Raw genomic sequence first — 112,890 nt, 5'->3', positions numbered from 1 at the left:
ATACGCCTCTCACCAAGCCAAAAATAACGAGGAAAAAAACAACATAATGAAAAGACTGAAAAGCCACACCTTACTCCTTGTTGTTCGGTAAGTCGGGGGCTATTTTTGCCGCAATAATTTCAGCAACGCGTTTGTTACCTTTAACAGAGAAATGTGATGAATCACCGAACCATTCCTCCCCACCTGGTAATTCACTCTGTAAATTAAAGAACCGCATCCCGTTTTCCTCAGACGCTGTGCGGATCATGTCATTATGTGCGTCATAGAGTGTCAGTAACCCCGCGGTGTCAAAGCAGCCATTATAGTAACGGGCGGTCTCTGACAAGTTGGCTTGCTGCTCCTGTGGCATATCTCGCCGAAATGCTGCGGCGTTGCCTATCACTAAAACGGGCTTTTCGGTGCGCTTTAAGCTTTGCAGCAGTGCTTCTAGGTTGTGGCTGAACTCGCTCTTATCAACGTCTTGGGGATTCAATAGTGCCTGACTTTTTGCAAGCGATGTTCGCAAGGCTACCGTATTTTTCGTGATTAATTCGGTGGTGAGTAGCCACTTCGGCAACGCCAGCGTAGGGAGAGAGTAGTCATCTTTTTCCGCTGCACTCTGACTCGGTTTGCAATAGCCGCCAAGGTCGTTAAATCCCGTGTACAAGATGTAATGATCAACATCGAGCTTAGATAGCAGGTTATCGACGATCTTTCTCTGATCTTGCAGTGAGTAACCAGCGATCCCCGCATTTATTACGCGCATCGGTCGTGACGTTTTATCAAGACTGTTATTCAGAATGTCCTGTAACTGATAGGAGAGTGTGTCACCGTTATTCCGTGTATAGGTTCCCATCACCGTAGAGGCACCCACTAACGCAATACGATACTGATTTTCGGGCTTTGGGGATTCAAGATCATCATCACGCAGGCCCAAAGCATTCGTTGTGATGACCGCGTTTGAACCAGCAAGTGTATGGTTTGGACGGAGCAGTTTTATGCCAAGTTGTTCGTTAAACTGATAGGTCGTTTCATTTGCTAGCGCGTTGAAAACACTTTGTCCAAACCGAATGTGGGAACGCACCTGCAAGGCTATCTCAATTAAGAGGAGGAGCGCTAAGGTAATAACGAGCGTATTACGACTCTTTCTAAGCATCTGCCAAGACTCATTCTCTCGTGAAAATACTCAAAACTTGGTATCAACTGACAAAGAGACCGATCCTTGGACGTTGTCTGTTTTGCTATTAATCCGAGTAGATTACTCAAGTTTTTTTAATTGTCGCTGAATCGAGCCTATCGGGGCAATTACTAGTTGTAGTGCTTCAAGCATTACTGGGGGTAGGCTAGCCCTTATTGCGTCGCTTTTTTAGCTCTGTTTTAAGATAAAGTGCTTCGACTTTATCGCGTGCCCATGGTGTGCGGCGCAGAAATTTCAGGCTTGAATTGATGCTAGGATCTTTTTTGAAGCAATTGATATCGATCTGCTTTGCTAGCCCCTCCCATCCATAAAAGGCCTCCAACTCGGTAACGATGTGTTTGAGTGTGATGCCGTGAAGAGGGTCATTGGCGCCGGGGTTAGTCATTGATACATCCTGCTTATTGGCTTGCATAGTTGTTCTTAATCGTTCAATTAGAAAATTCTATCACACTCTTAGAAACTATTAATTTCCGAAATAAAAGCCGGTTTTTTACTATCTCTCCTGTCGAACACATACATCATCTCAAAGGAGAGAATCATGTCACATACACTGATCAACACTGAAGTTAAGCCATTCAACGCTACCGCATTTCACAATGGCGAGTTTATCGAAGTTTCTGACGCAGACCTGAAAGGTAAATGGTCAGTTGTGTTTTTCTACCCTGCAGATTTCACATTCGTGTGCCCAACAGAGCTAGGCGATTTGGCTGACTACTACCCAGAGCTTCAAGGTATGGGCGTTGAGGTATACAGCGTATCGACTGACACGCACTTCACGCACAAAGCGTGGCACGACACCTCTGACACGATCCAAAAGATCTCGTTCCCAATGATCGGTGATCCAACAGGTGCTATCACGCGCAATTTCGGTGTGATGATCGAAGAAGCGGGTCTGGCAGAACGTGGCACATTCGTGATCGACCCAGAGGGCAAAATCCAGATCATCGAAATTAACGCCGGTGGTATCGGCCGAGACGCGGGTGAGTTGGTGCGTAAAATCAAGGCAGCGCAATATGTTGCAGCTCACCCAGGTGAAGTATGCCCAGCAAAATGGAAGGAAGGTGAAGAGACGCTAGCACCTTCGTTGGACCTTGTTGGCAAGATCTAAATAGCGATACCCAGCCTGCCCTGCGGGGCAGGCGTTTCAGACTTATTTGGAGGCACTATGTTAGACGCTACGATTCGCGAACAGCTATCCCAGTACTTAACTAACTTAAAGCAACCTATCGTCTTAACGGTTTATGTTGACGATTCGGCCAAGTCGAAAGAGCTGCACGCATTGGCTAACGATGTAGCGGAGCTTTCCGATAAGGTCTCTACCCAAACAGAATCTGGCGCAGCAGGGCGAATCCCGCGCTTGCAAGTCAGCCCCGCAGGTGAAACATCGCGGGTTGCCTTTGCCGGAATCCCAATGGGTCACGAATTTACATCATTTGTGCTTGCGTTGTTGCAAGCAGGTGGTCACCCCTCGAAAGAGGATCAAGCTTTATTAGCGCAGATTGGTACGCTTGATCAGCGCTTGGATTTTGTTTCATATATTTCGCTGTCGTGCCAGAACTGCCCTGCGGTTGTGCAAGCGCTTAACTTGATGGCGGCGTTAAACCCGAATATCACCCACACCATGGTGGATGGTGGGCTCTTCCCGCAGGAGGTTGAAGAACGCAATATTCTTGCGGTTCCAGCGGTGTACTTAAACGATGAACTCTTTGGCCAAGGCCGTATGTCATTGAGTGATATTTTGGCGAAGTTAGATACCACCAGCGATAGCGAACGGGCAGAATCGCTCAATGCAAAAGAGCCCTTCGATGTCTTAGTTGTAGGGGGTGGGCCTGCTGGTGCGGCTTCTGCGATCTATGCGGCACGTAAAGGGATTCGCACAGGTGTATTAGCTGAGCGTTTTGGTGGGCAAGTCGCGGACACGATGGCGATTGAGAATTTTATTTCGGTTGCGGCGACGGATGGCCCGAAACTGGTTCGCGATCTTGAGCAGCATGTCAAAGAGTATGATGTTGATGTGAATACCGGCGTGCGTGCGACGCATCTTGAACCGGCAGAGCAGCCTGGAGGTTACTCTACCGTCACATTAGATAACGGTGCGCAGCTAAAGAGTAAAGCGATCATTCTATCAACGGGCGCCCGCTGGAGAGAGATGAATGTGCCGGGTGAACATGAGTACCGTGGTAAAGGCGTGGCGTACTGTCCGCACTGTGACGGTCCGTTGTTTAAAGGTAAAAAGGTTGCCGTTATTGGCGGCGGTAACTCGGGGATTGAAGCGGCCATTGATCTGGCGAATATCGTTGACCATGTGACAGTATTGGAGTTTTCCGATGTGCTGCGTGCCGACGAAGTGCTCATCCGCAAAGCGCGCTCGCTCAAAAACATCGAGATTATCATGCAGGCGCAGACCACAGAAGTGGTGGGAGATGGCCAGCGGGTAACCGGTTTACGCTATACCGATCGTCAAAGCGGTGACTCACACGATATCGAATTGGCGGGCATCTTTGTACAGATCGGGTTGGTGCCTAACACGGAATGGCTGAAGGGCGCGGTTGAGCTGTCGCAACATGGCGAAATCATCGTCGATGAGCGTGGCCAAACATCGGCATTAGGTGTGTTCGGTGCGGGGGATGCCACCACCGTGCCTTACAAGCAGATCATTATCGCAATGGGCGCGGGCGCAACGGCTTCACTCGGAGCGTTTGATTACCTAATCCGGTCAAGCGATAACGACTAGACTACGTTTTAACTGATCAAAGAGCCTAGCAGGCAGCTAGGCTCTTTTTTGTTGCAGTGTCTGCAAGCGGTAGCGCGAAGCGGAGTTTATATAAGCTCAGGCAGAGGCGAGCGTGGTTAACTTTGGCATGCAGCCCTCAGCAGGGGCCGTAATAGATACGCCCGCGCCATCTGGCCAACTAAGCGTATTGTGTGCTTCTTGCAATGCATAAACTTGCTCTGCAATCTCCGTAGGCCATGCTTCGCAGCGGCGCGATTCCATATTCACAGCTAGCATCACACTCTCCATGGTGGCCATGAGCGTGTTGTCATTTGGGTCACGCATTTCGTGCCACAAGCGCAGGCGTTTGTTATCGCTGGACAGCAGACGCGAGTGCGCAACAACCTGTTGGCCCTGTTTGACCTCGCGGAAATAGCGAAGGGTATTCTGCACGGTGAAAGCGCTAAATTGGTGCTTGTCTCGTGAAGTGGCATCTAATCCGGCATGATCAAGAATGGTATCGGTCGCCGTAGTGAGCATGACGAGATAGTAGCCCTCGTTCAAGTGGCCGTTATAGTCACAAAACGAAGACGGTATAGGCTCATAGTGCGTGAGCAACATAGGCGTTCCTTTTACTTTCTGTCTCTGGACCGGTACGCTATCCGGCATTATTTTTTTAGGGCGCAAGTATAACCACACCTGCTATTTCTATGACAAGTCCTATTCTCTACACGTTTCGTCGATGTCCATACGCAATGCGTGCCCGTTTAGCGATTGCTGCGAGCACTGTAAAAGTAGAATTGCGCGAGATTATCTTAAAAAACAAGCCCGCAGCGATGCTGGAGGCGTCTCCAAAAGGCACGGTGCCTGTGCTCCTTGATACAGACGGTGCTGTCGTTGATGAAAGCTTGGATATCATGCATTGGGCACTCAAGCAGTCCGATCCAGAAGGCTGGTTAGATGCAAGCTACTACGAAAGCGGTATGCAGCTTATCGGGCAAAATGATACCGCGTTTAAGCCTTGGCTAGATCGATACAAGTATGCTGATCGCTATCCAGAGCATCCAATGAGCTATTATCGCGACCAATGTGCCGATTGGCTGAGTGAGCTTGATCACAAGATTGCGTCAGACGGTGGAGGCCTGTTGGCATCGCATTATGTGTTGGCCGATTACGCGCTGTTTCCGTTTGTCCGCCAGTGCGCTCATGTTGATAAAGCGTGGTTTAACGCTCAGCATTGGCCTGCGTTGCAACAATGGCTCACACACCACCTTGAAAGCGACCTATTCGGCGCAATTATGCATAAATACCAACCTTGGGAGGCGGGCACACAGGGTGTTATGTTTCCCCAGATGAGCGAGTCGCTAGCTGACTGCTAAGGTATTGTGCTGAATAGCGCGGCACCTTTCTCCACTAAAAAGTCGATCAATACCCTGACTCTGCGTGCTTTTTGGCTATTTTGCATAAAGTAGACAAACAGACTGGGGTAGGGGTACCAATTGGCTTCGAGAACCGGTGTCAGCGAGCCGCGCTTAAAGTCTTCTGCAACCAGTGGTGTCACAATCCGCCCGATACCAAGCCCCTTGCGTGCTGCATCTACCATAACATCCGTATCATTGACGATTAACGCAAGTGGCATCTGTACAGATGCAGCCTGACCTTGGCTTTGCAACAAAAGCGGCGCCAACTGATTGGAGGCGATGTAACGATATTGGATCAGCTTGTGGTCCTTTAAGTCATCAGGCGTTTTGGGCACGCCATAGCGCTCGATATAGCTCTCTGAAACAAACAGCGCCTCGCGCATAGGGGCGGTCAGCTGGCGGGCAACCATGCCGGGGTCGATACGATCACCAAAGCGAATGCCCATATCATGCCCTTCGCTGATGATATCGACGGACTTATCAGAAACAGATATCTCTAACTGGATATCAGGATAACGCGCGCAGAACTCGGCATAGATCGGGCGCAGAAAGAAATCGAACGCAAAGCGTGGCAACGTAATACTGACTTTTCCGGAGGGAGAAGTGTTCAAGTCTTGTACGCTCTCTAGTGCAAAATCGAGCGTGGAGATGGCCCCACTGACCTGCTCATGGAGTAGCTTTCCTGCTTCAGTGAGTTCAATGCGACGTGTACTGCGGGTAAACAGGGGCAATCCGATATGCGCTTCGAGCTGCTTTAATGCGTGACTGGCTGAGGGCGGCGCTACCTCGAGTTTACGTGCTGCTCCGCGAATACTGCCTTCCTCAACAATCGTGCGGAAAACGACCAACTGATGGAATGTGCTGCCCTTCATAACCCATCTCACTGTTCAATTTAAACTAATAGTCCATTAGTTATTGCAAGTCTAATCCGTATTAATAAGGGAGGATACACTACCAATATTCGATCAGCCAGTTCACAGAGTATTGGAGCAAACATGAGTAAAGTCGTTGTTATATCGGGTCATCCCAATCTAGAGCAGTCCTATACTAATACGGTTATTTTGCAGCAATTAGAAGCGAGTGCGCTTGATGTGGAAGTGCGCCGTTTAGACAGTCTTTATCCTGACTATCACATTGATGTGGCAGCCGAGCAGCGCGCTTTAATGGCGGCCGATGTCATCGTGTTGCAGTTCCCATTTTACTGGTACTCGACACCGGCTTTGTTAAAAAAGTGGCTTGATGACGTATTTGCGTACAACTTTGCTTACGGAGCCGAAGGCGACAAGTTAAAGGGCAAAGACTTTTTCCTCTCACTGACGGTTGGCGGCCCCGAAGAGTCCTATGATCCGCTTGGCTATAACCACTTCACCGTCGAGCAGATGCTTCATCCGTTGCAGCAAACGGCCTACCTAGCCGGTATGAATTACCGCGCACCGATCTATACCAACCGTATGGTTTTTATTCCGGGCGTCTACAACACCCAAGCAGACGTCGAGGAGCGAGCGCGAGATCATGCAGCGCGCCTGATGAGCGCCATCCGCAAGGTGGTGGAATCGCCTGAGGCGATTATCAAAAAGTTTGTTGCTGCATGGTTCGCCGAGTTTGATCAATTGCCAGCAGAATCCGAGTTCTTTACCCAGAGTCTAGCGAGCGATGTGCAGTGGGTCATGCCAGAAGGTGAGTTTGCGGGGCATGAAGGGTTTCGTGACTGGTACCACATCGCTAAAGCGACTTTTAAGCCAGGCTGTGATCACCACGTTGAGCAGATCACGGTGAACCCTAAAGGCGCGGGTTTTGAAGTGCAGCTGCGCATCCGTTTGAGCGCTGAAACGCAGCCTGCGTCTGAATTTAAGGGTGCGCCAGTGAATATGCTCGTCAATGAAACGTGGCAAGTGCAGATTGAGGCGGCACGTGTCGAGATTCAAACCTATTACGTTGAACCGGTTACCGCCTCGTAAGCGAGCTAGCAAAAGAGCAGGGCGCCTTAGTTGCAAGGCGCCCTGTTGTTATCACTTCTCTTTTTGCTGTGAGCTTAACTCAGAAATCATCGCTTTGAGCGACTGGATTTCGCTATGCAACGCTTGCATGGTTGGCTCGTTGTTCTCTTCTGACTTGCGCTCCTTCTCGGCAGCGTGTTCCGTTTCCATCACGTTCACAACGATACCGATCACCATATTTAGGAAAGCAAACGTGGTTAAAAATATAAAGGTTAAGTAGAAGAACCAACTTAACGGATAGACCGCCATCGTTTCATACATAACATCGGTCCAATCCTCGAAAGTCATGACCCGGAAGAGGGTAAGCATAGCGATCGAGATATCGCCCCAAAGTGTGTCATTGATACCCGCAAAGAAGGTTGCACCGATCGCTGCATAAATATAAAAGATGATAAACATCAATAGGATAACGTATCCTAATTGAGGAAGCGCTTTAAGTAAGGAGTTCAGCAGCACGCGTAGCTCAGGCACGATAGATACCATCCGTAAAACGCGGAAGATACGAATCAAACGGCCTACCAGTGCCATCTCGCTATCTTCGATAGGGATAAGGCTGACCACCACGATCAATGTATCGAAAATGTTCCAAGCGTTATGAAAAAAGCGCTTTTTATCAGGCTCACCTAAGAAACGAACGGTGATCTCCACCAAGAAAAATAGGGTGATCCCAACATCTAACCAACCGATAACGGTCAGCAGCGCAGGGGGCATATCATAGGTCTTCGCGCCGATCACCAGAGCTGAAAATAGAATAACGGACACAACAAAAAGCTCGAACGCTTTGTTGCTGCGCAGCGCGAAAAAGCGCGCTTGTAGATTTGCGTAATTCATGAGGCATGGGGTTCAGTAGTTAAATCGGCAGCACTTTACCGTTGTTTTGATGCGGGTAAAAGTGATTCTTAGTGGTATGGACGTTGTACCGCGTGTTGTTAAAGCTGGCGCAAGTAGCGAGTGCCCCCTAAGTTGTCGATTGCACGGATGATTAAGCGTTGCTTACGCTTGAGCGAGCGGCTAGGTTGCAAAGCTTGATAGCGCGCTGGAGCTGGCAGCATACAGGCCAGCATGGCAGCTTGAGCGGTGTCCAGTTGTGTAACCGGTTTGTTGAACTGGTATTTAGCACCTTCGGCAACGCCGTAATGGAATGGCCCAAACTGCGCTAGATTTAGGTAGAGTTCTAGGATGCGAGATTTGCTTAAGGTGGTTTCCAGCAGCAAAGTTAGTGGAATCTCCAGCGCCTTTCGCACATAGCTACGCTCCTCCCAAAGAAAGAGATTTTTGGCAAGTTGTTGGCTAATTGTGCTGCCACCTCTGGCCTTCTTTCCTGCGATAACTTGGTGTAGCGCGGTTTTGAGTGCTTGAACATCAAAACCTGGATGCTGAGCAAACTTTTGGTCCTCTGCTGCAATGACCGCCATCTGCATCCTAGTTGGAATGTGGTCGAGACTTTGCCATCTATGCAGCGGGTAAGGCGTGTCCTGAATCACTGACATCAATTGTGCCCGCAGCATAAACGCGCTTGTGGGCGGGTTAACCCAGCGCAGAGCCACACTCATTAGCACCGGTATCAGCGTTACGACTAGTATCGCAATGAGGATAAACCGCTTGGCGCGCTGTAGGGTTAAACGTAGCAAAACAACTCCTGAAAATGTGGAGATTTAACGCGCCATAAAGTCGATGAGATCGCGCACGCGCGCCGGTAACAAGCGCCGGCTTGGATAAACGGCAAACATATCACGGTTGAGCATTTTTGCATCGGCCAACATGAGACGGCGTAAGTTTCCATCGACCATCTCTTGCGGGAGCATCGCTATACCCATACCACGGCACACCGCGTCCTTGATAACATCCAGGTCGTCAATCTGGTGGCGTATCTGCTTAGGACGGACACGGCTGCCGCCGCTGAGTTCCCAATGTTGATGTGAAACGATCGCAGGTAATTGCAATACTTCATCCAATTTAACGGGTGAAGTCAGTTCGTGCTGTGCGATAAAGCTTTGGCTGGCACATAGACAATATTCAATTGGCCAAAGTTGGCGAGCAATTAGATTGGAGCTGTCTAGTGGTCCAACTCTGAATGCAAAGTCGATATGGTCGCGAAAGAAATCTAGCATCGCATTGGTGGCGGTTAGGTGGATCGATAGCGCGGGGTTTTGCTCTGCATATTCTAGCAACTTAGGGCCAACAGTGGTTCTGGCGGCGACTACAGGCGCTGTGATATGCACCGTGTGGCTTTTGATATCATCGGCAAAACCGGCGGCCTCATGGAGCGCTTCCATGGGGGCTTGGCAGCGGTTTAGCAAGCGCAAGCCCTCTTCAGTCAGGCGGACGCGGCGTGTTGAGCGCTCCAGTAGCTTAACGCCGAAGTGATCTTCCAGTTCAGCAATACGCCGACTAACGCGGCTGAGCGGAATACCGAGCTGGTCGGCAGCAGTAGAAAAGCTCAAGTGCTTCGCAACCACTGTAAAGAGTGCAAGATCGTTATAAATCATTATTCTACCTGCAGTATAATATCTTCTATATTTGGATATTATCATATTGGGCGTGGCTCGATATCCTCTTCTCAACTAGCTTTTCAGAGGAGATCAACATGTCTTATGCCATTCATATTCCCCAAGTCGGCTCACCGGATGTTTTACAGCGCATCGAGCATGACATCCCAGTGCCCGCTAAAGGGCAGGTGCTGATTCGCAACCACGCTACTGCCGTGAACTTTATTGATACCATCATTCGGCGCGGTGAGATGCCTGCTGGCATGATGCCAGATCTGCCGCATATACCGGGTGTAGAAGGCGCTGGATTTGTTGAAGCTGTGGGCGAAGGAGTGCAGGGCATATCCGTTGGTGAACGCGTGGCGTGGATGGGGCCTATCGGTGCGGGTGGTTACAGCGCGCATTCGGTTATTGATGCGCACTACGTTACCCCAATATCCGCCTCCACCAGCTTTAACGCCGCGGCTGCGCTCCCTGTGAACGCTATGACCGCTTGGCATATGCTGGTTAACCTAGGCCATGCTCAAGCGGGCGATACTGTGTTGATTCACGCCGCAGCTGGCGGTGTTGGGACAATGGCTATCCACATTGCTAAGCACCTCGGCCTAACTGTGATCGCATCGGTGAGTGGTGGTAAAAAGGACTATGCGCGTGCGCAAGGCGCAGATCATGTCATCGATTACAAAACAGAAGTGCTCGTTGAGCGTGTCAAAGAGATCACCGACGGTCGCGGTGTTGATATTTCGCTAAATCCTATTTCTGGAGACTCCTTACGCGATGATATGAGCGCACTAGCACCACTGGGCACTGTGGTGCTGTTTGGCTTTTTGGCAGGGCCGCCAGCAGGAACGTTTGCAGAGGATATGGCGCAGCATTTCCAGAAATCGATTGCCGTACGTGTCAGTGATATCTACACCTACTTCACTGCAAAACCTGACGCGTTCAATCGCGATATGCAGCAAGTGTTTGAACTAGCGCGCAGCGGTGTATTGGTGCCAACTATTACAGTGCAGCCTTTGGTCGATGCTGCGCAGGCGCACCAGCGTTTAGAGGCAGGTGAAACCACTGGCAAACTGGTCTTAGAGATCGACTAGCCGGTAACGAACATGAGAAACCCAGCCACTAGATCGAGTTGGCATCAACTCAGATCCTACCTTTGCTGTGTATGCAGAGCGATTCTGCTACATTATGCGCTCTTTTTAAGAGTCTTGGGGACGATCAGATGACAATCCGCCTAGGCGCTGCCGTAATGGTAGCGTTGTGCTGGGGAGCGACCGCATTTGCGGCATCGCCTGTGTGGAAAATAGAGAAAGCAGGTAACACGCTTTACCTAGGTGGTACCGTCCATGTTTTGAGTATCGACGATTATCCGCTACCGCAAGGGTTTGAGTCAGCGTTTAACGCATCTCAGCGCTTGGTATTTGAAACCGACGTGCAGGCGATGCAGAACCCCACCTTCTATATCGATTTCTTTGGCCAATTAACCTACCCCGAAGGCCAAACACTAGCCAACGATCTACAGCCAGAGACCATGGCAAAGCTCAGCGCTCTGCTGGCCGCTCGCCAATGGCCTGCAGAGAGTGTTGTGCACTTTCGCCCCGGCGCCGCAGTTGCTGCGCTCACTATGATGGAGTTGGATCGGCTCGGGCTTGCGGAGGCGGGTGTTGATAGCTACTTCAGTGACAAAGCGCTCATAGCGCAAAAGCCCCAAGAGGGTCTGGAAACCGTCGCCGAGCAAATTACGCTGCTTGCAACCATGGGCCAAGCTGATCCAGACAAGCTCGTGTTGCATAGCTTAGCAGAGGTGCAAACGCTTGCGAGTATGATGGCCGACTTAAAAGCCGCGTGGCGTGTGGGTGATAGGGAAGCGCTTGTTCAGCTTGGCATTGTGCCTTTTCAGGAAACCTTTAGTGAGCTGTACCAACGGCTGATTGTGGCACGTAACCAAGCTTGGTTACCCAAGATTGAGCGTTACCTGAGTACCGCTGAAACGGAGTTTGTGCTGGTGGGGGCGCTGCACCTTATCGGAGACGATGGTCTATTAAATACGCTGCAAGCGCGTGGTTATACGATATCCCAGTTGGAAGAGTAGGAGTATTTTGTGGAGTTTATGATACTGGGCACATCGTCGGGCATGCCAACGAAATCGCGCAATGTATCGGGTTATGGCTTGCGTAAGAGCGCTGTAAAACCGTGGGTTATGATCGATTGTGGCGAGGCCACTCAGCATCAAGTGATGCGTATGCCGGTCTCTTTGTACCATTTAGAGGCGATTTTTATCACTCACCTACATGGTGATCACTGCTACGGCCTGCCGGGGCTGCTCTCAACGGCTGCTATGCAGTCGCGCCAGCGCCCGCTGACCATTGTTGCGCCAGCCGAGGTGTTAACCTTTGTGAATGCTGCGGTGGTGTGTAGCCAAATGGAGCTCGGCTTCGAGCTAGTGTTAGTCGATGTGACGACGCTTGCGCCGGACTTTACCACCGAGCACTTCGCGGTATCGGTGCACGCGCTTTCGCACCGCACCGCCTCGTACGCATACAGTTTTACGGAGCGGGAGGCGCTTTTCGGCAAGTCTGCCCGTAAGGTTGTGATTGCGGGTGATAACGATGAGCCAGCGCTACTCAAAGAGGCGGTACAAGGGGCAAGCTTTCTGTTGCATGAGGCAACGTACACTCAGGCCATCGCAGAGAAGATCGCGACCAATCCTCAGCACAGTTACGCGGCACAAGTGGCTGAATTCGCACAGGCCAGCGCGCTACCTGCGTTGGTATTAAGTCACTTTAGTGCGCGTTATCTAGACTTTCCTACCCAGCGGCAACTCTCGCTAGACGATATTGAGGCGGAGGCAAGCGTACATTACCAAGGGAATTTGTTTATCGCACGTGACCGCGATATCTACACGTTAGATGAAGCGGGTGCTTTGTCGCTAACACAGCGCCAGCGGCGCTTTCGTTAAAGACTGCTAGTATCTTTTTTGATATAAAGCTAATTATAATAAAGTAAATTTAATTTACTGTTTTAAAAGGCTTTATGTCGAATATTTTTCAGCCATTGTTTGACAGCCCAACGCATGTAGAGGAGGGCAACGAACAGGTAAATCGTTATCTCACGCAGGTGGCGATGAACCGTGTGAATGATGCGTTATTAGCCTACGAGCTGGCGTATGAGTGGCTACTTGAGCAGCGCTTTAGCGAGAACAATTTCAAAAGCTACCGCAGTGAAGTGACGATATTTCTACTGTGGGCCTTTGAGGTTGAGGAGTGTTCCGTTGCTGAAATAACCCGCCGCGTATTGATGCGTTATGTTCGGTTTTGTGTGGCGCCACCTGAAGAACTGGTGGGGTATCACAATGTACCGCAGTTTATCGTCTGCAAAACGACGAAGGAGCGTATGCCCAATCCTGCATGGCGCCCTTTTCGCGGTCCGCGGATAGATGGCGTGCAGGCGCCGTATCAAATTACTGAACGTGCGCTCAAGACGAAGCTTGCGATTCTCTCCTCTTTTTTCAATTTTCTCATCGAGGCCGATTACACCGAGATCAATCCGGCCATGGTGCTCTTAAAGAACGGCCGCTTTAAGGCCGCTTATGGCATCGTGGATCAATCACCGCCGGACGAGATCAAGGCGTTTAGCGAGTTGCAGTGGTCCTATATTGTTGAAACCGCCGAGCAGCTCGCGACAGAAGAACCAGAACTGCACGAGCGCACCTTGTTTTTAATCGCGCTGATGTATAGCTGTTACCTGCGGATCTCTGAAGTGTCGGCGCGGCCCGGCTTCGCGCCGGTGATGGGGCTGTTCCGCCGTGATAACCACACCGGCGTTTGGGGTTTCTTTATTCCGGCCAGTAAGGGCGGGAAATCGCGCACCGTGGCGCTATCGAACTCTATGCTGGCAGCACTGAAGCGTTATCGGCGCTTTTTAGGCTTAACAGCATTGCCCACGCGCAATGATGATACGCCATTGTTTGTGCGCCACCGAGCGAGTGGCCGAGGACGAGATGCAGGCCTTAAAAACGCGAACTTGGGGATTCGTCACCTGCGTGATGAGATCCGTGCCTTGTTTGAACGCACTGCTGATCGCCTAGCAAATGACGGGCTTTACGAGGATGCTCAAGAGGTCCGAAATATGACGCCACACGCGATTCGGCATACCGGCATCTCCCATGATATTAACTTAAACCAGCGGCCGTTAGCGCATGTGCAAGCCGACGCCGGTCACGACAGTATTGATACCACCTCCCACTATCTGCACACGACTCAGGTGGAGCGGCACGAGTCAGCTGCGGGCAAACCGATTGATCGTTTAGAGGCGTTACGCTGATCAAATACGCGGCACTAGGCTATTAGTCGTAATGAAGCCAAAGTCTTTGAAAAAGATCGGTTATTTAGTTTTGTTGTCATCGTTTTTCAGTAGAATGTCGGCTGGCCAACTACAAAACCTTGACCTTGGCTGAATGGTGTGGAGGACTCCACATTTCAAGGATATTCGCCCCGAAGGAGCGTTCGGTGAAAAATTTAAAAATAAAACATAAGATCCTTTTACTTACAGTTCTACCCCTGACGATCACACTGGTTGCGCTGCTGTTTATCTCGATTGCGCAAATCCGCTCATTGGGTGAGGCGGAGATCGTACAAGTACGCCAGACGATGATGGAAGCCAAAAAAGAGTCGCTGAAAAATTACTTAGCGATTGTGAAAACATCCATCCTGCCAATCATCAAGAGCGATCAACCTGAAGATGTTGTGCGTCAGAAGGTTGATGCGGTGTTGCGTTCTATCCGTTATGGCAGTAACAACGGCTATATTTTCGCGATCGCATACGATGGCATCACGCAGGTTCAGCCGATCAAAATCAGCCTTGAGGGGAAAAATACGCTCGAACTTGAAGATGAGAATGGCGTGCGCTTCATCGAAGAGCTGATCCGTGCAGCCCGTAATGGTAGCGGTTATGTCGAATATATGTGGCGCAAACCCTCTATCGAGCAGTCAGCACCTAAGTTGGCCTATGCTGTCGATCTGCCTGAATTTAACTGGATTCTAGGTACGGGCTTCTACATCGACGATATTGACCTAGTCATTGAGCGCCGCCAGCGTGAGATCGACGATAAGGTAAAAGCGACGACGATTTTATCACTGGTGGTGGGGCTGGTTATTCTGCTGGTGATTATCGCTGTGAACCTGTGGATTTCGAACCACGCCTTGGTAAAACCGATCCGTGAGCTGTCTGAAAGTGCTCGCCAAATGAGCTTGGGTAAGATGGATACAGAGATCAACGTGGAGTCTAACGACGAGATTGGCGAACTGGCAGACGCGGTAAAACGTATGCAGAAGAGCTTGCTGGTGATCTTTAAAAAGCTGAAACAGAAATAGTTAGCACCCATCTTTGCAAGAGGCAGCGAAAGCTGCCTTTTTTGTTGCTAAACTTCTTAAACTGTTGTGAGTGTTTTAGCGCTGCTTTTGTAACGTGATAGCGGGGCTAATCGAACTTAACTTCTGCCTATTGATCAAATAGTTAATTACACGAGTGCAGCCAACTTCTCGGCTGTTTTAGTTGTCCTGTTCCTGATGTATGTAGGATAAGAATGAAAAAAAACCGTGATGACCTGCCGTTGATCTTAGGTCTCTTTAGTGTGCTGTTTATCGGTATTTACGTTGTTGATGGCGGCCAGCTCTGGATCAAGATGAGCGAGCTAGTCTTTGCGCCGTTGTCAGCGTTGCCGTTAGCACTGGGTTTAACCGGTTTAGTGTTGCTTTGGTATGTTGTTGAGCTTTGGAAAGACAGCCAAGCGGCCCATGAAGAGCTCAACGATGCACTGGCTAAAATGCAGAACGAAGTTGAAGAGCGCCGTCTTGCAGAAGAGCACGCGCACATTCTAACAGCGACTAAAAATGAGATTATCGAGAGTGAGCTGCAGCGGACAAAGCGCCTCGAACAGATCCGCAGCATGGGGGATTTCCTTGCCGGTGCCAGCTCCCTAAAAGAGTTGCGACAGATCGCCGTGCGCTCGCTCAATACCATTCTTCCGGAGTACACGGTAGGCGTGCTATTCGCTGATCGCGAGTTTAAACGCTGGAAGTTGATTGGCGCTTGGGGCGAGCATAAAGAGAGTGTCCACACCGAGATCGACATTGAAAGCTGCTGGGTGCTGCGCCAAGGGCAGGCCTACAAAGATTGCTCCTCCACACAGATGATGATGTGTGATCAAGCCAACCTTACGACAATTAAGTCCGTTGCCTGTTACCCCATATTCTGCCGCGATATGCAATTTGGTGTGCTGCATATCCGTTCTGATAAACCGCAAGAGCCGCTGCTCTCTACAGATGATGAGAAGTTGATTATCGGTGTCTGTAACACACTTGGGCTGCACTTTTACAACGCGCAACTGCGTGCTGAGCTGAGTATGGCATCTAACCGCGATGCGTTAACGGGGCTCTTAAACCGGCGCGGCCTAGGTAATACGCTAAAACGAGAGATCCGCTCCGCTGTTGCGCAGAAGTATGAAGTTGCGGTGGCGATGATCGATATCGACCACTTTAAACAGTACAACGATACCTACGGCCACCCCGAAGGTGACAAAGCGCTGCGTTTTGTTGCAGAGGTGCTAACCGAGAACACGCGCGCGCGTGACGTTGTGGTGCGCTACGGCGGTGAAGAGTTTATGTTGATTCTGCCCAACACCACAAAAGCTGAGGCGGAATCAAAACTCAATACATTGATTAAGACGGTTGAGAGCGAGTCTAAAAACAGCCCGCAGTGTCAGCGGGCGATCACGCTATCGGTGGGTGTGGCGTGTGCGCCGCGAGACCAGCGCAGCGAAGAAGCCTTAGTGCGCTTAGCCGATGTCGCGCTTTACAGCGCCAAGAAACTTGGGCGTAATCGCGTGGTTGCACACAAGTCTGAGCCACAAGATAAGATTATTCGTAGTAGTGCGCGTACTTAAATCAGCTATTTAGCAAACTGCCGTTTTTATTGATCTCGATATACGCATTTAGGTTTTCAGATGCCACGCCTTTTTATTGCAGAAAAACCCAGCCTTGGCCGCGCGATTGCTGCGGCTTTACCGAGCCCGCAAAAGAAAGATCAAGGGTTTATCCGCTGTGGCAACGGCGATGTGGTTACCTGGTGTATTGGCCACTTGCTTGAGCAGGTTGAACCCGATGCTTACGATGAAAAATATAAGCGTTGGAACCTTGATGATCTGCCCATTATTCCTGACAAGTGGAAGCTAAAACCGCGTAAGGAAGCAGCGAAGCAACTGAGTGTTGTGCGCAAGCTACTCAAAGAGTTTGATACAGTTGTGCACGCCGGTGACCCTGACCGCGAGGGCCAATTGCTTGTGGATGAGGTGATCGATTATTGCCGCGTGAGTAAGGCCAAGAAGGATAAGATTCAGCGCCTCCTGATTAGCGACTTGAACTTGCCAGCGGTTAAGACATCGCTTAGCCAGATGCGCAGTAATCGCGAATTTATACCGTTATCTATATCTGCGCTGGCGCGTTCAAGAGCTGACTGGTTATACGGGATGAACATGTCTCGCGGCTATACGCTGCTGGGGCAGAAGGCCGGTTATAAAGGCGTACTATCGGTTGGCCGCGTACAATCGCCGTTGGTTGGGTTAGTGGTGCGCCGCGATGAAGAGATAGAGAACTTCGTCCCGAAGGACTTCTACACCCTAGATGCTGTTATTCCGTATCAACAAGCCCCTATTTTAGCGCGCTGGCAACCCAGCGAAGCATGCCAGCCTTGGCAGGATGAAGAGGGCAGAGTGCTTAACCGTAAGTTGGTTGAGAATGTCGCATCACGTATAGCTGGCCAGTTGGCTACCGTCACGGCATCTGAGCAGAAGCAGAGTAAACAAGCGCCGCCACTACCCTATTCGTTATCAGCCCTACAGATTGATGCGGCCAAACGCTTTGGTATGAGCGCGCAGCAGGTATTGGATGCGTGCCAATCCCTGTATGAAAAGCATAAGCTGATCACCTATCCGCGCTCTGATAGCCGACACCTGCCGGTAGAGCACTTTAAGCAAGCCAGCGCAGTGCTTGGTGCCGTCTCTAACAATGAGGTTGCATTGGCGCAGGCGGTTGCCGGGGCTGATCAAACGCTACGCTCAAAAGCATGGAATGATAGTAAAGTGGATGCTCACCACGCGATTATTCCAACCCCTAAAAAGCAGTCGTTGAGTGGTTTATCAGCCCACGAAGCCAACATCTACCAACAAGTTGCACGCCAGTACATCATGCAATTCTATCCAGCGGCGATGTATGCAGACTCCAAGCTGATCTTTGATATTGCAGGAGGCTGCTTTATCGCCAAAGGGCGCGTGCTAATTGAGCCCGGCTGGAAAGCGCTGCTGGGCAAAGATGCCCAGGATAAAGACGATAACACCGTGCCGGCCTTACCTAAGGGAGCGGAACTGACGTGTACCGAAGGCTTGATAAAAGATCGCAAAACAGAGCCGCCCAAGCACTTTACCGAAGCAACGCTGCTACAAGCGATGACCGGAATCGCCAAATTTGTTGCCGACAAAGAGCTGAAAAAGATTCTCAAAGAGACCGATGGCTTAGGCACAGAAGCAACACGAGCGGGCATTATTGAAACGCTGCTAAAGCGCAAGCTGTTAACGCGCGCGGGTAAACTTATCAAAAGCACCGCCGCAGGGCGGGGGCTGATTCATGCCTTACCACCAGAATCTACCTATCCCGATATGACCGCCCACTGGGAGCACCAACTGCACTCTATGGCTGAGCGTGGCTACGCCTATCAACCCTTCATGGATGGGCTGGTCAAGCAGGTTGAAACCATTGTGGTTCAGTTGAAAGCGGGCGATGTTCCCGAGTCCTTACGCCACCTGCCAGCGGCGGAACCCCGAAACTTTAAGAGAAAAAGAAGAACCACCAAAAAGAAAGCGTAATGCCTAAAAACAGGCCTTGCCATCGCAGACACCCGCGATGTACTGTTTTATTAGTGTTGTGGCAAGTAAACGCATAGATCGTGTTGCTTGAAAGCAGGAAGCTGAACCATAAGAAAAAGTGCCTTACACTGTATGGATAGTCAGCCTACTTTTCCTGCCGTTTTTTAAGCCTCGCAAAGCGAAAACCTGCCACTCTATTTTTTCTGAAGCTGATGGTGCTGATTTAAATCCTTTTAAAACAGTGATTTAAGAACTCAGTCTAAACGTCAGAAAAATAAAATAACATCATTTAAATAATTACTATGATGCCCTAGTCGGGCGGTTAACCCTAAGGAGAAAATGTGGCACTTATTGCCGGGATGGAATTTCGTTTCGAACTAGAATTCGATGAGGTAAAACTTGAAGAAACAGAGAGCTACTTAAAAGAGGTTGTCTCAAAATACTCAGATTTAATATATGGTCAAAGTACTGAAGTTCACGTTCAGCTTTGGAAGGGAAGTTTAAGAGTAAATCTGGCTATCTTTGGGGCGATATATATTGGAATAGGTCAGTATGGCTCATTCCGATCTGGTATTGATCATCTAATTCAAGATTCCAAGTCGCTCAAGGGGCTAGTTACAAGCCAAATAGTAAAAAACGGGCTGAATGAATCTGATATCTTAGAAAGCAAAAGGATGTATTGCATCCCTGATAGAATTCGAAGAGTCCTACTAGCGATTGAGCGATTGAGCGATTGAGCGATTGAGCGGTTGGAGGCGAAGAGAAATATTCCTCAAGATGAAATGGCAAAAGAACTATCTAAGATTAAAACGTCTGTACGGAAAATCTGTTACTCCGTTGCCAAAGAGGATGCAGGTCTATTTGTTTCAGCTATTTCTGAAAAATACTGGCCAGAAAACCGGGAGATTCCTTACTTCGTAGAGCGGTATAAGCTTGTAGCTAGAGAAGAGGAGATTGTGCACTATCCGGTAGAAAGCTTAGAGCCAAAGAGGGTTAACAAGGTATTGCAGCGGACAAACCGTTGAATGCGGCGTTATAAATCACTATGAACCAGTATATTATTAAAAAAATTGCAGATGATCTTAAAATTGCCGCTGACGGTGCTCTACCTTCAGGTGGTCGATCGCAATTTCTTGGTTTCCGAATACATGATGGTGTTGCCTATAGCTTAACAAATGAAGCCGCCATAACTTTTAATGAGGTAGTATCTAAACTTCTCGAACAAAATCAGTTTTCGAAAAAGTTTTCTTCGAAATACATTGAGAGGAGGCTAAAAACCGTCTTTGCTGAATTGCTATCAAATCAAGCGTGTGATCTTGAAAAGAAAATAGCCGATCTAGCAAACGAATTATCCAGCTTCGATCAGAATAACTTTGTCTTTCTCAAAGTTGAAGGAATCGTATTATCGGCTTGCCTGTCTATAGGCAAGGTTCGCTTTGTACCGGGTGACGAATACCTAATAAAAAACATAAACGATAGGTCCAGTGCAATAATTAAAACATCAAAGAGTAATGAAGAATCCAAGAAAAGCTTTCAGGAACTTATCGCACAACAAAGTAGAAGCGAATTTCAAGGGGAGTGTGTTGGGATTGTTGAAGTAAACGCGGAACCAATTAGAGCGTTCGAATACGCTAAAGACGAAGTCCGACGAGCAATTGATCTGCTTAGGTTTTCAACAAAAGCTATTTATCCTTTGTCAGAGGATATTCGCATTGGTCTCAAGGGCGATCATCCAAAAACTCAAAGGCAATGTTTTATCGCCTCTGAAGCCGGCATTACCACGCAGGGTGATTCTGTTGGTTCTGTTCGGCCATTTGAGATTAACGAAGATGCAATCCGCAGAATGGATGAAATCGGTATTTTTCTCGTTTCAGATGCATTGTCGAAAAAACAAACAAATAACCTAGAAGAGGCTTTGATAAGAGCTATTCATTGGTTTTCAGTTGCACTTACCCAGAACGAGTCAAGCAATGCATTTCTGTTCTTAATAGTTGCACTTGAGTCACTATTCAAAGCAGAAAGAGGCAATTCTATTGGAGGTACTGTCGCCGAATCGGTAGCTTTTATTATGGCTGACAATCTCGAAGGACGAAAAAAATTAATATCATTAGTACGGGATTACTACGGTAAAAGAAGTGGCGTCGCACATGGGGGCAAGAAGTCGATATCTGATTCGGAGCTATTCACTCTCATTAATATAGTTGGTACTACGATTATGGTCGTCATTGAAAAGCTAAGAGATTTCAACTCTCAAAAAGAGTTAATGGGCTGGATTGAAGAGATGAAGCTAAAGTGATTTATAACAAGGCCAAGCAGCATCGTGCACTATGTGCGCTAGACCTCGTTACGCTCGGCCGGTGTTGGCAACGTTATGAGCCTCTTGCATATTGAACACACCTTGCAGTAATGGTCGTAGAAATTGCAGTACTAACGCTAGTGGTACAGCTAAACCAATAGTCATGGAGGACATTGAAGAATGTTGGAAAAAGTAGAGCAAGTACTTGATAGAAATGATGTATCTTATAAAACTGTAGGCAACTCACTGCACCTAAAGTTGGCTCGAGCAGGCGGAAAAGTCACAATCAAATATGACTATTCGAAAAGTTCGTACCTATATAGTTGTAATGAGTACCTATTAAGTTTCTCTAGCCTCATTTTCTTTGTTCTATCTTTCAACACGTTATACCAGCCTGACAAACAAATGTGGTCTGGCTATGTGGCTGGGGGCATGTTTGCAGCAGCAGTGTTTAATCTATTCCAAATAGTACTGGCACACATACAAATGCTGGATTTGAAATCTCAATTTAGAGAAGTGGGTGTTTATCTCAAGTCCGGCTCATAACAAAGCGTTAAAGAGGGACTTAGCGCGCGTGGCATTTTTGGTTTGCGTTGGGTTTAGTGGTTAAGGAGTGATGCGGTCACTTTTGTATTGCGTGCCTGCGCCCCTTAACGCGGCGTTATATTTTTTAGCCATGAACGAGAAAGAAACATATTTGCTAAAGAATTACCAAAACTTCATGCAGCCACATGAAAAAATGGTAGCTCGTTGGCTAACCGAAGAGTGGGATGGTAAAGAGCAAGAAATACCTAAGTGGCTACGAAATCGTGTTTGGTTATATTTCACGATGCGCAATTTCGGGAAGCCTGACGCAATGGCAAGGGTTATATGCCTTAAACTGCTAGAAAATCATAAGCATGAAATATCGTTGCCAACAAACAAAATATAACAAGGCGCTGTTGTCGCGGCCTTCGGCTGCTGGACGGCCCACTGCGTGGTCCGCCCCAAAGCTTAGCGTTAGAGGTATGAGATGAAGAAGGGAAGCATGACTGCAGCAGAGCTAATGGCAAACCTTGAAGACGATCCAGAATACCTCGCAAGACGCGCTGTGAAGGAAGCAGAGATTGAGAAGTTGTCTGAAGAATGCAGAGTCGATGAGGCGTTGCTTATCGAAGAACTGAATCATGTAGGCGTGTCAGTCGTTTCCGTTTGGGATTTAGTAAACAACGCGCCACACCCTTTACTCGAACGAAAATTCTCTGGCTCATACGAAATCGCATATCCAATTCTCGTAAATCACTTGCGTGTTCCACACCATTACCGAATTCGAGAAGGAATAATCCGGGCTTTATCAGAGCGCGCTGCTCGCAAGTTAGCGTCAGCACCACTACTGGAGCAATTAGCCACAGAATCAAATAGGCAGCATCGCTGGGTGATAGCAAATGCCCTAGAAATAATGCTTCCTAGGTCTGAGCTTGATCGGCACCCTCAAATTGAAGAGGCGCTTCGTGCAGGATACCTCTAACAAGCGCATATTATCGGACAGGTTTTCCGCTGCGCTCTAAACCAGCCGCAAATGCGGACGTTAGCATCAAAAAAGAAGGAAGAAGCACTTGTCGATTACGAGTAAGGAATGCGCATCAATGATTGTTGCGGCGTCGAAACCTGTAATTCAAATAAATGGGTTTACGAATAACGAGTGGTACAGAAAGCCTAAGGGTTCTAGGAAAGGGCCTTGGTTACAGGCTGAAGTAGAGGTTCTTGACCAAAATCTTTGGAATAAGAGGGTTCCGTGTTTGTACTTCCTGGCGAACTCGAAGGGAGAGTTGAAGTACGTTGGTATCAGCGTGAATCGAATAAAAGATCGTTGGCGCTCGTCGCCGGCCTATGATGCAGCTGATAATCCACTGCAAAGAAACGAAATGTTCCACAGTCAGTGTTGGCCACACATGTGCAACCTGAAAAAATCTGGCGTGGATGAAAAATATGTTGTTTCGGTCATCCATGATTCCGAGTTGGTTCACGTGCTTGGTGGCCTTGATCACGAGGTGTCCGCTCTATCAGCAATGCGTAGTGATCCGGATATCGCGGTAATTGCCATGGAAGTCTGGTTCATCAAGCATCTGGGGCACCAACTTTGGAATCAACGCAAATAATGCTAACAAGGTGGTCAAGTCGTTCGCTGCGCTCACTCGGACGCTCAGAACTCCGCGCTTGCTCGGGCATGGCTTCGCCATTTTTTCCCGATCAATCGCTTCGAGCTGAGCGCCGCTTACCACGGCGTTATAACTCAAGGTGAGTCATGGAAGAATTCCCTATAGAAAAGGTTGTCCCCACCAAGGCCAAAATCCAGGGCAAGGATGGAGACGTATCGATGGAGGTTTTCCTCAAACCCTTTGAACTAGAATTTGAGGACTACTACGAAGATGTTGAAACATCAATTCGTTTGGACTCAATTGCTTGCCCGATTAGCCCTTCACATTTGGAAGGTCGTTTTTTTGATTTTCCAACTAACCCAGCTCCTGGCTACATAGACGGCTCGATTTACTTCTTTGCCACACATAACCCTATAGACGTCACACGGATCGAGTTCGGAAAAATCGAGCTTGGGAAGTTACCCGTTGCCCTGACTACCAGTTGGCTACTGGAGTATGAGAGCACCGGTTTTCGTAATCTAGATACAGTTATTCGGAGTTACATTGAGTTCTAACAAGCGGCTGTTGTCGCCACTGTGTGGCTGGGACTGCCTTTTCGCTGCTTCGCAGCTACACGTCAGCCCAAAAGCCGGGCGTTATGCGGGAGAAGGATTTGAGATCGCATGAAGTACAAGATTATTGATAAGTCCCAGTCAGAAGAAATCGCCAAATTGGCAGTTTGTCTAACGAACGAAATAATTGAGCGAACTGGCATTAAGCATTTCGATGTTGATGTTCCTCTAGCGATAGACCTATGTGAAAAGTATGTGTCGAATGGCATTTATCATGTAATGGCCGCATTTGATGAGGATAAAATCGTTGGGTTTGGTGCTATCTGTGAAAGTCACTCGCTCTATGCCGAGGGAAAATTTGGAATAATTCAAGAATTCTACGTGGCTCCAGAATATCGATCAAAAGAGATTGGGAAATTTCTTATCCAAGCGATTGTAGAATTCGCGAAAGAGCAAGGATGGAAGCGCCTAGAGTTATGTACACCACCAGTACCAGAGTTCGATCGTACAGTCGGCTTTTACAAGTCTAATGGCTTTGAAATTACTGGCGGTTACAAAATGAAGTATGAAGTCGCATAACAAGCGGCAGCAGACGGACTCGGCAAAACTGTCACCTTTTGTGCTGTTCGTACCAAAGCCGCCATTGTACCTCTCCGCTGTGCCTGGCGTTAGGCCGCCGAGTTACCCAAACTCAGTAGACACCTCATATAGTCAGATCGGAGACGTATCAATGATCAGAAAAATGGTAGCTGGCGATGCTGTCGCTGTTAGCAACGTCTGTATGGCTGCTTTTATGAAATCGGTTGCGCCTGAGTTATCCCAAGAAGGGGTTAATACCTTTAAATCGATAGCAGAGCCAGAGGCTTTTAACCGGCGAGCGGCGCAAGGCCATGTGATCTTGGTTGCTGAAAAGAATCAATCTGTTGTTGGGGTGATTGAGCTTAAAGCGGGGCAGCATATCGCGATGTTTTTTGTCGAGCCGTGCGCACAGCGCCTCGGTATCGGCCGCGCTTTGTTAGATGCAGTGCTTGAATTTGCAAACAAAGATGAAGTCACGGTAAAAGCATCGCTCTCATCCGTGACCGCTTATGAGAGGTTTGGCTTTAAGAGAGTGGGCACTGTGGCGGTTGAGTCGGGGCTGCGTTATCAAGCGTTAAGCCTTAACCCGCGCGAGGTAAAAGCGGATTAATTCAGCTTGGCTTTAACGCACCTCTGGGGGCGTTAGCCTAAATAGCTGTCTAACGAGTCCTCGAGCGCGCCGCCACGGTAAATTTTCTTGGGTTCTAGTTCAAGGATACGAGGCTGGATCTCATCGATCAGTGGCTGCTTCTGTTTGGGTGGCACCATTGCGCGCACTAAAACGGCTTTAGCGTGCTTATAATGGGATAGGGCAGTCAGTTTATCATTCTCTGTTAGTAGTTGATTCGCTTGGCTAACATGTGCGTTAGCCACCACGCGAATATTCAACCAATAGAGTTCTTTGGCGTAGCTGGAGCCGAGCGCATAGGGCAGCTCGTTTTTTTCTACCATATCTTTAAGTAGATTCTCTGTGTAGTTCACATAGATCTGGAAGCGCTTGAGGTCTCGATCACTCGTGAAGCCCCGTTGCCCTTGTGTCATGCGGTCGGCGGTTTCTTTCTGGGCGTTCACTTGGGTCATAAGGTCTGAGTCGGGCGCAAGTGTGCTGATCTCTTCGATATAGCGTAACGCATGGCGATTCAGCCTATCCAGCAGTTCCGGCATACAGCCTGCTGCTTTGAGCATACTGATCGCCTCTAAGCAGTGCAGCGTCTGTTTGCCAAGCCATTGCAGGCGGTTGGAAACGTTGCGCGCGTTGGTTTCTCGGCGGGTAATGAAGTAACTCACCGATACGGCAATTGAGCCAATAAGGGCTATTATAAGCAGATAGATTAGACTTTCTTCAGACATATACGATATAACCTATCACAAGTGGTTGAATAAAAAGTATTTTTTATTCAATCTGTCCCAGCGCTTGAAAAGTAACTTAATGGTCATAGATTATAATAGTAAATCAGTTTTTTGACAGACTTGCTTGACCGAAGGGCGCTAAGCCCCTATATATGCTCGCTGTTTTTGTATCGCCGTTTAGCCCGAGGACATCGACCCGATGGGAAAATCACTCGTAATTGTGGAATCACCCGCAAAAGCCAAGACTATAAATAAGTACCTTGGTAACCAGTATGTAGTTAAGTCCAGTGTGGGCCACATCCGTGATCTGCCGACCAGCGGCAGTGCACAAAAGAGCGACCCTAAAGCTCGTGCTAAACAAGCGGCGTTAACGCGTAAGATGTCACCCGACGAGAAAGCTGTCTATAAAGCCAAAAAGGCGAAAGAGCAGCTGATTGCACGTATGGGCGTTAACCCAGAAAAAGATTGGGAAGCGCACTATCAAGTGTTGCCGGGCAAAGAAAAGGTTGTTGATGAGCTAAAACGGCTCGCAAAAGATGCCGACACTATCTATCTAGCGACCGATTTGGACCGCGAAGGGGAAGCGATCGCGTGGCACCTACGCGAGGCGATTGGTGGTGATGATGAGCGCTACCGTCGTGTGGTCTTTAACGAGATCACCAAAAAGGCGATCACGGCAGCGTTTGATGATCCAGGCGAGCTGGATATGCACCATGTTAACGCTCAGCAAGCCCGTCGCTTTTTGGATCGGGTGGTGGGTTACATGCTCTCGCCTTTACTGTGGGAAAAGATTGCTCGCGGTCTATCGGCTGGGCGAGTACAGTCGGTTGCTGTAAAGCTGGTTGTTGAGCGCGAGAAAGAGATTCGTGCCTTTATCCCAGAAGAGTACTGGGAAGTACACGCCGGTGCTGAAACGCAAGAGAAAGATGCGCTGCGCCTGCAGGTTGCCAAAAACGCGGGTAAGGCGTTTCGTCCAACCTCTGAACAAGAGACACAGCAGCATCTAGAGCAGTTGCGCCAGTCAACACTGGAAGTGGTTAGCCGTGATGACCGTGCAACCAGCAGTAAGCCATCTGCGCCGTTCATCACATCAACGCTACAGCAAGCTGCAAGCACGCGCTTGGGCTTTGGCGTTAAAAAGACCATGATGATGGCCCAGCGCCTTTACGAGGCGGGTTACATCACCTACATGCGTACCGATTCCACTAACCTTAGTGCAGAAGCGGTGGCGGCCTGCCGTGAGTATATTGGCGATAACTTCGGTAGTAAGTATCTGCCAGAGACAGCGAACAGTTACAGCAGTAAAGAGGGCGCTCAAGAGGCCCACGAGGCGATTCGCCCATCAGATGTCTCTATTGAGCCGGTCAGCTTAAAAGGCATGGAGCGCGATGCAGAGCGTCTATACGACCTGATTCGTCGTCAGTTCTTGGCGTGCCAAATGACGCCAGCTCAGTACACCAGTACCCGAATTACCGTGAGGGCTGGCGATTACGAGCTAACCACGAAGGGCCGTATTCTACGCTTTGACGGTTACACCAAAGTGATGCCGAGCAAAGGCAAAGGTGATGAAGATATCATTCTTCCGGATGTGAAATCGGGCGAGATTCTCACGTTATCTGATCTTGAACCGAAGCAGCATTTCACTAAACCAACCGCTCGCTACACCGAAGCAAGCTTAGTTAAAGAGCTTGAGAAAAGAGGTATTGGCCGCCCATCGACATACGCGTCTATTATCTCGACGATTCAGGATCGCGGTTATGTTGAAGTCCAAAACCGCCGTTTCTACGCCTGTAAAATGGGCGATATTGTGACAGAGCGTTTGAACGAGAACTTCAACGATCTGATGGACTACAGCTTTACAGCCCGTATGGAAGATGCCCTTGATGATATCGCCCACGGCGAGGCTGAGTGGCGCGAGCTACTGAACCGCTTCTACGCAGGCTTTACCCGCAAGCTGGAAGAGGCGCAGAGCAGCGAAGACGGAATGCGTCCTAACACACCAACAGATACCGATATCGACTGCCCAGAGTGTGGCCGCCATATGATGATCCGTACCGGCAGTACCGGGGTGTTCTTAGGCTGCTCGGGTTACAACTTACCGCCTAAAGAGCGCTGCAAGGCGACCATTAATCTCACGCCGGGCGATGAGGTGGTTAGCGTAGATGGTGATGATGAAGAGGAATCTCGCATCCTGATCAACAAACGCCGCTGCCACATCTGCGACAGTGCGATGGATAGTTATCTCATCGACGAAACACGCAAACTACATGTGTGCGGCAATAACCCCGACTGCTCGGGCTATGAGATTGAAAAAGGGCAGTTCCGCATCAAAGGCTATGATGGCCCGTCTATCGAATGTGATAAATGCGGCAACGAGATGCAGCTCAAGAATGGCCGTTTTGGTAAGTTCTTCGGTTGCACTAATGAAGCGTGTAAGAACACGCGTAAACTGCTGAAAAACGGTGAGCCTGCGCCACCAAAAATGGACCCAGTGCCGATGCCAGAGCTGGCTTGTGAAAAGGTAGAAGATACCTACATCCTGCGTGATGGTGCATCAGGTCTGTTCTTGGCAGCGAGCCAGTTCCCGCGTAACCGCGAGACGCGTGCGCCTAAAATTGCAGAGTTACTGCCGCACCAGAGCGAAATTGATCCAAAGTACGCGTTCTTGTTTAGCGCGCCAACGCACGATACCGAGGGCAATCCAACGATCGTGCGTTATAGCCGCAAGACAAAGGAGCAGTATGTGATGACTGAGGTCAATGGCAAAGCAACCGGCTGGCGTGCATTCTATCAAGAGGGTGCTTGGGTGGTTGAGCAACCGAAACCCAAGGCTAAAGCGAAGAAAAAGTGATGGCGCTGTAACGCAAAGGAAGAGACGATGAGCGATCTATATTTAGCAAGAACCAACCAAAAATTACATTTTGTGCGGTTGCACCTAGAAGCACTGGAGCGCGCTCATCAATCAACCGGCTGGAGCCAGCATGCAGAGGTTGAGTCATACAACGAATCGGTGTTGTTTCACTTGGCATCTGCTTATGGTGCGTTCTTGCGCGAGATTGCAGAGAAGTATCGTTTTAGTCCGGCGGCTGTAAACACGATTGCTGACCTAGAAGCGCAGTTTGAAGCGTCTGGCCAAGAATCGCCAGAGCGTACCGAGCTGCACAATCTAGAGGCGAATGAAAGCAGTTGGCTGCATAAGATGCTCGCTGCATATGATGCATGTTGGCTTGCATCTGATGAGCGTAAAGCCGCATCCGATACGGTGAGCGTATCTGAGATTCATGTCATGCAAATAAACCCAGACCACGCGGAAGATTCTGACATATTAGCCGAGTACCGTCGCTGGTTTGGTGAGTTCCAAAGTTTAGTTGAGCGGCTACGCGCCGGAATGCAAGAGTGGTAATGGATAGTAGTGATGTAGACCAGCCGGAAACGGTGCTGGAGATTGTAAAGCTCGAATCAGGTGATTATGTCATGCGTAAAGCGGGTGAAAAAACACCGCTGATGACGCTGAATATCTCCGAGAAGGTGAAAACCAACTTAAGTGGAAAGTCTGAAGAGCTTGCGCGGCTGATGTTGGTTGCAGGTGCGCAGATTATGTCTGATTTATCTGAAGAGGTTGAGGAAGCATTCGAGCCTCCCATGCCATCGGTCATCCATTGACCCGCTGACTTTTAGTGTGTACGGCGCGTACGCACTAAAATTCCATGGCTTCTGCCCGCAGTGGCCGACGCTTCTAATGCACTAATCTCGTTTTCTGTAATAGCGCCTTGCCAACTGATAACTGCATGATAGGTGCCAGCCCGAAGAGCTTTGGCCGCCAAATCGAGTGCGCTGTTTTTTGTTGATGGGTGAAGCAAGATCACCTTGTTTAGGTCTATACCTGCCTCGATCAGCATCTCTTTCGGCAAGTCTTTTGGTGGATCAATCCAAGCAAACCAACGATCATCAGCGCTAAGTTGTGCTAGCAATGGCATTAAAAATGGCACATCGTCTAGGTTGGTTGTTGCGGTGATGATTTCCGTAATTTTTCCGTAGCGGGTGTCGCTTTTTGCTTTGATGGGTTTGCGGCGGATCTGGGTATTCGCCACGCGCGCAGGTTTTTTAACCCGCGCCTCGTTCATGATAAACGGCAGCTGCTCCATCATGGCTCACTTCCTTGGCGTATAACACCAACGCCTAGCCCTTCAATTGATAGCTCCGATTCGCGTAGGTCGACTTCAATTGGTTCAAACTCAGGGTTTTCTGCAATCAAATAGACCATGTGATTTTCGCGGTGGAAGCGCTTCACTGTTACTTCGTCGCCAATACGCGCGATAACGATTTGGCCTTCTCTTGCTTCGGTGCACTGATGAACAGCAAGGAGATCTCCATCCATAATGCCGACGTCTTTCATACTCGTGCCCTTGACCCGTAACAAATAGTGCGCCGGTGGATGAAAGAAGTCAGATGAGATGGTGCAATGCTCTTCAATATGCTCTTGCGCCAGCACCGGAGAGCCCGCAGCCACGCGGCCAACAATCGGCAATCCTTGGTCTGGTTGCTCAAGGTCGGGAATGCGAATGCCACGCGAAGTGCCGGGGATAATTTCAATGGCGTTTTTGCGGGCGAGCGCTTTTAAATGTTCTTCTGCTGCATTGGCAGATTTGAAGCCGAGTGTCTTGGCAATATCGGCGCGTGTTGGCGGGTATCCGGTGGCTTCGATGTGTTCGCGGATACATGCTAAAACTTCTGACTGTCTTTTTGTGAGCTTCATAATCGTGCCTGTTTTTATATACAGTATCTGTGATTATATACAGCAGGTTAGTCAAGTAAAGTCATTTCTCTGTTTATATATCCAGTAAATTGGTATGATCGCCGCACGATTAAATAGGGCAGTTTTCTCTTGTTAAGCGACGATCTAAAACAAACCATCCAGCAAAGCTATCGCACCTTCTTGCAGCAACATGATTTGAAGCCCCGTTATGGGCAGAAGATGATGATTGCGGCGGTGGCGCGTACGTTGGGTGGTATCAGCTTTGGCGACAAGAAAGAGCGCACCAGCGAAAACCATCTGTGCGTGATCGAGGCCGGCACCGGCACCGGCAAAACGATGGCCTATTTGCTGAGTGCCATCCCCATTGCGAAAGCACGCGGTAAATCACTTGTGATCTCAACGGCTACCGTGGCCTTGCAGGAGCAGTTGATCAATAAAGACCTCCCAGAGGCTGCAAAGCTAGTTGATGGTTATGTGTCATACGTGCTTGCTAAGGGGCGGGGGCGTTACTTCTGTATTTCACAGGCGGAGAAACTGCTGATCTCTCAAGATGAGTTAGGTCAGATGGCGCTGTATGAGGACGAGGTTGATCAGAAGCTGGATGCCGGTGTCATCGCGTTATATCGCCAGCTACTAGACCGCTTTGCCGCAGGTGAATGGGATGGCGATCGTGACAGCTTAGAGCAAGAGCTAGACGAGCCCCTATGGTATCCGCTGACTAGCGATCACACCCGTTGTACCAACCGTCGTTGCAGCAACTTTTCGGTGTGCCCATTCTACAAGTCACGCGACACTATGGATAAAGCCGATATCGTGGTTGCCAATCACGACTTGGTTTTGGCTGATCTCTCCTTGGGTGGCGGTGCCATTCTGCCTGAGCCAGAAAACAGCATCTACATCTTCGATGAGGCACACCACCTTGCATCGAAGGCCATTGGCCACTTCTCCTACAGTATGCGGATTAAGGCGACGCAAAAGTGGCTGAAAGGATCAGAAAAACAGCTCAATCAGCTGTTAGACGAAACAGACCATCACCCCGTTATCACTAACTATCTAGAAAAGATGGCCCAGCCGGGTGTTGATATGATGAGCTTTTTGGGTGGCTTCAACACAACGCTCCATCTCATGTTGATTGATGGGCAAGAAAGTGTGCCTGAGCGTTTCCGTTTCCCGCAGGGGCTTATTCCTGAAAAGCTTAGCGAAACAGCAAAGCAGATGGCATTTGCCACCGAAAAGTGGATGCTCAAGGCCGAGCAGATCTTGGATGTACTGAAAGAAGCGCTAGATGGTGGTGTTCCCGAAATCAGCAAGGATGTGGCTGAACGCTGGTATCCGCGTGTCGGCCAGATGTGGCTGCGATCACAAGCGATCTATGCACTTAATAAAAGCTACGCAACGCCTGACCCTGAGGGTAGCGCACCGACGGCGCGTTGGATCTCTCTGCGCGAATCGCTTGATGGTCGTGACTTTGATTGCCAAAGCAGCCCCGTTTCAGCTGCGGCGACGCTGCAAGAAAACCTCTGGAAACACGCGTTTGGCGCGGTGCTCACATCAGCAACGATGACAGCGTTAGGGCGCTTTGACCGGATTATCGATGAGCTGGGTCTTCCCGCGGATGTCACTTGCGAGAGACTCCCAAGCCCCTTCGATTATCAGCAACGGGCAACCCTAATGATACCGCCAATGAGCAGTGATCCGGGTAAGCCTGATGAGCATCAAGAAGAAGTTAGCAGGTTTTTGAATAAAACCCTGCCCGAAGCACGGGCAACACTGGTATTATTCAGCTCGTGGCGGCAGATGTACGCTGTGCTAGAGGCGTTGCCCGAACGATTAAAAGGGTTTGTGTTAGCGCAAGGGGATCTCACCAAAAATGAGATTATTCGCCAACATAAACTACGTGTGGATGATGATGCGCCGAGTATTATATTTGGTTTAGCGTCGTTCGCTGAAGGTGTGGACCTCCCGGGGGACTACCTTACAGAGGTCATCATCACTAAATTGCCGTTTAGCGTGCCGGATGATCCGGTTGATGCCACCATGTCTGAGTGGATAGAGCAGAGCGGTGGAAACGCATTTATGGAATGGACCGTTCCTGAAACATCGGTGCGTTTAACTCAAGCGGTCGGACGACTGCTAAGAACAGAGCAAGATAGCGGCCGGGTCGTGTTGTTAGATCGCCGTGTTGTAACGCGCCGTTATGGCCGTCAATTATTGGATTCATTACCCCCGTTTCGTCGGGAAATAGGTTAAAAGAGAGTTAGTACGTTGGAAGACAAAAAAGATAAGACATCTCAGGAAGCAGTCAGCGCAGAAACCAGCAAGAAGGCTAAGGGAGAGCGTAAAGATCGTCGTTGTTCCGGAAATCGCTCCCGTAAGCCTAGGAAAGAGTCCAGCTGGAAACCTTCAGACTTTGTGGTAGCGAAGGTCGAAGGTAAGAAGCGTTTTCACGACTTTAATCTACCCGATAAGCTGATGCGTGCGATCCACGATCTCGGTTTCGAATACTGCACACCGATCCAAGCCGAAACGATTGAGCCTGCGTTAGCTGGCCTCGATATCATCGGCAAAGCGCAAACCGGTACCGGTAAAACGGCTGCGTTTTTGGTGGGCATCATCACCGACCTGCTCGATTACAAACTTGAAGATGATCAGCGTTTGCGTGAGCCACGTGCACTAATTATTGCACCAACGCGTGAATTAGCGCTGCAAATCGCTTCAGATGCTGAAGGGCTGTGCAAGTATACGAAGCTCAAAGTGGTATCGCTGGTTGGCGGTATGGATTACGACAAACAGCGCGCGCAGCTAAAATCGGGCGTTGTTGATATCTTGGTTGCAACGCCGGGCCGTTTGATCGATTTCGTGCGCTCCAAAGATGTTGATCTCTACAACGTTGAAGTGCTCGTGCTTGATGAAGCTGACCGTATGCTAAGCATGGGCTTCATCCCTGATGTACGTACAATTATCCGTAACACGCCGCGTAAAGGTGAAGAGCGCCAGACGCTGCTTTACAGTGCAACGTTTACCGACGACATCATGAACTTGGCGCGCCAGTGGACGAAAGATCCCGTGCAGATTGAGATCGAGGCGCAACAGCGCTCCTCTGAAAATATCTCGCAGCAGGTCTTCTTGGTCTCCAGCAGCGAAAAATACAAGCTGTTACGTAACTATATCCGCGTTAACAATATCGAGCGCGTTATTGTGTTTGGTAACCGCCGCCATGAAACCCGCGATCTTGCCGAGCGCCTGAAGAAAGATGGTGTGAAAGCCGCGTTGATGTCTGGCGAGATTCCGCAGAACAAGCGTGTGAAAACACTGGAAGATTTCCGTAACGGCAAGATCGAAGTATTGGTGGCAACGGATGTTGCAGGCCGTGGTATCCACATCGATGGCGTTACTCATGTCGTGAACTACCAGCTCCCAGAGGATGCAGATGATTACGTGCACCGCATTGGTCGTACTGGCCGTGCTGGAACGGAAGGGACATCTATCTGCTTCGCGTGTGAGAATGACTCCTTCATGATCCCTGATATTGAGGCGGAAACAGGCGTTAAGCTTGAGTGTATTCATCCGTCGGAGGAGCTTCTGGCAGACTTGGATGGCGCTGAGAAGAAACCACGCCGTAGCCGTAAACCAAAAGCCGATCAGCAAGACGCTGCAACAGAGCAAAACGCTGATGTTGAATCTGGCGAGCCAGTGGTTGAGGCGGCAGCCGTTGAAGTGGCTGAGGTTGTAGAGCAGCCGGAGCCGTCTGTTGAAGTTGCTACTGATGAGCCTCAAGCCGTTGCTGAAGCTGATGCAAACGCTCAGCCAGAGGTTGCACCCGAAACAGTAGAAGCGGCACCATCTGATCAAGCTCAAGAAGCTCAAGAAGCTCAAGAAGCTCAAGAAGCTCAAGAAGCTCAAGAAGCTCAAGAAGCTCAAGAAGCTCAAGAAGCTCAAGAAGCTCAAGAAGCTCAAGAAGCTCAAGAAGCTCAAGAAGCCGAATCTTCTGCAGAGGCGGAGTCTAATACATCAGATGCAGAAGCGGCAGCGGCCAAATCTGCCCAACTTGAGTTGCTAGAAGAGAAAGACGAGAAGAAAGCAGACAATGTCTGAAGATCGACACAACACCAAAAAACTATCCCGGATCCTCGGGGTAGTTTTTAGTGCAATTTTCTTTGCTATCGGTGTGGCGGGATTCCAGAGAACCGGCGATTTTGTGCAATTGGCGGTGTTTATTGGCTTGTCGGCGCTCGCTTACATGGTAGTGATTTTTGTCTTTGCAGGGATTGATCGCCTACTGGATAAGGTTGATGACCGTCCGGATGGTGATAAGTAGATATCATGAGCTTGGAACAACACACACAACTCAAAAAAGTAGCCGTGCTTGGTGGTGGCAGTTTCGGAACTGTTATTGCCAATATCATGGCAGAGAAGGGCATTCCTGTTCATCAATGGATGCGTGATGCAAACCGTGCAGATGAGGTGAACACTCAACACGAGAACACGCGCTACCTTCCTGGATATGCGCTATCGCCTGCGTTGGTGGCAACAACGGATGTCGAGTCGGCAGTACGCGATGCGGCGATCATCTTTGTTTCTATCCCTAGCCCGAGCTTTCGCGATGTTCTGCGCCAAGCAAAACCGTTTGTGACATCCGAACAGTATGTTGTTAGCACCACAAAAGGGATTGAAAGTACCGGCTTTCATTTGATGAGCGAGATCATCAAGGATGAGCTGCCAGATGTAAAAGTGGGTGTGATTAGCGGCCCAAATCTTGCCAAAGAGATCGCGCAGCATCATCTAACGGCAACCGTTATCGCAAGCGAAGATGAGGGTGTGCGAGCCTTGGTTCAAGAAGCGCTGCACCAGAGCTACTTCCGCGTCTATGCCAGCTCTGATACGTATGGCGTTGAGTTGGGCGGCACGCTCAAGAATATCTACGCTATTGCGGCGGGTTTAAGCGCTGCGTTAGGTATGGGTGAGAATACGCGTAGCATGTTGATGACGCGTAGCCTTGCGGAGATGAGCCGCTTTGCCGTTTCGATGGGCGCAAACCCGCTCACATTCTTGGGACTGGCCGGTGTCGGTGATTTGATGGTGACGTGCATGTCCTCATTGAGCCGTAACTACCGTGTTGGCTACGCACTTGGTAGCGGACAGAGTTTGCAAGAGGCGGTGGATGCACTCGGTGAGGTGGCCGAGGGCGTTAATACGATCAAGATCGTTAAAGAGAAGTCGGACGAGAAAGAGATCTATATGCCGCTGGTCTCTGGGCTTTACGAAGTCGTTTTCAATGGCGCGCCCGTTAAAGAGGTTGCTGGTATGTTGATGACGAATGAGCAAAGCACCGATGTTGAGTTCGTTTTGCCGCGAGATGCTGTGTAATGCTGACGTTGATGCGCCATGGTGAGGCTGGTTGGGATGCGCCAACGGATGAGTCTCGTGTGCTTACTGCGCATGGGATCGCGTTTATCCAGCACGTGGTGGCAGAGAATGCCGCTTTGTTTGGTGGGGTCAAGCGCATCCTTGTGAGTCCGTATCTGCGCACCCAGCAAACGGTGAATACTATCTTGGCAGAGCTGGCGCATCAGCCTGAGGTGATCACAGATGACCGCTGGACGCCTGAGTCAGATATCTCCTCAGCCATCGCCTCACTTGAGGCTCATTGGTGTGAAGGGTTGCTCGTAGTCACGCATCAGCCATTGGTTGGGAATTTGGTCTCCTACTTGTTAGAAGGGGATAAACTGCATCCGGAGCCATTACTGCCGGCGCACTTCGCTACGCTGACCATGGAGTGGCCAGCAGCAGCGCTTGCTCAGCGCGTATCTATTTAATCTTCCATGCTTTTTTCTTCGTGCTTTGCTAATGTAGAAGCATGAAAGAGATCACATTTTCTGTGGGCGACCACACACTACGAGGGCTCGAATCAGGGCCTGCCGACGCTCCCATATTGCTCGCGTTTCATGGCTGGCTAGATAATGCCGCGAGCTTTAATGAGCTGCGTCAGCACTTCACCGATTATCGCTTTATTGCCCTCGATATGATGGGGCACGGCTATTCTGATCATCGTCCCATCTCTATGCCGTACTATATTTGGGATAATGTGGCGGATGTACGTGCGGTGGTTGCGGCGTTGACCGATCAACCTATCACGTTGATTGGCCACTCGATGGGTGCGAGTATCGCAACACTCTTTGCGGGTGCGTTTCCTGCGATGGTTAAGCAGTTATTTCTGATCGAGGGGTTGGCGCCACTCGTATACAAAGCAGATGAGCTGCCAAGCTTAATGGCTGATGCGATCGTCAAGCGTGAGCGGCAAATGAGCAAAACGCTACGCCCTTACGCCTGTAAAGAGGACGCGATACGAGCGCGCGTGAATGGCCGCTGGCCGGTCAATCAACAAGGTGCTGAGTGGCTGATAGAAAGAGGCTTAAAAGAGACGCCCGAGGGGTTCATCTGGCGCAGTGATCCAGGCCTTATGCTGCCATCGATTGTGCGCCTTAGCGAAGACCATGTAACTGCCTTTATGCAAGCGGTTGAGGCTCCGGTGTCGCTCTATCTTGGTCACGAAGGGCTACACGATGAGAGCTGGGATCGGCGGATTGAGCTGCTTACTAACTGCTCGGTGAGCTGGTTGCCAGGCAACCATCACTTACACCTGTATAGCGAACCAGCACAAGCGATTGCGGTCGCTATAAGAGAGCAGCTTTAAATGTGATACCACCCACTGGCGGGAGCGGATAGATGATAGTACGACAGGTAGTTTTGGGCTTTATCCTTTTCACTTCCATGTTGAGCGCGGCACAGGATGATATTGCAAGCGCGGGAGTTGAGCCGATCGAGCGTTATCGCGGAGCTTGGATTGTGCGGTATGCGCAACAAGATGATGTGGACTATCGATTGCCGCTAGGGGGGATAGAGCAGGTCAATGGTGTTGAGCGCCCCGAAGACTCCGAGCTGCTCACAGGCCACCTAACGCGTATTACCTATCGCCTTCAAGAGGGCACACGTACCCGTAAAATTGCTGACTTTTATCAGGAACTGCTGGCATCGTTAGATGCAAAGATACGCTATGAGTGTCGCGGGCGGGCGTGTGGTAGCAGCAACTACTGGGCGAACGAGGTGTTTGATAACTCGCGTCTTTATGGCTTAGCGGCTGCGCAGTACTACATCGCGGCTGAGTTACCCGGCTTGTCATTGGCGATCTACATAACAGAGCGTGGTAACCGACGTATCTATGTGCAGGTGGAGGCGATTGAGACTGACTCAACGGCACGGCTGATCACACAGTTGGATATTCAAGGTCATGTTGTACTCGCGACAGATCAGCTACCACAAACTGATGCATTGCAGCGCTTGCTGGGCGCATTGGATGGGCGCGATGTTGCTTTGGTTATCCATCATCGTGGTGATGATTTTGGCGCGGCATTGGCAGCGGCGCGTAAGGTGCAATCCGAGCTTTCTAGGGTGCTCCCGCAAAGTGTCGATAGTTACGCGGTTGGCCGATATATCCCGTCAGTATTAGGTGATGCGCAGTTTGTCATCACGCTAGTGAGAGAGTAGCGATGACAACTGTATCTTTGGTATTGGGGTCGGGCGGTGCGCGTGGTTATGCGCACATCGGCGTGATCGAGGAGCTTGAGCGCCGTGGTTACACGATTAACTGTATCGCGGGCAGCTCGATGGGCGCGCTAATTGGTGGTTTGTATGCAGCCGATGGTCTTGAGGCATATAAAGCTTGGGTAGTGAGCCTATCGCGCTTAAACATTCTCAGTTTACTGGATCTTACCTTCAGTATGGGCGCTATCCGCGGGGAGCGTCTGTTTAACAAGCTGAGTGAGTTCCTCGACGACTCCGCGATAGAAACCCTCAGAATCCCTTTTACAGCCGTTGCAACGGATATCGTTCATCAGAAAGAGGTTTGGTTTCAGCGTGGTTCGCTACGTGAGGCCATCAGAGCATCGATTGCTGTCCCCGGTGTTTTTACGCCGGTTATACAAGAGCACCGCGTGCTTGTGGATGGCGGTGTTCTTAATCCGCTGCCGATTATCCCAACCGTTGCTGCGCGCTCTGATCTGATCATCGCGGTTGATCTCAACAGCAAGTCGTTGCTGCCGGAGATCTCGTTGCCCGACTATTCGATGGGAGGTATCCCACTTGAGGACGGTTTTGCAGCACATCAAGCGCAACACCGATCTCCCGAGGAGAGCAGCAAGTTTGATAGCAATCTCGATATTATTATGAACTCTCTTGAGGTGATGCAGGGGGCGTTGGCGCAATACAAAATTGCAGGGTATCCACCCGATCTGCTGATCGAAGTGCCCACTGAGGTGTGTCAGTTTCATGATTTTCACCGCGCCACCGAGGTGATCGAAGTAGGAAGGCAGGTGGCTGCAAAAGCGTTAGATGAGATGGAAGCGCGTGCCCAGAGGCCTGGGCACATTTAGCGGATCGCTTAGCGAATCAGTGAGAGAAACTCTGAACGCGTTTCAGAGTTGGAGCGGAACGAGCCGAGCATCATTGAGGTTTTCATCGAGCTGTTCTGTTTCTCGACACCGCGCATCATCATGCACATGTGCTTCGCTTCGATAACAACGCCAACACCTTTCGCACCGGTGACTTGCTCTATTGCTTCAGCAATCTGTTTGGTCATGTTCTCTTGAATCTGAAGGCGGCGGGCGTACATATCCACGATACGTGCGATTTTAGATAGCCCAACAACTTGACCGTCAGGGATATAAGCCACATGCGCTTTACCAATAAACGGCAGCATGTGGTGTTCGCAAAGAGAGTAAAGCTCAATATCTTTGACGATAACCATCTCGCTGTTATCCGATGGGAAGAGTGCGCCGTTAACAACATCTTCAAGAGTTTGCTCATAGCCGCGAGTAAGATAAGCCATCGCTTTGGCTGCGCGAGCTGGTGTATCTACCAAGCCTTCACGGGTCAGGTCTTCGCCAACCTGTTCAATAATGGTGGCATACGCTTTTTCCATCACGAGTGGATATCCCCTAAGTTCTTGTCGTTCAAAAAAGGCGCTAAGTTACGCCAACATGACAGTTTCGTAAAGTGTCCGCACTAATTATTATCGATTTTGCTTGATCAGTACGTAGAGCGCGCCGGTGCCACCGTCACGCGCTTGTGCAGAGCAGAATGCGAGAACTTGCGGTAACTGGCGGAGCCAATCGTTGACATAGGATTTTAGGATTGGCTTTTGGCCGCTCTGGCTGAATGCTTTGCCGTGGACAACCAACACAGCGCGGCAGCTGTTGCGCTGTGCATCGCGAATAAAGTGGCTCAGCTCATCTCGTGCGGTATCAATGGTCATGCCGTGTAGATCGATACCTGCTTCCCACGGAATATGGCCTTTGCGCAGACGTTTCATTACACGAATCTGCACACCGGGTGCAGCAAATAGCAGTTCCTCTTCGGACTCAACGATCTCCACCGCTTCGCTTGATAGCCCATCAATAACCTGTTCAATCTCTTCGCTTGCCGCGTCACGGTGCAACGCTTTAGATCGGTTTTTGCGGATGGGGCCATTGCTGCGGGTTACACGATCATGGTTAAGCGGCTTTACGTCCGCCATCAGGTCTGAAAAGTTTGGCGTGGATTCATCCGGTGAGTTTTTCGTATCAGACATAGAACCCTTATCAGGAATTGATTAAACTGCTGAACCTTAAATCGCGCTACGGTGCAGCAAAGTGGTTCTTATCTTTGCCTTGCTTCGCGTTAACAGTCGTTATTATCCCGATAGATATTATGTTTGATCAAGCGTTATTAAAAAATGAATTGTGTACGATCCGCGATTTTATCCGCTGGACCTGCACACAGATGAATCAACACGGCGTTTACTTTGGCCACGGCCATGTGAACGCTTGGGATGAAGCATCCCAACTGGTTCTGGCAGCCGTGAAACTTCCTTGGGATAGCAGTGAAACAGTGCTGGATGCGCGTTTGTTATCGTCAGAGAAAGAGACGGTTATCTCATATGTCGAAAAGCGTGTACTGCAGCGTATGCCGTTGCCATATATAACCCAAGAGGCTTGGTTCTTAGGCTTGCCTTTCTATGTGGATGAGCGCGTGTTGATTCCGCGCTCGCCGATTGCGCAGCTACTAGAAACCGAATGCTCCCCATTTTTGCGTCCAGGTCCCGTGGAACGCGTGCTTGATCTGTGTACCGGTAGCGGCTGTATCGGCATTGGCGCGGCGTATATTTTCGCAGAGGCAACGGTTGATCTGGTTGATATTTCGGACGATGCACTGGCTGTGGCTCGCAAGAACATCCGTGCTCACGGCATGGAAGAGCGCATTGAAGCGCTCCAAAGCGACCTGTTTGCCGGCCTGCATGGACGACGCTACGATCTGATCCTGTCGAATCCACCGTACGTTGATCAAGCTGACTTCGCATCGATGCCCGATGAGTACCAGCATGAACCCGAGTTAGCGTTGACATCTGGCGATGACGGCTTGGATATCACCAAGCGTATCCTGCGCGAGGCAAACGACTATCTAACCGAAGATGGGCTGCTGATTGTGGAGGTGGGTAATAGTGAAGTGCACCTCATGGAGCAGTATCCACAAGTACCGCTAACGTGGGTGGAGTTGCCCCAAGGCGGTAACGGCGTGTTCGCCATCACCGCACAGGATTTACGCCAATATCGCGACGAAATTTAATAGACTCGTTATAATACGCCCGCAAAAAAGCGCAACGGAGAGATAAAGACACTATGTCAGGCAACAGTTTCGGCAAGCTATTTACAGTAACGACCTTCGGCGAGAGCCATGGTCCGGCATTGGGTTGTATCGTTGATGGTTGCCCTCCGGGTATTGAACTCTCAGAAGCTGATCTGCAGCAGGACTTAGATCGCCGCAAACCGGGTACATCGCGCCACACGACACAGCGTCGTGAGCCCGATCAGGTGCGTATCCTGTCGGGTGTGTTTGAAGGCAAGACAACCGGTACTGCTATCGGCTTGCTGATCGAGAATACGGACCAGCGCTCAAAGGATTACTCAAATATCGCTGAGACGTTCCGCCCAGCGCATGCCGACTATGTGTATACCCATAAGTATGGTTTCCGTGATTACCGTGGTGGCGGGCGCTCGTCTGCACGTGAAACAGCGATGCGTGTTGCCGCTGGTGGGATTGCGAAGAAGTTTCTTGAAGCCAAAGGGATTCAGGTGCGGGGTTACTTATCGCAGCTTGGCCCTGTGGCCATCAACAATGAGAACTTCGACTGGGATCAGATTGATCAAAATCCGTTCTTTAGCCCAGATGCTGCGGCTGTGAGCGAGATGGAAACCTATATGGATGCTCTACGTAAAGAGGGTAATTCGGTGGGCGCCAAAATCTCTGTTGTTGCACAAGGCGTTCCTGTTGGGTTAGGTGAGCCGATCTTTGATCGTATCGATGCGGATCTTGCCCATGCTCTAATGAGCATCAACGCCGTTAAAGGCGTTGAGATCGGTGATGGGTTTGATGTGGTAAGCCAGAAGGGTACTGAGCATCGTGATGAGATGTTCCCAGATGGCTTCGGCTCTAACCATGCGGGTGGTATCTTGGGTGGTATCACAACAGGCCAAGATGTCGTCGCACATATCGCACTGAAACCGACTTCAAGCTTGCGCTTGCCAGGGCAGAGTATCGATGTACATGGCAACCCAATAGAGGTGGTTACCAAGGGACGCCACGATCCATGTGTCGGCATCCGTGCGACGCCGATTGCTGAGGCGATGATGGCGATTGTCTTGATGGATCACTACCTACGCAACCGCGCACAAAATGCCGATGTTGATTGCGCAACCCCGATAATCTAACGTCTGCTATAGCGGTGTGGTCTTAAGCTGCACCGCTATGACCTTTCCTTGCTATTAGCCACTCTGCAGTCTTATTGAATCTCCCGCCGAATCGGCGTTTGAAGAAACCGTGTTAAGCGGTGCTTACCGGCCTGTTTTCGTTGCTTCGCGCTTTAGTGATTTATGTCGCTAACCTTTTGAAGTTGTGTGTAATTTTTATACTTTTTATCGCTGCCTTCGCGAAGGTGAAAATTAATCATCTTTGAAATTGGTTTTTTCTTGCGTTCACTAAACAAAAGAGTGTAAAACAGCCCCTCAAATTTTTAGGCGCCCAGATTAGCTGGGCAGGTTAGGTACTGGATAGATTAAAAATCCTCCCAACTGGAGACAAACCATAATGAAAGAATCGCTTTCTGAAGTGCACCTGGCGGACGACCAAGAGGCTGTAAGCAGTGTTGCACCTTGGCCTGCGTTTACGCAAGGCGAAGAAGAGGAGCGTCTGGACTACTTTATCGAGCGTAATGGCGAGCGCTTTGCTGGCACTCACCTGATTATCGATTTAAGTGGTGCTTCTAAGTTAGATGACTTGGAAGTGATGGAGCAAGCCCTACGGGACTCCGTCGACGCTGCTGGTGCGACACTGCTACATATTCATCTTCACCACTTTACCCCAAATGGCGGTATTTCGGGCGTTGCCGTATTGGCAGAGTCCCATATCAGCGTACATACATGGCCAGAACGCAACTATGCAGCGTTTGATGTGTTTATGTGTGGCGCAGCAGAGCCTGAGAAATCCATTCCGGTTCTGGAAAACGCATTCTCACCCAGCCGTGTCAACGTGGATGAGATCTTACGGGGTAAACGAAGAGTAGAAGATGATGACTACGTATCTTGAGAAACTATACGACAGTTACGGACAACAGTTTACAATTGATGAAGTGTTGTTCGAGCAACAGACCGATTCTTGGCATCTGATTATCTTCCGTAATGAGATGTTCGGCACCGTAATGGCACTGGATGGCATTATCCAGACCACGGAGCGTGACGAATTTGTATATCACGAAATGCTGACCCACGTGCCACTCTTTGCGCACGGCGCGGCTAAGCGTGTATTGATCATTGGTGGCGGTGATGGTGGCATCCTGCGCGAAGTGACCAAACACCCTGAAGTCGAGCATGTGACGCAGGTTGAGATCGACCAAGCCGTGATTGATATGTGTAAAACGTATCTGCCCAATCACTCGGCCGGTGCATTTGATGATCCGCGTGCGAATATTGTGATTGCAGACGGCATTGAATATGTCACGCAAACAGACGAGAAATTTGACGTTATTATCTCTGACTGTACCGACCCTGTAGGGCCTGGCGAAGTGCTCTTTAGCAGCACCTTCTACGAAGGCTGCAAACGCTGTTTAAACGAGGGTGGCATCTTTGTTGCCCAAAACGGTGTTGCCTTTATGCAGATTGAAGAGGTGCAAACAACGAAGCGTCGTTTGAGCCCTTACTTTAACGATCAGAGCTTCTATTGTGCCGCTGTACCTACCTACATTGGTGGCAATATGACATTGGCTTGGGCTGCTGATAACCCAGTGCTGCGCTCAGTTGAGCTGCAAACGCTGGAAGCCCGCTTCGCTGCATCTGGCATTCAAACACGCTACTACAATCCGCAGATGCACGTCGGTGCGTTTGCGCTACCGCAGTACATCATCGACGCCCTCGATGAGGTTTAACGGCTAGTGCGATTATGCACTGAGAGCGTTGGGCTTTTGGCCTGTGCTCTCAGTGCTGCCAATATCTGCTGTGCCTGTTTGGCGGCACCCACTTGCTGACCCACATAAGCAGAGGTGATGGCTCCCTCTTTCAGAAGCATAATGGTATCCGCCCAAGCCTGTTCGTTTTCCTCAGCAATACTGCGCCGAATGGTCTGCGCAACTAACGCTTTGTGTTTTGCACAGTAGCTCGCTATTTCTGAATTAAGTTCGGTGTATTGTGCTGCGGTGTTAATAAAGAAGCAGCCACGGAAATCTCCCAGCTCCTCCACAGTGCCGTTAAACCAGTGATCGAGACCAGTAAACAACCGGTCTATAACCTCATCCACTGATTGGCTCCCCGATAACACACGTGCTAGCCACCCTATAAATTGCTCATGACGCTGCCCAAGTGCACCCAAGATAAGCGCATCCTTGCTTGCGAAGTGATGATAAAGCGTCTTCTTCGCTACGCCTGAACGCGCCAGTATTTCGTTAATTCCGACACTTTTTACCCCTTTTTCGTAAAAAAGGGCTAGCGCGGCATCTATTAGCTCTTGTCGTTTATCGTTCATGTCGGTGCTCATTAGGAGTTTGCGTATAGTTTGACAAAGGTAGACCGACTTGTCTATGTTAAGTAGACAGATTGGTCTACTTGGGTTTTTTATAATGCATGTTTTGTTATCAGTGTGGGCAGGCATTGCTGCTGCGATTGGAATCGGCATCTTGGTGCTATTAGGTGAGATGCACCCGAATATGACGCTGTTGATGGCGCCTTTTGGTGCTACTGCTGTGATTATTTTCGGCTTGCCGAGCAGCCCTCTCGCACGGCCTAAAAATGTGATTTTAGGCCACCTTATTACCGCTGCTATCGGTGTTTGTTTTGTTGAGCTGGGTGATGGCGTGCCGCTAGAGATGGCATTTGCGACAGGGCTCGGTGTCACTGCGATGTTGCTTACCGGTACAACACATCCACCTGCTGGAGCAAACCCTATGGTGATTATCCTAGCAGGGCAAGGCTGGAGCTTCTTATTGGCGCCGGTGCTTAGCGGCGCGGTTTTGCTGGTTCTTGTTGCTCATCTGGCGAACAGGTTTGTTCATACCAATAAGACAAATTAGACGCAAAATTATGCCAATTTTGGCAAAGTGTTATGTTTTTTGTTCGTTGATGGAGATATCTGTTGCTTAAAAACAACGATAACTGCTTGTAATTGCGAGATATTATATATAAATTTAATTAATTAGCGATTACTAAATAACTGGCACATTTACTGCTACTTCCTATTTAGAAAATAAATCAAAACGTTCAGCGGTAGCGGGGTAGCTCGCTCCGCTGTCGCGTTCAATTGCTGGATTAGAATAGGGTGAAAGTTATGGCAGTCACTAGACGTAGTGTACTTAAAGCAGGCGCTGCAGTCGGCTTAGCGAGTGCAGCAGGTATTGCAGGTTGGGAGTTAAGTAAACTCAAAACGACAGCAAAAATCGTTATTGTGGGAGGCGGTGCTGGCGGCATTGGTTTGGCCAATCAGTTGTTGACTCAGCTATCGGGGGCCGAGATTACCGTGATTGATCCGCGTGGGTATCACTGGTATCAACCTGGGCAAACACTGTTATTGGCCGGTGCCTACCAAGCCGAGAGTGATGTTGTTTCTGCGAACGAAAGTTACCTTGATTCGAAAATCAATTGGGTGGCTGATGAGGTGGTGGCTTACGAGCCGGACAATAATCACGTGGTGACTGCCAAAGTTGAAAAGATCAACTATGACTTTCTTGTCGTTGCCAGTGGTTTAGAGCTTCGGTACGACATGATCGAGGGGTTAGATGTTGCGCAGATCGGCCAAGATTACATTACGAGTATTTATCTAAGCCCAGAGGCTGGCGTTGCTAGCCATCAGCAAGCGCTAGGCTTTGCTCGCTCAGGCGGGGGTGACGCTGTATTCACCCGCCCGCAGGGTGCGATGAAGTGTGCTGGAGCACCGATGAAAGCCACTAACCTTGTTGAGTTCTTTGTGCGCTCAGCGGGCCAGCGTGATGCATTTCGGTTTGATTATTTTACCTCTGAACACTTTCTTTTCTCAGTGAAGGAATTCGATAAGCGGCTACGCGGCATTTGGCAAGAGCGCGCGATTGCGCCTCACTATCAGCACACGCTAACAGCCATCGATACCGAAGCAAAGACTGCACAGTTCCAAAAAGCAGATGGCACACGCGCATCAGTACCTTGGGACTTTATTCATATCGCGCCACCGATGACAGCGGTAGCCAGTGTCAGGAACTCGGCGCTGGCGGATCAAACGAAATACCACGGTTATGTTGAAGTTGATCAGTTCACCATGCGCCATAAGCGCTTTGACAATGTTTTTGCCCTAGGTGACACAGCGGGAACCCCGATTGGCAAAACAGCAGCATCGGTTAAATCGCAAATCCCAGTGATAACAGCCAATATTCGGGCGTTGCTTGAACAGCAAGAACCCGTTGCAAAGTGGGATGGCTACACCTCTTGCCCGATGATTCTGGATGTGGGCCACGCGATGCTTTGGGAGTTCGATTACAGTTTAGAGCCCATCACCGCGCTGCCCTTTGAAGTGGTTGATCCGCTCGAAGTAAGTGAGCTTGCTTGGGTGATGGAGAAGTCGCTGATTAAGCCGGTGTATGACCTCATGCTTCACGGCTATACGCCCATCTAGCGTAATCAGGGCGTGGCATCATGTCGTGCCCTAATTGGCAAATGCTGTGTCAAAATTGGCAATTCTCATCTGTAGATTATATCTCTTCAATCTGAAATTCTATTAAGTCTATTAATTTCAAAGAGTTACGCGCTGGTTTTAATTGGCATGTTTACTGCTAAAACAGTGAGCAGGTTAAGTATTTTTCATCAGGGCAAAGTAAGGTAATTTTTATGGTTTCCGAAACGGTTGTGGAGCTATCGCGTTGGCAGTTCGCGCTAACAGCGATGTACCACTTTTTATTCGTGCCCCTCACACTCGGGCTATCATTTCTATTAGCCATTATGGAATCCGTCTACGTCATGACGGGTAAACAGATCTACAAAGATATGACCCGCTTCTGGGGTAAGCTCTTTGGTATCAACTTCGCCTTGGGCGTAACAACAGGTTTAACCATGGAGTTCCAGTTTGGGACGAACTGGGCCTACTACTCCCATTACGTGGGCGACATCTTTGGCGCGCCACTGGCAATCGAAGGGTTGATGGCGTTCTTCCTTGAGTCCACCTTTATTGGCTTGTTCTTCTTTGGTTGGGATCGCCTTTCGCGGGTACAGCACTTGGGTGTTACTTGGCTGGTTGCGATCGGTTCTAACTTCTCAGCACTATGGATTCTCATCGCCAACGGTTGGATGCAGAACCCTGTCGGCGCGTACTTCAACTTTGAGACCATGCGGATGGAGATGAGCAGCTTTGCTGATGTGATCTTCAACCCAGTGGCGCAAGTGAAGTTTGTTCACACCGTCTCTGCCGGATATGTCACCGGTGCCGTATTCGTGCTGTCGATCAGCGCGCTCTATCTGTTGTGGGGCCGTGATATTGCGTTTGCGCGCCGCTCGTTTGCGATTGCATCTGCATTTGGACTCGCGTCTGTGCTGTCGGTCATCATCTTGGGAGACGAGAGTGGTTACGAAGTGGGCGATGTGCAAAAGGTGAAGCTCGCTGCAATGGAAGCCGAGTGGGAAACACACCCCGCGCCTGCGCCGTTTACGCTCTTTGGTTTACCCAATCAGGAGACTCAAGAGACCGAGATGGCGGTTAAGATTCCCTATGCATTGGGGCTAATTGCAACCCGCTCTGTCACCGAAGAGGTGACTGGCATCAAAGACCTTGTGGCGCATGCTGAAGGCCGTGTGCGCAACGGCATGGTCGCTTATGAGCTGCTTATGAAGCTGCGTGGCGGTGAAGATACACCGGAAAATCGGGCGGCATTCTCAGCGGTAAGCCAAGATTTGGGTTATGGCCTGCTACTCAAGCGTTTTACGCCAGATGTGGTTGATGCCACCGAAGCGCAAATCAAACAGGCCGCAGAGGATACGATCCCGCAAGTGGCGCCGATGTTTTGGACGTTCCGCATCATGGTAGCCTGCGGCTTTACTATGCTGCTGCTATTTATTCTTGCGTTCTACTACACCTCGAAACGACAAGAGCACCAGACTCGTTGGTTATTGAAATTTGCGGTGCTGTGCTTGCCACTGCCTTGGATTTCGTCAGAAATGGGCTGGTTTGTTGCCGAGTTTGGCCGTCAGCCTTGGGCAATTGGTGAAATCTTACCCACCTATGTTGCAACCTCACAACTAACCGAAACCGACCTATGGATGAGCATCTTCGGCTTTGTTGGTTTGTATACCGTGTTCCTGATTATCGAGGTGTACCTCATGGTGAAGTATGTCCGTAAAGGCCCAAGTGCGTTAGGTACAGGGCGATATGACAATGAGACCGAAACTGCGGGGGTTCCACACTATGCTTGATTACGAAACACTTCGGCTTATTTGGTGGCTGCTGGTTGGTGTATTGCTGATTGGCTTTGCAGTCACCGATGGCTTCGATATGGGGGCCGCGATGTTGCTGCCGCTGCTGGGAAAAACCGACACTGAGCGACGGGTGATTATCAACACCATCGGCCCCCACTGGGATGGCAATCAGGTGTGGTTTATTACGGCAGGTGGCGCGATCTTTGCGGCATGGCCGTTGGTTTACGCCACAGCTTTCTCAGGCTTTTACTGGGCGATGTTATTGGTGCTGTTTGCGCTGTTTTTCCGCCCGATCGGTTTAGAGTATCGCAGTAAGCAAGAGAGCGCTCGCTGGCGGACCAACTGGGACTTAGCACTATGCTTGGGGTCTTTTGTTCCGGCTTTGGTGTTTGGTGTTGCGTTTGGCAATCTGTTTTTGGGGGTGCCGTTTCATTTCGATGAGCTAACGCGGCCAACCTATACCGGCTCGTTCTGGGCATTGCTCAACCCGTTTGCACTGCTATGCGGCGTAGCCAGTGTCTTGATGCTAGCGCTTCACGGCGCTGTTTGGCTGCAGATGCGCGCCGGCGGCATGATCGAATCGCGTGCTCAGCACTATGCTACGCGCTTGGGGCCGGTGCTTACGGTGGTCATGCTACTTGCCGGTGCAGCGCTGCTGTTCTTTATCGAGGGTTACGAAATCACCTCAGCTGTGGTGGGCGATGCAAGCTCAAACCCACTCTCCAAAAGTGTTGCAAGAACGGATGATTGGTTTGCTAATTTTGACCAACTACCGCTGCTGTGGTTGTTAGCGCTAGGTGCGATCACGCTGCCGGTTGTGGTGAGTGGTTTAGCAAAAGCAGGGCGCAGCGGCTTAGGTTTTGTGGCCAGTGCGCTGAATATCGCGGTCATCATCTTATTGGCAGGCGCTACATTATTCCCGTTTGTGTTGCCATCTTCATCGGATCTTGCCAGCAGCCTAACGCTGTGGGACGCCACCTCCAGCGAACTGACGCTAACCATTATGTTTTGGGTCGCTGCGTTCTTTGTACCGATTATCTTGGCGTACACCACTTGGGGATACTACAAAATGTGGCGTCGTATCGAACCGGAGATGATCCAGCGTGACAGCGTGTCGCATTACTGATTTGGGAGTTGATTTTATGTGGTATTTTGCATGGATTCTTGGCGTCTTACTCGCCTGTAGTTTTGGCATCATCAACGCGATGTGGTTGGAGAACCAGCTCGACGATGGTGAGTAGCCCAGCTTCTTGAAACAATAAGAATCGGAGTTCTCATCAAAAGCATCTTGGGGGACTTAGTCCCCCGGTTTTATTTTTCGGTACAGGGTACGCAAACTGCATTGTGCGATATCGGCCACCTCTGTCTTATCACTGTGCAGCGCTAACAATGCATCCAAATAGTTAGACTCAACCTCCGCTAAACTAAGGCGCTGTTGTGCCGCCGCTAAAAAAGGATTGGTTTGAGTCGTGCTGTGTGTCGGGCTCAAGCTCAGTGCTTGTGCAACAGTGTGTTTAGACAATTCGTTACTTTCACGTAGCACCACGGCGCGTTCTAAAATGTTTTTTAGCTCGCGGATATTACCGCTGAAAGGGTGCTCACTGAGCAGAGCTAAGGCGTCATCTGTTAGTTTAAGCGGCCGCGTTGCATCGATACGTAAAAGAATACTCGCGGCGAGGAGTGGCAAATCATCACGGCGTTCTTGCAGGGCTGGCAAGCGGATTGGAAAGGTGCTGATGCGGTGATACAGATCTTCACGAAACAGCTTTTGCTCCACCATCTCAGGCAGGTTTTTATGGGTTGCGCAGATCAAGCGGAAGTCGGCTTCGCGCAGGTCCGTTTGCCCCACCGGGCGGTAGGTGCGGGTTTCGATCAAGCGCAACAGTTTCACTTGCTGGTGCAACGGGATATCGCCCACTTCATCCAGAAACAACGTGCCACCTTGAGCGGCCTCCACCAGACCTTTGCGGGTGCTGGTTGCGCCAGTAAATGCGCCGCGCAGATGGCCGAACAGCTCACTTTCAAACAAGGAGTCAGGCAAACCCGAGCACTCCACCGTAACGAACGGTTTACGGGTTCTATGGCTGGCTTTATGTACCGCTTGTGCTGCCAGTTCTTTGCCGGTGCCGGATGCGCCGGTCAAGAGTACATTGACATCGGTTGGGCCGACTTTGTGAATCAAATCAACCAGTTGGTTAAAGGTCTTCGAGCGGCCAATCATCTTGTTCGCGATGGGCTCTGCGCTCACTTCACGGATAGGGCGCATGATCTCGATAAAATAGCGCCGTTCATGCTCATCGGTGACGGGCGTCGTTTCGATACCAACATGCTCTTTGCCCTGCGGTGTGTTGTGAATATGCAGTACGCTAGAGGTGGCTCCGCTCTCCCTTGCTGCATGCATAGGGCAGGTTTCACCCTCTTGATCGCAGGGGCGGTGATAGCCGTGCGACATCGCGTAGCACTTTACCGGCTGTGGTGTTTGTTGTTCACCAAAGCGATGCTGATAGAGCTGATTTGTTGCCACAATCGTATAGTTCTCATCGATCAGTACAGCGGGGTCGCTGTAGCTGTCGAGAATATTCGTCATCGACTTGAGCCAGCTAGCGTCGGTCATCCGTTCACCTTGGAGTTTAATAGTGTGACAATATTGGCAAATTCTATGTCAGCCCAGTGTGGTTGCCTAGTGGGATATGTGTATAAGGGAGTGCTAAAGCATGCGCTATAACGGGGCAGCGGAGCTGTTAAAGGGGTTTGCAAACCGCACGCGTGGAATATCGGCTGGGTTGGTCGCGTTGGGATTGATACAAGTAGGGATGACCATTCTGTTGGCGTATAGCGTGGCTAATATGCTGCAAGGTGCCTTATTCGCGAGTACTCAGCAGCTGCCTACCGCACTCGACTGGTGGCTAATGGGCACTGCACTGATAGGTAAAGCACTGGCCGCGTACGCACAGAGCCGATTGGGTAACTGGGCCAGTATCCATATTCGTGCGGCGCTGCGCAGCTACGTTTTACAAGCGGTCTATGCGCGTAATATTCAGCTGCTCGCTCAGGTAAGGGCGGCTGAGCTTACCAATCTACTTAGCACCCAGATCGATGCCTTACGCGAGTACTTCTCGGATTTTGTACCCCAGCGACGACTTGCTGTATTGATGCCGATTGCGGTGTTAATCGCAGCCGCGACAGTTAACTGGCTGGTGGCGCTGATTCTGCTGGTAACGGCACCATTGGTGCCCGTGTTTATGATGTTGGTGGGACGCAAAGCCGCGCAAGCTAACCGTGAAAACTTAAATGAGCTCAACCGGTTAGGCAACCTACTGGCTGATCGCTTACGCCACCTTCAAGCGCTACAGCTGGTTGGTACCCAAGAGCAAGAAGCCGAAAGCCTGTTTCACCAATCTGAGCGCTTTCGCACCTCAACAATGCGGGTGCTGCGTCTCGCGTTTCTCTCTGGCACTTTGTTGGAGTTCTTCAGTGCCATTAGCGTTGCTTTGGTCGCGGTATACCTTGGCTTGTTCTTTTTGGGCAAATACGATGTGGGAGCATGGACATCAGGACTAACGTTGGGCGACGGCGTCTTTTTGCTGATGCTCGCCCCGGAATTCTATCTACCGCTGCGCCGCCTTGGAGCGCTCTATCATGCAAAGGCGGAGGCAACCAGTGTGGCGGAGGCGGTGGTTAAGATCACACAGGGCCAAGATGAAGCTGCAGCGAACCGCAAAAACGTACCCTTGCTTGAAACCCTCACCCTGCAACAGGTGATGCTCGGCTCACAGCCGATAGACCTAACTCTACATAAAGGTGAGGTGCTGCTGCTGACGGGCCCCTCCGGTTCAGGGAAAACAACATTGCTCGATGCATTAGCAGGGCTGCGGCCCTTGGATACCGGACAGGTTGTTATCAATGCGCACACACACGCAGCGCCAGCTACACTCTATCGCGAGCCGAGCTGGTTCCAACAAGTCGGCTACATGACACAGCAACCTGAACTATTGCACGCCTCAATTCGCGATAACTTATCGCTTGGGCGCACTTTTAGCGATAAGCAACTGATGGCGGCGCTGCATGCCGCTCAAGTCGATGATGTGGTTGCCGCGCTGCCAGAAGGGCTTGATTACCTTGTTACCGATGGTGGCGGTTATCTTTCCGGTGGGCAGGCGCAGCGTATAGCGCTGGCTCGGGTGTTTTTACATCAGCCCAAATTGTTGATCTTAGACGAACCCACCGCCAGCCTTGATGCTGATACAGCCGCGCGCTTTTTAGAGAGCCTTTGCCGTTATCGTGATCAAGGTGGGCGAGTGATTATCGCCACTCACCGCGATATCGCGCCGTTATCAAGCACCTATCATGTGGACGCTGAACAAGGAGTATTACAGTGAACCCGCTCGCGAAACGTTACCTGAGCCTCTTGTGGGCGCAAAAAGGCTTGGCTTTACTAGGTGTGCTACTGGCGGTTGTGACGGCGCTATCAGGGGTGGCGTTGCTGGCTGTCTCGGGCTGGTTTATCAGCGCAGCCGCGCTGGCCGGCGTGTCGGTTGTGACGGCCCATGCGTTTAACTTCTTTACCCCTGGTGCCATTGTGCGGGGGTTATCGATCTCGAGAACGGCAGGCCGCTATGGCGAGCGCATCATCACCCACGAAGCGACATTTCGGCTGTTGTCACAGCTACGGGCTGATCTCTTTCGCGTGCTTGCGGCGCGTAAATGGAGAGAGCAAAAGTTCAATCGCCATGATGTGGCCAGCCGCATGTTAGAGGATATTCGCTACGTTGAGTCGATCTACTTAAGCGCCGCCGTGCCTGCCATAACAGCCATCATTATTGCTTTTGGTTATCTTGGTGTATTGGCGCTGACCCATGCGAGCTTAGCGCTCTTTGCCAGTGGCTTTGTGGCTCTGCTGCTGTTGTTTTTGCCTTGGCTCTACAGCCGCGCGGTGCTTGTTCCGCAGGACGAGCTGCATCGCCAGCGCTCACAGCAGTGGAGCACGGCCAGTGGCATTTTACACGCGCTGCGTACGCTCACCCTCTTTGGGCAGTTTGAGCATCACAGTGAGGCATTCGTGCGCCACACGCGTAACACCGACCAACTTGAAGCGCGTGCGGTGGCCCGCCAGCAAGGGGTGCTATTGGTGGCACAGGTGGCATTGGCGCTGCTGACTCTCACGCTGTTTTGGCAGGCGTTTTCCCTTTACGGGGCAGCTGAGTTGGGTGGCGCGCAGCTATTTATGGTGTTGCTGCTCACACTCGGGGTTGCAGAGGTTTTACTAGCGCACATACCCGCGGTTGCGAACTTTCGCCTTGGTTGGCGTGCGCTCAGTCGGCTTGATCAGATGGCTGGTGGCGAGAATACCTCTGATCCGCGTCAGTTCATTCGAGGCGAGCGCCCTGCGGTGATGCTGAACAATGTGAGTTACCGCTATCCTGCGCAAAAAACAGCCACGCTGACTGGCATCACTCAAAAGCTCACACCCGGTTGGCACTGGCTCGTGGGTGAAAGTGGTGCGGGTAAAAGTACCCTGATGGGGTTGCTGGCTGGTGACTTAGCTGCATCTCAAGGTGAGGTGATCCTAGCCGGTGCGACAGGTTCTGTGGCAGTGATGCCCCAGCAGGTGGATATTCTGCGAGCATCCCTTCGCCAGAATGTGGCTCTTCATCGCACCAGCAGTGATAAAACGATAGAACGGGCGCTTGAGCAGGTCGGGTTATCGGAGTGGATAGAAACGCTACCACAGGGCTTGGATACGTGGCTGGGCGAGGGGGAGTGGCAGCCCTCAGGTGGTGAGGCAAAGCGCATCGCCCTAGCGCGTCTACTGATTGAAGAGAGTGAAATTATTCTGCTCGATGAACCCTTTGCAGGGCTTGATGCACAGCGGATTGATCAATTGATGATAAATCTGCGCAAGGCTTGGCAAGGGAAGGTGGTGATCGCGGTGTCGCACGATCACCGGTATATTGATGCGCAGGACAGTACTCTCGCGTTGCGGCCTCACCCGATGCGGTGAGGCTCCAAATCAACGCTTGTGATGCGCCGCCCCAGCACGATGACACGCCCAGTGTAGCGATCATCGCCCGTTGACGAAAACTCAAACTGGTAGCGGCGCCACAGCTTTAACTGCCCATCATCGTCACGCTTTAGCCATAACGCACGTAAACCAATGCTTTGATCAAGGAGCTGCAAGCCCATCTCCTTGCAGGTCTTGTTCGCTGCGCGAAACGCAACCTCTTTAACTTGTTGGGCCTTCCACCAGTAAAACATACCTAAGCAGATAAACGAGACCCAAAAAAGATCAGACAGCTCGATAAACATAACGCCTTATTTTGTCACTGAAATTTCGGCTAGTAGATCACACTCTATGTTGCAAAGCTACTGAGAAGGGAAGCTTGTTAAATAGTTGACTAAAATGCTAAGGTATAGGCCACGGATATAATAGAAACCCCTGTGCGACGTATCGCAGGGGAAGAGAGCGGGGCGCTTCATGAATTCTCAAAGTTCTATATTTGCGGATCTTAATCTGCGGCAAACATATCGCGATTTACCAGAAAACTTTTATCAGGATATTGCACCGCAACCGCTAAAAGAGGCGCACCTGATCAGCTTTAATCCATCAGTTGCCGACTGGTTGGGGTTAGATGCGTGCCGCGTTAACCCAAGCGATCTAGCCCGCTACTTCGGTGGTGATGGCATTCTGCCAGATAGCCAGCCGTTAGCTATGAAGTACGCCGGACACCAGTTTGGTGTGTACAATCCGCAACTCGGTGATGGCCGTGGCATGTTGTTGGGTGAGTTGGTAAACCGCGATGGGCAGCGAATCGATCTACATCTGAAAGGCGCTGGCAAAACGGCGTATTCGCGCTTTGGTGACGGCCGTGCGGTGTTGCGCTCCAGCATCCGTGAATACCTTGTCAGTGAAGCCATGTATGCCTTAGGCATCCCGACAACGCGTGCGCTATCGTTGGTCGGTAGCGAAGAGTTCGTAATGCGTAACGGTATGGAGCCTTGCGCTGCGGTGTTGCGTGTGACCGAGTGCCATATCCGCTTTGGACACTTTGAGCACCTTTACTATACCCGCCAGCACGACGCGCTACGCGAGCTTGCCGATTATTGTATCGCCCGCTATTACCCGCAGTTTCAAAACGAGGAAGACCCGTATCTTGCGTTGTTTATCGAGATACGTAACCGCAGCGCCAAACTGGTTGCGCAGTGGCAAGCCTATGGATTTGTGCATGGGGTGCTGAATACCGACAATATGTCGATACTTGGAGAGACGTTTGATTACGGCCCCTTCACGTTCCTTGATGAGTATGACCCGACCTTTGTCAGCAATAAAAACGATCATGAAGGCCGTTATGCATTCGAGAATCAGCCAGATATTGTGCTCTGGAACCTCTCCTGCCTAGCGCAAGCATTGCTGCCGCTCTCAGAGAAAGATGCGTTGGTGAGTGCGCTCAACGAATATCGTGATATCTATTTTGCTGCCTACTACGGCCTAATGCGTAAGCGTTTAGGGCTGCTGCTCGAAAAAGAGGGTGATGCTGATCTTATCAACCAGTTGATCTTGATGGCTCAGGCTCAAAAAGCAGATCTCACCCGTTTTCTGCGCGACCTATGTGACATTGCGGTTGAATCTCCTGCAACGATTGAATCGTGCATGCAGCACTTTGCTAGCCGTGACGCAATCGAAGAGTGGCTAACACGCTACCTTGCACGCGTAGCATTGGAGGCGGCTAGCCAGCCGATTCGTAGGCAGCAGATGCGTAGTGTTAACCCGGCTTATCTGCTGCGTAACTACATGCTCGAAGAGGCGATAAGAGAGGCTCACCAAGGCGATTACCGGCCGGTCAATACTTTACTGGGCATTATCCGTAAGCCGTTCGAGACACAAGCTGGGGCAGAGCGTTTTGGCGAGGCCCCGCCCGACTGGGCCGCAAGCATCTGCCTGACTTGCTCCTCATAATTTTTCGTTGCTTCTTGCAAAATAAAACCGCCACCTCGCCGTAACAAAGCTGGAGTAGGTTGGCGTTGAAAGCCCTTTGCTTTTGTTGGTATGCGGGCTTTTGCAATCACGAGAACCCCTTTTTCACAGCCGCTTACGTCCTGTAGGCGGCTATTTTCGTCATCTAGGCGTCACGTTTATGCAATGTCTGCGTCATCGGATTGACCCACTCGATACTTAACATCATCGCTTTCTCAAACAACTCTAAGGAATGGTCGTAATGAGTAAGTGGATCAGCCGCGTTAGCTGTATGGCGGCAGCTATTGCAGCAGTGCACGCCAGCGCTAACCCCGTTATCATCTCGGAATACATTGAAGGTAGTAGCTTTAATAAAGCGATCGAGCTGTATAACACCAGCACAGCGCCGGTCAGCCTAGATGGCTATGCGTTAAAGTTCTATTTCAATGGCCGGACAAGCCCTGCCACTACCGTTAACCTTGCGGGCCAGCAGATAGCGGGCCAAGCCACCTTTGTGATTGCACATCGCGATGCGGCATTTGATCCCAATCTCATCAACCTAACGAGCGCGGCGAGCTGGTTTAATGGTGATGATGCTATCGTGCTAGAAAACAATGGTCAGGTGATTGACTCAATCGGCCAGATTGGCACTGATCCGGGTAGCGAATGGGGCACAGGCGTGACCTCTACCAAGGACAATACGCTGCGCCGCGTGGTGGGCACAACAGTAGGCGATACCGTCGCTGATGACCCGTTCTTCCCAAGTGTTGAATGGGAAGGCTTTGCTAAAGATGATGCGTCTGATCTGGGGCTGTTCGCTGGCAACGGTGGCGGTGATACTGGCGGCAATGGTGGTGACACCGGCGGTAATACGGGTAATCCATTCGCGTGTGCAAGCCCAGCTACGGCGATCCACGCGATTCAAGGCGCGGGAGATGCCTCTGCATTGGAAGGAGAGGTGCACGAGGTTGAAGGCGTTGTTACCCAAGTGGTGCCGGGCCTTGACGGCTTCTTTATCCAGATGCCAGACGCTGAAGTGGATGGCGATAGCGCAACATCTGAAGGTGTCTTTGTATACTCAGGGAACGCACAGGTGAGTGTGCAGCCTAATGTAGGCGAGCGTATCCGCTTAAACGCCTCCGTATCTGAGTACTTCGGTAAAACACAGTTAACCAATATTACCGCGTTTGAAGTCTGCCAAGAGAGCGCTGAGCTGCCTTCAGCTGCCACGATCTCTTTGCCTGTTGCAGATACATCTGAGTGGGAACAGTGGGAGGGGATGCGTGTTGCGTTTGATCATCCGCTAGTGGTTAACGAAACCTATAACCTTGGCCGTTACGGCACGTTGATGATGGGTAAAGCGCGTGCTTGGATCCCAACACAAGTGGCTAGACCGGGTGCGGCTGCACAGGCCGTTCAAGAAGCCAATGCGCGTGATCGTATCTTTATCGATGATGCATCAAATCAGCAAAACCCTGCCGTTATACCATTCCCAGCTCCACAGCTGAGTGCGACCAATACCGTGCGTGTCGGTGATGTGGCACAAGGTGTTGTCGGTGCGCTGGATTACTCGTTTGGTGATTATAAAGTGATGCCTGAGTTTGAGGTGAGCTTCTCGCAGCAGAATCCGCGCACATCAGCGCCGGAGCTGTTGCACCAAGGTAACCTCAAGGTCGCTTCCTTCAATGTGCTGAACTACTTCAACGGTGATGGCCAAGGCGGTGGATTCCCAACAGCGCGTGGTGCTGATAACTACGCAGAGCTGCAACGCCAAGAGGCAAAAATTGTTGCAGCGCTGGTTAAGATCGATGCAGACATCGTTGGTCTTATGGAGATCGAAAACGATGGCTTTGGCGCGAACTCGGCCATTGCGAGCTTAACGCAAGCGCTGAATGCGGTGGTGGGCGAAGGCACTTATAGTTACGTGGCACCGAGTATGTCACGCCTTGGCGATGATGCCATCGCCGTTGGTTTGCTATACAAGCCCGCTCAGGTCAATCCATTTGGTGCAGCGCAGGTGCTGAACACGGCGAACTCGCCGCTGGACGGTTCCGGGCAGCCGCTGTTTTTGGATAGCAAAAACCGCCCAGCCTTGGCACAAACGTTTAGCTTGCTAGAGAACGGTGGCCAGCTTACTGTGGTTGTGAACCACCTTAAATCGAAGGGTTCTAGTTGCGACGCGCTTGGTGATCCTAACTTGAACGATGGCCAAGGCAACTGTAATCAAACCCGTACACGCGCTGCCCAAGCGCTGGGACAATGGTTACCAGAAATCTTTGGCGCTGAGCAACCCACGCTGATCATTGGTGACTTAAACGCCTACGCGAAAGAGGACCCCATTGCTGCGCTGGAAGCGGTAGGTTACGAGAACCTATCAGCAACAAAAGGCAATGGCCAAGCATACTCTTATGTCTTCTCTGGTGAGACCGGCCAGCTTGATCATACACTGGGTAATCTGTTTGCCGCACAAGATGTTGTGAATGTGGTTGAGTGGCATATCAATACCGATGAGCCACGCGTACTGGATTACAACACCGAGTATAAAACTGCTGATCAGATCAATGATTACTACGCGAGCAACGCGTTCCGCTCGTCAGATCATGACCCAGTGATCATCGAGATGAATCTGCAGAACCGTAACCTGCTACCTGTGGCTAGCTTCACTTATGAGGCGGCAGGTACAGCGGTGAACTTTACTGCCGTTGCAACCGATGAAGATGGCACTATTGCGAGCTACGAGTGGGAGTTTGGCCCAGACCTCTTCGCTTACGGTGAGCAAGTGAGCTTTGATTTTACCGCACCGGGTGAATACCCCGTTACGCTGCGCGTGACGGATGATAAAGGTGGCGTAACCGAGTACAACGATAGCGTTGTTATAGTGGATCAAAGCAATCAGCCGCCTGTTGCAGCGATGTATCACGGCAGCTTCTATCGTTTCCACTGGTACGTATCGACCAGTAGTGATGTGGATGGTGAAGTGGTTTCTCACCAGTGGAGTTTCTCGGATGGCCGCGAAGCAACTGGTGATAGCGTTTTCATTATCTCAACCCAAGAGCTGGGCGCGACGTTGACCGTCACGGATGACAAAGGCGCAACGTCGAGCACTGTTCACACACCACAATAAGTGGTTGTGTTGCTCCAAAGCAAAGCCCGCAATGCGGGCTTTTTTTGTTTTGGGGGCGTAAAAATAATGCGTGTTTGGGGCGGTAATACCTAGGCGTTAAATCGAGCGGCAGCCCACTCTGGCAGGAAACACGCTGTAGTTCGTGCGGATGCTGTAATTGGTTTGGTCGGGTTTCACCAAAATACGATCTTGGGTAAGCACGGTGTTGAAAATATCGTAGGTGGTGCAAACGGCATAATAACGCGCTTTCACATTGAGAATCTGAAAGCGGATAATGCCAAAGTCGTTGCTGGTGACAAGCGGCTCACGCTGGCTAGGGTCGGGCTTCATGATGCGAGCTGTCTCTTTAAGCTGCTGCTGGCGCCATTGCTCCTGTTTGGCAGCGTTGCGATTTTCAGCGGCTTGTTTGGCCTGCGCCTTATTAAAGTGGTCCTTATCGTAACGCGATAAGCAGAGGTTACGCTCTTTTTGATCACTCATGGCGTGGCAAAGAGACGCATCCATTGCCCAGCTAAGCGGCGCGATCACGAGTAGCGAAGAAACTGAAAAAACCAAGACTTTTGACACCAGTTGATATCCTTCCAACAACAAATTCTTTCGTCATTCTGGCATAGCGTGCCAGTTAGTCTATCAATATAGTTGAAAACTCCAATTGAGACGGGAGATAATTTAACTTTACTTAACCAAAAGATGTAAAGGAGCGGCCATGCCACTGCTAGACAGTTTTACTGTTGACCACACACGTATGCAGGCACCAGCAGTACGAGTAGCAAAAACGATGCAAACACCGAAAGGGGACACCATTACTGTGTTTGATCTACGCTTTTGCTTGCCGAACCAAGAGATCTTGAGCGAGCGTGGCATCCACACGCTGGAGCACCTGTTTGCTGGTTTTATGCGTGATCACCTCAATGGCGATGATGTAGAGATTATCGATATCTCCCCAATGGGATGCCGTACTGGCTTCTACATGAGCCTGATTGGCACACCAGCGGAATCCCGCGTAGCGGATGCGTGGTTGGCAGCGATGGACGATGTACAAACCGTGCAAGCCCAAAACGAGATTCCAGAGCTGAACGAATACCAGTGCGGTACGTATGAGATGCACTCGTTGGAAGAGGCGAAAGAGATCGCGGCGAATATCAAATCGCGTGGTGTTTCTGTCAACAGCAACAACGAGCTACAGCTAGATCCTAAGTTTCTTGCTGAACACTCCTAAGCAACACCGATAGGTGCCAGTGCGCTAAGATGCGTGACTGGCACGCTTGCGGCGCTCCTCTTGGGCGCCCAATATCACTGAACCGACCCCACCCACAGCTACCAATAACACACCTGCGTAGGTCCACTGATCGGGTATTTGTTGCCAGATCAACCAACCCCAAAACCCAGTAAAGGCGACGCCGGTGTAACTGATAGGCGAGATGATAGACGCTTTGGCGTACTGATAAGCTTTTGTGTAAAGCCACATCGTCAGCCAGATGGAACCGCCGATCAGCAGCATAGGCGGCCAAGCTGCGGCAGGGATAGGCTGCCAGTTCAGCAACGCCAATGGTACGCTAGCAACTGCAGAGAAACCGAAGTAGTAAAACAGAATACGGTTAGTTGGCTCTGTCAGTGCCAGCATACGCGTTGTCATAATAGAGCCTGCCAACGTAACGGCAGAGGCGAACCCCACAAGATACCAACCGTTTAACCCACTGGCATCGGGCTTGAGTATCAGCGCAATACCGGCCATGCCGATAACCAGCGGTATCCAGCGAACCAGCGCGATGCGCACGCCATAAACCGCGAGCACCAAAAAGGGCACACACAGCGGGGCCGCGTTACGTAACAGGGCAGCATCAACGAGGGGGATCTTCTCAATCGCAAGATAGTACGCGTAAAAGCAGGCCCAGCCACACAGTGCACGCACGACATGTAAACGAAAATGCTCGGTTTTGAGTTGGCTGACGCCGCGCCGAGCAAGCCAAGGTAGCATGATGGCGGTGCACAGCAGATACTGCACGGCAACGATCACCTCAATCGAGACCATCGTGGCGGCGTATTTAATCAATGCCGCAGCAATGCTCATGATAAACGAGGTGCCGAGTGCAAATGCAGCGCCTAAGGCGATATTTTCCGAGGTTGATGCAGACAATTGAGAATCCTGAAACTTCAATTAAAATAAAAATTTACATGCAATCGAGTTGAATCCATGGACACAGCAATTTCGTTCTTTTCACAAAACTGGCTTAACGTCATTGCGTTAGCATGGTTTCTGATCTGCTTTAAGGGCTATATGTTTTACGCCCATAGAAAAAGCTTTACCACCCCTTGCCTTGCAAGTGTGATGCATATGTATCGTTTTGAGTGGATGCTCAGAATGATTGATAGAGACAATCGTATCTCTGATACATCCGCCATCGCTAACCTTGAGCGTAGTGTATCGTTTTTTGCATCCACCACGATGCTTATTCTAGCTGGTCTTATGACGGTGCTGGGTTCTACCGAACAAGCGATCGATATTGTTTCGGACATCCCCTTTGCTACCCAAGCTACGCAACAAGAGTGGGAGTTAAAGATACTCCTTTTAATTGTGCTGTTTGTTTATGCATTCTTTAAGTTTACTTGGAGCCTGCGCCAATATGGTTTTGTCTCGGTGATGGTGGGCAGTGCCGTGATGCCCGGCGAAGCGGCCAATGAGCAGGTCAAAAATGCCAGTGCCGACCGCTTAGCGCGCATGACCTCGATGGCAGCAAACAACTTTAATATCGGTTTGCGCACCTTCTATTTTAGCCAAGCGGTGCTCGGTTGGTTTATCAACCCGATTCTGTTTATGGGGCTAGCAACACTGGTCACTTGGATTCTATACCGCCGGGAGTTTAGCTCTGATACGTTGCAAATCTTGATGATGTCAGGCGGAGAGGTGAAATGAATACCGAGCCGTTGGCAAAATGCCAGCGCTTTCTAGCGGCGCTGGCGCACATGCGCAAACTTAACATGCAAGCGGTCGCCGCAGACAAGCACCAAGTCACGGTGATGTTGCCTGTGCAAGAGGCGCTGCAAAACCATCAGTTCAAAACCTACATGCATGGCGGGGTGTTAACCACATTAGTGGATACCGCCAGCAGCATGTCGACGCTGGTGGCGTTGGATGAGTATGAGCTGTGTCCGACGTTAGATCTGCGTATTGATCATATGTCGACCCCACAACTGAGCCAGCCGTTATATGCGCAAGCGGAGTGCTACCGCATCACCCGCAGTGTGCTATTTACCCGCGCCACGGTTTACCAAGCATCGCTTGATCAGCCGGTCGCCTACGCGATTGCAACCTTTATGCGGCCAGAAACTGGCACCACAGATAGTGCCTTCAAAGCATTGATTGATGGCACAGCAGCAGGGTTACCCTAACATGGCACAGTTGAGAGAGATCGTGGCGCACGCCCACCAAAGCGGCGACTACCAACCGGTTATCGAGATTATTCCCTACGCTAAAATCATCGGCGTATGTTGCGAGCGCTTTGGCGAAGAGATGATCTTCCGTCTGCCCAAGAACCCAGACAATATCGGCAACCCAACACTGCCTGCTATTCATGGTGGGGTGATCGCATCGTTTATGGAGCTAACCGCCGCCTTTGAACTTACCCTGCAGCTGGATCAACCTGCCTTGGCGAAGATTATCGACTTCTCGGTGGACTACATGCGCGCCGGGCGCGACCGAGACACCTTTGCTATCTGCACGATTGAGCGCCAAGGGCGCCGCGTTGGTAACTGCTCGATTATTGCGTGGCAAGATAAACGCAGCGAGCCCATCGCATCAGCCCGTGCCCACTTCCTGCTCGACTCACTCACCGCACTGGAATAAAACGTGCGTTAAAAAACCCTACCTTTTGCCCTTGAAATGAAAAACAGTGTCCCCATCAATCGGAAGAACACAACATCAAAGATCTGACGATAGATAGGGTACTGTTCTATGAGCACAGAAACGCAGAAAGAAACACTAGGATTTCAGACCGAAGTTAAGCAGCTGCTTAACCTGATGATCCACTCTCTGTATTCAAATAAAGAGATCTTTTTGCGCGAGCTGATCTCCAACGCATCTGACGCGGCAGAAAAGCTGCGCTTTGAAGCGTTGTCTAACGGCGAGCTTTATGAAAACGATGGCGATCTCAAGATCCACGTTAAATACGACGAAACCGCAAAAACCGTTACCATCGAAGATAACGGTATTGGTATGTCCCGCGATGACGTGGTTGACCACCTGGGTACGATTGCTAAATCAGGTACGGCTAACTTCCTGAGCCAGCTAACCGGTGACAAAGCCAAAGACAACCAACTGATTGGCCAGTTCGGTGTGGGCTTTTACTCGGCATTCATTGTGGCTAACCAAGTGGATGTATACACCCGCCGTGCTGGTGCCGATGTGGCTGAAGGCGTGCACTGGAGCTCTAAAGGTGAAGGCGAATTCACCATAGCAACCGTTGAAAAAGCGGGCCGCGGTACGCAGATCGTACTGCACCTGAAAGACGGTGAAGAGGAGTTCGCGAACGGCCAGCGCCTACGTACATTGGTGCGTAAATATTCTGATCACATCTCAATGCCAGTGGTCATGCAGAAAGAAGCACCGCTTGGCAGCGAAGATGATGAAGAAGCGCAAGCGGTCGTGGAAGAAGAGGAAACCGTAAACAGCGCAACAGCACTGTGGACGCGTAACAAAGGCGATATCTCTGATGAAGAGTATGGCGAATTCTACAAGCATATCTCCCACGACTTTGGCGATGCGCTGACTTGGGGCCACAACCGCGTAGAGGGTAACCTAGAGTACACAAGCTTGTTGTACGTACCAGAAAACGCGCCATATGATTTATGGAACCGCGAAGCGCCACGCGGCCTGAAGCTGTACATCCAGCGTGTTTTCATTATGGATCAGGCGGATCAGTTCTTGCCGTTGTACCTACGCTTTATTAAAGGTGTGGTGGACTCTAATAACCTATCGCTCAACGTATCCCGCGAGATTCTGCAGCAAGACCCTAGCGTGGATAAACTGCGCAGTGCACTGACCAAACGTGTACTGGATATGCTGACCAAGCTCGGCAAGAACGACCCAGAGAAATACCGTAAGTTCTGGAACGCCTTTGGTAGTGTTATCAAAGAAGGCCCAGCGGAGGATTACACCAACCGCGATAAGATCACTAAACTGCTGCGCTTTGCATCTACTCACGAAGATAACCCAGATACACTGGTGTCTCTTGAAGAGTATGTAAGCCGCATGCAAGAAGGCCAAGAGAAGATCTACTACATCACCGCTGAAAACTACAACACTGCGAAAAACAGCCCGCACCTTGAGATCTTCCGCAAGAAAGGCATTGAAGTGCTGCTGATGACCGAACGTGTTGATGAGTGGATGATGAGCCACCTGTTCGACTTTGATGGCAAATCGTTCCAAGACGTTACCAAAGGTGAACTAGAACTGGGCGATGCTGACTCCGAAGAGGAGAAAAAAGCGCAGGAAGAGGCCGCAAAAGAGGCGGAAAGCCTAGTTGAGCGCCTAAAAGAGCGCTTGGAAGAGCGTGTATCTGAAGTGCGTGTCACCCACCGCTTAACAGATTCGCCAGCATGCTTGGTGCTTAACGCTTACGATATGGGTGCGCAAATGCGCCAGATTATGGAAGCTGCAGGCCAAGCAGTGCCAAGCAGCAAACCGATCTTCGAGATCAACCCAGAGCACCCGCTCATTGCGAAGCTAGACCAAGAGCCAGATGAAGATCGTTTTGGTGAGCTAGCACAGATCATCTTTGATCAGGCAGATCTAGCCGCCGGTGGCCGTTTAGAAGATCCAGCCGCTTACGTAGCGCGTTTAAACAAGTTACTGCTGGAACTGAGCCAGTAAGCACTTAACGCACACTACTAAAACGGGCTACGGCCCGTTTTTTTGTGCCCGCTATATGCCGGTGCTTAGAGGGCTAACCACACCAAACGCCCCGCGTTTTAGCACATGGGTGTAGACCTCGGTGGTTTTTAGATCGGAATGGTCCAATTGCTCTTGTACCGTGCGAATATCAGCCCCGCTCTGTGGCAGGTGCGTTGCAAATGTATGGCGCAGCGTATGGCAGGTGACATGCTTAGTGATCTTGGCGTTAAGCGCCGCAGCCCGAATACATTTGTTTATTGAGGTTTCATCAACATGATGCCTGCGCAAGTGTTCAGTTTGGGGCTCAAACGATAACCGCGTTGCAGGGAAAAGATATTGCCAGCCCACTTCATAAGCGGCGTTAGGGTATTTTTTAGCTAATGCATTTGGCATCCAAACGTCTGCAAACAGCGCATGTTGTCTATCTTCTAACAAGAATCTCTCTACTTGTGCTATTTGCTCCCGTAGGGGCAGAGCCAGCTCTTGAGCCAGTGTAACAATCCGATGCTTTGAGCCTTTACCATTCCAAACGCGAATATTGAGGTGGTCAAGATCGATATCTTTAACGCGTAAGCGGGCTAACTCCATACGGCGAAGCCCCGACCCGTAAAGTAAGCATGCCATTAACCAGTGTGAGCCACTTAGCTGCGCGAGTAGGGCGTTTACCTCTTGTTTGGTGAGCACGGTAGGCAGTTTGGCTTGGCGTTTACTGCGGCGAAACTCACCCAGCTCCCCCAACGGCTTTTTAATAATATCCCGATAAAGAAAAACCAACGCATTCAACGCAATTGCCTGCGTTGCCGGTGCAACGTTACGCTGTACCGAAAGATACGATAAAAAGCGGCTGACATCAGCAGCGCCAAGCTGATCTGGGTGCTGCTTTTGGCAGAATAGAATATACCCCTTGATCCAATATATATAAGTGGATACTGTTCTACGACTGTAGTGGCGAGCAAGCATGTAGCTCTTAATTGCTTGAAGGTAAGGAGACTGAGCCATACGAGAGAGTCCTTTCTCATAAATATGTATGGATATACAGTATATTTTTCTTTCCTTTTTTCAAGCCTTCAAAAGTGAAAATTTGCCACTCTATTTTTTGTTACGCAGGTGGTGCTAATTTAAAGCATTTGGAAACAATAGCTTAAAAAGTTAGCCAAAAAGTCAGAAAAATAGAATGAAGTCATTTAAATAATTATTATGATGCCCCATGGCGTCATAATCAGGCTGTTATGCACTCATACTAAAATTCGAGTAAAGAGAGACAATGGATAGTATTAACTTAAAAATAGCCAATATAAAACATATCTCTAGTGCGGATATAGAGATCCCTCTTGAAAAAGGGGTTTACGGAATTGTTGGAAATAATGGGTGTGGCAAAAGCACTGTTCTTCTTTCTCTAGCTCAGTTAATTTCTAGGCATCATTTAAGCATTTTACACAAAGAAGACTTTACCTTCGACGATTCCAGTATTGAATATGAATATAAAGGTAAAACTGATAAGTGGACGTGCACTCAAAGAGATCAAGGAGTATTTTGGCAGTGTGACGATCATAGGAATGCCACAAAGTTTAATGGATTGTACGAGGGGAGCCTCTTCTATGGAACAAGGTTTAATGATTCAAGAAAAATTGACTCCCTTTTACAAAAAGGCGACCTAAAGCTAACTGATATCGTCGATTCTGATGATTACATTATGGAGAAAATGAGCTTCATTCTCCACGGTAACCATAGCCACTATCAGAACCTAAAGAGAATAAAGAATAGGCACATTACAAAAGCACTGGGGCTAAAGAATGCTCCCTATTTTAATGAAGTCAAAGGCTCGCTAATTAGTCAATATAGAATGAGCTCGGGCGAATGCTTACTTCTTTCACTACTGCATTTCGTTTATAACTCTATAGTTCGAAAGTCGTTAAGTAAAGATAACAAAATACTTGTACTAATTGATGAGATTGAATTGGCATTACATCCAATAGCAGTTAGCCGCCTATTGGATTTGCTCAATGAGCTGGCCAATGAAAATGATAATCTAGTAGTTATACTTACTACGCACTCCCCTGAGGTGATTCGCAAATTAAAACCAAGCAATTTGCTGAAGATAGAAAATAATGATGGTGTAATCACTCTCCAGTCACATTGCTACCCGAGTTATCTTATAAGAGATGTATATAGTCATGATGGGTATGACTTCCTTCTTCTGACGGAAGATTTATTAGCGAAATCGATCATAGATAAAATTTTGCTAAAAAATAAACTAACAGCTGGTCGGCTAGTGCATATAGTTCCTGTTGGAGGCTGGGAGAACGTGCTAACTCTGCACAGGGAGTTGTTGCGGTGGAATGTCCTCGGTTTGGGCAAACAAATTATGAGTATTCTTGATGGCGATATTAAGAATGATGTACCTGACGATTATAAAGATATCAAAAAATTATTTTTGCCAATTAAAAGCATAGAGAAGTATCTTTATGAGATTGTAATAGAAGATAAAAACCCGACATTGAAGCGAGTGTTAAATGACAAGTATTTCACGATGAATTCACTTGATACACTTGTTATGGAGCATCATAAAAGGTATCCATCGAAGCCTAAACAGCCTGATAAAAAGTTTTATTTTGGTTTGAAAAAAGATTTCGAATCCAGAGGGATATCAGAGGAGTCTTTTATAAACAATCTAGTCGATGACTTGCTGGAAAATGTGGATTTCTCTAGCCTTACTTCAAATATTCGATCTTTACTCGAAAGACCAGCTACTACATGAAAATATGCATAACAAGTCAAAGCACTCGGACGCAGCACAGCTGCGGCGGTGTTTGAGGCGTTATAAGGCAATAAAGATCTGGCAATGGGACTAATCGAAGCAATCCTATTAGGCATTCAATTCAAAAGGCTACAGAAGCCTTTGGTCTTCTTTTCAATGCTCATAGGTTTCATTCTGTTCAGCATATTTGGTCTTAGTATTGTGTGGGCTGTTGTAAGTGGTTTAGTTACTACAGAAAAAGAAATTACTTTGCAGCTGCTTGGTGCAAGTGGCGGACTAGCTGCGTTCGCGTTTTTATTTTTCGGTCTTGCATGGGTATGTGGTTATTTCATAAAAAGGTGTTTCCAGTAATGCCCTATAACAAGGCCATCAAAAATCGCCCTACGGGCTGGACGTCGCATGCGCTCCGCCCTTTATGGCGGCGTTAGCTTTTTGAGGATAAACGTTGATTCTGTATAAATATATGTCGTTTAAAGCGGCTATTTCTGTTATTGAAAATTCATCACTTGGCTTCTCTTGTCTTGAAGACCTGAACGACCCATTTGAATGCACCGCTTTTGGATTCGAGGATGGTAGTGATTCATTCGTAACTGCAAGCATGGCTACGAATGCGTGTAAAAATCGTTTTTCAAGAAACTATGGTGTGCTTTCACTTACTAGGCAACCATTGAATCCATTGATGTGGGCTCACTATGGAGACGAACATCAAGGTGTGGTAATTGGTTTTGATGCTAAATTAGCTGGATTTACAGATGAAGATGCGTGCGTCATACCTTGTCAGTATGGAGAAATTGTCTATTCGGCAACCAAGCCACATAAAAATTTGCCTACTTTAAGTAGTGAAGAACTGATGAGTATAGGAAATGGCATCAAATTTAACTCTGACTCGTTTAATCTAGTCAAAAGGGCATTTTTGTACAAATCTATTGAGTGGAGCTACGAAGAAGAAGTTCGAGTTGTTAAGGACATCTCAGCTCTACCGTTTAGCTACCATTTCGGTAAGGGGCGCAGTAACGCTTGGAATAAAATCTCAGTAGCAGGGCGTCCATTGTATTGTTTGGATATACCAGAAAATGCTATTAAGGAAATATATTTAGGTCGGCATGTATATAAGAATGTAACTAAAAAGAATGATTTCTCCGGTGATGAACTTAAAGAGATCCTTCTCTCATGGGGACGCAAAAATTTAAAATTGTTGCAATGTAAGCCTGACGTACATTCATGGCAGTTAATAGCAGAACAATCAGTCAACCAACAAAGCTAACAAGTGACTGTGGTGTTTAGTCAACTGTTTTAAGCTGTTTTCTGACACCACAACTCTTCATTTTTTACCATTGTGTTTAAGATTACGACCATCTTCCGCATGCAAGCAACGATAGCCACTTTAGGGATTTTCCCAGCAGCCTTAAGACGTTCATAGTAACTTTTGAAAACGGGGTTACTGGCGTGGCGCTAGTAGTGGTAGCGTAATTGAGCGATAAGAAGCGAATTATCGTGAACTTTGTAAACAATTCTGTGCTCATCGTTAATACGTCTAGACCAGTAGCCAGAAAGGGCATGTTTAAGTGGTTCTGGCTTACCAACACCTTCAAAAGGATCTCGTTTGATTTCCTTAATCAGCGTATTGATCCGCTGTAAAATTTTTTTATCAGTTTTTTGCCAGTGTAGGTAATCTTCCCATGCCTTTTCTGCAAAAATTAGCCTCACTCAATCAATTCCTTTTCTTGGCCGTTTCCAGCTTCAAGTTCAGCAATAGACTCAATCAGCCGTTGCGTGTTTTTGGGGCTTCGTAATAGATAAGCTGTTTCTTCAAGTGCTTGGTAGTCATCCATAGAGATCATAACCACGGCACCTTCTCCCTTACGGGTAATTGCAATTGGCGCATGGTCATCGCAAACTCGATCCATGGTTTTGGCAAGGTTACTTCTGGCTGCGGTATAGCTTATACTGTTCATAAGTTGAATCCTGTACATGTACTTAACTCTGTACCTATTGTAGGCTCGCATAACCCGTTTATCAATCCTCGCCAACACGTTGGCCGGGCCTACGCTCGCTGTGGGTTCAGGCCGTATATAAAGGAGAAGCTATGGCTAATTATTTGGGCTCGTGTTTGTGTGGTACGGTAAAGTTCGAAGTGCAAGGTGATTTCGATAGCTTCTATTTGTGCCATTGTAAACATTGCCAAAAGGATACCGGCTCTGCTCATGCGGCAAATCTTTTTTCAACGTCAGCTACGTTGGTGTGGCAGTCGGGTGAGGATGTAGTGGCTTCTTTTACACTTCCAAACACTCATCACAATAAGAGCTTTTGTCAGTTGTGCGGTTCGGCTGTGCCAAGCGTTCAGGCAGCGGGTTTGCTCGTCGTCCCTGCAGGGAGCTTGGACACCGACATTTCCATTTTGCCAACGGCACATATCTTCTTATCTAGCAGAGCGGCTTGGGATGACAAGCTGGGAAGCGCGCCACAATTTGAGAGGCTGCCAGAGTGAGCCTCCATAATCTGCGAAACGCAGCCGTGCTTACCTGCGTTTCGGTACGCTGCAAAGCCAAGCGCTATGCGTGGTAAAAGTGTTACTGGTTTTTAAGTAGAGCCCTACACGCGCGATTAACAGTTCGTCTTCGGCGCTAGGCCAGTAAAATCGGCCGTTTATTGAGGTAATGTTGTGGAAATCTGGAAGTTACTGCTCTTTATGCCTGTGTGTTTTGCACTCAATATGACGCCAGGCCCAAACAATCTACTGTCTATGAACAATGCGCGATGTTATGGCTTCAAGTCAGCCTTTATCGGGGGGCTTGGCCGCATTGCTGCATTCTCGGTAATGATCGTATTGGCAGCTTCAGGTTTAGCTGTTGTTCTTTATGCTTCTGAGATTCTGTTTCTAACGATTAAGGTGGTGGGTGCTGTCTACTTGTTGTGGATCGCCTTTAATCTTTGGTCATCAGAGGTAAGCCCTCTCTCTGGAAGGGGAGGCCGTCTCAACCGGCTAGGTTTAGCTAAACAAGAATTTTTGTTAGCTGCTGGTAACCCAAAGGCGATCTTAATTTTTACCGCCTTTCTGCCGCAGTTTGTCGATATGTCGGCGAGTGTAAATGAGCAGTTCTTGGTTTTAGGCGCAACGTTCTTAGTGCTAGAAATGGGTGCGATATCGGTTTACGCCATATTCGGAATCTACCTAAGGCAGTGGTTCTCTAAGCCCGAAATGGCGAAGCGCTTTAATCGAGTCTGCGCGGGTTTTTTAGCTGCCTCTGGCGCAAGCTTGTTGCTAAGCCGCCAGCAATAGAAACTATAGGCGGCCCCTTAGCGCTGGGCTGGCGTAAAGCTAGCCTGTTACGGCGTTAAATTACCGGGCGGCTTGCTGCAGACAGAGAAGTACCTATGTGCGCTTTAGGTAAAAAGGTAAATACACTAGCGGTTAAGTTCGTAGGCGCACATATTGACGGCGGTTGCTAGGTTTAGCGATTCCAAAGCACCGTTGCCGTGTATCGAAAAGGCCTGCACGTTTAACGCTGCTAGCTGCTCGCGGGGCACGCCTCGTGCTTCATTCCCAAAGATAAAACACTGGTGTTCAGTAAATGCAGGGGCAGACAGTTCAGTGCCTTTGATATCTAAGCAGGCGAACCGGTCAAAACGTGTTTGTAGATCACTCAGCGAAACATCCACCTCAATCGGCACATGAAAAATCGCCCCCATGCTGGCGCGCACCACTTTGGGGTTGAAGGGGTCTACGCTATTGGGGCTGAGTACACATGTAAAGCCACCAAACCACGCTAACGTGCGCAAAATGGTGCCCAAGTTGCCGGGATCTTGTATCTCGTGTAAATAGATGGTGCGTGGTTGAGCCGTGTTGGAGGGCTGGAGTAACGCAGCACTGAGCGGCACCACCGCAACAATCCCTTGGGGCGATTTAGTATCGGAGATTTTCTGCATCTGCTTATCAGAGATCTGCAACTGCTCAAGCGTGGTTTCGAAAATCCCATAGCTCTCGCTGGTATACACTTTGGCAGCGGCTAACAACGGGTTGGTTTTTGCAGCTTTTTCCAACTCTAGAATAAGGTGTTCGCCCTCTACCAGAAAATAACCTAGCTCAGTGCGGTACTTTTTTTGATGTAGCTTTTTAATGTCGTCCAGTTTCATTGGGCGTCTCTTTGATTTTAGCGTAGGTTTTCATGGTGGTTTTCACTGCCAAGGGCGTTGTTCAGCCGATTCGCCAGCATGGTTGTGGCGGTTGATACGGCCATGTTGCCGCCATCAGCGCGGTTACTAAACGTTTGGAACAGTGAAGGCGTTAATCGCTCTTAGTGCCAGCGGGCGCCATTGTACCTGAAGCCTGCGCTTCGAAATATCTTCTGAGTAAACAAAAAGCCATGTAGCAGCCAGCCGGAGCAAGGTGGTGTATAATGCGCGCCTTTGTTAAAACCACCTTTGTGTAAGTTCCCAGAGTAGCAATATGGCAAGATCTAAAAGCAGTAATCAATGGCTCAGTGAGCATGTCAATGACCCTTATGTAAAGCGCGCGCAGGTTGATGGCTACCGCTCGCGTGCCAGCTACAAGATCCTCGAGTTGATTGACAAGGATAAGCTCATAAAACCCGGTATGGTGGTGATGGATCTGGGAAGTGCGCCGGGTGGTTGGTCGCAGGTGGTGGCACCTTTGGTGGGTGATAACGGCCGTGTTGTGGCGTCTGATATCCTGCCGATGGATGCCTTACCCGGCGTTGATTTTATCCAAGGTGATTTCACTGAAGATGCCGTATTTGAAGACATTATGGCGCTGCTAGGGGACTCTCCAGTGGATTTGGTGATCTCTGATATGGCACCTAATATCAGTGGCGTTAAAACCGCCGACCAAGCATCGTCCATGTATTTGGTTGAGCTTGCGCTAGATATGGCGCGGCAGGTGCTCAAGCCCAATGGCAGCTTTGTAGTGAAGGTTTTCCAAGGCGAGAGCTACGACGAATACCTCAAAGATGTGCGTACATCCTTTAATAAAGTGGTTATCCGCAAACCTGATGCTTCTCGCCCTCGCTCGCGCGAAGTTTACTTGGTCGGCAAAGGCTTCAAAGGCTAATTCGTCTAGCGGCGGCGTTTACCGGGCTTTGACGAGCTAGCTTTGGACTGAGTACCGCGTTGCTGGCTGCGTCCTGCCGCTTTTTTACTAGGGCGCGTACCGGCATGTTTTTTACCTGCGCCTCTTGCTTGCTCACCGGTGGTTTGGCGTGAAGTTTTTGAGGCAGGTTTGCGGCTACCGGGTTTGTTTTTCCCATCCGATGTTCTTGGCTTTGCTGAGCCTTGACCGCGGGGCTTGGTGCTATTACCAGAGCGGCTAGAGCCACCGGCCCGTGATTGCTTAGCGCCGTTTTGCGGTCTGCCACGTCTTTGCGAGCTTTTACGTCCAGCCGGTGCCTCAGATGAAGAGCTTGCTACGGCGTCCAGTAAGGTTTTAAGCTCTTTCTCGGTCAGGTCGCGCCATTCGCCAACCGGTAGGCCTTTCAGATCGACATTCATGATTCTGAAGCGCTCAAGGCTCACCACCTCATAACCAAAATATTCACACATTCGGCGGATCTGTCGGTTCAGACCTTGAACTAGCGTGATCTTAAAGGCTGTTGGGCTGGTTTTAACCACCTTGCACTTTTTGGTTTTGGTGCCGAGTATCGGCACGCCGTTCGACATACCTTCGATAAAATCATCGTGAAACGGCTTGTTAACAGTGACCAGATACTCTTTCTCGTGCTCATTACCTGCGCGCAGTATCTTGTTTACCAAGTCGCCATTGTTGGTAAGAAAGATCAAGCCTTGTGAGTCTTTATCTAAGCGCCCGATAGGGAAGATACGGGTGCTATGGCGGACAAAATCAACGATATTATCGCGCTCGCTGCTCTCAGTGGTACTCACAATACCCACCGGCTTGTTCAGTGCGATAAAGACTAAATCTTCCGCTTCACGCGCTTCAATCAGCTGGCCATTCACCTTAACCACATCGCCAGGTGAAACCTGATCGCCCACCTTGGCGCGTTTACCATTTAAGTAGACATTGCCCTGTTCAATAAAACGGTCGGCCTCGCGGCGCGAGCAAATACCACTTTCACTAATGTATTTATTCAGGCGCATGGAGAAAGAATCGAACATAGACATTTCACTTGATGAAAAAAAGGTGGGACATACTAGCATATCGCACGTGCCTGAGCATCTGCGCACCGCCAAAATTAGACTCAGTGCAACAGAGCTGCGCGGCTACAAATTTTAAGCTAATGGCTCCGAACGCTAGAGAGTTTTTGCCTGCAGGGCAGCTTAGTTCGCCGCGCAGAATGGCCAGATGTGTTTGGCTTCGAGCACTGTCCGCCGCTTGTAAAGATTACCGATGTCCCAGCGGAGCTAAGCGTTTAGGTTCTATCTGTGATAGCTTTTGTTCGGAGTTTAAGGTGCTTTATTCCGGTGATTATAGCGCTGGCAGCCACCATAAACATGTAATAAGACAAACTGCACCTCAGATGGGTACGCATTCGCGTGCCACTGCAATGGGTGCTATCTGCAAGGAGGCCAAATGAACAAGTATGGCGAAATAGCAATTAAGGCAGCTCGTATCGCTAAAGACGGGTCTTGCCCACGAGCAGCGTGGGATAAGGTTGCTGCTTGTAAGTTTAAAGAGCGCACCGCTTCGATTAAAAAAGCATGTCCAAAAAACGCGTTTCTCGGCTTGACCGAAGATGGTTTTATCAAAGGTGTACCGAGCGGTAGCTATACGAAATCGGTTTTGAACAAGCAGTACGCTTTAAAAGCGCTAGCATTAATTAAACAAGATCCAAGCCTTGGAAATGACTTAAAAAAGCTATGGATCCAATCCTGTGGCTCTGAATCAAAGGCGCATAACTCTCAAATGGACATTGTAATAGCGCTGTGGTCTGAGGGGTTGTTGCAGTAAATATATAACAGAGAGTTTACGTTAGACCTTAAGACTCGGTGCTTTGAGTTTAAAAGAATTTTGTATGGATGTGGGTATTTAGTTGGCCCGTAAGGCTATATAAGTGGATTATAAAAACCTATCTGAAAATTTAAGAAAGTGGCTAAAAATCAACCAGAATGGCAATCTGATAATTCCGTCTAATCGAGAGAGGATGGCGCGGCTATTTGCGTTGGTTTTACTTATCCCTTGTTTAACTTGCGCTGTGATGGCGTTCGTGAGTAAAGCGGATGAGCGCCTCTTTTTTATGGGATCGGCCATTTTACTTTTGAGCGTCATCGCGTTGCTCCTTGGCTGGAAACGTCGGTTTGAGTTTGATGTGCTCAGGAAAGGCATCTACTTAAAAAAATCCCTCTGGGGCCAGTTTGAAAAGAGTCATCTTGTATCGTCCTTCGATGCGGCTGCGTGTGAGCTCAGTTGCACTAGGGCAGAGGGTCCCTATCAGGTAAGGCTGGTTGGAGAGATATATGAGCTTCGAACCGTCGAAGATGCAAAAGGGTTTATCGCTTTCTTAGCTGCCAAGTGTGGTATTAGCGCTGTCGAAACCATATCTGATTGGCCCAATAAAACACCGATACATACCATCTCTAGTCACTCTTACTTGGCATCAAAGTACTCTTTAGATAATAACCAAACAAAGGCTTCATTTGATTTAGAAGCGTTAGATAGTCACACGCATGATGTTGTTTTTATAGAGTTATGGAGCCGTAAAAGCTTTCTAAAGCTCTTGATACCGTTTTTTGTTTTTACAGCGCTTGCCGGGCTTATAAAATTTGGGGTGGTCTAGTGTATTTTAAAAAACTGTCACAGGATAAAGCCGTCTACCGGCAACCCAGATTAGCTAAGCTATTATTAGCGCTCTTATGTGGTTTCTTCTTGGCCATTGGCTTGCTTAATGTCTCTATGTCAGCCAAAGCTGACTCGCTGCCGATATGGGTCTCAGGGTTTATCTGTTGGTTAGGTTGGAGTGGCACTTTTGGCGGCTACGTGTGCCGTTTTGATCTATCTGCTCAAACGATACAACTTAAAGCAAGCAGCTTATACACGATCTTTAACCGCGTTTACGCGCTATCCAACATCAAAGGGTTTCGAGCGATGCCAAGTAAAGGCGTGTTCAGCCACTATCGAGTGTATGCTGTGTTAAACGACGATACCCATGTTGCTATAGCAAACTACAAGGCGCGAGCGCGCGCTATTGATGACTGCAAGCAGATGGCAGATTTTGTCGGCAAGCCCCATCAAATCAGCATCGCGCCGCTGTAGACATTGACTCCATGCACAACGCAACAAGAATCAGCGCTGTGCGTTAGCAAGCAAAGAGCTTTAGATAAAGTGCGGCTGCGTGTTCCGCCCGTGCGCTAATGTCTGGTTTTGTCAGCGGTGGAATAGAGCCGTCTAGCACTTTAATTTGGCTGTCTTGCAGCAAAAGCCCCAGAAAGTAGTTGAGAGACTGAGTAGCCTCTGAAGAGACAAGGCCTTGCTCAAGGTAGCGGCTGAACTGTGCACCAACCGATTGTGCAACGCGCTGGCGACCATGCTTGTCTAGTATTAACGCTAACTCGGGATTACTGGCGGCCTCAGCAATCACGATGCGGTTAATCACAATCGATTGCGGGCTCATCAGAAAGGTGAGCAACGCCTCACCGAACGCGGTTAAAAAGCCGGCCGGGTTGTTCGGGTGCGCAGAAAAATAGTCTGCAGTTAAGCCTGCTTGATCGGCGTTTTCCGTGACAATCGCTTCAAATAAGCCCTGTTTATTACCGAAGTGGCGGTAGAGGGTCTCTTTTGATGCGCCTGCGTGGCGGGCTAACGCGTTCATGCTGAACGCCATATTGCCTTGATCGACCAAAAGCTCCATCGCTGCGTTGAGTAGCTGCTCTCTTTTTGACACCTTTTGCCCTGATTTAGTCGTTTGCATAAAGTTGAGTGATGTAGCTTGTGATCTGGCCATCCCAAAACGGGTAGTCGGTACCGTTTGCATGACGGGCGATAACAAACCGATGCGGAATCATCATACCATCTACCAAGCGGTAATCGGAGCGTGCGGCGTATTCGCCCGAGCCGTGATAGGGCGTGTTAAGGTCACCATCGTGTTCTGCGCGCAGATGCACTAACCGGCCCAGCATGTCGATTTTGGCGATCATGCTAGCCTCCAAGCCTTTGAACGAGGCGATCACCCGTGCGTGTTCGTTATCTATCGCTTCCCAGCGTATGTATTGGCTTGGGATGAGCGCTTGCGGATAGAGGGGCGATTCGAGCAACCAGCGTCTTAAACTGATCTGATTGAGAGTTGGAGTTGCCGGTTGATCCATCACGGTAAAAGCGCCAAAGAGCTTCGCTTTCATCTCCATCTTTCCATCAATGTAGGCATCATAAGCCGTTGCCCAAACTCCCGGTAATATTGGTGTATCCGCTTCAAACATTAGCGCTGGAACGGCGGGAGCGAGGCTTTGCTTAGCGGTGGTGGGGTTGAACTCCTCATGCTGTGGGCGACGAAACTCCCCCTGCATGCCAACACGCACCAGCGCTACTGCCGGCACGCCATTGGGAAAGGTATAGGTTAAATAGCGCGTAACCGGGGCTGGCAGGGCGCTAGGGATAGAGTAGTTGGCGTCTGCCGCTATTGCCGCGTCGTGAACCTGTTGGTGAAACGCAGCAAGTTGGCTGCGTGTTGTTTGATATTGGATGGCGCCATATGCGGCTATACCTGCGGTGACCAGTGCTAGTGCTGTTAGGGCTTTCATCTAAGAGCTTCTCCTTTTTGCTATCATATAATAGTACCGTACCGTTCGGTACGGTTTAATCCTAAGTCAGCTACTAGCGCTCGTCAAGCAGGTGATAAGTTTTGCCACCACGGCCTATGTGCTGGTTTGCTGGTTTGCTGGTTTGCTGGTTTGCTGGTTTGCTGGTTTGCGTGTGCGGTGGGTGCATGTCACCGCCTAAAAAGAGATGCACTGCTATCAGTCACATGCTTTACTGCTGAAAAGGCTCTAGGGGGAAGGTGTGTGGCACGCAAAGAGGTACTGTTAATTTATGATCAGGAATGCCCGGCCTGTCACGCGTATTGCCAAGTGGTGAATATCCGCAAAAGTTTGGGGGAGTTAACCATTGTGGATGCGCGCCAACCGAGCAAGGTGATGGAGGAGATCACAGCGCAAGGCTTGGATATCGACCAAGGCATGGTGCTCAAACTGGGCGATCAGCTTTACTACGGAGCGGATGCGATTCACGCGTTGGCGTTAATTGGTAGCCGGTCGGGTTTTCTTAACCGGATTAACTACTGGGTGTTTAGCTCAAAGCAGCGCTCGGCGGTGTTGTATCCAATACTGCGGTCGTTGCGAAATGTGCTGCTCAAGCTATTGAGAAAGCGCAAGATCAATAATCTTGGTGCCGCGGGGAATGATCGCTTTTAACTTGGCATCAAAATAGAGAAGGCGCCGTGTTTGGCGCCTTCTTGGTTAGTAGCCCATCAGTAGGCGGGGTAAGAACAGTGATAAATCCGGCACGAATGTCACCAAAAATACCATTGGCAAATGCCCCAAACAAAGGAACTTAAGCGTCGGCCCGATATAGCGGTCTAACGACAGCTTACTGACGCCCCCGGCCATGTAGAGCATCGGCGCACACGGCGGTGATACGTTGCCAAGACCTAGATTTACGCCAACAACGGCAGCAAAGTGGATCGGGTCGATGCCAAGCTGTGTAATGATTGGCAAGAAGATAATCGCTGCCAGCACGCTCCCAGAGATATCATCAACAATCATGCCGATCAGCAGCAGTAGAATATTGATCATAAACAGTAAGACGTACTTGTTATCAGAGAAGCTCAACAGCGCTTCGGCGAGCTCTTTTGGTACCTGCTCCAAGATCATGGCGCGGCTCATGATGAACAGGAAGAACAGCACCGCCATGATCGAACCGGTCATTGTTACGGCGCGTACCGTGACGCTCCCCAAGCTGCGTAGCGACATCCCTTTGTAGATAAATAGCCCCACAGGGATGGCATAGATCACGGCAATTGCCGCCGCTTCAGTTGGTGTTGCGATACCGCTGTAGATCGCGCCCAAAATAATAACGGGCATGAGCAACGCGAACGAAGCGCTGTATCCGGTTTTGGCAATATTTTTAACCGACTGCCCCAGCGGTAGCGCAGGTTCAAGCTTGATGTTGGGGTTGTCGCGGACAAACCAAATATTTAGTGCACAGTAGAGAACTGTCAGAAGGATGCCGGGAATAATCGTCGATAAAAACGCCGCACCCACCGAAAGACCGCCAGTAATCGAGAAGACAATCATCGGGATGCTTGGCGGAATCAACAGCGCGAGTACAGATGAGCACGCCACTAACGCGGTTGCGTGGCCCTCTGGGTAGCCCTCGCGAATCATCCGCGGGATCATAATTTGGCCAACCGCCGCAATCGCTGCTGAAGAGCTGCCCGAGATCGCACCAAATAGGGCGCAGGTCAGCACGGTTACCGCACCTAAGCCGCCTTTTACGCGGCCAACAATCGCGTTAACAAAGTTCAGCAGCCGCTCGGATATACCGCCTTCGGCCATCAACAACCCTGCAAAAATGAATAGCGGCAGCGCGAGCAGCGCAAAGCCACTGGCTGTTTTGAATCCGTGTGGGATAAGAAAGGAGATATTGTTGCCGGTTGTGTAGGCAAACAGCACAGCACCGATGCCAAACGCAAATGCGACGGGAATCTCCATGAGGATAAGAACGACGACAATCGCCATTGCGATAAGAAACAGAGTCATTCGGCTGCCTCCTTCACGTTGCGCGCATGTTTGATGCGTGCAGATAGATCTAAATATTCGTTGATCGCTTCAAGTAGGAAGTAGCCCACCATCATGGCGAAGCCGATAATCATGCTGCCGCTCCAAAGACCACGCGGCCACTGTAGGTTGATACTCATGCGGCCTTTGCCGATGACAAAAAACGCATATTTGCAGGCAAAGTAGCCGAAGATGCAGGCAGCGATCATACAAACCACAGAGCCGACAAACCGAATAGTGCTGACTTTGATAGGGTCATGCACCACCAAGCTGACGATGCCGCCGTGGATATGCTCGCGCTGACGGGTGGCATATCCCATGCCCAAGAAATAGATCCATACACCCAGCAGCACGGCTGCTTCTTCGATGCCGGTGAAGGGGGACTCGAAACCATAGCGCAGCACAATCTGGACAAACATCAGAGACGCAAGGCCAAGGCATGCGGCTATCATGAGTGTGCAAAATATCCCGTTTAACAGGCGCTCGAATTGCACCAGCACGCGGCCCAGTGCGCTGCTTTGCTCGGGGACAACAGCATGCAAGTGGGGCGGTAGAGGATGATTGCTGAGGTTAGGGTCGTAGTCGTAAATTTTGGTGTCGCCAACCGATGTGCGTTCGGTGGGCTCGGTAGTGTTGCGCATAACATGGATCCTTTCAAAACGAATAGCAGAGGGCTCACTGGCGTTAAGCCAGCGAGCCGCGTGTGAATTTATTCGTCAGATAAGTTGATGCCGGCGATCTTGCGCATCATATCCATGATTTCAGAACCAACGACCTTCTCCATGTAAGGCCATTCGTTGGCGTAAAGCAGCTCTTTGGCTTTGTTGCGTTGCGCGTCTGTTAGCTCAACCACGTCGATGCCGTAATCGCGCACCTGTTGCAGGTAGCCGTTATCGATACGCTCTGCTTCTGTCCATACCCAAGCTAGCGTCTCATCTGCAGCGGCACGCATCTTATTACGCTCAGCTTCTGGCAGATCTTCCCACCAATCTTTGTTTACAACCCAGAACGCGTGCTCAAAGTAATCACGCGTGAGGATGTAGCTTTGCAGCACATCGCGCATCTGCCAGATCTCTACCGCAGGGCCAAAGGCGCGGCCATCAACGGTACCAAGCTGCAGGGCGGTGTAGAGCTCTGCGAATGGCATCGGTACGGCAGAGAAGCCCCAGTTTGCAAAACGCTCGATCGCCAAAGGCGTTGGTACAACGCGCATCTTGATGCCAGCCGCATCTTCTGGGAAGTTGGTTGGGACTTTATCCACGCCTTTGCGCATGGTGATGGAGCCGAAGCCGGTAGGAATCAAGCCCAATACGACAAGGTCGTTATCAGCCATGATCTCGTTGTACACGTTGAGCATGGGGCCATTTGGCCCGTAGGCTTTACGTGCTGACTCCCAGTCGTCTACCACATAACCGAGCCATGTTAGATCTAAGCGCGGATCAAACTCAGATGCGCCATAGGTGATTGTCATGGGAATAACCCCCTGCATCGCCTGCTCGAACTGAGATGTCCAGTCTCCCAAGTCGCCACCTGGGTGGTATTCAGGGCTATATGCCGATTGGCGGGCTTTGAGGTTATCGATAAATTTTTCGGAGGCGGAGTGGAAGATGTGATCTGTTGTCATCGCTTGGGCAAAGATGAAATCTTCGCCCGCCTGAGCTGTGCTGAGGGAAACAGATGTTGCAAGAACACAACCAGAAATTATCGTTTTAATAGTATTTTTCATGATCGGTACGACCCCATTATTTATATCTTTTATATTGGTCTCTGTCGGCGCTGACCTGTGTTGAAGTAGCGCTTGACTTACTATGCGCAGGGGAGAAAAAGGGTTAAATATGAAATTTCTTTCTTTCAGGTAAGTAATTGCTTAACTTAAAAACGACTAATGTTTGTTACAGTTATCTGACTAGCGATAGAAGATATTTGCGTGAATTCGCGTCTGATCGAGTGTTTTAGTGGTTGCTAATGGTGGTGTAAGCCGAGAATTTTTATGAAAAAAGTGAAAAAGTTTACCGGCCAGTTGGGCGATGTGGATCTGCGTATGTTGCGGATTTTTAAAACCGTTGTTGAGTGCGGTGGCTTCTCGGCGGCAGAGGTGTCGTTGAACATCACGCGTTCGGCGATCAGTTTATCGATGTCGGATTTGGAGCAGCGTTTAGGGTTTCGGTTGTGCCAGCGTGGCCGCTCTGGTTTTGCGCTAACGGAAGAGGGGCAACAGGTATTCGATTACACCTTGCAACTTCTCTCATCCCTCGAAACCTTTCGCACGCAGGTTAATACTCTGCACACCCAGTTGGTGGGCGAACTGAATATCGGTATCACTGACAACCTAGTGACAATGCCGCATATGACGCTCACCAATGCGCTGGCAGGCTTAAAGCAGCAGGGGCCAGATGTGAGTATCAATATCCGCATGATTCCGCCTAGCGAGATCGAATTGGGGGTACTGGATGGCCGCCTTCATGTAGGGGTGGTGCCAACACTGCGCGCATTGCCGGGGCTCAACTATTACCCTCTGTATGGGGAGCGTTCGCAGCTTTACTGCGCGGATTCACATCCATTATTTACGCAGCCAGACGAGCACATTGATATTGCCGCATGGGATGCAGTGATGCCTGCCTATGCGCAAACGCCAGAGATTAAATCTTGCTATCAAGCGCTGAAAACCTCCGCTACCGCCACTGACCGTGAAGGGGTTGCCTTCCTGATTCTAACGGGCCAATACATCGGCTACTTGCCCGAGCATTTGGCCCAGCGCTGGGTATCTGAAAAACGGATGAGGGCAGTGTGCCCCGATGAGTTTAGTTTTGATACGCAGTTTTCGGTGATTACGCGCAAAGGCGCACGCTTCAACTTGGTATTAGATACTTACCTAGAGCACCTAGGCGTTAAATAGGCCTGCCCGTTATAAGGTATTGCTCTGCTTGCAGGCAAGCAGAGCAATAAGAGTTACTGCAGCGCTTCGCTGATGCTTTTGCTCAGCGGTGTCGTGTTGCGCCCCAATAACTGGCTGAGTGTTTGGCTGTTATCCTCTAACCAGCCACGTGATGCGTGATCTTCAGCATCAGCTAACGCACCAGCAAACCCTTCAGGCAGACCAATATTTACCAATAGCGCAGCAAACTCCTCTTTTGGGTTCTTTTGGGTTCTTTTAGGCTTTTTGAGTTTGTGGTCGACTTGGCGTGCGTGACTAAAAAATATTCTAACGCCATTGGTGTTTTTGCCGTAAAGAAACAGTTTTAAACTCTGCATAGAGAGGCAACTTGCCTCAGCTCTAATAAGTCCACACCAAATTCAGAGGCATAAAGCTCCTTACTGCTTTTCCACCCTTGGCTTAGGACGTCGGCTGTATCGTCCGTATGGTGGTGGAGGTACTCTCCAAACAAGTTATTGCATGCATCCACATAGTTTCTGCTGCTTAAAATGTGCTCGTGCCACATTTCGTCCGCCAAGTGCGGTGGAACAATAATATTGTTTGGGTATTTGGCATGTAGAATCAGAAATTGTCGGTAAAGCGATTCTGCTCTTTTTACAAGGCGTTCAGACATACCGGTTTTTTCTTGCACCTTCTTTACAATATTGCTGAGATCTAATTTTTCCACTTTTGTATTAATGGTATCCATTTTAATATCACTCCTATTAGTCTCTCTTTCGAGTTGTTTGCTACTTATTGCTGTAAGGAACCTCTTTACTGCTTTGTTCAGTGATCTGCGCGGCTAACGCTGTCAGCATCAAGCCTTGATCACTCGCCAACTTATGGGTGTGGCCTACATAGTTTTGCTCAGATGCCAGCAAAGCTTGCATCGCCAAGCATTGCGCTCTGTTTGTAATTTGCTTTGCGTACTTTCGTACCAAGGTTTTTAGATGCACGGCTTTAGCAGGTTCACGTACGAGCGCCACGATATTAGCGGCTAGGGTGGTTTGTAAAAGACGTTTGAAAACGTGTTGGCCTAGCTAGCCGTCCATTAATCATAGTCATGCTTCTAATCGATTTGTATTTAAGATTAATGAGCGGTATGCGCAATGCTTAGCGCTATTATCATTGGATTGACTCTGGCAGGTTTTGAGTACAATTGAGTTTTCCCATCTGCGTTTGCTTGCGGTGTTTGCAACGGTGGTGGAGTGCGGTAGTTTTGCGGGTGCTGCGCGTAAACTGCACAGTAGCCGTTCCCGAATTAGCGAGCAGGTTGCCCAGTTGGAAAAAGACCTTGGCGTGCGCCTTTTGCAGCGCTCAACGCGGCAATTAAAGATCACGCTAGAGGGGCAGCAGGTGTATGCGCAAGCGCGGCAGCTACCTGAAATCTTAAGTGGCGTTGAGGCTGCGGTCACCGCGCAAGTACCCAGCGGGCGCGTTGCGATTACGATGAATCATGACATCGCTCACAAGTACTTACTCCCTGTACTGAGAGATTTTCAGGTGCACTATCCGCAGGTTGAGTTGGACCTTATCCTCAATGACAGCCGGTTGGACTTAATCAGCGAGCAGATCGATCTAGCAATACGGATTGGTGTTCCTCGGGATGACTCGGTGATTGCTCGGGTTTTGCATCAGGAAACATTTGGTTTGTTTGCAAGCCCGGAGTACCTCGCGCGGCACGGCACACCTAGTACACTGGCTGATCTGCACCAGCATAGTTGGATTAACTTTCATACCCCTAGTATCAATGTGGTGGGGCTACAAGAGCACGGTAAATATATCGAAATTGAGCCGCGCTACTGCTACCGCTGCAACTCACCTTTGATGATGCAGCAGATGGTGCTCAATGGTTTAGGGATTGGCGCGCTATTGCCCACCACGGTACATAGTGAAATCGCCGCTGGACGCTTGGTGCAGTTGGTGCCCTCGGTCAGCAGTGAAACGGTGGTGTTCTCCTTGGTGTATCCATCGCGGCGTCAAATTCCGCCGCGCACGCGTGCCGTGATCGACTATCTTTTAGCCGCAGATATGTTTGCCACGCGATAAATATGATCGAAAGTACCAACGGTCTGTTGCATGAATCGCCTAAAGTTAGGTCGATCAGAGTATAGATTTGTAGCGTCTAACAGGAGTAAGCTGCATTTTCAATGAAATAGGTCAGGCGAGGGCGTTTTTATAAGCGTTTTCGCCTGACTCTATTTTAAGGAAATGTAAGATGAAAACGATTGTTGTAGTAGGAGGCGGAGCAGGCGGTTTAGAGCTTGCGACTAAGCTAGGCGATAAATTAGGTAAGAAGCAGCGCGCAAAGATCATCTTAGTGGATCGTAGCCGCACGCACATCTGGAAACCATTGCTGCATGAAGTGGCTACCGGCTCGCTCGACACTGAAACCGACGGTGTGGTGTACCGTGCTCATGCCAGATCACACGGGTATGAGTTCCAATTAGGTACGATGATTGGGATCGATCGTGAAGCCCAGCGCATTCAGTTAGACAGCATCGTTGACGAAGAGGGCGTTGAGATTGTTCCTGCGCGTCAGCTGGCTTACGACACGCTGGTGCTTGCGGTAGGCAGTGTCAGCAATGATTTCGGCACACCGGGCGTTAGCCAACACAGCTACTTCTTAGACTCGCACCGACAAGCCAGTAAGTTCCACCAAGCGCTGTTAAACCAGTTCTTGCGCCTTAATCAGGGTGATAGCGAAGCGACATTGAGTTTAGCGATTGTGGGTGGCGGAGCCACGGGTGTTGAGCTTTCTGCGGAGCTTTACCATGTGGTTGGGCTACTGCGTATGTATGGCATGTCGGGCATCCGTAAAGATCAACTCAAGGTGATGCTGATTGAAGCCAGTCCGCGCATCTTGCCAGCACTGCCTGATCGTATTGCGCAATCTGCCCGCGAAGAGTTACAGCGCTTGGGCGTTGAACTGCGCGAGAACACCCGCATCACCGAAGCCACCGCACAAGGGTTTATGACCGCAGACGAGGAAGCGATCAATGCGGACCTAACGGTTTGGGCGGCTGGCGTGAAAGCGCCGCCTTTTATTCAAGCCTGTGGCGCATTTGAAACAAACCGAGCGGGGCAAATTCTCGTAGAACCTACACTACAAAGCGTTGATGATGCGGCGATCTACGTGATCGGCGACTGCTGCGGCTGCCAACAAGCGGATGGCAGTTGGGTGCCGCCAAGAGCGCAGTCTGCCCACCAGATGGCGACGTTGGTGTATCGTAATATCCTGGCACAGGAGAACAACAAACCGTTGCAGGATTATGTCTACTCCGATTACGGATCGCTTGTTAACCTAAGCAAATACAGCACCGTGGGGAGCCTGATGGGTAACCTCACCAAAGGCTCGATGTTTGTTGAAGGTCGAGTTGCCCGCTTTGTTTATATCTCTCTTTACCGCATGCACCAGATTGCGATTCATGGCTGGTGGCGCGGTACGCTAAGCATGATTGCACGCAAGATTGGCAGTACAATCAAGCCCAAACTTAAATTGCACTAGATAAGGAATGTAGATGTTCGCGTTTTTTGAACGCTTGGTTGCTCCGTTTCCCGACCGGGAGGCAGAGCAGCCCCCCAAAGGCCTCATCGCTTTTTGCCGCCACTACACGCAAGGCTGTGAGCGTTACTTGATTATCATGTCGCTGCTCTCTGCCGCGATCGCAATAGCCGAGGTTACTCTGTTCGGCTTTCTGGGGGATTTGGTGGATTGGTTGGTCAATCAATCACCTGAAACCTTGTTCTCTGATGAATGGCCTACATTACTGGCGATGTCGCTGGTGGTGTTGGTATTGCTACCGGGTCTTGTCTTGTTGCACGGCTTGATCGTCCATCAAACGTTGCTTGGCAACTACCCCATGGCGATCCGCTGGCTTAGCCATAAGTACCTGCTTAAACAGAGCGTGTCGTTCTACAGCGATGATTTTGCTGGGCGTATTGCCACCAAAATGATGCAGACCTCCCTCTCCATTCGTGAAGCGGTGATGAAGCTGCTTGATGTATTGGTGTTTGTTACGGTCTATTTCTTGGCGATTGTCTTTGTTGTGGCGCAGGCCGACTGGCGTTTAATGATTCCGATGCTGATGTGGTTTGCTGCCTATATCGGTATCCAGCTTTATTTCATCCCTAAGCTTAAGCGTATCAGTACCGAGCAGGCAGATGCGCGCAGCGTAATGACTGGGCGGGTGGTTGATAGTTACACCAATATTCAAACCGTGAAGCTGTTTGCCCACACGGAACGTGAAGCGGATTATGCCGAAGAGAGCATGACCGGCTTTTTAGATACCGTTTATCGCCAAATGCGTTTAGTAACCGGTTTGAACTTCTCGGTCCAGTTCATCAACTATGCATTGGCGTTCTCTGTGGCAGCACTGTCCCTTTGGTTATGGACAGAAAATGCTATTAGTGTGGGTGTTATCGCTGTGGCGGTCAGTTTGGCCTTGCGGGTAAACGGCATGGCGCAGTGGATTATGTGGGAGATCGGTTCGCTGTTTGAGCATATCGGCACGATTGTGGATGGTGTCTCGACGCTATCGAAGCCGCAATCAGTGGTTGATCAACCCGATGCCCGTGCGCTTGAAGTGCCACAAGGTGAAGTTGATTTCCGCAGCGTGACATTCCACTACGGGAAAGGCTCGGGCGTTATGGAAGGGCTTGATCTTGCCATTAAGCCCGGTGAGAAGATCGGTGTGGTAGGCCGCTCAGGGGCAGGTAAATCGACCCTCGTGAACCTGCTGCTGCGCTTTTACGATGTTGAGTCAGGCCGTATTTTGATTGATGGGCAGGATATCAGCACTGTATCGCAAGAGAGTTTACGTAAGCAGATTGGTATGGTGACACAAGATACCTCGCTGCTGCACCGCTCGGTGCGTGAAAACATCCTCTATGGTCGTCCTGATGCCAGCGAAGCAGAGCTATTAAGCGCAGTGACGCGGGCGCAAGCGTTAGACTTTATCAATGACCTCACTGACCCTAACGGCAATACTGGCTTTGAAGCGCAAGTGGGTGAGCGAGGTGTGAAACTCTCTGGCGGGCAGCGTCAGCGTATTGCCATTGCGCGTGTGCTGCTTAAAGATGCGCCCATTTTGATTTTGGATGAGGCCACATCGGCGCTGGACTCTGAAGTCGAAGCGGCGATTCAAGAGAGCTTGTATCAGTTGATGGAGGGCAAAACGGTTATCGCGATTGCGCACCGGCTCTCGACTATTGCGGCGATGGATCGCCTGATCGTGATGGATGGCGGCGAGATTGTCGAACAGGGTTCCCACCAAGAGCTGGTGGCCAAAGGCGGCATCTACGCCAAGCTTTGGGCCCACCAGACTGGCGGCTTCCTTGGTTTAGATACAGAAGACTAAACCAATCTGTAATCGGAGTGAGCGGCTTCATGCGCGAGCAGCCACTCCTTTCTTGATAACCCGCCAGCATAGCCAGTGAGCTTGCCGCTGCTGCCGATCACTCGGTGGCATGGCACCACAATGCTGAGTGGGTTTTTACCATTTGCCATGCCCACCGCACGTACGCTCTTCGGGTTGTCGATTTTGTGCGCGATATCCGCGTAGCTGCAGGTCTCGCCGTAGGGTATCGTGGTGAGTGCTCCCCACACTGACCGCTGAAACTCGGTACCTTCGCCTCCAAGCGGCAGGTCAAACTGCATCAGTTCACCCGCAAAGTACGCTGTTAATTGCGCACATGCCGCGTCCAGAATAGGCGAGGCGTCAGCAACCGCTTCTGGTGCTTCGACAAACAGAATTTCGCGCAACGCGCTATCGTCTGCGCGCAGTACTAGCGTGCCAATCGGTGAGTCTAAGTAGCGAGTAAGGTACGCCATAGGTTACTCCTGTTCCGTGTCTGGAGGTTGATGCCAAAGGTGTTGAGTTAAGTAGCTGCGCCAAGGCGCCGCGCTATCTGGCGAGATCTCTCTATCTAGCGTTTTAATGCGATTCTTTACCCCAAGATCGCCACCAAGATAGATATCTGGATCGCTGAGTCCCCGCATCTTCGCATAATCTATCGTCCAGGGGCCAATCCCTTTAATGCTCTGCCAATGATCCGGTGACTGCATTGTTGCCGCATCTGTCGCGAATGCTTGGGCAAAAGCCCGTAGGGTTTCCCTTCTTGCATTCGGCATCTTTAAAAATGCAAGGTCGCTATTGGCTAGTGCGGTGGGGGTGGGGAATAGCTTTAATGGCTCTAACTGGTTCAGCGCCGCGCTGTTCAGTGGCTCGCCAAGTTCCGCCACGAGCTGCTCAACAAGCTTTTTAGCGGCAACCACCGAGACCTGCTGGCCTAATATCGCCCGCACGCCTGCTTCAAATAGGCTCCATGTGCCGGGCAAACGTATTCCCGCTGTGATGGGCATAAGGGCGCTAAAGTGCTGCGTGAGGTGTGCATCAATGGTGTGGCTGTCTGCGTCTAGATCAAACAGCCTGCGGATATTGCTACAAACGCTGCGTAGCTTGCTTAAATCCTCTAATGCAAGCTCCAGTTTGAAGCGATGCTTTTCAGGTTCAGCGCTTAAGCGAAATACACCCTTCGTACCCGCCCACTCGAAGCTGCGCGCATAGCTATTGGCTTCTACGATCTCCAGCTGTGCGATGGCACGCCGTGCTAAGAAACCGTGCAGATGCGCCCAGTTAAAGGGCGGGCGATAGCTCATATGGAGGGTAATGGCACTGCATTCGCTGCTGCGCTTTTCGCGGCGCATTTCGCTAGGGGACAGCTTCATGAAGCTACGGAAGCAGTCGTTGAAGCGGCGCACACTCTGAAAGCCACTTGCCAAGGCGATATCTGTAATCGGTAGCGTGGTGGTGTGCAGTAGCTGCTTGGCCATCAAGCACTGCTGATACTGGGCATAACGCTTTGGAGCAACGCCAAGATGCTGCTGAAACAGCTGCCGTAGGTAGCGGTCTGTAATGCCTAAGCGGCTTGCCAGCTCAGGCATGCTGGTATCGGAAAGTTCACCCGCATTGATGAGGCTTAATGCACGATCCAGCGTTGTATTCACCCCGCGCCACGGGTTGGATCCCGGCGCAGCATCGGGGCGACAACGTAGGCAGGGCCGGTAGCCATCCTCAGCTGCTGCAATGGCGGCTGTGTAATAGCGTACGTTCTCTTCGCGGGGCAGCTGTACAGGGCAGATGGGGCGGCAATAGATACCGGTTGTTTTCACTGCGATAAAAAACTGGCCATCAAAACGAGCATCTCTTGAGAGCCTAGCCTGTCTAAAAATTTCCTGATCCATAGTGTGCTCCAAACTTGAGTTATCAGGTTAAAGCGGCTGCCCGAAAAGCACTAGCCGTTTTCGGAACTGTAGGTAATTTGATTCACATATAAACTTTGATTGAGCTTTAATAAATCATTATAATTTATTGAAATTAATAGATTTGATGTGTCAGTAAAGGATGATTGCGCATCTCATGTTGTAAGAGATTTTCTGTGCGTCATCGTTTTATATCGTCTGTTTTCTGCGTGTCAGCATCGCTGGCACTCGCGGCTCCCAGTTTTGCTGGTGCCTCTTTTAGCCAATCCAAACGTACGCTGAGTGAGATCTATGCAGATCAAGCCACCAGCTTCTATTGCGGCTGTGAATTCGTGAAAGAGGGCAAAAAACTGGTGCCCTTGCATGAATCTTGCGGCTATGTACCCCGTAAAAACGCCAATCGTGCAAGCCGCATCGAGTGGGAGCATGTCATGCCCGCGTGGGCTTTCGGCCATCAATTGCAATGCTGGCAAGAGGGTGGGCGCAAGAACTGCCGTAAAGATGAGCGCTTTCGTACTATGGAAGCCGACATGCATAATCTGGTGCCCGCCATTGGTGAGGTAAACGGCGATCGCTCAAATTATAGTTTTGCGATGCTCTCGGGCGAGCCGCGTAGCTACGGTGCGTGCGATATGGAAGTGCATTTTAAGTCCCGTAAGGTCGAGCCGCCTGAGCACCGTCGTGGCGATATTGCCCGTAGCTACTTCTACATGCGCGATCAGTACGGCGTGCGTTTGAGCAAGCAGCAAACCCAGTTGTTTGAAGCTTGGGATAAACAAGATCCAGTAGATCATTGGGAGCGCCAGCGCAACCAAGAGATCGCCCGTTTGCAGGGCAATGAGAACCCTTATATCAGCGGCCCGCGTTCAACAGATAGCAACGTGGCAGAGCGGCCAGCGGAATCCTCTTGGTTTAACCAAGTACTCGCGTTGCTTGCTGTGATCTATCAGGCACTGAACAGCTAACAAGCGTGTGGCAGCCTTTGATCGGCTGCCGTTTTTGGGGCCGGTTAGTATCAGCGTATTTACTTAGATTGGGGAATTCGTTGAGTCGCCCTATATAGGCGAAGTACATCTCGGATATTACGAAGATGTAAGTTCGTCACGATTTCCGGTTTTCTTGGTCTGCAACTCGGCGCAGCACGTAATCCAGCGCACATGAAGGTAGCAAGCGACGCAGATAAGCAAACAAGTAGGTGGGCAGGGTAACGTAGTAGCGGTTGCGTGGTCGTTTGGCTTCTAAGGCGTGTATCAGTTTATTGACCACCGCTTCTGGGCCTAGTGTGAGAAAGTCCGTCTCTTGTGCGCTGTCTTGTTTGGCTAAACGGTTTTCGACCGCCTCATACGTGGTTTTGTGAGCGCTGTTTGAGGTGTCGATATTGGCGCGGAACTTGGCGAAGGCGTTGTCACGAAACTTACTGGTGATGGGGCCCGGTTCAATCAGGCTCACATAAACACCTGAGCCATGCAGCTCTTGACGCAGTGTATCGCTAAGGCCTTCAAGTGCGAATTTACTTGCGTTGTATGCACCGCGATATTTTAGGGTAATTAACCCGAGTACCGAGCTATTCTGGATGATGCGGCCATAGCCTTGCTGGCGCATCACAGGTAGAAGTTTATTGGTTAGCTCAAGCCAGCCAAAGAGGTTGGTTTCGAACTGTTGGCGCAGCACGTCACGGGATAGGTCTTCAACTGCGCCGGGCTGGCCGTAAGCACCGTTATTGAAAAGGGCGTATAGCTCGCCGCCGGTCTCTGCAAGTACCCAGTTCACCGCGTGTTCAATCGATTGGCTATCGTCTAAATCGAGTAGGTGAGCTTGAAGGCCCTGTGATTGCAGTTGCGCAACATCTTGTTCTTGGCGCGCAGTGGCAAAAACGTGGTATCCACGCGATTTAAGTTGCTGTGCGGCAGCTAAGCCGATGCCCGAAGAGCAGCCAGTAATAAGAATGGTGCGGCGCTGTGCCATGGTATATTCCCTTGTATATTGGTGCGCTGACGTTACCATATCGTCCTGAGATAACAAACGCTTTGCCGCAGCTTAAAGATGGCTTTGGCAGGCGTAACCTGAAACCTAATATAGTGGTTGTTTGATGCAGATACGCTCCCTAGTGCTGGCCTCGCTGTGCGGAATTTCTTTGGGCTTTAGCTCATCGGTGGTGGCAGAACGCAGTTTCGCTGGTCCCGACGATATTCCGGTGTTTCATCCGCTTTGTTTGCAACCGCTGAAACAGCATGAAGCCGATGGCGGCGCGTTTGATATGGATGCGTGTTCTGCGGCGCTAGAGGATATCCCGGTGAAGCTCACGCCCGGTGGCTACTACGCGAAGCGTCCTGCTAATACCGCAGGCGAACCGCAAGGGTTTGCTGTCTATCAGCCTGTGGGCGTGCTTGATGATGCGATGGAGCTGCTGCTCGTGCATGATAAACAGGGCAGTGAGCCGCTAGTGTCAGAGATCTTTGTGGTTGGGCGTATTTCGGATATTTCACCGGGTACGCGGGATTATCTCACCAGTATTGAGGAGGCGGGGCAGCGCTGTAATGGTGGTATCAAATCTGCCAAGCTGATCTCGGAGAAGGAGTTGCTGGTTGAGCTGAACGTAAACCCTGATGCGCTCATGCGCTTGGCAGGAGATGCCTCCTACAGCCAAGAGATTTCAGATGATAGCGAAACCGCTGCACTGAGTCTGATACCGCCGGGTAAGCTTGATGATAGACCCACCACCTGCATAGGGACGGTGGTTAAGTACTACAACTTGCTTGATGATCAAGAGGGCTTGAGTGCGGTCCATCTTAACCGTGTGATGGCAGGTGGTGCAGATGATCCTTACCAAGCTTGCTTTGATAAATTAGTTGAAAAACGGTTTGGTAAGCAGGCAGAGCTCACGCCAGAGGCGTTTGAGGCGTTCTCGCGTGAGTTTCTGCTTGAGTGCAGTGCTGGTTAGCGTTAGCTAGCGCGGCGCATCGCGAGGGCGGTATCTAGCATCCGATTAGAGAAACCCCACTCGTTATCGTACCAAGCGAACACTTTTACAAGCCCTTCCTCTACGCGGGTCAACTGCGTATCGAAAATGCACGACGCTGGATGATGATTAAAGTCTATGGAGACAAGCGGCAGGCTGTTGCACTCCAATATGCCTTTGAGCTGTGTTTCACTGGCGGCCTGCATCGCTGCGTTGATCTCCTCCACGGTTGGCGTGGTAACGGGGGTAAAGCTCAAATCCACTAGGGATACGTTGGCAGTGGGCACCCGTACTGCTAGCCCTGAGAGCTTGCCATCAAGCTCGGGGAGCACTAACCCAACGGCCTCGGCTGCACCTGTTCGGGTGGGGATCATCGATAAGGTGGCAGAGCGCGCGCGATAGATGTCGTCGGTATAAAGGTCAGTTAAGTGCTGGTCGTTGGTGTAGGCATGGATAGTCGTCATGATGCCTGATTTTATCCCGACCGTATCGTGTAACACTTTGGCCAGTGGCGCTAAGCAGTTGGTTGTGCACGAAGCGTTGGAAACAATCTGATCGGACGCTTTCAACTGATGGTGGTTGACCCCGTAGACGATGGTTGCATCAACGCCCTTGGCAGGTGCAGATATTAGTACCTGCTTTGCGCCTTGGGCTAGATGAACAGACGCAGCTTCCCGTGAAGTGAAACGGCCTGTGCATTCAAACACGATATCGATATCCAGGGCGTCCCAATTGAGATGTTCTGGATCTTTTTCGGCGAAGGTCAGGATCTCATCGGTATCAATAAAAATGCGGTCGTGTTCGGCGCGTACCTGATGAGGAAAGCGACCATGCACAGAATCATATTGGGTAAGGTGGGCGTTGGCCTCGCTGTTACCTAAATCGTTAATAGCGATGACCTCTATATCGTGGCGGTGCTGTCCTTCATATAGCGCTCTTAGAATGTTGCGCCCTATGCGGCCGTATCCATTAATCGCGATGCGTATAGCCATAGTGTGCTCCTTTGTAGATTACAGCAAATTAAGACAGTGCTTTTTGCTGTGACCACAAGATTGCATAAAACGCTCGGTCGATACATAATTAATCGTATCAAATAATACATATTACATATTATTAGTATGAATAATCGATCATCGACACGCGAAAAAGTCTATCAGGTAGCCGATGAGTTGTTGGCTCAGGGCATTCGACCAACCCAGCAAAATGTGCGCGATCAGCTCGGGAGTGGCAGTCTTACGACGATCAATAGCGCGTTAAATGGCTGGTGGCAATCGTTATCGGAGCGGCTAACACGGCGCAACTCTCACCCTGAGTTACCGGATGCGGTATTGGGTGCGGCAAACAAGCTTTGGGATGAGGCGCTTGCGAATGCTGAGTTTCGTTATCAACAGCGATTGAATGAGGCCAGTGATGTGGTTGCGGCCCAGCGCCAAGCGGACGCCGACGAGATCAAGCAGCTAAAGCAGCAGCTGTCAGTGCAGCAAAACCAGCATCATGAGCTGATGCAGCGGTATGATCAAGCGATAGAAGAGGGCGCTCAATATCAGCGCCAGCTGTTACAAACCGAAACGGCTCTGGTAAAAGCAGATGCTAAGTGCGCAGATCTGAGCCGCCAGCTAAAGCAAGAGCAGTGGGTTCAGGCTAATCAAAAAATGCCCACATCTGACACAGATGCCATGTTTGATCTTAAAGTTGAACTTCAGGTTAAAGACAATAAAATCAAATATCTAGAAGATCTTATTGATAAAAAATCTAAAGAAAATGGTGAGCTTGTGGCAGCGCTGAAAAGTGCCGAGCTGGATGCCATCAAGCAGCAGCACCGCCTAGAGCTGGTGATCGCGCAGCAAGATGCACGTTATGAGGATGCGCAAGCTGCGTTAGCGGATTGCAAAAAAGCCCTTTCTCTGGCAAAAAGTAAGGCTTAGAAATCATGTTCTTATCTAGCCCCCAGAGGATGCCATGGAGATAGATCTACCTGCCGACCCCAGTGCCGGAGTGATTCTAGAGGCGTTGCGCTCATGTTCCGTTGGCGATGCCCTATGTTTGCACTCAGAAACTGCATTCCAGAAGGCGAAAATTCTGGTGGTGAAGGAGCAACTCACGGGCGTTTCTATCCAGCTGCTTGATGAGGATGGTTACATCAAGCGCCAAGTGGTGGGCAAGCATCGTAATGAGATAGAGGAAGGTGATTTTAACGACCGCCAAATGGCGGTGATTCGAGCGCTCGAAAAAGTGCTCTCCCATTGCAAGCGCGAAGGTGTGCGGCTGGTGGGCTACAGCGATGAGCTAGTCGCTTATCCCGCAAGCTTTTCCGATCTGAGCCAGGCCTCTGTTTATGCGTTCGATATTGACACGGATGGTGTCTACACTGGCGCAGATTCCGAGCTGAAATTGGTGGATAATTGATGTCGGCTCCTTCATAATTCCGGCGTATATAAGCTCGAGTTGTTATACTGATTAATATGAGTTCTATTAAAGTTCTGCTTGTCGATGATCATGAAGTGGTGCGTGCGGGTTTCCAGCAGCTGTTGGATCGTCACCCCGAGATCGAAGTCGTCGCTGAAGCGAATAACAGCCAAGAGGCGTTTGATGTATTTAAACGCTGCGCGCCGGATGTTGTGATTATGGATCTCAATATGCCGGTCAGTGCTGAAAGCGACGAATCTGCCAGTGCGCAAGGTGGCATTGAAGCGGTGCGCCGTATTCTTAGCTTCGACGCGACCGCTAAGGTGATTGTACTTACGGTTTGGGGCGCTGCGCCATATCCCACGAATTTGGTTAAATCGGGTGTCAAAGGCTACCTGACAAAAAACTGTGCGCCCGACGAGCTGGTTCAGGCGCTGCTTAGCGTCGCGAAAGGTGGGGAATACTTCTCTGAAAGCATCCGTCAGGTTTTGAATGATGATGGTAGTGACAGCCCACTTAAACAGCTAACTAGTCGCGAGCTGCAGATCTTCACGCTCTTGGCTGAGGGCAAAAGCGTCTCCGAGATCGCAAACGAGAAGTGCCTTAGTCCAAAAACAGTTCATGCACACCGCTCAAATATCATGCGTAAGCTGGGTGTTAAACGTAATGCCGAGCTCACTCAGTTGGCCATTCGCTATGGTTTACTGGCGGGGAATGAGTCGTGATCGCTGAGGTTGAGAATCTGCTGGTGGATTCTGAATTCATCTGGCTGACTCTCAAAGAGGGCGACAAAATCTCTATTGAAGTTAATTTTGTTCAAGATGGTGTGGTGCAGCTGCTGGCGGATAAGCCGTATGAAGTTGTCGCAAAGACCGAAGCTCAGACGGGTAATCTCAGCTTCGTTGTGGAGTCAGATATTACCGGCGAACTTGTTAACGTTCACCCCTTTCTAGTTAGCGACTATATCACCATGAGTAACCCTTACCGGGTTAACTAGTTATCGTCGGCAAACCCCTTCCTTGCACTGGCGACTCGCGCGCCAGGCTGCAAACTTCTGATAGCCATACTCCAAAATAGGGGTAACCCCCGTTGTACTGATCAACTTGCCTAGCCAGCGATAGTGGGGCAGTCGGTGCCAGATTTCCACAAAGCTATAAGCTCCTTTAATGATGTTGCCGTGGCTGTCGAGGATATGCAGCTCGCGCATCGCTTGTTCAAACGTAAAGGGTAGTTTGCTGAATTCGGTATCAGGTGCACTGATATCCACCCATGTGATGGGTGTGCTGGGCTTTGCGATACGCTGATAGTGGTCGATCTCTTTTTTACACAAAGGGCAGCTTCCATCGAAGAAGACCGTGATGTGGGTGTCAGTTGTTGCGGCTGTCATTGCATTGTCTCTTACGTTGGCTACTCTGAATATGATCTCTCTTTCTTTCAGATACGTAACAGGCACCATGAATAGATTTAATAATTTCTCATCGCAGATGAACGTGGTGGTGGTTGGTGCCACGGGGGGAATCGGTAATGCGCTTATTGAGGCACTACTCGACGAACCTCGTGTTGCTCAAATATTTGCGTTCTCACGCTGTACTGGTAATGCTCATGCCGCCCTTTGTAGTGAACGGGTTATCCATGGCTTTGTGGACTTGGAAAAGGAAGCGAGTATCGAGCAGGCCGGTAAAACGTTGCGCGATACACCGATTGACTTAGTCGTGGTGGCAAGCGGGCTGCTGCATGATGGTAACTTGCGGCCTGAAAAGGCACTCAAGCAGCTCTCGCAAGACAGTTTGCAGCGCGTTTTCCAGATTAACGCTATTGCGCCTATGCTGCTAGCGAAGGCGATTTTGCCGCATATGCGCAGCGACACGCGTTCCGTGTTTGGGGTGCTTTCTGCGCGTGTTGGTAGTATCTCTGATAACCGCTTAGGCGGCTGGCACAGTTACCGCAGCAGCAAAAGTGCGCTGAATATGTTTTTGAAAACGGCGGCTATTGGCAGCAAAATGTTGCAACCTAACTGTGTTATCGTTGGGTTGCACCCAGGTACGGTTGATACTCAGCTATCCGCGCCGTTTCAACGCAATGTCAAACCAGAAAAGTTATTTTCGCCGCAGCAGTCTGCTAACTACTTGCTAGATGTGATCTCTGATTTAATCGCGGAGGATAGTGGCAAAGTGTTTGCCTGGGATGGGGAAGAGATAGCGCCGTAGGCGCTATCAATGAACTTCAGGTACGACTTGTTTCCACGGTAGTGCGGTTTCGAACGTGTCTTTAAAGTCTGTAGATTGTTGCCCGACCATCTCATCATAAGCGCTGTTATCACGGCGCAATACGTAACTTTCTACCTTTAGTGTTTCCATCAACTCTTTGATTTGTATCATGTTGTGAAATCTGAGGGGCTTTTCATCTTCGTACAGTAGGCGCTCTTTACCTTCTATCTCGACCGTTACTTGGTAGATCATCCAATCTATCGAATGGATGACAACACGTTTAATCGGTTGCAGGTTCGCAAGATCTGATAGCTGTAATTTCATCGTCAATCCCTAACCTAAGAATTCAGCGCGTGTACGCTCGTTAGTTTTGAACGAGCCGCCCAATGCAGTGGTTTCTGTTTTCGAGTTCACATCCATCACACCACGCGCTTTTACGCAGTAGTGGGTGGCACGGATAGAGACCGCGACATTATCGGTTTCGAGCAGCGTTTGCAGCGCGATGAGCACCTGTTTTGTTAGGCGCTCCTGCACTTGAGGGCGCTGGGCAAAGAAGCGAACCAATCGGTTGATTTTCGATAGGCCAATAATTTTCTTATTGGGAATGTAAGCGACGCGCGCCGTGCCGTCGATGGTGACGAAGTGGTGCTCACACGAGCTAACCAGGCTGATTTTGTCCACCTTGACCATCTCGTCAACGTCCATTTTATTTTCGATCATGGCGATGGCAGGGAAGTTGCTGTAATCCAGCCCTGCGAACAGCTCATGAACGTACATCTTAGCGATGCGGTGGGGTGTTTCATGTAGGCTGTCGTCAGAAAGATCAAGGCCTAATGTCGTCATAACACCCGTCATCAGCTCTTTGATGTGCGCGTATTTCTCGTCCTGAGAAAGGTCTGTCGGAATCGTTGGTGTTTCAAGCCCACATTCGATAAGACGTGTTTTTACAGCGTTCGCTTCGGCGGAAATCATAGCCAGATCCTTTCGTAGTATTGGATGTTTTCCCTGTTACGAAACTGCAATGAAAACGGATGAGGCTCGCTAAGTATTTCGTTGAGTAGCCGCCTCATCTGGTTTGTGCTAGCAAGCTGCTTGTCACTGCACAAGCGTGCCGTTGCGCATATCTTGCAACGCTTGATCTATCTCTTGGGGCGTGTTCATTACGAAGGGGCCCCAGTGTGAGATCGGCTCGTTAATGGGTTCCCCAGCGAGCAGCAAGAGCTTGCCGCCCGCTTTACTGCTCAGTGTTAACGTATCGCCTGCGGTTGTGGTTGCGATCTGCTGTGTCATGATGCCCTTTGTTCCATCGACCAGCGCATCTCCCTCATAGACGTAGAGAAGCAGTTTTTTCTGCATAGCGACGCTGAGTGTAACCGCCGCGCCCTCTGTCAGGTGGATATCGAAAAAATCCGGTGCTGTCGATATACCTTGCACTGGGCCTGTGGCACTTATACTTGGCTGCCCGTTTTCTAACAGTTGCAGTTGGCCTGCGATCACTTTTGCGGTTACGCCTGCCGCCGTAACGGTGGGGATCTCTTCGGGTTGAAATTCGCGGTAAGCTGGCTCACAGAGCTTCTCTGTTGCGGGCAGGTTCACCCATAGCTGGAATCCATGTAACCGCCCCGACTCCTGCAGTGGCATCTCTGAATGGAGCACGCCTCGGCCTGCGGTCATCCACTGTACGCTGCCGCTAACCAGTTCGCCGGTATTGCCCATATGGTCGCGGTGCTGCATACGGCCCTCGAGCATGTAGGTGACGGTTTCAAAACCACGGTGGGGATGCTCAGGGAAGCCACCAATGTAATCGTTAGCATCGTCAGAGACCATCTCATCTAGCAGCAAGAACGGGTCAAAGGTGTGCATATCTTTGGCGTTGGCATTGCGATTGATACGCACGCCATCGCCATCGGTGACAGCCCTTGCGGGCCAGATTTTATCAATATGACGTGAAGTGCTCATGGTTATCTCCTAAGCGCTAAACAGCTGAGCGCGGTTATGGACGCGGTTGTAATCCAGCTCTGGCCCGGTTGGCACGATGCGGGTTGGATTGATCATGTCGTGGCTGTAGTAGTAATGGGTTTTGATATGTCCAAAGTCTACCGTTGCAGCAACGCCGGGTTGTTGGTACAGGTCGCGCAGGTAGTGAGGCAGGTGTGTGAACTCCTCAATGCGTTTGAGGTTGCATTTGAAGTGGCCAACATACACCGCATCAAAGCGGATCAGGGTGGTAAACAAGCGCCAATCGGCTTCGGTAATCTGATCACCCACTAAGTAGCGCTGCTCACCGAGCTGCTTGTCTAAGGTTTCTAGCACCTCAAACAAACGGGTCACATGCTTTTCGTATACGAGCTGATCCGTTGCAAAACCTGCTTTGTACACGCCGTTGTTGATGGCATCGTAAATGATGGTGTTTTGCGCATCGATCTTAGCTTGCAGCGCGGTAGGATAGTAATCCGTTTTGACATCCGTAAAGGCATCGAAGGCGCTGTTCAGCATCCGGATGATCTCGGCAGACTCGTTGTTAACAATGGTTGCGGTTTTCTTATCCCAAAGCACTGGCACTGTAACGCGGCCCGAGTAGTCTGGCTTGGCCTTGCGGTAGATGTCGGCGAGCACGGCGGCATCTTCTAAGGGCCCTGCGTTGTGCGCGGGTAACTCCCAGCCTTTATCGAGCATCTCAGGCTTGACCACTGTGACACCAATCACCGCTTCAAGCTGCTTTGCTGCGCGGATAATCAGCGCGCGGTGTGCCCACGGGCACGCTAAAGAGACATAGAGGTGGTAACGGTTCGCTTCGGCTGGGTAGTCGCCATCTGGCCCTATCCAATTGCGAAACTGAGCATCTTGGCGGATAAACTCGCCGCCGGAAGCAGCTGTGTCATACCAGTCTGTATGCCATTCGCCGTTGATTAACAATCCCATAATACCGTCTCCGCTTATCGTATTTTGTTGGCAATGATATGGTCAGCTGCGAACTTGCCGCCGCCGTTGATCGCAAGCGCGATGCTTGCCGCCAGCAGGGTTAATGCAAACTCGTAGCCATTATTGGCAATGAACAACCCGTTACCTAGGTGAACCGTCATGGCCATGAGCATGGTAAACGCGACAACAACTGCGGCTGGGCGGGTAAGCAGCCCAAGGATGAGCGCCAGCCCGCCGAAGAACTCGGCACTACCGGCAAGAAATGCCATCAAGGCGCCTGGCGCAAAACCAACCGACTCCATCCATTGGCCGGTGCCTTCGATCCCATAACCGCCAAACCAACCAAAGAGCTTTTGAGCACCATGGGCCGCTAACACAATACCCACAGGTACGCGCAGCATTAAGTTTCCGATGCTTTGATCGCTGGTGAGTATGCGTTTTACAACGTGGGCAGAGGGTGTTTTCGTTGTTGTCAGAGTGGTCATGTTGTTCACCTTTTATTCGCTAAATTTGAAGGGTTAAAGCGCATCAAACTGGCTGCTTTATCGATGTTGTTTATTCTATGCCGCTAGTTTTTTTAAAAAATCGAAATAAAATGACTAAAATATTCAAACTATTTGAATAAAAGGTTAGCTATGCCAACACGACTCACACTGGAAGCACTTGAAGTGCTGGATGCCATCGAGCGTAAAGGTAGCTTCGCTGCCGCAGCAGCAGCCCTCTACAAAGTGCCATCTGCCCTGACGTACAGCGTGCAAAAGATGGAAGAAGATCTAGGCATTACCTTGTTTGTGCGAGAAGGGCGCCGTTCGGTGCTAACGCCAGCGGGACGCCTATTGGTTGAGCAAGGTCGGCAGCTGTTAGAAGCGGCAGATCGGCTGGTGGAGCAGAGCCGCCAAGTCGATAGTGGCTGGGAGTCGCGTGTGAATATCGCGGTAGACTCTGTTTATGGTGTCGAGAAGCTCTTCCCGCTGGTGGCCGATCTCATGCTGGAGTGCCCAACCATTGAGATCAATCTGTATGAAGAGGTGCTAGGGGGGACATGGGAAGCGGTGGCAGAGGGGCGTGCGGATATCGCCTTTGGCTCAACAGCGCCAACACTTCCTTATCGGCAGCTCGAGCTTGCAGAAGTGGCGACGATCGAATGGGCATTTATGGTCGCGCCCTCTCATCCGTTAGCGCGGTGTTTTCAGCCTCTTAGCGAAGAGGATATCAAGCAGCATCGTGCTGTTGTGGTGCGTGATTCATCGCAACACTTACCACCTCTGACTCGCAATTTGTTGGATCAGCAGCCGGTTTTATCCGTTGCGACCGTGCAGCAAAAAATAGCCGCACAGATAGCAGGATTGGGGTGTGGTTATTTGCCCCGTGGTTTGGTTGATGGCGCGTTATCTACGGGCGAATTAGTTGAGCTTGCAACAGTGGCCGGTAACCAACAGCATGCTCTTTACGCACTATGGAAGCGGGATGCTACAGGCCGCGCTGTACGGTGGCTAGCGTCGCAATTAGGGTATCTTGATAGTTAAGTTTTGGTTCATATAAAGCGGCTAGAAATAATCGTTTTATCGACTAAACTTGGCGTTACAAGCTTGGCTTGGATTATTTTCGATGCAAAGGAGTGCCGTTGTGCAGTTTTCATCTTCTACCTACCGTGCGCAAGCAGGTTTTACCATCATTGAATTGGTTGTCGTTATTGCGCTTCTCGGTGTGTTGTCGGCGGTGGCATTACCGCGCTTTATTGATGTGACGGATGATGCACGCAAGAGTGTATTAACCGCGATGGCAGGGACGCTTAGTACAACCGCTACGCTGGTGCATGCGCAACTTGTGATTGAGCAAAAAGCACACCTTGCCGCGTCTAACGTCGTCATTGATGGTAGCAACGTTGATACCGTTTACGGCTACCCCAATGCCTTCTCGAGCATCCGCACTGCCGTTAACGCGGATATCCAGCCGTATGGACGCAACAGCAACAACAGTGAACATGATTGGGTGTATCAGCTGATCCGCATTAGTGGCCGTTCTGGTATTGATGTGACCCATGGCAGCGTTGTGGGTGATGCTCCTGCACCAACGCCGCAATCCACTAACTGCTATGTCCGTTATTTTCAAGCGACAGCAACTACCCCTTACGCAGTGGAACTTGAAACCTCAGGTTGTTGATGGGTGGCTCTTTTGCATGGGCCGGTAATTCACGCGATTCGATGCGGTATGGCCCGCTGGAGGGCTTCACCATGGTCGTGAAGCCCGTGCGGCTTAAACGGTCGTTGTTTAAACGATATGATCCTCTTTAGCCGTGCTCACGGTGGCTTGGCGCCACGCTGCGGGTTGTTTCCACGTGCGTAGCCACTCGGCTATATCGGCCGCAGGCATTGGGCGGGCAATGGCGTAACCTTGAGCGAGCTGGCAGCCCAACTGTAGCAGCGCTGTGCCATGCTCAACGCTCTCGATGCCCTCGGCGATCAATTTCATTTGGAAGGCATTGGCCAAGCTAATTACACCCTCAAGAATCGCTCTATCATCAGCATCCACAAGAATATCTTTGACGAAACCGCGGTCGATTTTAAGGTACGCAGCAGGCAGTTTTTTGAGGTGGCTTAACGATGAGTAAGCAGTGCCAAAATCGTCTAAGGCGAACTGTAGGCCCATCTGCCGACATTCGTTCATCGTCGCCGATACGAAATTGGTGTTCTCTAACGCGCCCGTTTCGAGAATCTCAAGCTGTAGCAAGCTGTTGGGTAGGTTGTTGTAATAACCAAGTTGGGTGCGCAGCTTTTCAACAAACCGGTCGTGTTCAAGCTGCATATTACTGACGTTAACGCTAACACTCAGCTCCAGCCCCTGTTTGTACCAGTGATCCAGTTGCTCCAATGCTTGCGCGATCACCCAATCGCCCAGCTCTATAGACAGTGAGTGCCCCTCGATGAGTGGCAGGAAGTCTCCGGGAGGCAGTAAACCATGTTCCGGATGCAGCCAACGTACTAGCGCCTCTAAACCGATCACTTCCCCTGTCGCCATATTCACTTTCGGCTGATAGTACAGAACGAGTTCGCCGGCGCGAATCGCTTTTTGGATACGGTCTAGTCGCTGCTCACGCTGGATAATGTGCTTCTCGATCTGGGAGTCAAAGCAATGATAACGATTTTTACCCTTTGTCTTCGCGGCGTACATCGCTTGGTCTGCCTGACGGAGCAATTGGTCTGCGTCTAAAGACTCCTCTTGCGGATAGGTAGTAATGCCAATACTTGCAGAAATTTTTAGCAGCTTGTTGCTGATGTAAAACGGTGTGCCCATGAGCTTGATAAGGCGTTTGGCGATCTCGATAGCGCGAGCTTGCTCTTGAATATCGACTAAAACCGCTACAAATTCGTCGCCACCCAAGCGGGCGAAGGTGTCCTGTTCGCGCAGTATGTGATGGCCGGTGAGGGCGATCTCTTTGAGCAATAGATCGCCGGTTTCATGGCCGTGGTGGTCGTTAATATCTTTAAAGCCATCAAGGTCGATATAGATCACAGCCAGCACTTCATTATTGCGATGGCACTGCAAAATAGCTTGTTGTAGCCGGTCGGAAAACAGCAATCGGTTAGGTAGTTTAGTCAGCTGGTCATAGTGGGCCATAAACTTGAGCTGTTCTTCATATTGCTTTTGCTCAGTGACATCGACCGATATACCACACAATGCAAAGACATTACCTTGCTCATTCTTGAGTGGGAGTTTTGTGCTTCGGTAGGTTCGAGGCGGCCCACCATCCTTGGAGGTGTTCACCTCTTCGACACGCAGTGTTTGTCCGCTATCAAGTACGTTCTTATCATTTTGAATGATCTCTTGCGCGGTCAAAGGTGAGAAGAACGCGTAGTCATCGTAGCCTACGACATGCTCCAGAGGCACCTGAAAAACCTCCCGCACCGCTGCGTTGGCAAAGATATAGTTGCCCTCCATATCTTTTAGGTAAACACAGGCGTCAAGGTTGTCTAATATGGCGCGTAGCGTGTGCTTCTGTTCAGCGAGTGTGCGGGATAGTTTTGTCCTCAGTTGGTTTTGGCGTATCAAGTACGCGATGAATATCGACATGAGTCCGAAGAGAAACCCAACACTTGCCAGTTCAATAGCATAGCGTTCAAATAGCGTTGAGCGCTTGAAGCGCACCTGTGTAGCTTCGGGTAGTGGTGCGTAACTCAAATCAAAGCGGCGCATAACGCGATCATCGACAACGGTAATATTGGGGCTTTCTGTGACAACCGGAATAGCCGCAGGGGATGTTCCCGTTAAGATATAGCGCGCGATTTGAGCTGCCTTCTTGCCTTGCTCGAAATGACTAATGATCAAACCACCCAATATGCCGTCTCCTAAGCCGTGCTCCCAAAGGTGAAAAACCGGAACGGGGGACTTGGTAAGAATCAACTCGAGTGCATCATCAAAAGAGAGCTGTGTTTGATTGCTATCTCGGTAAGCCGAGAGCAGCAATATTGCATCTTTTTGATCGATATAAGGGAGGGCATCACTCAGTTCAGACCAACTTAAATCGGCCAACGACAGCACTTTAAACGTCTTACCTGGGAACTGAGGCGCTAACGCAAGCAGCGTTTTTAAATCGGCTTGGCCGCTGGGTGTGCTATCGACAATGACATGAAGTGTGCTCATCTGAGGACGTAATGAACCTGCTAAATGGATCGTGCCCGCGATCGACGCCGCCTCAACCACCCCTGTTATTTGTGGTTCAGCGTTGGCTGATAAAGCACTTTGGCGGTCATTGACGCCGAGAAAAACCATGGGTGTGTCAGGAAACAGTTCCTCTTTGAACGATTTGATCAGGTTGAAGGCGTTATCGTCTGCTGTCATAACAATGTCATACGCAGGGCGTTGGGCCAGTTTGTATCTCAAGCTCTCTAAAAAGAGTGCTTGATACTCGTTACTGACGTGGCGTTTACTATCCATGAACTCGATATCGATCTGCGGGTGATCCTCTTTCGGAAAGGCCGCCAGAATACCCTCATACACGCGTCGTGCTGTCGGGAACGTAGGATGATACGAATAGATCAACAGGACGCGCTGATCTTTGAAACGAGGGGAGTCGGTGGTATCAGCAGCCAACCTTGACGCGAAGGTTGCTAAAACAAGTGCGGTAACTGTGACGAATAAATACATCCAGCGGCGCGCAGTAACGCGATGCATACAGCTCTCCAAATCCATTGTGAAGAGGCTACAGCGGGAACGACCTCTATTGTTCTTTTTAACTTATATCATAGTCCACTTTTTAAGGCCCTTCGGTGTTACTTTAAGCCAACAAAGAGTGAATGGCTGGGGTCTTGGCTGATCGATCTTCAGAAATTAAATATAAAACCAGAATATTGCCTTTTAAGTCTTTGTTTTTATGGTGCGTTGAGTGACTTATAAGTGCGCAAAAAAACGCCGATAGGCAGTGATAGGGTGTTGTACCTGCGGGTGGATTTAAACAAAACGCTTGAAGAGCGCTGCTGCATATAAGCATGGGGCTAATTGTTTGGTTGTGTTCGCCATAAACACGTCGGATGCGGTAGTGCTGCATAGGGCTGAGTGAGATTTGTCGGTTGGTAAACTGACCGTTACCCGCTGGTGGCGGTAAACAGGACACAAACTAGACAAAATAGGTAAATAAGTTAGCTAGTGTTGCTTGAAAAGTGGTTAGTAAAAACTATATTTATCAGACAATTACATAAAAAACGTAGCCTTTTATATCTTATAAGCATAATAAACAGGCCACTCAAACCCAGCCAACAAAGGACTGACCATGACACAGCTCCCAGATAACAAGAAGATTACCGTTATTTTCCGCATAGAAGCTGGGTGTTTAGGGCCGCAGGGAGCTAACCATGTTGTTGACTTTAGTGGTGTCGCGCAGCAGAAATTGGCAGCGCGGTTTCCTGACTTTATCAAGTGGGATGTAAGCCCGCGCGACGATAAAAACCTTCCCGAGTTAGATTACGGTATCGGTTCACGCCTACTAACACGGGATCAAGCGCAGCGGTACTTGGCAGCACTCGACACACCGATAGACGATCTTGAACAGCAAGTCTTTGATCATCTGCCGCAATTGATTGATCAGTATTTCGGCCGCTAGTCACTTCTAAGCTTCCTCATTTAATGCGTTTATCTATCTAAGCATTACAGGGCAGAGTGCTTCTCTGTCCTATGTATGCGGCACCTCTTATGGCGCCTGTGTGTTTCTGTTTCTTCGCCTTTGCACCTTCAAGACTTACCCCGACACAGCATTTACCCCAGTTTTGTTCATTGAATACGCATAAGAGTATGACTGCGTTTATGCATGGTTGACTGTCAAGTTGAGTGCAATGAAACATTTGACATGGATCAATAAAATGCTAAGATTTCAGAAAATACTGAAAATTCATAAATAAAAACTCAAGTGATATAGATCGCTACGCAATGAATAAGCGGCGCAGATCACCGGCTATAGGGCTAGCTGACGACTAACACTTGGCAGAGGAGCATAAACGCGAGTAGGGCGTTGAACGCTTTGCTCACCTCTCACGGAAGAGCCGATTTGAACCAAAACTGAGTAGCTGTGCTGCGAAGTCGAAGGTGTAGTTAGCAACTGAGCATAAGAGATGCACGGTTTGCTGGCTCAACAGCGCTTTTTCATGAGTGCTTGTGTTATGCAGGCGCTCTAGTTGTTCAGCATTAATCTTGAGGTGGATTATGTTTGAAGAAACTCTAATGCTCTCGCGGATTCAATTTGCCGCAAATGTGAGCTTTCATATCCTATTTCCCACCATAACCATCGCGTTGAGCTGGTTTCTGGTATTTTTCAAAGTGCGCTTTAATCAAACGGGCGATCCGGTGTGGTTACGGGCCTATCGCTTCTGGGTGAAGATCTTTGCGCTGACCTTTGCACTGGGTGTTGTGAGCGGCATTACCATGTCGTTTCAGTTTGGTACCAACTGGCCAGGTTTTATGGAAACGGTGGGTAACATCGCCGGGCCTTTGCTGGGCTATGAGGTATTAACCGCGTTTTTCCTTGAGGCCGGCTTCTTAGGCATCATGCTCTTTGGTATGAACCGCGTATCAAACCGTGTGCATACCGCTGCTACCGTGATTGTTGCGGTGGGTACCGCGCTTTCGGCATTTTGGATACTGGCGCTGAACTCGTGGATGCAAACCCCGCAGGGCTTTGAGATGCGCGATGGGGTAGCCCACGCCACAAGCTGGTTTGATATCGTGTTTAACCCATCCTTTCCCTATCGTCTTACCCATATGGTGATGGCATCGGCCTTGACCGCCGCCTTCTTAATTGCAGGTATCAGCGCTTATCGCTTACTAAAAGGTGATGACAAACGCGCACCTAAGCTCACGTTGAAAGTTGCGCTTTTTGTTGCGGCCATTTTGGCGCCCTTGCAAGCGCTGGTGGGTGACTTCCACGGCCTCAACACATTGGAGCACCAACCACAAAAGATCGCGGCGATGGAGGGTATCTGGGAAACCGAAAGCCGTGTTCCGCTGCTGCTATTTGCGATTCCAGACGAGGAAACTCGCGAAAACCACTTTGAGATTGGTATTCCCGGCCTTGCCAGCCTGATTCTCAAACACGATATCGATGGCGAACTACAAGGCTTAAACGACTTTGAGGGTAACCATCCGCCGGTTGCGCCCGTGTTTTACGGCTTCCGTGTCATGGTGGGTATTGGCGTTCTGATGATACTAACCGCGTGGTTGGGCAGTTATCAGCTACTACGGGAAAAACAGGTTAGCCCCACTGTATTAAAGCTGGTGGTCGCTATGAGCTTTTCTGGCTGGGTAGCAACGCTTGCCGGTTGGTATGTCACTGAAATTGGCCGCCAGCCTTGGTTGGTAAGCGGCGTGTTAACAACACAGCAAGCCGCCACCGACATTGCGCCCGGCAATGTGGCGATCTCTCTGGTGATGTACTGCACCCTGTATGTGGTGCTGTTAGGTGCCTACCTAAACACACTATTTGTGATGGCGCGCCGTGCCGTTGAAATTGAAGAGATCCGCCCCGAAGAGGCTGTTGATGCACGGGCTCGTATTGGCAAGGCTATCGTCGAAGAGGTAAAAAGCTATGTTTGATGCACACACATTAGCCATTATCTTTATCGGCTTAATGGGTTTATCGGTCATCTTGTATGCGGTGCTAGATGGTTACGACTTAGGCGTTGGCATCTTGCTACCGCTCGATAACGACGAACACAACGACCGCATGATCGCATCGATTGGCCCGTTTTGGGATGCCAACGAAACCTGGCTTGTGCTGGCGGTGGGCTTGTTGCTAATCGCCTTCCCACCGGCGCACAGCTTGATCCTACGCGAGCTCTACATGCCAACCGCTATTCTGTTGATCAGCTTAATTCTGCGGGGCGTTGCATTTGATTTTAGAGCCAAGGCCCCGTTTGGCCACAAACCCACATGGAACCGCGTATTTAAGATCGGATCTCTACTAGCGGCACTGAGCCAAGGTTACATGCTGGGTATGTACGTTATGGGGTTTGAAAAGAGCGGGGCGGCGATCGCATTTAGCATCTTAAGTGCGCTGGGCGTTGCAGCGGCCTATAGCTTTATTGGTGCCTGCTGGTTGGTGATGAAAACCGAAGGCGATCTTCAGCAGCGCGCTATTAACTGGGCCAAACGCACCATCTGGCTGGGAGTGATCGGCACCATCGCGGTATCGGTGGTAAACCCATGGATCAACCCAACCGTATACGAGCGCTGGTTAAGCTGGCCGAACGTGCTATACCTAGCGCCGCTACCGATCCTGTGTATGGGGTTGTTCGCGTTTAGCTATGCGGTACTTAATAAGCTGCCAAAACCCCAAGACCGTAGCTGCTGGGTGCCCTTTGTATCGGCTGTTGCGATCTTCCTGCTGTGCTTCTTTGGCTTAGCCGTTAGCTTCTTCCCATATATCGTCCCCGGCCAATTGACGATTTGGGATGCCGCCGCAGCGCCCGAGTCACTCACCATCATCCTATGGGGCGCTATTGTGGTTGTTCCAATCATCATCTGTTACACCGCCTTCGCGTATCGCGTCTTCTGGGGCAAAGTGGATGAACTGAAATACTACTAACCCCCTCCAGACACAGCGCTCTTGTTAACAGGCCGTTACAAGAGCGCTGTACTCTAACCACCGTGCACCTCACACCTCCCTGACGCAAGTCGAACCCACAAAACCCACCTATACCGCTTGATCCAGCTTAGGTAAACCGCTACGGTTTTATTGGCTAATTAAGGTGTTTCTGATCTACTACTGCCTTACCAGTGCGTTAGTCAGCCGCGCAGCACGATTTTCGGAATTTAATGGCGCGGCGTGCCACTCTATTTTTTCGACAAGGAAGGTGGTGTTGGAAAAGTTTAAATATATCAAAAGGTTAGAAATTAGTTGACTGGCTGCTCAGAATTAGAATGAAGTCATTTTAATAATTATTATGATGCCGGTACGGCATCATAATTGTACTGTTAAACGTTTAGAAAGTTAAGTTAGAGAATTAGAGATATGGAAATAAAGGACAGTCTTATAGAAATTTTTCAGTCTAGATCGGCTGGTCCGTTTCTATTCGTAGGATCAGGATTTTCTAGGCGCTACCTACAGCTAGAAGATTGGAAGGGCTTGCTTGAAAAGTTTTGCGTTACAGGTAAACCCTTTGAATACTATTTAGCAGCTGCTGATGGAAGTTATCCAGCTGTAGCAAGACTATTAGCAGAAGATTTTAATGAATACTGGTGGACTGCTGAAGAATATAAAGAAAGCGTAGAGTTGCATAAAAGCAAGATATCTGACGCTACATCAGCCTTGAGAATAGAAATATGTAATTACTTGTCATCTTTAGATCAATCAATAGCAATTGACTCAGAGTACAAAGAAGAAGTTAAATTACTTTCCAGTTTGAATGTGGACGGAGTAATAACAACAAACTGGGATCTTTTTCTAGAGCAATTGTTTCCGGAATATGAACTGTATATTGGTCAACAAGAGCTTCTTTTTTCTAATCCACAGGAAATTGGGGAAATATACAAAATTCACGGTTGCTCTAGTGAGCCCTCATCGCTGATTTTGACGAATGAAGATTATGATGATTTTAATGAGAAAAACACCTATTTGGCAGCAAAGTTAATAACGTTATTTGTTGAGCATCCAATAGTCTTTTTGGGTTATTCGATATCTGATGAAAATATTAGCAGCCTACTTAGAGCTATAGCTTCATGTATTGGTAAGGATAATATTGAGCAGTTACGAAAAAACTTAATATTTGTGCAAAGGCTATCACCAGATGAATCTCCGAATATTTCTGATACATACTTAACAATTGACGGTGTTCAAATACCTCTAGTCCTTGTTAAAACTAATGACTTTAGCGATGTATATGAAGCTATCGATGCAACAAAAAGAAAAATTCCTGCAAGAGTATTAAGATACTGTAAAGAGCAGTTATATGAGCTAGTTCAATCTTCAGAGCCAGAAAAGAAAATTTGTGTTGTTGATATTGATGAAATTGAGTCAAAGGAAGATGTTGAATTTCTAGTTGGTGTTGGTGTTGCTAACCAAGAAATTGTCGGGCCATCCCCAATAGGTTATGCATCGATAGAAATTGAAGATCTTATCAATGATTTAGTCTTTGAGAATGGTGATTATGATAGCCAGCAAGTTGTCGATAATGTTCTACAGCGATTATCAAGAAATACACCAAATATTCCAGCCTTTAAATATCTAAGCTCTGTTGGAATTGATTCTGAAGAAAAGTATCAAGAATCATCAATACGACTTGATAAAATTGTTAAAAGAAACTTTGAATCATTTCAGGTTAGCCAATATAAGAGGCCATTCTTGACAAGGTATAAAGATATGGCAATCGAAGATGTCATTTCTTCATGTACTCCAGAAAATGCATCAGCCTACATACCGTTTCTTGAAAGAGAAAAAATTGATTTAGATGTTTTAGGTAACTTTCTGATAGAAAATATTGAAAAGATAGATTATAAAAAATCAAACTACGCCAGTAATTTCAGGAAGTTGGCCGCTCTTTACGATAAGCTGAAATGGGGCTGGTAACGTTTAACAAGGCGCTGCAACCGATAGGCAAAACTGTCACTCGTTTTGCCATAAACCCGGCAAATCAAGCGCCATTTTTGTCTGCGGCTGAGCGCGGCGTTAGGTGTCCGGAACTCTACGATGAAATGTTGCAGAAAAGAACTCGAAAACCCTGACATTATTGATGGCACTGCATACTTTGTGTGCACCGAATGTGGTGAACTCCGAGAAGTTGAAAATTATCGTGTTTACTCCATTGAAGATTCATTTGATTACTTCAAGGATAAGTATGGCTTTGAACTGCCTGAAGAGTACATTTTATTTCAATCAATAGAATATGGCAGCGTATTTAAACTCCCTCCGAGTGATAATGAATCAATAAATTACTATTTTGGCGAAGATTTCTATACAACTGGTGATATTGCAAATATTAACCCCAATGCAGATTACTCTATTCATGACTCTGCAACCTCAGGTTGGGAGTGGGACCTTCCCGCAAGTCACATTGCCATTGAAGGTGATGGTCACACGTGGCTAGCCCTAGATTACAGTAACTCAACTGTGAATCCGAGAGTGGTAGTTGTAGAGACAGATGACGGTAATAGTTTAAAGGTAGCGGAGTCGTTGAAAGAACTCATGTCTCGTATAATGCGACATGAGGATGTCTATGACACAGACGGCAATATTATTTATCACCAGAAAAGCACCTAACAAGCGCATGTTGTTGGACTGGTGTAGTTCCCCCGGTTTAGTGGACACCTCAATCTAATTGAGTTGAGGTGTTCAGTGCCAGCATATAAAAATCCAAAGAAGACGCGACAGTACAGCAATGAGTTCAAGTCTAAAGCTGTTAAGCTGAGTCACTTAAAAGGGGCAAGCGTGAAAGGTGTTGCGGAGTCACTCGGCATTCACCCCTTCATGTTGTCTCGGTGGCGAAAGGAATATCGAGAAGGAAAGATCGTGTCGGACAACCGGGAAAAGCTGGTTAAAAAACCGCGTACAGTCAGTGAAAACGAACGAATTCGTCAGCTGGAAAAGCAGGTCCAGCAGCTGAAAACGGAGAATGATCTGCTAAAAAAGTGGCAACAATTTCTCGCGGAGAGACAGCGGAAAAGTTCAGGTTCATAGACCGTTATAGAAGGTTTTATAAGGTCAACATGCTGTGCCGGTTTCTGGGCGTATCACGCAGTGGTTTCTATGCTTGGTGTGGGCGTAGTCAGAGCAAAAGAGCGCAACAAGATCGGCGCTTATTGGCGTATATACGAGACATCTTTCGTAAAAGCCGTGAAACATACGGCAGTCCACGTGTTTATCATGCCCTCAAGCGACAGGGCATCG

Annotated in this window: 118 protein-coding genes and 2 pseudogenes (1 of these 120 only partly in view); 77 read left to right on the top strand and 43 right to left on the bottom strand. The window is 49.7% G+C overall.

The annotated features are described in order from the left end of the window. The 3 genes from EOE65_RS08135 to EOE65_RS08125 all read right to left on the bottom strand — a co-directional run. Window positions 1–67: the 5' portion of an MBOAT family O-acyltransferase gene (locus EOE65_RS08135; protein ID WP_127693817.1), read on the bottom strand. 1,358 nt of this gene lie to the left of the window's left edge; the window shows 67 of its 1,425 coding nt (coding positions 1–67); its start codon is at window positions 65–67; its stop codon lies off the left edge, out of view. A gap of 3 nt (window positions 68–70) precedes the next feature. Beyond that, window positions 71–1,135, bottom strand: coding sequence for an SGNH/GDSL hydrolase family protein (locus EOE65_RS08130; RefSeq protein ID WP_127693816.1), 1,065 nt, complete (start codon window positions 1,133–1,135; stop codon window positions 71–73). Window positions 1,136–1,322: 187 nt separating this feature from the next. Beyond that, the gene (locus tag EOE65_RS08125) at window positions 1,323–1,589 is read right to left on the bottom strand and encodes a VF530 family protein (protein ID WP_240656948.1); all 267 of its coding nucleotides are present in this window, start codon (window positions 1,587–1,589) and stop codon (window positions 1,323–1,325) included. Between the two features lie 138 nt (window positions 1,590–1,727). Between EOE65_RS08125 and ahpC the strand changes: the two genes are divergently transcribed. Continuing rightward, complete coding sequence (gene ahpC / locus EOE65_RS08120; protein ID WP_476739124.1) at window positions 1,728–2,285, top strand: alkyl hydroperoxide reductase subunit C; 558 nt, start codon at window positions 1,728–1,730, stop codon at window positions 2,283–2,285. Window positions 2,286–2,342: 57 nt separating this feature from the next. After that, the gene (gene ahpF / locus EOE65_RS08115; RefSeq protein ID WP_127693814.1) at window positions 2,343–3,911 is read left to right on the top strand and encodes an alkyl hydroperoxide reductase subunit F; all 1,569 of its coding nucleotides are present in this window, start codon (window positions 2,343–2,345) and stop codon (window positions 3,909–3,911) included. 96 nt (window positions 3,912–4,007) lie between these two features. On the opposite strand, the gene EOE65_RS08110 is transcribed toward ahpF, so the two are convergent. Next, on the bottom strand, window positions 4,008–4,511 hold the full coding sequence (locus EOE65_RS08110; RefSeq protein ID WP_164847054.1) for a thioesterase family protein: 504 nt from the start codon (window positions 4,509–4,511) through the stop codon (window positions 4,008–4,010). A gap of 89 nt (window positions 4,512–4,600) precedes the next feature. On the opposite strand from EOE65_RS08110, the gene EOE65_RS08105 reads away from it, so the two are divergent. Beyond that, entirely contained in the window at window positions 4,601–5,269 is a 669-nt protein-coding gene (locus EOE65_RS08105; RefSeq protein WP_127693812.1) for a glutathione S-transferase, read from the top strand. On the opposite strand, the gene EOE65_RS08100 is transcribed toward EOE65_RS08105, so the two are convergent. Next, window positions 5,266–6,183 carry a LysR family transcriptional regulator gene (locus EOE65_RS08100; RefSeq protein ID WP_127693811.1) on the bottom strand — a complete coding sequence of 306 codons (918 nt, stop codon included), beginning with the start codon at window positions 6,181–6,183 and terminating at the stop codon, window positions 5,266–5,268. The genes EOE65_RS08105 and EOE65_RS08100 overlap by 4 nt on opposite strands. Before the next feature lie 123 nt (window positions 6,184–6,306). On the opposite strand from EOE65_RS08100, the gene EOE65_RS08095 reads away from it, so the two are divergent. After that, a complete protein-coding gene (locus EOE65_RS08095) occupies window positions 6,307–7,269 on the top strand; it encodes an NAD(P)H-dependent oxidoreductase (protein WP_127693810.1) in 963 nt (320 codons plus the stop codon). A 51-nt stretch (window positions 7,270–7,320) separates the two neighbouring features. Here EOE65_RS08095 and EOE65_RS08090 read toward each other — a convergent pair whose 3' ends face one another. The 3 genes from EOE65_RS08090 to EOE65_RS08080 all read right to left on the bottom strand — a co-directional run bounded on the left by EOE65_RS08090 (window position 7,321) and on the right by EOE65_RS08080 (window position 9,797). After that, a complete protein-coding gene (locus EOE65_RS08090; protein WP_127693809.1) occupies window positions 7,321–8,139 on the bottom strand; it encodes an ion transporter in 819 nt (272 codons plus the stop codon). A 98-nt stretch (window positions 8,140–8,237) separates the two neighbouring features. Further along, window positions 8,238–8,939, bottom strand: a complete 702-nt coding sequence (gene mtgA, locus EOE65_RS08085; RefSeq protein ID WP_164847053.1) for a monofunctional biosynthetic peptidoglycan transglycosylase — start codon at window positions 8,937–8,939, stop codon at window positions 8,238–8,240. Between the two features lie 24 nt (window positions 8,940–8,963). Beyond that, complete coding sequence (locus EOE65_RS08080) at window positions 8,964–9,797, bottom strand: LysR family transcriptional regulator (protein ID WP_164847052.1); 834 nt, start codon at window positions 9,795–9,797, stop codon at window positions 8,964–8,966. A gap of 98 nt (window positions 9,798–9,895) precedes the next feature. Here EOE65_RS08080 and EOE65_RS08075 point away from each other — a divergent pair, with 98 nt between their 5' ends. The 14 genes from EOE65_RS08075 (at window position 9,896) to EOE65_RS08005 (ending at window position 24,888) form a co-directional block, all read left to right on the top strand. Beyond that, window positions 9,896–10,891, top strand: coding sequence for a quinone oxidoreductase family protein (locus EOE65_RS08075; RefSeq protein WP_127693806.1), 996 nt, complete (start codon window positions 9,896–9,898; stop codon window positions 10,889–10,891). 128 nt (window positions 10,892–11,019) lie between these two features. Beyond that, complete coding sequence (locus EOE65_RS08070) at window positions 11,020–11,889, top strand: TraB/GumN family protein (RefSeq protein WP_164847051.1); 870 nt, start codon at window positions 11,020–11,022, stop codon at window positions 11,887–11,889. 18 nt (window positions 11,890–11,907) lie between these two features. Continuing rightward, complete coding sequence (locus tag EOE65_RS08065) at window positions 11,908–12,756, top strand: ribonuclease Z (RefSeq protein WP_338067673.1); 849 nt, start codon at window positions 11,908–11,910, stop codon at window positions 12,754–12,756. A 74-nt stretch (window positions 12,757–12,830) separates the two neighbouring features. Continuing rightward, window positions 12,831–14,120: a tyrosine-type recombinase/integrase gene (locus EOE65_RS08060; RefSeq protein ID WP_127693803.1), complete on the top strand. Its 1,290-nt coding sequence runs from the start codon at window positions 12,831–12,833 to the stop codon at window positions 14,118–14,120. 185 nt (window positions 14,121–14,305) lie between these two features. Further along, a complete protein-coding gene (locus EOE65_RS08055; RefSeq protein ID WP_127693802.1) occupies window positions 14,306–15,169 on the top strand; it encodes a cache domain-containing protein in 864 nt (287 codons plus the stop codon). A 212-nt stretch (window positions 15,170–15,381) separates the two neighbouring features. Next, on the top strand, window positions 15,382–16,740 hold the full coding sequence (locus EOE65_RS08050; RefSeq protein ID WP_127693801.1) for a diguanylate cyclase: 1,359 nt from the start codon (window positions 15,382–15,384) through the stop codon (window positions 16,738–16,740). A gap of 60 nt (window positions 16,741–16,800) precedes the next feature. Beyond that, window positions 16,801–18,714: a DNA topoisomerase III gene (locus tag EOE65_RS08045; protein ID WP_127693800.1), complete on the top strand. Its 1,914-nt coding sequence runs from the start codon at window positions 16,801–16,803 to the stop codon at window positions 18,712–18,714. A 341-nt stretch (window positions 18,715–19,055) separates the two neighbouring features. Further along, window positions 19,056–19,451, top strand: coding sequence for a hypothetical protein (locus EOE65_RS18120; protein WP_206052636.1), 396 nt, complete (start codon window positions 19,056–19,058; stop codon window positions 19,449–19,451). Between the two features lie 308 nt (window positions 19,452–19,759). Next, window positions 19,760–21,010: a HEPN domain-containing protein gene (locus tag EOE65_RS08035; protein ID WP_127693799.1), complete on the top strand. Its 1,251-nt coding sequence runs from the start codon at window positions 19,760–19,762 to the stop codon at window positions 21,008–21,010. A gap of 1,012 nt (window positions 21,011–22,022) precedes the next feature. After that, the gene (locus EOE65_RS08025) at window positions 22,023–22,517 is read left to right on the top strand and encodes a hypothetical protein (RefSeq protein ID WP_127693797.1); all 495 of its coding nucleotides are present in this window, start codon (window positions 22,023–22,025) and stop codon (window positions 22,515–22,517) included. Between the two features lie 118 nt (window positions 22,518–22,635). Continuing rightward, window positions 22,636–23,148, top strand: a complete 513-nt coding sequence (locus EOE65_RS08020) for a GIY-YIG nuclease family protein (RefSeq protein WP_127693796.1) — start codon at window positions 22,636–22,638, stop codon at window positions 23,146–23,148. Window positions 23,149–23,294: 146 nt separating this feature from the next. After that, entirely contained in the window at window positions 23,295–23,702 is a 408-nt protein-coding gene (locus EOE65_RS08015; protein WP_127693795.1) for a hypothetical protein, read from the top strand. A 108-nt stretch (window positions 23,703–23,810) separates the two neighbouring features. Continuing rightward, a complete protein-coding gene (locus tag EOE65_RS08010; RefSeq protein WP_127693794.1) occupies window positions 23,811–24,278 on the top strand; it encodes a GNAT family N-acetyltransferase in 468 nt (155 codons plus the stop codon). A gap of 151 nt (window positions 24,279–24,429) precedes the next feature. Next, window positions 24,430–24,888: a GNAT family N-acetyltransferase gene (locus tag EOE65_RS08005; protein WP_127693793.1), complete on the top strand. Its 459-nt coding sequence runs from the start codon at window positions 24,430–24,432 to the stop codon at window positions 24,886–24,888. A gap of 32 nt (window positions 24,889–24,920) precedes the next feature. Here the strand turns inward: EOE65_RS08005 and EOE65_RS08000 are convergent, their stop codons facing one another. Next, window positions 24,921–25,628, bottom strand: a complete 708-nt coding sequence (locus EOE65_RS08000) for a DNA topoisomerase I (protein WP_127693792.1) — start codon at window positions 25,626–25,628, stop codon at window positions 24,921–24,923. 199 nt (window positions 25,629–25,827) lie between these two features. Between EOE65_RS08000 and topA the strand changes: the two genes are divergently transcribed. Genes topA through EOE65_RS07985 form a run of 3 tightly spaced genes read left to right on the top strand, consistent with a single transcriptional unit; the run spans window position 25,828 to window position 29,291 of the window. Then, a complete protein-coding gene (topA, locus tag EOE65_RS07995; protein WP_127693791.1) occupies window positions 25,828–28,479 on the top strand; it encodes a type I DNA topoisomerase in 2,652 nt (883 codons plus the stop codon). 27 nt (window positions 28,480–28,506) lie between these two features. Continuing rightward, entirely contained in the window at window positions 28,507–29,031 is a 525-nt protein-coding gene (locus tag EOE65_RS07990) for a DUF6586 family protein (protein WP_127693790.1), read from the top strand. Continuing rightward, the gene (locus tag EOE65_RS07985) at window positions 29,031–29,291 is read left to right on the top strand and encodes an ABC transporter ATP-binding protein (protein WP_127693789.1); all 261 of its coding nucleotides are present in this window, start codon (window positions 29,031–29,033) and stop codon (window positions 29,289–29,291) included. The genes EOE65_RS07990 and EOE65_RS07985 overlap by 1 nt, the downstream gene beginning before the upstream one ends. A gap of 11 nt (window positions 29,292–29,302) precedes the next feature. On the opposite strand, the gene EOE65_RS07980 is transcribed toward EOE65_RS07985, so the two are convergent. Both EOE65_RS07980 and lexA read right to left on the bottom strand, forming a co-directional pair. Further along, window positions 29,303–29,776: a cell division inhibitor SulA gene (locus EOE65_RS07980; RefSeq protein ID WP_240656947.1), complete on the bottom strand. Its 474-nt coding sequence runs from the start codon at window positions 29,774–29,776 to the stop codon at window positions 29,303–29,305. Further along, window positions 29,773–30,384, bottom strand: a complete 612-nt coding sequence (gene lexA / locus EOE65_RS07975; protein WP_127693788.1) for a transcriptional repressor LexA — start codon at window positions 30,382–30,384, stop codon at window positions 29,773–29,775. The genes EOE65_RS07980 and lexA overlap by 4 nt, the downstream gene beginning before the upstream one ends. Before the next feature lie 129 nt (window positions 30,385–30,513). Here lexA and dinG point away from each other — a divergent pair, with 129 nt between their 5' ends. The 8 genes and pseudogenes from dinG to EOE65_RS07935 all read left to right on the top strand — a co-directional run bounded on the left by dinG (window position 30,514) and on the right by EOE65_RS07935 (window position 38,813). Beyond that, window positions 30,514–32,634 carry an ATP-dependent DNA helicase DinG gene (gene dinG, locus EOE65_RS07970; protein ID WP_127693787.1) on the top strand — a complete coding sequence of 707 codons (2,121 nt, stop codon included), beginning with the start codon at window positions 30,514–30,516 and terminating at the stop codon, window positions 32,632–32,634. A gap of 15 nt (window positions 32,635–32,649) precedes the next feature. Then, window positions 32,650–33,969 (top strand): annotated as a pseudogene (rhlB, locus tag EOE65_RS07965) (ATP-dependent RNA helicase RhlB); the annotation flags it as partial. A gap of 502 nt (window positions 33,970–34,471) precedes the next feature. Continuing rightward, a complete protein-coding gene (locus tag EOE65_RS07960) occupies window positions 34,472–34,702 on the top strand; it encodes a hypothetical protein (protein WP_127693786.1) in 231 nt (76 codons plus the stop codon). Between the two features lie 5 nt (window positions 34,703–34,707). Continuing rightward, window positions 34,708–35,751: an NAD(P)H-dependent glycerol-3-phosphate dehydrogenase gene (locus EOE65_RS07955; protein ID WP_127693785.1), complete on the top strand. Its 1,044-nt coding sequence runs from the start codon at window positions 34,708–34,710 to the stop codon at window positions 35,749–35,751. Further along, window positions 35,751–36,200 carry a phosphohistidine phosphatase SixA gene (sixA, locus tag EOE65_RS07950; RefSeq protein ID WP_127693784.1) on the top strand — a complete coding sequence of 150 codons (450 nt, stop codon included), beginning with the start codon at window positions 35,751–35,753 and terminating at the stop codon, window positions 36,198–36,200. Before EOE65_RS07955 ends, sixA begins: the two co-directional genes overlap by 1 nt. Before the next feature lie 41 nt (window positions 36,201–36,241). Next, window positions 36,242–37,078 (top strand): alpha/beta hydrolase, encoded by an 837-nt coding sequence (locus tag EOE65_RS07945; protein ID WP_127693783.1) that lies wholly within the window; start codon window positions 36,242–36,244, stop codon window positions 37,076–37,078. A gap of 32 nt (window positions 37,079–37,110) precedes the next feature. Continuing rightward, on the top strand, window positions 37,111–37,929 hold the full coding sequence (locus tag EOE65_RS07940; RefSeq protein ID WP_127693782.1) for a DUF4892 domain-containing protein: 819 nt from the start codon (window positions 37,111–37,113) through the stop codon (window positions 37,927–37,929). A gap of 2 nt (window positions 37,930–37,931) precedes the next feature. Next, the gene (locus EOE65_RS07935) at window positions 37,932–38,813 is read left to right on the top strand and encodes a patatin-like phospholipase family protein (RefSeq protein ID WP_127693781.1); all 882 of its coding nucleotides are present in this window, start codon (window positions 37,932–37,934) and stop codon (window positions 38,811–38,813) included. A gap of 8 nt (window positions 38,814–38,821) precedes the next feature. Here EOE65_RS07935 and folE (EOE65_RS07930) read toward each other — a convergent pair whose 3' ends face one another. Continuing rightward, entirely contained in the window at window positions 38,822–39,361 is a 540-nt protein-coding gene (folE, locus tag EOE65_RS07930) for a GTP cyclohydrolase I FolE (protein ID WP_127693780.1), read from the bottom strand. A 90-nt stretch (window positions 39,362–39,451) separates the two neighbouring features. Further along, window positions 39,452–40,009 carry a Smr/MutS family protein gene (locus EOE65_RS07925; RefSeq protein ID WP_127693779.1) on the bottom strand — a complete coding sequence of 186 codons (558 nt, stop codon included), beginning with the start codon at window positions 40,007–40,009 and terminating at the stop codon, window positions 39,452–39,454. Window positions 40,010–40,128: 119 nt separating this feature from the next. Between EOE65_RS07925 and prmB the strand changes: the two genes are divergently transcribed. The 4 genes from prmB (at window position 40,129) to speE (ending at window position 43,894) form a co-directional block, all read left to right on the top strand. After that, window positions 40,129–41,043, top strand: a complete 915-nt coding sequence (gene prmB / locus EOE65_RS07920) for a 50S ribosomal protein L3 N(5)-glutamine methyltransferase (RefSeq protein ID WP_127693778.1) — start codon at window positions 40,129–40,131, stop codon at window positions 41,041–41,043. Between the two features lie 53 nt (window positions 41,044–41,096). Beyond that, entirely contained in the window at window positions 41,097–42,185 is a 1,089-nt protein-coding gene (gene aroC, locus EOE65_RS07915; protein ID WP_127693777.1) for a chorismate synthase, read from the top strand. 376 nt (window positions 42,186–42,561) lie between these two features. Next, on the top strand, window positions 42,562–43,059 hold the full coding sequence (gene speD, locus EOE65_RS07910; protein WP_127693776.1) for an adenosylmethionine decarboxylase: 498 nt from the start codon (window positions 42,562–42,564) through the stop codon (window positions 43,057–43,059). Then, complete coding sequence (gene speE / locus EOE65_RS07905; RefSeq protein WP_127693775.1) at window positions 43,040–43,894, top strand: polyamine aminopropyltransferase; 855 nt, start codon at window positions 43,040–43,042, stop codon at window positions 43,892–43,894. The genes speD and speE overlap by 20 nt, the downstream gene beginning before the upstream one ends. On the opposite strand, the gene EOE65_RS07900 is transcribed toward speE, so the two are convergent. Then, a complete protein-coding gene (locus EOE65_RS07900; RefSeq protein WP_127693774.1) occupies window positions 43,891–44,487 on the bottom strand; it encodes a TetR/AcrR family transcriptional regulator in 597 nt (198 codons plus the stop codon). The genes speE and EOE65_RS07900 overlap by 4 nt on opposite strands. 94 nt (window positions 44,488–44,581) lie before the next feature. Here EOE65_RS07900 and EOE65_RS07895 point away from each other — a divergent pair, with 94 nt between their 5' ends. The 5 genes from EOE65_RS07895 (at window position 44,582) to cydX (ending at window position 49,630) form a co-directional block, all read left to right on the top strand. Further along, the gene (locus EOE65_RS07895) at window positions 44,582–45,031 is read left to right on the top strand and encodes an HPP family protein (RefSeq protein ID WP_240656945.1); all 450 of its coding nucleotides are present in this window, start codon (window positions 44,582–44,584) and stop codon (window positions 45,029–45,031) included. A 254-nt stretch (window positions 45,032–45,285) separates the two neighbouring features. Next, on the top strand, window positions 45,286–46,599 hold the full coding sequence (locus EOE65_RS07890) for an FAD-dependent oxidoreductase (protein WP_127693773.1): 1,314 nt from the start codon (window positions 45,286–45,288) through the stop codon (window positions 46,597–46,599). A 212-nt stretch (window positions 46,600–46,811) separates the two neighbouring features. Continuing rightward, window positions 46,812–48,386, top strand: a complete 1,575-nt coding sequence (locus EOE65_RS07885) for a cytochrome ubiquinol oxidase subunit I (protein ID WP_127693772.1) — start codon at window positions 46,812–46,814, stop codon at window positions 48,384–48,386. Continuing rightward, on the top strand, window positions 48,379–49,515 hold the full coding sequence (gene cydB, locus EOE65_RS07880) for a cytochrome d ubiquinol oxidase subunit II (protein ID WP_127693771.1): 1,137 nt from the start codon (window positions 48,379–48,381) through the stop codon (window positions 49,513–49,515). The genes EOE65_RS07885 and cydB (EOE65_RS07880) overlap by 8 nt, the downstream gene beginning before the upstream one ends. Window positions 49,516–49,531: 16 nt before the next feature. Further along, on the top strand, window positions 49,532–49,630 hold the full coding sequence (gene cydX / locus EOE65_RS07875) for a cytochrome bd-I oxidase subunit CydX (RefSeq protein ID WP_127693770.1): 99 nt from the start codon (window positions 49,532–49,534) through the stop codon (window positions 49,628–49,630). 56 nt (window positions 49,631–49,686) lie between these two features. Here the strand turns inward: cydX and EOE65_RS07870 are convergent, their stop codons facing one another. Then, window positions 49,687–51,003, bottom strand: coding sequence for a sigma-54 interaction domain-containing protein (locus EOE65_RS07870; protein WP_127693769.1), 1,317 nt, complete (start codon window positions 51,001–51,003; stop codon window positions 49,687–49,689). A 100-nt stretch (window positions 51,004–51,103) separates the two neighbouring features. On the opposite strand from EOE65_RS07870, the gene cydD reads away from it, so the two are divergent. Beyond that, window positions 51,104–52,768 (top strand): thiol reductant ABC exporter subunit CydD, encoded by a 1,665-nt coding sequence (cydD, locus tag EOE65_RS07865; RefSeq protein WP_127693768.1) that lies wholly within the window; start codon window positions 51,104–51,106, stop codon window positions 52,766–52,768. Next, entirely contained in the window at window positions 52,765–54,390 is a 1,626-nt protein-coding gene (locus EOE65_RS07860) for an amino acid ABC transporter ATP-binding/permease protein (RefSeq protein ID WP_127693767.1), read from the top strand. The genes cydD and EOE65_RS07860 overlap by 4 nt, the downstream gene beginning before the upstream one ends. Here the strand turns inward: EOE65_RS07860 and EOE65_RS07855 are convergent. Next, complete coding sequence (locus tag EOE65_RS07855; protein ID WP_127693766.1) at window positions 54,375–54,695, bottom strand: DUF3301 domain-containing protein; 321 nt, start codon at window positions 54,693–54,695, stop codon at window positions 54,375–54,377. The genes EOE65_RS07860 and EOE65_RS07855 overlap by 16 nt on opposite strands. Window positions 54,696–54,864: 169 nt before the next feature. Between EOE65_RS07855 and EOE65_RS07850 the strand changes: the two genes are divergently transcribed. Together EOE65_RS07850 and EOE65_RS07845 are read left to right on the top strand one after the other, a co-directional pair. Beyond that, window positions 54,865–56,343 (top strand): protein adenylyltransferase SelO, encoded by a 1,479-nt coding sequence (locus tag EOE65_RS07850; protein WP_127693765.1) that lies wholly within the window; start codon window positions 54,865–54,867, stop codon window positions 56,341–56,343. Window positions 56,344–56,602: 259 nt separating this feature from the next. After that, window positions 56,603–59,464 (top strand): ExeM/NucH family extracellular endonuclease, encoded by a 2,862-nt coding sequence (locus EOE65_RS07845; protein ID WP_164847050.1) that lies wholly within the window; start codon window positions 56,603–56,605, stop codon window positions 59,462–59,464. Window positions 59,465–59,560: 96 nt separating this feature from the next. On the opposite strand, the gene EOE65_RS07840 is transcribed toward EOE65_RS07845, so the two are convergent. Beyond that, window positions 59,561–60,031: a hypothetical protein gene (locus tag EOE65_RS07840; protein ID WP_127693763.1), complete on the bottom strand. Its 471-nt coding sequence runs from the start codon at window positions 60,029–60,031 to the stop codon at window positions 59,561–59,563. 139 nt (window positions 60,032–60,170) lie between these two features. Here EOE65_RS07840 and luxS point away from each other — a divergent pair, with 139 nt between their 5' ends. Next, on the top strand, window positions 60,171–60,683 hold the full coding sequence (gene luxS, locus EOE65_RS07835) for an S-ribosylhomocysteine lyase (protein WP_127693762.1): 513 nt from the start codon (window positions 60,171–60,173) through the stop codon (window positions 60,681–60,683). Window positions 60,684–60,707: 24 nt separating this feature from the next. On the opposite strand, the gene EOE65_RS07830 is transcribed toward luxS, so the two are convergent. Beyond that, entirely contained in the window at window positions 60,708–61,601 is an 894-nt protein-coding gene (locus tag EOE65_RS07830) for a DMT family transporter (protein WP_240656944.1), read from the bottom strand. Window positions 61,602–61,658: 57 nt separating this feature from the next. Between EOE65_RS07830 and EOE65_RS07825 the strand changes: the two genes are divergently transcribed. The 4 genes from EOE65_RS07825 to htpG all read left to right on the top strand — a co-directional run bounded on the left by EOE65_RS07825 (window position 61,659) and on the right by htpG (window position 65,333). Further along, the gene (locus EOE65_RS07825) at window positions 61,659–62,378 is read left to right on the top strand and encodes a DUF599 domain-containing protein (RefSeq protein WP_127693761.1); all 720 of its coding nucleotides are present in this window, start codon (window positions 61,659–61,661) and stop codon (window positions 62,376–62,378) included. Then, the gene (locus EOE65_RS07820) at window positions 62,375–62,854 is read left to right on the top strand and encodes a PaaI family thioesterase (protein ID WP_127693760.1); all 480 of its coding nucleotides are present in this window, start codon (window positions 62,375–62,377) and stop codon (window positions 62,852–62,854) included. Before EOE65_RS07825 ends, EOE65_RS07820 begins: the two co-directional genes overlap by 4 nt. Window position 62,855: 1 nt before the next feature. Continuing rightward, window positions 62,856–63,308, top strand: a complete 453-nt coding sequence (locus EOE65_RS07815) for a PaaI family thioesterase (RefSeq protein ID WP_127693759.1) — start codon at window positions 62,856–62,858, stop codon at window positions 63,306–63,308. A 108-nt stretch (window positions 63,309–63,416) separates the two neighbouring features. Next, a complete protein-coding gene (gene htpG, locus EOE65_RS07810) occupies window positions 63,417–65,333 on the top strand; it encodes a molecular chaperone HtpG (protein WP_127693758.1) in 1,917 nt (638 codons plus the stop codon). A 51-nt stretch (window positions 65,334–65,384) separates the two neighbouring features. Here htpG and EOE65_RS07805 read toward each other — a convergent pair whose 3' ends face one another. Beyond that, window positions 65,385–66,353: an integron integrase gene (locus EOE65_RS07805; RefSeq protein WP_127693757.1), complete on the bottom strand. Its 969-nt coding sequence runs from the start codon at window positions 66,351–66,353 to the stop codon at window positions 65,385–65,387. 265 nt (window positions 66,354–66,618) lie between these two features. On the opposite strand from EOE65_RS07805, the gene EOE65_RS07800 reads away from it, so the two are divergent. From EOE65_RS07800 to EOE65_RS07790, 3 genes are all read left to right on the top strand, one after another. Further along, on the top strand, window positions 66,619–68,112 hold the full coding sequence (locus tag EOE65_RS07800) for an ATP-dependent nuclease (RefSeq protein WP_127693756.1): 1,494 nt from the start codon (window positions 66,619–66,621) through the stop codon (window positions 68,110–68,112). Between the two features lie 84 nt (window positions 68,113–68,196). Continuing rightward, window positions 68,197–68,463, top strand: a complete 267-nt coding sequence (locus tag EOE65_RS07795; protein WP_127693755.1) for a hypothetical protein — start codon at window positions 68,197–68,199, stop codon at window positions 68,461–68,463. A 94-nt stretch (window positions 68,464–68,557) separates the two neighbouring features. After that, the gene (locus EOE65_RS07790; protein WP_127693754.1) at window positions 68,558–69,376 is read left to right on the top strand and encodes a DUF2971 domain-containing protein; all 819 of its coding nucleotides are present in this window, start codon (window positions 68,558–68,560) and stop codon (window positions 69,374–69,376) included. Between the two features lie 29 nt (window positions 69,377–69,405). Here EOE65_RS07790 and EOE65_RS18205 read toward each other — a convergent pair. The 3 genes and pseudogenes from EOE65_RS18205 to EOE65_RS07775 form a co-directional block, all read right to left on the bottom strand. Continuing rightward, a pseudogene (locus tag EOE65_RS18205) lies at window positions 69,406–69,555 on the bottom strand (IS110 family transposase); the annotation flags it as partial. Window positions 69,556–69,564: 9 nt separating this feature from the next. Then, window positions 69,565–69,819, bottom strand: a complete 255-nt coding sequence (locus EOE65_RS07780; RefSeq protein WP_127693753.1) for a Txe/YoeB family addiction module toxin — start codon at window positions 69,817–69,819, stop codon at window positions 69,565–69,567. After that, window positions 69,816–70,067: a type II toxin-antitoxin system Phd/YefM family antitoxin gene (locus EOE65_RS07775; protein ID WP_127693752.1), complete on the bottom strand. Its 252-nt coding sequence runs from the start codon at window positions 70,065–70,067 to the stop codon at window positions 69,816–69,818. The genes EOE65_RS07780 and EOE65_RS07775 overlap by 4 nt, the downstream gene beginning before the upstream one ends. A 131-nt stretch (window positions 70,068–70,198) precedes the next feature. On the opposite strand from EOE65_RS07775, the gene EOE65_RS07770 reads away from it, so the two are divergent. Then, entirely contained in the window at window positions 70,199–70,600 is a 402-nt protein-coding gene (locus EOE65_RS07770; protein WP_127693751.1) for a GFA family protein, read from the top strand. A 174-nt stretch (window positions 70,601–70,774) separates the two neighbouring features. Next, a complete protein-coding gene (locus tag EOE65_RS07765) occupies window positions 70,775–71,392 on the top strand; it encodes a LysE family translocator (protein ID WP_127693750.1) in 618 nt (205 codons plus the stop codon). A gap of 125 nt (window positions 71,393–71,517) precedes the next feature. On the opposite strand, the gene EOE65_RS07760 is transcribed toward EOE65_RS07765, so the two are convergent. Next, window positions 71,518–72,246: a TrmH family RNA methyltransferase gene (locus EOE65_RS07760; RefSeq protein ID WP_127693749.1), complete on the bottom strand. Its 729-nt coding sequence runs from the start codon at window positions 72,244–72,246 to the stop codon at window positions 71,518–71,520. Window positions 72,247–72,559: 313 nt separating this feature from the next. Here EOE65_RS07760 and rlmE point away from each other — a divergent pair, with 313 nt between their 5' ends. Next, a complete protein-coding gene (gene rlmE / locus EOE65_RS07755) occupies window positions 72,560–73,180 on the top strand; it encodes a 23S rRNA (uridine(2552)-2'-O)-methyltransferase RlmE (RefSeq protein ID WP_127693748.1) in 621 nt (206 codons plus the stop codon). 5 nt (window positions 73,181–73,185) lie between these two features. Here rlmE and rluF read toward each other — a convergent pair whose 3' ends face one another. After that, a complete protein-coding gene (gene rluF, locus EOE65_RS07750; protein WP_127693747.1) occupies window positions 73,186–74,241 on the bottom strand; it encodes a 23S rRNA pseudouridine(2604) synthase RluF in 1,056 nt (351 codons plus the stop codon). A 415-nt stretch (window positions 74,242–74,656) separates the two neighbouring features. On the opposite strand from rluF, the gene EOE65_RS07745 reads away from it, so the two are divergent. The 3 genes from EOE65_RS07745 to EOE65_RS07735 all read left to right on the top strand — a co-directional run bounded on the left by EOE65_RS07745 (window position 74,657) and on the right by EOE65_RS07735 (window position 76,336). After that, window positions 74,657–75,034: a DUF6979 family protein gene (locus EOE65_RS07745; protein WP_127693746.1), complete on the top strand. Its 378-nt coding sequence runs from the start codon at window positions 74,657–74,659 to the stop codon at window positions 75,032–75,034. Between the two features lie 103 nt (window positions 75,035–75,137). Continuing rightward, the gene (locus EOE65_RS07740) at window positions 75,138–75,860 is read left to right on the top strand and encodes a hypothetical protein (protein WP_127693745.1); all 723 of its coding nucleotides are present in this window, start codon (window positions 75,138–75,140) and stop codon (window positions 75,858–75,860) included. Continuing rightward, window positions 75,860–76,336, top strand: a complete 477-nt coding sequence (locus tag EOE65_RS07735; RefSeq protein ID WP_127693744.1) for a hypothetical protein — start codon at window positions 75,860–75,862, stop codon at window positions 76,334–76,336. The genes EOE65_RS07740 and EOE65_RS07735 overlap by 1 nt, the downstream gene beginning before the upstream one ends. Window positions 76,337–76,379: 43 nt before the next feature. On the opposite strand, the gene EOE65_RS07730 is transcribed toward EOE65_RS07735, so the two are convergent. Together EOE65_RS07730 and EOE65_RS07725 are read right to left on the bottom strand one after the other, a co-directional pair. Beyond that, on the bottom strand, window positions 76,380–76,964 hold the full coding sequence (locus EOE65_RS07730) for a TetR/AcrR family transcriptional regulator (protein WP_164847049.1): 585 nt from the start codon (window positions 76,962–76,964) through the stop codon (window positions 76,380–76,382). Window positions 76,965–76,977: 13 nt separating this feature from the next. Then, window positions 76,978–77,817 carry a DUF6920 family protein gene (locus tag EOE65_RS07725; protein WP_127693742.1) on the bottom strand — a complete coding sequence of 280 codons (840 nt, stop codon included), beginning with the start codon at window positions 77,815–77,817 and terminating at the stop codon, window positions 76,978–76,980. Between the two features lie 261 nt (window positions 77,818–78,078). On the opposite strand from EOE65_RS07725, the gene EOE65_RS07720 reads away from it, so the two are divergent. After that, on the top strand, window positions 78,079–78,486 hold the full coding sequence (locus tag EOE65_RS07720) for a DCC1-like thiol-disulfide oxidoreductase family protein (protein WP_127693741.1): 408 nt from the start codon (window positions 78,079–78,081) through the stop codon (window positions 78,484–78,486). Window positions 78,487–78,531: 45 nt separating this feature from the next. Here the strand turns inward: EOE65_RS07720 and EOE65_RS07715 are convergent, their stop codons facing one another. The 3 genes from EOE65_RS07715 to dctP form a co-directional block, all read right to left on the bottom strand. Continuing rightward, on the bottom strand, window positions 78,532–79,833 hold the full coding sequence (locus tag EOE65_RS07715) for a TRAP transporter large permease (RefSeq protein ID WP_127693740.1): 1,302 nt from the start codon (window positions 79,831–79,833) through the stop codon (window positions 78,532–78,534). Further along, the gene (locus EOE65_RS07710; protein ID WP_127693739.1) at window positions 79,830–80,492 is read right to left on the bottom strand and encodes a TRAP transporter small permease; all 663 of its coding nucleotides are present in this window, start codon (window positions 80,490–80,492) and stop codon (window positions 79,830–79,832) included. The genes EOE65_RS07715 and EOE65_RS07710 overlap by 4 nt, the downstream gene beginning before the upstream one ends. A 68-nt stretch (window positions 80,493–80,560) precedes the next feature. Next, on the bottom strand, window positions 80,561–81,577 hold the full coding sequence (gene dctP / locus EOE65_RS07705) for a TRAP transporter substrate-binding protein DctP (RefSeq protein WP_127693738.1): 1,017 nt from the start codon (window positions 81,575–81,577) through the stop codon (window positions 80,561–80,563). Window positions 81,578–81,841: 264 nt separating this feature from the next. Between dctP and EOE65_RS07700 the strand changes: the two genes are divergently transcribed. Continuing rightward, on the top strand, window positions 81,842–82,747 hold the full coding sequence (locus EOE65_RS07700; RefSeq protein ID WP_127693737.1) for a LysR family transcriptional regulator: 906 nt from the start codon (window positions 81,842–81,844) through the stop codon (window positions 82,745–82,747). A 53-nt stretch (window positions 82,748–82,800) separates the two neighbouring features. On the opposite strand, the gene EOE65_RS07695 is transcribed toward EOE65_RS07700, so the two are convergent. Genes EOE65_RS07695 through EOE65_RS07685 form a run of 3 tightly spaced genes read right to left on the bottom strand, consistent with a single transcriptional unit; the run spans window position 82,801 to window position 83,751 of the window. Beyond that, on the bottom strand, window positions 82,801–83,103 hold the full coding sequence (locus EOE65_RS07695; RefSeq protein ID WP_127693736.1) for a hypothetical protein: 303 nt from the start codon (window positions 83,101–83,103) through the stop codon (window positions 82,801–82,803). Beyond that, entirely contained in the window at window positions 83,091–83,522 is a 432-nt protein-coding gene (locus EOE65_RS07690) for a glycine-rich domain-containing protein (RefSeq protein ID WP_276317505.1), read from the bottom strand. Before EOE65_RS07690 ends, EOE65_RS07695 begins: the two co-directional genes overlap by 13 nt. Further along, the gene (locus EOE65_RS07685; protein ID WP_127693734.1) at window positions 83,515–83,751 is read right to left on the bottom strand and encodes a hypothetical protein; all 237 of its coding nucleotides are present in this window, start codon (window positions 83,749–83,751) and stop codon (window positions 83,515–83,517) included. Before EOE65_RS07685 ends, EOE65_RS07690 begins: the two co-directional genes overlap by 8 nt. 163 nt (window positions 83,752–83,914) lie before the next feature. Between EOE65_RS07685 and EOE65_RS07680 the strand changes: the two genes are divergently transcribed. The 3 genes from EOE65_RS07680 (at window position 83,915) to EOE65_RS07670 (ending at window position 88,125) form a co-directional block, all read left to right on the top strand. Beyond that, window positions 83,915–84,814, top strand: a complete 900-nt coding sequence (locus EOE65_RS07680) for a LysR family transcriptional regulator (RefSeq protein ID WP_127693733.1) — start codon at window positions 83,915–83,917, stop codon at window positions 84,812–84,814. A 169-nt stretch (window positions 84,815–84,983) separates the two neighbouring features. Further along, window positions 84,984–86,273, top strand: coding sequence for an NAD(P)/FAD-dependent oxidoreductase (locus tag EOE65_RS07675; protein WP_127693732.1), 1,290 nt, complete (start codon window positions 84,984–84,986; stop codon window positions 86,271–86,273). Between the two features lie 13 nt (window positions 86,274–86,286). After that, a complete protein-coding gene (locus EOE65_RS07670; RefSeq protein WP_127693731.1) occupies window positions 86,287–88,125 on the top strand; it encodes an ABC transporter ATP-binding protein in 1,839 nt (612 codons plus the stop codon). Here the strand turns inward: EOE65_RS07670 and EOE65_RS07665 are convergent. Continuing rightward, window positions 88,122–88,598, bottom strand: coding sequence for a methylated-DNA--[protein]-cysteine S-methyltransferase (locus EOE65_RS07665; protein WP_127693730.1), 477 nt, complete (start codon window positions 88,596–88,598; stop codon window positions 88,122–88,124). The two genes, EOE65_RS07670 and EOE65_RS07665, sit on opposite strands and share 4 nt — an antisense overlap. A gap of 3 nt (window positions 88,599–88,601) precedes the next feature. After that, window positions 88,602–90,011: a DNA-3-methyladenine glycosylase 2 family protein gene (locus EOE65_RS07660; protein WP_127693729.1), complete on the bottom strand. Its 1,410-nt coding sequence runs from the start codon at window positions 90,009–90,011 to the stop codon at window positions 88,602–88,604. Between the two features lie 194 nt (window positions 90,012–90,205). Here EOE65_RS07660 and EOE65_RS07655 point away from each other — a divergent pair, with 194 nt between their 5' ends. Further along, window positions 90,206–90,994 (top strand): endonuclease, encoded by a 789-nt coding sequence (locus EOE65_RS07655; RefSeq protein WP_127693728.1) that lies wholly within the window; start codon window positions 90,206–90,208, stop codon window positions 90,992–90,994. 136 nt (window positions 90,995–91,130) lie between these two features. Here the strand turns inward: EOE65_RS07655 and EOE65_RS07650 are convergent, their stop codons facing one another. Next, a complete protein-coding gene (locus EOE65_RS07650; protein WP_127693727.1) occupies window positions 91,131–91,994 on the bottom strand; it encodes an SDR family oxidoreductase in 864 nt (287 codons plus the stop codon). Window positions 91,995–92,118: 124 nt separating this feature from the next. Here EOE65_RS07650 and EOE65_RS07645 point away from each other — a divergent pair, with 124 nt between their 5' ends. After that, the gene (locus EOE65_RS07645; protein ID WP_127693726.1) at window positions 92,119–92,970 is read left to right on the top strand and encodes a hypothetical protein; all 852 of its coding nucleotides are present in this window, start codon (window positions 92,119–92,121) and stop codon (window positions 92,968–92,970) included. A 2-nt stretch (window positions 92,971–92,972) separates the two neighbouring features. Here EOE65_RS07645 and gap read toward each other — a convergent pair whose 3' ends face one another. Further along, entirely contained in the window at window positions 92,973–93,980 is a 1,008-nt protein-coding gene (gene gap / locus EOE65_RS07640; protein ID WP_127693725.1) for a type I glyceraldehyde-3-phosphate dehydrogenase, read from the bottom strand. Between the two features lie 126 nt (window positions 93,981–94,106). Between gap and EOE65_RS07635 the strand changes: the two genes are divergently transcribed. From EOE65_RS07635 to EOE65_RS07620, 4 genes are read left to right on the top strand one after another with little or no spacing between them, the layout of a single operon-like run. Continuing rightward, window positions 94,107–94,913: a DNA-binding protein gene (locus EOE65_RS07635; RefSeq protein ID WP_127693724.1), complete on the top strand. Its 807-nt coding sequence runs from the start codon at window positions 94,107–94,109 to the stop codon at window positions 94,911–94,913. Between the two features lie 34 nt (window positions 94,914–94,947). Beyond that, a complete protein-coding gene (locus tag EOE65_RS07630) occupies window positions 94,948–95,394 on the top strand; it encodes a response regulator (RefSeq protein ID WP_240656943.1) in 447 nt (148 codons plus the stop codon). A 56-nt stretch (window positions 95,395–95,450) separates the two neighbouring features. Next, window positions 95,451–96,119 (top strand): response regulator, encoded by a 669-nt coding sequence (locus EOE65_RS07625; protein WP_127693723.1) that lies wholly within the window; start codon window positions 95,451–95,453, stop codon window positions 96,117–96,119. Next, on the top strand, window positions 96,116–96,391 hold the full coding sequence (locus tag EOE65_RS07620; protein ID WP_127693722.1) for a hypothetical protein: 276 nt from the start codon (window positions 96,116–96,118) through the stop codon (window positions 96,389–96,391). The genes EOE65_RS07625 and EOE65_RS07620 overlap by 4 nt, the downstream gene beginning before the upstream one ends. Here the strand turns inward: EOE65_RS07620 and EOE65_RS07615 are convergent, their stop codons facing one another. Then, window positions 96,392–96,781, bottom strand: coding sequence for a thiol-disulfide oxidoreductase DCC family protein (locus tag EOE65_RS07615; protein WP_164847048.1), 390 nt, complete (start codon window positions 96,779–96,781; stop codon window positions 96,392–96,394). It lies immediately after the preceding gene. A 67-nt stretch (window positions 96,782–96,848) separates the two neighbouring features. On the opposite strand from EOE65_RS07615, the gene EOE65_RS07610 reads away from it, so the two are divergent. Then, window positions 96,849–97,601 (top strand): SDR family NAD(P)-dependent oxidoreductase, encoded by a 753-nt coding sequence (locus EOE65_RS07610; RefSeq protein WP_240656942.1) that lies wholly within the window; start codon window positions 96,849–96,851, stop codon window positions 97,599–97,601. A gap of 6 nt (window positions 97,602–97,607) precedes the next feature. On the opposite strand, the gene EOE65_RS07605 is transcribed toward EOE65_RS07610, so the two are convergent. The 5 genes from EOE65_RS07605 to EOE65_RS07585 all read right to left on the bottom strand — a co-directional run bounded on the left by EOE65_RS07605 (window position 97,608) and on the right by EOE65_RS07585 (window position 101,008). Further along, window positions 97,608–97,925 carry a DUF6482 family protein gene (locus tag EOE65_RS07605; RefSeq protein ID WP_127693720.1) on the bottom strand — a complete coding sequence of 106 codons (318 nt, stop codon included), beginning with the start codon at window positions 97,923–97,925 and terminating at the stop codon, window positions 97,608–97,610. Window positions 97,926–97,934: 9 nt separating this feature from the next. Then, complete coding sequence (folE, locus tag EOE65_RS07600; protein WP_127693719.1) at window positions 97,935–98,573, bottom strand: GTP cyclohydrolase I FolE; 639 nt, start codon at window positions 98,571–98,573, stop codon at window positions 97,935–97,937. A gap of 123 nt (window positions 98,574–98,696) precedes the next feature. Then, window positions 98,697–99,560, bottom strand: coding sequence for a pirin family protein (locus EOE65_RS07595; protein WP_127693718.1), 864 nt, complete (start codon window positions 99,558–99,560; stop codon window positions 98,697–98,699). Window positions 99,561–99,569: 9 nt separating this feature from the next. Then, entirely contained in the window at window positions 99,570–100,523 is a 954-nt protein-coding gene (locus EOE65_RS07590; RefSeq protein WP_127693717.1) for a glutathione S-transferase family protein, read from the bottom strand. Between the two features lie 14 nt (window positions 100,524–100,537). Next, window positions 100,538–101,008, bottom strand: coding sequence for a DoxX family protein (locus tag EOE65_RS07585; RefSeq protein WP_127693716.1), 471 nt, complete (start codon window positions 101,006–101,008; stop codon window positions 100,538–100,540). 150 nt (window positions 101,009–101,158) lie between these two features. Between EOE65_RS07585 and EOE65_RS07580 the strand changes: the two genes are divergently transcribed. Next, a complete protein-coding gene (locus EOE65_RS07580; RefSeq protein WP_127693715.1) occupies window positions 101,159–102,049 on the top strand; it encodes a LysR substrate-binding domain-containing protein in 891 nt (296 codons plus the stop codon). Between the two features lie 100 nt (window positions 102,050–102,149). Continuing rightward, a complete protein-coding gene (locus EOE65_RS18310; RefSeq protein ID WP_164847047.1) occupies window positions 102,150–102,686 on the top strand; it encodes a type II secretion system protein in 537 nt (178 codons plus the stop codon). Window positions 102,687–102,794: 108 nt separating this feature from the next. Here the strand turns inward: EOE65_RS18310 and EOE65_RS07570 are convergent, their stop codons facing one another. Next, the gene (locus EOE65_RS07570) at window positions 102,795–105,695 is read right to left on the bottom strand and encodes an ABC transporter substrate binding protein (protein WP_164847046.1); all 2,901 of its coding nucleotides are present in this window, start codon (window positions 105,693–105,695) and stop codon (window positions 102,795–102,797) included. 595 nt (window positions 105,696–106,290) lie between these two features. Between EOE65_RS07570 and EOE65_RS07565 the strand changes: the two genes are divergently transcribed. The 7 genes from EOE65_RS07565 to EOE65_RS18390 form a co-directional block, all read left to right on the top strand. Then, window positions 106,291–106,620: a hypothetical protein gene (locus EOE65_RS07565; protein ID WP_127693712.1), complete on the top strand. Its 330-nt coding sequence runs from the start codon at window positions 106,291–106,293 to the stop codon at window positions 106,618–106,620. Between the two features lie 596 nt (window positions 106,621–107,216). Beyond that, window positions 107,217–108,602: a cytochrome ubiquinol oxidase subunit I gene (locus EOE65_RS07560; protein ID WP_127693711.1), complete on the top strand. Its 1,386-nt coding sequence runs from the start codon at window positions 107,217–107,219 to the stop codon at window positions 108,600–108,602. Further along, entirely contained in the window at window positions 108,595–109,593 is a 999-nt protein-coding gene (gene cydB / locus EOE65_RS07555) for a cytochrome d ubiquinol oxidase subunit II (protein WP_127693710.1), read from the top strand. Before EOE65_RS07560 ends, cydB (EOE65_RS07555) begins: the two co-directional genes overlap by 8 nt. Window positions 109,594–110,019: 426 nt before the next feature. Next, a complete protein-coding gene (locus EOE65_RS07550) occupies window positions 110,020–111,573 on the top strand; it encodes an SIR2 family protein (RefSeq protein ID WP_127693709.1) in 1,554 nt (517 codons plus the stop codon). A gap of 120 nt (window positions 111,574–111,693) precedes the next feature. Next, complete coding sequence (locus tag EOE65_RS07545) at window positions 111,694–112,263, top strand: SMI1/KNR4 family protein (RefSeq protein ID WP_127693708.1); 570 nt, start codon at window positions 111,694–111,696, stop codon at window positions 112,261–112,263. Window positions 112,264–112,338: 75 nt separating this feature from the next. Beyond that, window positions 112,339–112,680: a transposase gene (locus EOE65_RS07540; protein WP_164847045.1), complete on the top strand. Its 342-nt coding sequence runs from the start codon at window positions 112,339–112,341 to the stop codon at window positions 112,678–112,680. Window positions 112,681–112,709: 29 nt separating this feature from the next. Further along, on the top strand, window positions 112,710–112,890 hold a 181-nt coding region (locus EOE65_RS18390), incomplete at its 3' end, for an IS3 family transposase (protein ID WP_164847044.1).

It is taken from the genome of Neptunomonas marina (assembly GCF_004005935.1).
Lineage (GTDB): Bacteria > Pseudomonadota > Gammaproteobacteria > Pseudomonadales > Balneatricaceae > Neptunomonas > Neptunomonas marina.
This window is presented reverse-complemented; position numbering and strand designations above follow the sequence as displayed.

Coding starts and splice junctions, on each gene's coding strand:
- EOE65_RS08130 (WP_127693816.1), bottom strand. CDS start 1,135: ATGCTTAGAAAGAGTCGTAATACGCTCGTTATTACCTTAGCGCTCCTC.
- EOE65_RS08125 (WP_240656948.1), bottom strand. CDS start 1,589: ATGCAAGCCAATAAGCAGGATGTATCAATGACTAACCCCGGCGCCAAT.
- ahpF (WP_127693814.1), top strand. CDS start 2,343: ATGTTAGACGCTACGATTCGCGAACAGCTATCCCAGTACTTAACTAAC.
- EOE65_RS08110 (WP_164847054.1), bottom strand. CDS start 4,511: ATGTTGCTCACGCACTATGAGCCTATACCGTCTTCGTTTTGTGACTAT.
- EOE65_RS08105 (WP_127693812.1), top strand. CDS start 4,601: ATGACAAGTCCTATTCTCTACACGTTTCGTCGATGTCCATACGCAATG.
- EOE65_RS08100 (WP_127693811.1), bottom strand. CDS start 6,183: ATGAAGGGCAGCACATTCCATCAGTTGGTCGTTTTCCGCACGATTGTT.
- EOE65_RS08095 (WP_127693810.1), top strand. CDS start 6,307: ATGAGTAAAGTCGTTGTTATATCGGGTCATCCCAATCTAGAGCAGTCC.
- EOE65_RS08090 (WP_127693809.1), bottom strand. CDS start 8,139: ATGAATTACGCAAATCTACAAGCGCGCTTTTTCGCGCTGCGCAGCAAC.
- EOE65_RS08080 (WP_164847052.1), bottom strand. CDS start 9,797: ATGATTTATAACGATCTTGCACTCTTTACAGTGGTTGCGAAGCACTTG.
- EOE65_RS08075 (WP_127693806.1), top strand. CDS start 9,896: ATGTCTTATGCCATTCATATTCCCCAAGTCGGCTCACCGGATGTTTTA.
- EOE65_RS08070 (WP_164847051.1), top strand. CDS start 11,020: ATGACAATCCGCCTAGGCGCTGCCGTAATGGTAGCGTTGTGCTGGGGA.
- EOE65_RS08065 (WP_338067673.1), top strand. CDS start 11,908: ATGATACTGGGCACATCGTCGGGCATGCCAACGAAATCGCGCAATGTA.
- EOE65_RS08060 (WP_127693803.1), top strand. CDS start 12,831: ATGTCGAATATTTTTCAGCCATTGTTTGACAGCCCAACGCATGTAGAG.
- EOE65_RS08050 (WP_127693801.1), top strand. CDS start 15,382: ATGAAAAAAAACCGTGATGACCTGCCGTTGATCTTAGGTCTCTTTAGT.
- EOE65_RS08045 (WP_127693800.1), top strand. CDS start 16,801: ATGCCACGCCTTTTTATTGCAGAAAAACCCAGCCTTGGCCGCGCGATT.
- EOE65_RS08035 (WP_127693799.1), top strand. CDS start 19,760: ATGAACCAGTATATTATTAAAAAAATTGCAGATGATCTTAAAATTGCC.
- EOE65_RS08025 (WP_127693797.1), top strand. CDS start 22,023: ATGAAGAAGGGAAGCATGACTGCAGCAGAGCTAATGGCAAACCTTGAA.
- EOE65_RS08020 (WP_127693796.1), top strand. CDS start 22,636: ATGATTGTTGCGGCGTCGAAACCTGTAATTCAAATAAATGGGTTTACG.
- EOE65_RS08015 (WP_127693795.1), top strand. CDS start 23,295: ATGGAAGAATTCCCTATAGAAAAGGTTGTCCCCACCAAGGCCAAAATC.
- EOE65_RS08010 (WP_127693794.1), top strand. CDS start 23,811: ATGAAGTACAAGATTATTGATAAGTCCCAGTCAGAAGAAATCGCCAAA.
- EOE65_RS08005 (WP_127693793.1), top strand. CDS start 24,430: ATGATCAGAAAAATGGTAGCTGGCGATGCTGTCGCTGTTAGCAACGTC.
- EOE65_RS08000 (WP_127693792.1), bottom strand. CDS start 25,628: ATGTCTGAAGAAAGTCTAATCTATCTGCTTATAATAGCCCTTATTGGC.
- topA (WP_127693791.1), top strand. CDS start 25,828: ATGGGAAAATCACTCGTAATTGTGGAATCACCCGCAAAAGCCAAGACT.
- EOE65_RS07990 (WP_127693790.1), top strand. CDS start 28,507: ATGAGCGATCTATATTTAGCAAGAACCAACCAAAAATTACATTTTGTG.
- EOE65_RS07985 (WP_127693789.1), top strand. CDS start 29,031: ATGGATAGTAGTGATGTAGACCAGCCGGAAACGGTGCTGGAGATTGTA.
- EOE65_RS07980 (WP_240656947.1), bottom strand. CDS start 29,776: ATGATGGAGCAGCTGCCGTTTATCATGAACGAGGCGCGGGTTAAAAAA.
- lexA (WP_127693788.1), bottom strand. CDS start 30,384: ATGAAGCTCACAAAAAGACAGTCAGAAGTTTTAGCATGTATCCGCGAA.
- EOE65_RS07960 (WP_127693786.1), top strand. CDS start 34,472: ATGTCTGAAGATCGACACAACACCAAAAAACTATCCCGGATCCTCGGG.
- EOE65_RS07955 (WP_127693785.1), top strand. CDS start 34,708: ATGAGCTTGGAACAACACACACAACTCAAAAAAGTAGCCGTGCTTGGT.
- sixA (WP_127693784.1), top strand. CDS start 35,751: ATGCTGACGTTGATGCGCCATGGTGAGGCTGGTTGGGATGCGCCAACG.
- EOE65_RS07945 (WP_127693783.1), top strand. CDS start 36,242: ATGAAAGAGATCACATTTTCTGTGGGCGACCACACACTACGAGGGCTC.
- EOE65_RS07940 (WP_127693782.1), top strand. CDS start 37,111: ATGATAGTACGACAGGTAGTTTTGGGCTTTATCCTTTTCACTTCCATG.
- EOE65_RS07935 (WP_127693781.1), top strand. CDS start 37,932: ATGACAACTGTATCTTTGGTATTGGGGTCGGGCGGTGCGCGTGGTTAT.
- folE (WP_127693780.1), bottom strand. CDS start 39,361: ATGGAAAAAGCGTATGCCACCATTATTGAACAGGTTGGCGAAGACCTG.
- EOE65_RS07925 (WP_127693779.1), bottom strand. CDS start 40,009: ATGTCTGATACGAAAAACTCACCGGATGAATCCACGCCAAACTTTTCA.
- prmB (WP_127693778.1), top strand. CDS start 40,129: ATGTTTGATCAAGCGTTATTAAAAAATGAATTGTGTACGATCCGCGAT.
- aroC (WP_127693777.1), top strand. CDS start 41,097: ATGTCAGGCAACAGTTTCGGCAAGCTATTTACAGTAACGACCTTCGGC.
- speD (WP_127693776.1), top strand. CDS start 42,562: ATGAAAGAATCGCTTTCTGAAGTGCACCTGGCGGACGACCAAGAGGCT.
- speE (WP_127693775.1), top strand. CDS start 43,040: ATGATGACTACGTATCTTGAGAAACTATACGACAGTTACGGACAACAG.
- EOE65_RS07900 (WP_127693774.1), bottom strand. CDS start 44,487: ATGAACGATAAACGACAAGAGCTAATAGATGCCGCGCTAGCCCTTTTT.
- EOE65_RS07895 (WP_240656945.1), top strand. CDS start 44,582: ATGCATGTTTTGTTATCAGTGTGGGCAGGCATTGCTGCTGCGATTGGA.
- EOE65_RS07890 (WP_127693773.1), top strand. CDS start 45,286: ATGGCAGTCACTAGACGTAGTGTACTTAAAGCAGGCGCTGCAGTCGGC.
- EOE65_RS07885 (WP_127693772.1), top strand. CDS start 46,812: ATGGTTTCCGAAACGGTTGTGGAGCTATCGCGTTGGCAGTTCGCGCTA.
- cydB (WP_127693771.1), top strand. CDS start 48,379: ATGCTTGATTACGAAACACTTCGGCTTATTTGGTGGCTGCTGGTTGGT.
- cydX (WP_127693770.1), top strand. CDS start 49,532: ATGTGGTATTTTGCATGGATTCTTGGCGTCTTACTCGCCTGTAGTTTT.
- EOE65_RS07870 (WP_127693769.1), bottom strand. CDS start 51,003: ATGACCGACGCTAGCTGGCTCAAGTCGATGACGAATATTCTCGACAGC.
- cydD (WP_127693768.1), top strand. CDS start 51,104: ATGCGCTATAACGGGGCAGCGGAGCTGTTAAAGGGGTTTGCAAACCGC.
- EOE65_RS07855 (WP_127693766.1), bottom strand. CDS start 54,695: ATGTTTATCGAGCTGTCTGATCTTTTTTGGGTCTCGTTTATCTGCTTA.
- EOE65_RS07850 (WP_127693765.1), top strand. CDS start 54,865: ATGAATTCTCAAAGTTCTATATTTGCGGATCTTAATCTGCGGCAAACA.
- EOE65_RS07845 (WP_164847050.1), top strand. CDS start 56,603: ATGAGTAAGTGGATCAGCCGCGTTAGCTGTATGGCGGCAGCTATTGCA.
- luxS (WP_127693762.1), top strand. CDS start 60,171: ATGCCACTGCTAGACAGTTTTACTGTTGACCACACACGTATGCAGGCA.
- EOE65_RS07825 (WP_127693761.1), top strand. CDS start 61,659: ATGGACACAGCAATTTCGTTCTTTTCACAAAACTGGCTTAACGTCATT.
- EOE65_RS07820 (WP_127693760.1), top strand. CDS start 62,375: ATGAATACCGAGCCGTTGGCAAAATGCCAGCGCTTTCTAGCGGCGCTG.
- EOE65_RS07815 (WP_127693759.1), top strand. CDS start 62,856: ATGGCACAGTTGAGAGAGATCGTGGCGCACGCCCACCAAAGCGGCGAC.
- htpG (WP_127693758.1), top strand. CDS start 63,417: ATGAGCACAGAAACGCAGAAAGAAACACTAGGATTTCAGACCGAAGTT.
- EOE65_RS07805 (WP_127693757.1), bottom strand. CDS start 66,353: ATGGCTCAGTCTCCTTACCTTCAAGCAATTAAGAGCTACATGCTTGCT.
- EOE65_RS07800 (WP_127693756.1), top strand. CDS start 66,619: ATGGATAGTATTAACTTAAAAATAGCCAATATAAAACATATCTCTAGT.
- EOE65_RS07795 (WP_127693755.1), top strand. CDS start 68,197: ATGGGACTAATCGAAGCAATCCTATTAGGCATTCAATTCAAAAGGCTA.
- EOE65_RS07775 (WP_127693752.1), bottom strand. CDS start 70,067: ATGAACAGTATAAGCTATACCGCAGCCAGAAGTAACCTTGCCAAAACC.
- EOE65_RS07770 (WP_127693751.1), top strand. CDS start 70,199: ATGGCTAATTATTTGGGCTCGTGTTTGTGTGGTACGGTAAAGTTCGAA.
- EOE65_RS07760 (WP_127693749.1), bottom strand. CDS start 72,246: ATGAAACTGGACGACATTAAAAAGCTACATCAAAAAAAGTACCGCACT.
- rlmE (WP_127693748.1), top strand. CDS start 72,560: ATGGCAAGATCTAAAAGCAGTAATCAATGGCTCAGTGAGCATGTCAAT.
- rluF (WP_127693747.1), bottom strand. CDS start 74,241: ATGTTCGATTCTTTCTCCATGCGCCTGAATAAATACATTAGTGAAAGT.
- EOE65_RS07745 (WP_127693746.1), top strand. CDS start 74,657: ATGAACAAGTATGGCGAAATAGCAATTAAGGCAGCTCGTATCGCTAAA.
- EOE65_RS07725 (WP_127693742.1), bottom strand. CDS start 77,817: ATGAAAGCCCTAACAGCACTAGCACTGGTCACCGCAGGTATAGCCGCA.
- EOE65_RS07715 (WP_127693740.1), bottom strand. CDS start 79,833: ATGACTCTGTTTCTTATCGCAATGGCGATTGTCGTCGTTCTTATCCTC.
- EOE65_RS07710 (WP_127693739.1), bottom strand. CDS start 80,492: ATGCGCAACACTACCGAGCCCACCGAACGCACATCGGTTGGCGACACC.
- dctP (WP_127693738.1), bottom strand. CDS start 81,577: ATGAAAAATACTATTAAAACGATAATTTCTGGTTGTGTTCTTGCAACA.
- EOE65_RS07700 (WP_127693737.1), top strand. CDS start 81,842: ATGAAAAAAGTGAAAAAGTTTACCGGCCAGTTGGGCGATGTGGATCTG.
- EOE65_RS07695 (WP_127693736.1), bottom strand. CDS start 83,103: ATGCAGAGTTTAAAACTGTTTCTTTACGGCAAAAACACCAATGGCGTT.
- EOE65_RS07675 (WP_127693732.1), top strand. CDS start 84,984: ATGAAAACGATTGTTGTAGTAGGAGGCGGAGCAGGCGGTTTAGAGCTT.
- EOE65_RS07670 (WP_127693731.1), top strand. CDS start 86,287: ATGTTCGCGTTTTTTGAACGCTTGGTTGCTCCGTTTCCCGACCGGGAG.
- EOE65_RS07665 (WP_127693730.1), bottom strand. CDS start 88,598: ATGGCGTACCTTACTCGCTACTTAGACTCACCGATTGGCACGCTAGTA.
- EOE65_RS07660 (WP_127693729.1), bottom strand. CDS start 90,011: ATGGATCAGGAAATTTTTAGACAGGCTAGGCTCTCAAGAGATGCTCGT.
- EOE65_RS07650 (WP_127693727.1), bottom strand. CDS start 91,994: ATGGCACAGCGCCGCACCATTCTTATTACTGGCTGCTCTTCGGGCATC.
- EOE65_RS07645 (WP_127693726.1), top strand. CDS start 92,119: ATGCAGATACGCTCCCTAGTGCTGGCCTCGCTGTGCGGAATTTCTTTG.
- gap (WP_127693725.1), bottom strand. CDS start 93,980: ATGGCTATACGCATCGCGATTAATGGATACGGCCGCATAGGGCGCAAC.
- EOE65_RS07635 (WP_127693724.1), top strand. CDS start 94,107: ATGAATAATCGATCATCGACACGCGAAAAAGTCTATCAGGTAGCCGAT.
- EOE65_RS07630 (WP_240656943.1), top strand. CDS start 94,948: ATGGAGATAGATCTACCTGCCGACCCCAGTGCCGGAGTGATTCTAGAG.
- EOE65_RS07625 (WP_127693723.1), top strand. CDS start 95,451: ATGAGTTCTATTAAAGTTCTGCTTGTCGATGATCATGAAGTGGTGCGT.
- EOE65_RS07615 (WP_164847048.1), bottom strand. CDS start 96,781: ATGACAGCCGCAACAACTGACACCCACATCACGGTCTTCTTCGATGGA.
- EOE65_RS07610 (WP_240656942.1), top strand. CDS start 96,849: ATGAATAGATTTAATAATTTCTCATCGCAGATGAACGTGGTGGTGGTT.
- EOE65_RS07605 (WP_127693720.1), bottom strand. CDS start 97,925: ATGAAATTACAGCTATCAGATCTTGCGAACCTGCAACCGATTAAACGT.
- folE (WP_127693719.1), bottom strand. CDS start 98,573: ATGATTTCCGCCGAAGCGAACGCTGTAAAAACACGTCTTATCGAATGT.
- EOE65_RS07595 (WP_127693718.1), bottom strand. CDS start 99,560: ATGAGCACTTCACGTCATATTGATAAAATCTGGCCCGCAAGGGCTGTC.
- EOE65_RS07590 (WP_127693717.1), bottom strand. CDS start 100,523: ATGGGATTGTTAATCAACGGCGAATGGCATACAGACTGGTATGACACA.
- EOE65_RS07585 (WP_127693716.1), bottom strand. CDS start 101,008: ATGACCACTCTGACAACAACGAAAACACCCTCTGCCCACGTTGTAAAA.
- EOE65_RS07580 (WP_127693715.1), top strand. CDS start 101,159: ATGCCAACACGACTCACACTGGAAGCACTTGAAGTGCTGGATGCCATC.
- EOE65_RS07570 (WP_164847046.1), bottom strand. CDS start 105,695: ATGCATCGCGTTACTGCGCGCCGCTGGATGTATTTATTCGTCACAGTT.
- EOE65_RS07565 (WP_127693712.1), top strand. CDS start 106,291: ATGACACAGCTCCCAGATAACAAGAAGATTACCGTTATTTTCCGCATA.
- EOE65_RS07560 (WP_127693711.1), top strand. CDS start 107,217: ATGTTTGAAGAAACTCTAATGCTCTCGCGGATTCAATTTGCCGCAAAT.
- cydB (WP_127693710.1), top strand. CDS start 108,595: ATGTTTGATGCACACACATTAGCCATTATCTTTATCGGCTTAATGGGT.
- EOE65_RS07550 (WP_127693709.1), top strand. CDS start 110,020: ATGGAAATAAAGGACAGTCTTATAGAAATTTTTCAGTCTAGATCGGCT.
- EOE65_RS07545 (WP_127693708.1), top strand. CDS start 111,694: ATGAAATGTTGCAGAAAAGAACTCGAAAACCCTGACATTATTGATGGC.